This window comes from Streptomyces sp. NPDC046862, from assembly GCF_040704615.1.
Lineage (GTDB): Bacteria > Actinomycetota > Actinomycetes > Streptomycetales > Streptomycetaceae > Streptomyces.
Map to the genome: position 1 here is coordinate 1 of NZ_JBEYXP010000051.1, position 94,427 is coordinate 94,427.

Below are 94,427 nucleotides of genomic sequence, written 5' to 3' on the forward strand. Positions count from 1 at the left end.
TCCATCGGGCTCACCGAGCAGCAGATCGAGCAGATCTTCTGGGAAAACCCCCGCGCTGCCATCCAGTACACCGTCACACACCACTGACACGAGGCAACGTCGAGATGGATTCCGAGCGTCTCGTGGTCTTCCTCGCCGGAGGGCGGGCCACCCGATTGCAGGGGCAGGCGGCCCACACGCCGAAGGCGCTTCAGGTCGTAGGGGGCGTGCCGTTGCTGGACCGCCTGACAGCGGACGCGGCACGTCTTGGCTTTGGGCGGTTCCACTTCGCACTGGACCACCTGCATGAGCCCATCCTTGAGCATCTCAGGGATCGGGGAGTGCGTTTCACCTGGTCGCTCGATGATGTCCCCGGTGGCGCAGGCACGGCCGGGGCACTCCGTTGCGCCCGCGATCACTTGTCCGAGGAGTTTGTGGTGTGGCTTGCCGACACCCTGCCGCCCGCGGGTCTGAGCGGCCCGCTGCTCCCGCCTCCGGCGACGCCTGCCGTTGCGCGGATGGCCGTCTCAGCCCAAGTCCCGGACGTCAGACCCAACGTCACGGTGGAGCAGGGACGCGTGATCGGCTATGACAAGGACACGGCAGTGGGAGCCACACACGTCGACGCGGGACTGTACGCGATGACCCACGAGGTACTCGAACACATTCCCGACGGACGTGCCCATCTGGAGCAGCTCTGGCCGCAGCTGGCGGAACGCGGGCTGCTCGAAGCCGATGTGCTGACCGGCAGGTTCCTCGACATCGGCACGCCGGCTCGTCTGGCCGCAGCCGATCGCGAGATGCGGGCGGTGAGGCATCGTGGCTGACCACAGCGACGCGACCACGGTCCGAGGCGCCCGGGGGTATGTCGACGACCTCTCCCGTGCCCTCGGCCGTCTGGACTTGAAGCATCTCGACGACGCCGTCGAGATGGTGGCGTCCCGGATCCGGGAGGGGCGCGGCGTCTTCGTGGTCGGCAACGGCGGCGGCTCGTCCGTGGCCGAGCACATGGCCTGTGACTGGCGGGCCGCCGCCCGGCAGGCCGGCCATGGTCCCCGCGAGATCAGCTCGCTGACCGAGAACACGGCGCGCATCACCGCGATAGCCAACGACTACTCTTACGAGGCGATCTTCGAGCAGCAGCTCGTCGAGAGATGTCAGGCCGGGGACCTGCTGGTGTGTCTGTCGGTCAGCGGGGCGTCCGCCAACGTGCTGCGCGCCGCCTCAAGCGCGAGCGAGCGCGAGGTGGCGGTGCTCAGTCTCGTGGGCAGGCTCAGCCCGCTGTCCAAGCTGAGCGATCTCGCCGTCCACCTCGACGTCGACGGGGACTACGGACTGACCGAGGACCTGCAGTCACTCTTCATGCACATGGTCGCGAGGGACGTACGCAAGGTCGGCGCCCACCGAGTGTCGCCCTCGGCTCAAGGACTTCCCGGGTGAACCCGCTAGCTCCTCCGACCGCGGTGACTCCTCGCAGGCCGCGAGCAATCCTCTTCGACGTTGGCATGACCCTCGTGCACCCGGACGGGACCGTCATCGCCCAGGAGCTGGCGGCCCGGGGCGTCGCGGACGTCACCGCCGCCGACGCCGTGGCCGCCCTGCAGATGGCGTGCGACGCCTCGCACATGCGGCTGCCCGCGGGCCACGACGCGGTGGGCCGGACCGGGCTCGCCTTCGCTGGCGCGCTCGGGCTGCCTCCCGAACCCACCGTCGCGGCACTGCGTAGGTGCCTGACGGAACGTGACCTCTACCGTGACCTCGACCCCGAAGCGGCGACCGCTCTTCAGGCGCTGCGTGGCCTCGGCGTCGTGCTAGCTGTCGTGTCGAACTCGGACGGCACCCTGCTCGAAGAGCTCGACCGCTGGTCGCTGCGCGGCTATTTCGATGTCGTCGTCGACTCCACGGTAGCCGGGGTGGAGAAACCGGACCCAGGCATCTTCCGCATCGCCGTCGACCAGCTCCAGCTGCGCGCGGAAGACTGCTGGTACGTCGGGGACCATGTCGTCAACGACGTGGTCGGAGGGATGGCCGCCGGGATCGGCGAGATCGTCCTCTACGACCGGTTCGATTTGTACCGGCACATTCCCGGCGTCCACCGGATCACCGGGCTGCCGGGACTGGTCACGCTGGCACGGGAAGCACTGGCCGGATCCATAGCCGGTCTCTCCTAGGAGCCTGGCGACAGACCATGGAGGCTGTGGGACACCGCCTGGGCCAGTCTGCTCAGGCCGTGGTCCAGCTCGCTGTTCGAGATGGTCAGGGCAGGCATCAGCTTCAGCACCTCATCGTGTGCTCCGGCCGGCTCGACCAGCAGGCCGAGATCGAAGGCGCGCCTGGCGACCTCGGCGGCTCGCTGCTTGTCGTGGAACTCGATTCCTCACACGAGCCCGCGTCCCCGGTACTCCTTGACGCCGGCCCGGTTCTCCTCGGTGATGGAGATCAGCGCCTGCTCGACCCGCTCACCCCGGGCGCGGGTCTGCTTCTCCATCGCCGAGCCGTCGGTCCAGTACGTCTCCAGGGCCGCGGTGGCGGTCACGAAGGCGGGGTTATTGCCGCGGAAGGTGCCGTTGTGCTCGCCGGGCTCGCACAGGTCCAGCTCGGGCTTGAACAAGCACAGCGACATCGGCAGCCCGTAGCCGCTGATCGACTTGGAGACGGTGACGATGTCGGGCGTGATGCCCGCCTCCTCGAACGAGAAGAAGGCACCGGTACGGCCGCATCCCATCTGGATGTCGTCGACGATCAGCAGCATGTCGTGCCGCTCGCACAGGCCAGCCAGCGCTCGCAGTCACCCCGAGTGGGCGACATTGATGCCGCTCTCGCCCACGGTCTCCACGATCACGGCGGCGGGCTTGTCTAGGCCGGAGCCCCGGTCTTCCAGGACCCTCTCGAACCACAGAAAGTCCGGGACCCGGCCGTCGAAGTAGTTGTCGAACGGCATGGGTATGCCGTGCACCAGCGGGACACCAGCGCCGGCCCGCTTGAAGGCGCTGCCGGTGACGGCGAGCGAGCCTAGCGACACGCCATGGAAGGCATGGATGAAGGACACGATCGCCTCCCGACTCTTCACCTTCCGGGCCAGTTTCAGGGCCGCCTCCACGGCGTTGGTGCCGGTCGGCCCCGGGAACATCACCTTGTACGGCAGGCCGCGCGGGCGCAGCACCAGGTGCTGGAAGGTCCGGAGGAAACTCCGCTTGGCGGTGGTCGACATATCCAGACTGCGGGTGACGCCGTCCCGCTCCAGGTAGTCGAGCAACGCCCGTTTCAGGACCGGGTTGTTGGGCCCGTAGTTCAGCGAGCCGGCCCCGGAGAAGAAGTCCAGGTACGCGCGGCCGTCCTCGTCGTACATACGGCTGCCCTGTGCTCGGTCGAAGACGGTGGGCCAGCCGTGGCAGTAGCTGCGCACCTCCGACTCAAGAGCCTCGAAGACACTGAGGTCGGGGTGGGCGAGGATCACAGTCATCCCTTCCGGGAAGATCGACGGTATGTAATAAAATACTTGCTGGCAAGGGCCCTGATGAATCGTCACTGCGGAGCGGAACAAGCTCACTATGACCACTGACCGGGCATGCGTGATGCTTCGCCATCGTGGCGAGCGGGTATCACGCGAGTCGCGACCGACCGTATTCCTCGATCGAGATGGCGTACTGATCGAGAACCGGGACGCTTACGTACGCCGAGCGTCGGATGTCGCCTTGATTCCCGGCGCGATCGACGCCGTACGACTCCTCGGTGAGTATCGGGACGTGGTCATTGTGACCAACCAGGCGGTCATCGGACGCGGCCTGGTCCCGGCGGAGGACATCCTTGCGATACACCGGTCGGTCATCGAGCTGTTCGAGGCCCAGGGTGCGCGCCTCGTCGGGTCGGTCCTGTGCCCGCACGCCCCGGTCAGCGCGTGCGCGTGCCGCAAGCCTCAGCCGGGGATGCTGCTGGCCGCCTGCCGGGCGTGGGGTTGTCAGTTGGAGGACAGCTGGATAGTCGGCGATGCGGTCACCGACGTTCAGGCGGGGGCCGCGGCAGGCTGCCGGACGATGCTGGTCCGTACCGGCCGCGGCGCGGATCACGAGGACGACACCCGGCGTTCCCACCCGGATTGTGTCGTGGTGCCTTCCCTGCCCTTCGGCGTCGACCGGTTGCTCGCCGGCCCGGGTCACGACGGGTGTGCGACCGAGGAGCCGGATGGTTCACGGCCTGTGATGGACTGACCGTGAGGAGACGAGTGAACTCTAGGGAGATGACGCTATGACCTGTCGGGCGCTGGTAACCGGGGCAGCGGGATCGATCGGTGCGGTGGTCGTCGACGAACTGGCCGGGCGGGGGTTCGAGGTCGATGGGTGGGACATCACCGAGCCAGCCGTCCGCCCGGGCGTCACGACCGCCGAGGTCGATCTGCGTAGGCCCGTGCCCCGCGGGCTGGTGCGGCCCTACCGATTGGTCATCCACCTGGCGTCGGTCACCGAGAACCGTGACGACCGGTCGTCTCTCGTCGATCATCTCGGTTCGGTCGGCATGACAGCGCACCTGCTGGATGCGCTCTCGGAGGAGGTCCCGGGCGCCGTGGTGACCACTTCGAGCCAGTTGGTCTACGAGACGGGCCGGCAACACCCGGCTGAGGAAAGCCCCGTGGCGGCGGCTACCGCGTTCGCCGCCGCCAAGATCGCTTCGGAGGCGTTCCTTGAGGCGTTCGGGCACCGTAGCGGTGTACCGACTGCCGTGTTCCGGCTCGCCAACATCATCGGCCCCACCACACGGCGAGGCGTCGTCCACGACTTCGTTCGGCGTGCCGGCGAGGCCGCCACCGCGGGCGGTGCTGTCCGGATCACCGGTTCCACCCACCACCGCCGGTCCTTCCTGAGCCTGGGGGACTGCGCGTCGGCCATCGTCGAACGGGCCGATGCCCTGCCGGACTCGACGCCGGACCATCAGGTCCTGAACGTGGCGAACCTCGACAGCGTCTCGATCGCCGATGTGGCAGACGTCGTCGCGGCGGTCACCGGGATCCCGTTCGACGCCGAGACGCACAGCGAGCGGCTGGCCTGGCACGGTGACCCGGGGACGGTCCTGCCAGACATCTCCCGGCTGTCGGCCACGGGCTGGCGGCCACGGTCGACGTCCCGAGAGGCAGTGCACCAGGCGGCAGCCGGCCTGTGGGCATCGCGAGTGGCCCGATGAGCGTCCCGCGGCCGAGCCCGGGCGGCACGCGTGGAGTGGTCCTGGCGGCCGGACGTGGCACCCGGCTGGGGGGCATCACTGCAACGGTTCCGAAGCCGCTGGTTCCGGTGCTGAACCGGCCGCTCGTCGCCTGGATAGTCGAGGACCTCGCAGCGAGCGACATCACCCAAGTGGTGTTTAACCTGCATCACTTGGCGCCGGCGATGGAGACCTGGGCGCGCACGGCGCCGATCGACGGTGTCCGGCTCGCTTCCGTGACGGAGGACCGCCTGACGGGACCGGCCGGTGGCCTGGTGGCCGTCCTCGATCATCTCTCCGGAGCGGAGCATGTGGTCGTGGTGAGTGGCGACGCCTGCACCACGGTTGACTTCGGTGAGGTAGTCCGGACGCATCACCGCCGGGGCGCGGCGATGACCGTGGTGACGCAGGTCGTCGACGATCCCCGCCCGTTCGGCCAGGTCGACATCGACCCTGACGGCTGGATCACCGGCATGGTGCGCGACCCGTCGCGCCGTCTGCCCTCGGGCATGATCAGTACGGGCATGTACGTCGTCTCGCCCAAGGCTCTCGATGTGCTGTCCGACCTGCGCGGCACAGCGCCGGATCTCGACTTCGACCGGCATCTGGTGCCCGAGCTGCTGCGCCGAGGGTCGGCCGTGGCGGCGTGCGAGACGTCGGCGTACTGGAACGATGTCGGCGTGCCGCAGGCTCTGCTGTCGGCGTCGCTGCACCTGCTCGGCACCGATCGACTCGACCGGGCGGCGCGGCTGTGCATGGACGCGCCGGCGGACGCTGCCGCGGAGGTGTGGTGCGAGGGCAGCCACCCCGCGGTGATGGGCACGGTCTCCGGGCGAGTCCTCCTGGGCGAGGGCGTGCGGGTACCCGCCGGCAGCCGGATCGAAGGGCCGGCGGTGCTGGGCGCGGGCACCACGCTGGTGGAGGGGACTGTCCTGCGGCGGAGTATCACGATGCCGGGCACGCAACTGCTGGCCGGGACCTTCGAGGACGCCGTTCTCTTCGGTCAGGGTGAGGAAGCCGGCAGCTGAGCCGGAAGGGCTGGCCGGGGCGGGTGTGGACCTGCCGGATCGAGACAGGAAATGGTGATCCCCATGCGCGTGGCACTTCTGACTTCGAGCTTCGACCCGGTCATCGGCGGTGCCGAGACCTACGCCCTCAACCTGGCCGAGGGACTGACGGCGTCCGGCCATCAGGTGCTGGTGGTGACCGACACCCCGCACGGCATGGAGCCGGGGGCGGCCGACCTGCGGTCCCGGTCTTACGAGGTAGCCCGATTGTGGCGCTACCGCGACCGGCTCTTCGACCGTCAGAAGCTTCCCTGGGAGGAGATGGCGTTCTCCCTCGCCACCGAACTGAAGGCCCACATGGACGCCTTCCGGCCGGACGTCCTGGTGTCGAACAGCCTTGATGCCGCCTTCCAAGCGGCCATGATCCGGCGCTCGACACCAGGGCTGGCCTGGGCAGCGGCCTTCCACGAACACGCCCCGGAGGACGAGCCGTTCGGTGCCGGGCGGATGGCTGTCGTGTACGGCGACCTGCGCCCCGACGCCGTACTCGCCGGCTCGCAGTTCTACGCCGAGCGGGCCCGCAGGTACGGATCGGGCGAGAAGGTGCACCTGATCCACCACGGGGTGCCGATGCCCGAGGTCGACCCGCCGACGACCGCCGCTTGGCGGGCCCGGTACCAGCTCGGTGACGGTGACCTGATGATCGCCTGCGTCGGCCGTCTCAAGGCCCGCAAGGGGATGACAGAACTCATCGAGGCGTTCGGGAGCCTTGATCCCCGCACCCGACGACTCCGGCTGGTGATCGCGGGGACTGTCAGCTCAGCCTCCCAGGAGTACGCCGACCGGCTGAGGTCCCTCGCCGGCGATCTCGGCTGCGCGGACCTGCTCTCCTTCGACGAGAACGTGGTTGCGGAACAGGTTCCCGCGCTGTTCTCGGCCGCGGACCTCGTGGCGCAGCCGAGCCACGAGGAGGGACTGGGGCTTGCCGTACTCGAAGGCATGGCAGCTCGCCGCCCTGTCGTGACGACCCGCGTCAAGGGCATCAACGAGATCGTGACCCGAGACGGCGTGGCCCTTCAGGTCGAGGCCCGCGACGTACGGGGGCTGGCTGCCGCGCTGGACCGGATGCTCGCGGACCCCGGCCTCCGCAAGGAGTACGCGGAGGCCGGGTATGCGCACGTCCGGGAGAACTTCAGCCTGTCCGTGATGGTGCGGCGCACCGCTGAGGTACTCGCCTCCCTGTGACCGCGGGAGTGGCTCATGGCCAGGGCACGCGCCGCAGGCGTGCCCAGTCGGTCACGATCCTGGATGTCCGCGCGGCCTGCCAGTCCCCGAGCTGATCCGCGAAGTGAGGGCTGCCGGGCACTCCCGAGGAGCCGAAAGGAACGTTCCACCTGCTTGACTCGCGGTCGGCCAGATCCCAGATCCAGCGCGTGACCGAAGCGGTGTGAACGCGGTCGGTCAGGCCCGGAACCGAAACGGTGGCAAGCACGGTGTCCGCGTCACCGTCGAGGGTGATCGCAGGCACTGAAGGGGCCTGTCCGGGGGTGACGTCGGCGAGGATGTGCAAGGGATGCAGCCGGTGGCGTTCCCCCCACGCCTCGGCGGGCTCGTCCGCGACGGACTCCAGCGCCGCCAGCAGTTCCGCATCGCCGTCGATGCCCAGCTCTTGTGCGTCGAGCAGTGAGGCCAGCGCGTTCGCGATACGCATGGGCACCAGCAGCCAGGGATCGAAGATCGGACCCATGCCGTGGGGCTCCGACAACGGCGCGAGTCCCGGGTGCCGGGTCAAGCGCAGAGTGAGTGCCCAGCGCCACTTCGCGAAGGCACCGGCCGCCTCACTCTCGCTCGCCATCCGTCCGTCCCAGGCTTCGAGCAGGTCGGCAAGGCGGGAGGCCGCCGGGCTCAGTGGCGCGCGGCACCGTGCGCGCCGCAAGCGGGCCACGAGGGCGAGCGCGGGGAAGCTCAGCGTGTCCGCGTGAAGGGCGGACAGGTCATCGACCGTCGCCGCCTTCAGTGGTTCGAGCAGCTCAGTGATGCGTTCCGCTCTGGCCGACGACGCGTAGCTGTCGCCGACGTCGTGGCCCGGTCTTCCGGTCGGCCGCTCGTTCGCGTCGGCGACGTATCGCGCGACGACTTCGGGTGCCGGCAAGGAGCCGAAGGGAGCGGGATCGGCAGCGGCCGCGTCGAGCGGCAGCCAGCGCTGTTCGAAAGGCACCACCGGCACGATGCCGGCGGTGAGGCGAAGGACGGTCCCTGACCGGTCGGCGGCCAGCACCCGGTTGACCGGGTCGACCCATCCCTCGAAGGCCGCGGCGATGTCACGGGCGGTCTGTGCGTGCATGAGCCGGCGGAACGCGCTGATCCCCACGTCGCCGGTGACGCGCATGGGCTGCCGGAGACTGAGGAAACCCGCGGCGTCGTCCACGACGACCGTGCCGCGTCGTGTCTCGATGCTGCGGACGTGCACGGGATCCGCGCCACGCACGCGAATCTCGACGGTGGCTGCGTCGGCGGGTTCCCAGCCCTGCGGGCCGAGCGCTTCGACGTCGCCGCCGTCTCCCCGCAGACGTTCGCGGAAGACCTGCTGGGAGTGGGCCATCGCGTTTGTGATGCCCCAGGCGGCCCGCCCGGTGTGCCCGTAGTGCTGCACGCCGGGCACACCGGGAAAGGTGAACCCGACGACGTCATAGGCATCACATGCGAGGCGGACCTGCTGGTAGACGCCGGGAAGTTCGAGCAGTCGGTGCGGATCGCCGGCGAGCAGCGGAGCACCGCTGGCCGTGCGGTCTCCGTGCAGAGCCCAGGCGTTGCTTCCGCCTTCAGCGCCCGCGTGCGTGTCGAAGTGCGCCAGCGCGGTTTCGCCGAGGGTCGCGGCGACGTGCGCCCGCCACAAGACGTTCGGGAAGGTCGCGTACAGCACGTGCGCGACGAGGAAGACCCCGATGGGGGCCCAGTTCGGCCAGGGGTTGCGCTCCGGTCCTCTCCCGGGCAACGCGTCGAGGGCTTCGAACTCCGGGTTGAGAGACCGGCCTTGCTCAAGGCCGACGTTGACTCCGGCGACGTAGGCGTCGACCCATGCGCGGTCGTCCTGGCCGAGGGAGGCGTAGGCCCTGCGCGCGGTGTCCGGGAGCCTGCTGCGAGCGGCGAAGCGGTCCCACTCCAGCCCGGCAACCCCTATGTGCGCCGCCAGGGCACACTCCGCGCGCCAGCGTTCCACCTCGATCTGCCACGCACGGTCGATCGCGGTGACGCGCCCCTGCGCGAAGGCCAGATCGAGTTCGTCGTCTGCCCGTAGATGGGGGATGCCCAGTGCGTCCCGGAACAGCTCTGCCTCAGGCATCGGCAGACTCCGTGGCCAGCATCTCCTCTGGACCGTGCAGAGGACCTCGCCCCCCTTGAGCTTGGTGTGCGGGACCGACCAGACCGGCGGCTTGCGCGAGCAGAACCGCGGTGAGTGTCGAGGCGTCGGCACGGTTTCCCTCGGTGGCTTTGGCGACGAGGGCTTCCACGGTGGTTTCCACGGTCCCCGGATGTGGGGAGACGACCTTGGCACCGAGAGCGGCGTAGGCGTGGGTCAACTCGTTAGAGCTTCCTGGGCTGTTCAGGAACTGACCGAGAAAAACCGCACGTTCGCAAGTGGCCCCGATCTCCTCGAACATTTCACGCACAGCCGCCTGTTCCGGTGTCTCCCCCGGGTCGACCCGCCCTCCCGGTACCTCAAGGATCACCCCGTCTACAGAAATGCGGTACTCGGAGGAGACCAGGATGGTGCCGGCCGACGTCACGGGAACGGCGATCGCGGCACCGGGGTGGTCCTGGAAATGCCACGTCGAGACGACCGTTCCCTCGTGCAACTCGGCCTCGATGACGTCGAACCACGGTGACAGGACGTGGCGCTGCCGCTCACCCACCCATCGAGGCTCGCGTGTTGGTGACTCCATTGACGCCTCCCCTGCCTGAGTGCACCGATACGGTGATCGTCCTGCGCCATCCTCGCATGCCTGCGCAGGGCCCCAACGGGCGCCTGACAGGCCTCAGATGTTAGTTTCCTGGGCGTTGCCGGCACTCCAGGAGGCAAGCAAGCGAATGTCAGGGCACGGAAACCGGATCGACGGAGGGCACGGCGTCAGTTGCCGGGCGCCGCTGAGAATCTCACTCGCCGGTGGGGGAACCGATCTCCCGGACTACTCGGCGGAGTTCGGCGGAGACGTCATCGCGATGGCCATCGACGCCGACATACATGTCCGCTTGTCCCCGGCTGTTTCCCGATCGGAGACCAGATGGTCGGACCAGACAGGAAACCTTCCCGGCGACCCCCTGATCAACGAACTGGTCACGTCGTTGCTGCGCGCCCACCCGGAGTGGGGAAAGCGTCCCTGGACGCTACACAGCACCTCTCGCGCTCGGGCCGGCGCGGGACTGGGCTCCTCCGGTGCCTTCCTGGTCGCGCTGGCCAATCTCCTCCTCCCCGGCCGGGACCCCCACGAGCTGGCCCGGACGGCGTATGACTGGGAACACCGTCGGGCCGGTCGTATGGTCGGGCCGCAGGACTCCTTCGCGTCCGCCTTCGGCGGTCTCGGCGAGATCGCCATCGGGAAGGACGGCGGAGTCCGGGTTTCTCCCCTGAACCTGCATCCGCGCTCAGCGGCATGGATCGATGACAACCTGCTGCTGTTCGACACAGGGAACAGCCGTGACGCGTCGCGTATAGCGGCGACAGCCAAGCTGGATGCCGACCGTCGGAGCGAGGAGAGCAGCCTCCGCCTTGCCAGGCGGCGGATCGAACAGCTCCATGGCATTCGCAGTCTCGTCCCCCACTTCAGGCAAGCCATCACGGAGGGCGACGTCGAGCGTTTCGGCTCCCTGCTGACCGAGAACTGGGCTCTGAAGTCGGGAATGGGACGCGGTATTTCAACCCCGCGCGCCGAGGAGCTTCTGGCCGACTGTCTGGCCGCCGGGGCTCATGGCGGAAAACTGGTGGGCGCTGGCGGCGGCGGTTATGTGCTGGCGAGCGTCCCCGACGAGGCGTGTTCAGCTGTGCGTGCGGCGATGGCGCGGGCCCACGCACCGGAACTGTCGTTCCGCCTGTCCCGACGCGGCGTGGAAGCCGGCGAAGGGACCCTCGGTGAACAGGTGCCCCGGACGTCCGATGGCCGCGCTGTGCCGAGTGCCTCCGCTCAGCGCAGTCGTGTCCCCCTGACCGGAGAGAAGGAACTGTCATGAGCCTGGAGAAGCCGACCAAGATCTGGTGGAACGGCGGGGTCAGCGACTGGCAGGATGCCGTCGTCCACGTGACCGCCGAGACGGCGATGCGCGGGGTCAACGTGTTCGAGGGCGTCATGGCGTACAAACTCGAAGGCCGGCGCGAGCACGCCGTGATCGCTCTCGACGAGCACCTGGAGCGTCTTGCGCGGTCGGCGGCGCTGCTGCACCTTCCCATGCCCTACTCGCCGGCAGGACTCCGGCAGGGCGTGCTGGACCTGATCCGGGCCGAGCCGAGCGACCTCGACCTCTACATCCGCCCGACCGTCTTCCTGGAGAGTGGCGCGTACACGGCCGACCCGAGCCGCATGCGGATGGGCGCGTACATCACGTCGTACACCCGGGAGCGTGCCCCCCTGCGGAGCGTCCGTCTGGTCACTACGCCATGGACGCGGGTCGACGATCCGGCGTTCCCGGCCCAGTCCAAGAGCGGCGCTGTCTACTCCGCCTTCCGGCTGGCGCGCATGGCTGCCGTGCGCGCGGGCGGCGACGAACCTCTGCTGCTGAACGCGCACGGCACGGTCGCGGAGACCGCGGGAGCCGCGGTGATGGCCGTGTTCTCCGACCGAGTGGTCACCCCGCCGCCCGAGGACGGCGCGCTCGACAGCATCACCCGCCGCATCCTGAGTGGCCTCATCGAGCGCGAATTCGGTATCAAGGTGGTCCAGCGTTCGCTGCACCCCGAGGAGTTGCACGAGGCCGACGAGGTGTTCCTCTGCGGCACGCTCGACGAGGTTGCCGAGGTTGCCAGCTTCGACGGTGTGGAGCTCGGACGCGCGGAGGAGAGCCTGACCCGCAGGCTGTTCGAGAAATACCGTGCGGTCTGCACCGCGGCCGGTCCCGACCACACCGCTGCTCAAACCCGCGTAGCGTGGTAAGCGCTCCCGCGCGCAGCGGAGACCACCCGAACCCCCTCAAGAAATAGGTGGCCCCATGCACCTTCCCAACCCCGACGAAGCGACGCGCCTCCTGAGCCAGTGGACGGGCGGTGCGGACCCCCGGCTTCTAGGTCAAGGGATGGAGGGACTCGTCTACGAGATCGACCAGGACCGAGTCGCCAAGGTCTGGTTCAGCGAGTCCCAGGCGTCCCTGGAGCGCACCCGGGCGTTCTACGACGCGTTGGGCGACAAGGCTTTCGAGTTCGCGATGCCGCGGATCCTTGAGGTCAACGTGGTCGACGGCCGGTGCGTCACGATCGAGCAGCGGCTGGCCGGCACGACCATGTCCGACCGGCTGACGGGTGGTCGCATTACGCAGTCGGAGGCCCGGTCCACGTTCATCGACGTGCTGGCGCAGCTCGCGTCGAGCGGCCCCCTTCCCGAGGCCCGCGCTCTGTCGGTCATGGACGAAGAGGTCTCGCTCTACGACGCCGCCGAGGAATTCCCCGACGCCCTGGGCGCGTTGGCGGCGCGACGCCTCAGCCGGTTCCGGTCGGTGCTCGACCCGGCTGTGGAGAACCTCGACAAGAAGTTCGACGCGTTGCGCGCCCGCCTGCGCGAGATCGACAGCGGACGCCGCTCCGTCGTCCACGGCGACATGGTCCTGCCCAACATTCTGGTGGACGATGCCGGTACCCCGACCGCGGTCATCGACTGGGGCTTCTTCACCACCGAGGGCGACCCGGTATTCGATGCCTCGGTGGCGGCCTCGATCTTCAACATGTACGGCGAGAACGCCCTGGACACCGAGCTCGGCCTCTACGAGCAGATCGAGGAGCGCCTCGGCTGCGAGCGGGACGCACTCCTGGTCTACCGTGCGGCGTACTCGCTGATCACCGCGAACGCGTACGACGCCGAAGGCAAGGACGGCCACTTCGCCTGGTGTGTTGCCGCCCTGAACCGGCCGGACGTCGTACGAGCGCTGCTGGGTTGAGCCGCAGTCAGCGGCCGGTTCTACTGTTCGTCGCCGGTGAGCGGTCGGTGAGCCCTCAGTACGGCCCGCTCGCTCGTCGGCGTCAGCAGTCGGCCTCCCTCGTCGTGCGCGGTGACCCGGTCGTACCCCAGGCGGAGCGTCAACGACCGCAGTTCGGGGATGCCGTAGCGCCGCACGTGGTAGCTGCGCCGGGTGGAGCGGTCGTCGATGACGACTTCCTGTTCGGTGCACTGCCGCCCCAGCAGAGGGTCATAGCGATGCCACTCGCGCAGGACGTCGTCACCGTGGCTCTTCTCGGTGTAGGAGTCGAAGGTGCGGCCGAAGGTGTCCCAGTGGCGGCTCTCGACGAGCAGCCGACCGCCCGGTACCAGGGCCCGCAGGGCTGACGACAAGGTCGCCTCGTCGTCGGACTCCTGGTAGTAGCCGAGGGACGTAGACCACACGAGGACGACGTCGAAGCGCCCGTCCACCTGCGGGTTCCGCATGTCGCCGTGCACGTACGTCGCCGACGGGTGCCCCTCCTCGCACGCGATCTGGAGAAGGTGTCTGCTGGAGTCGACCCCGACAACCTCCAGGCCGCGGGCCGCGAGGCCGTTCGCGATGCGTCCGAAGCCACAGGCCAGGTCGAGCACGCGCATACCGGGCCGCAGGCCGCCGAGGTGCTCGATGGTGTCGAGTTCCTGGGTCTCGGCCTTCTCGGAGCGGTAGCGGCGCCAGAACCGGTCGTAGTCGGCCTCGAACGCGGGGTGGGGCTGTGGTGTCTCGTGCACGTTCCTCCAACTCTCTTACCGTCGGGGGTCGTTTGACGTCGGGCCGGGGTCGATGCCCGCCGGGGCGAGGCTACCAGGCGCCTCCTGAGTCACCCTCACAACGTGTGTGCGATGCTGTGACCACCTGTTATCCACACCACGACAGGAGGCGGAACGACGAGTGCCAGAGCGGAACTTGCAGTGTCAGGAGGCGATGTGACCGAGCAATCCGCAGCGACGCTCGAACCGGCGCCGCGTCGACGTCTTCCGCGTGTTCTGACGCCGTTTCGCAATGCGGCGTACCGTCGACTTGCGCTCGCGTTGCTCCTGTCCACCTTCGCCACCGGAGCCTGGGCCGTGGCCCAGGTGTGGGAGGTCGTGCGCATCGGCGGCGGTCCGGCCCAGCTCTCCGTGGTGGCGACCTCGGCCTCGGTCGGCATCCTGCTCCCCGCGCTGCTGGCCGGTGTGGTGGCCGACCGAATCCCGCAGAAGCTGATCCTGCTGTGCGTCGCAGCGGTGGAACTCGCCGGGATGGGCCTCATCTCGGTTCTCTCGCTCACCGACACCACTCAGCTCTGGCATCTCACCGCGGTCGCCCTGATCACAGGCTTGGCCCAGGCCTTCTACTACCCGGCCTACTCCGCCTGGCTGCCCGCACTGGTCGCCGACTCGGATCTTATGGCGGTCAACGGCTTCGAGGGGATGGTCCGGCCGACGATCGGCCAGGCGATCGGTCCCGGCGTAGCGGGCGCCCTCGTGGGCGCGGCCTCCCCGGGGGCGGCACTCTCGGTCGCGGCCGCGGCCTCCCTCGTCGGCCTTGTGGCCCTGGCGCTGGTGCCGATGACACCCGTACGCCGTGACTTCGACGCCGAGGCGAAGCCCGCCACCGCGGTCCGGTCGGCCATCAGCGACATGCGCGAGGGCTATCGCTATGTGGTCCGCACGTCCTGGCTGGGCGCCACCCTGCTCTTCGCCTCGGTGATGATCCTGATGATGTCGGGACCCTTCGAGGTGCTCGTTCCGTTCCTCATCAAGGACCGGCTGGGCGGCGGAGCGGGCGACCACGCCTGGGTGATGGCGGCCTACGGCATCGGTGCGGCGGTCGGTTCGTTCGTGATGGCCTCGCTGCGCATGCCGCGGCGCTATCTCACCGTGATGACCCTGATGTGGGGTATGAGCTGCCTGCCGCTTCTCGCGGTCGGGTACGCCGACCGGATCGCCGTCGTGGTCGGTTCCGCCTTTCTGCTGGGTGCCATGTTCTCCGCCTCGTCAGTGATCTGGGGGACACTGCTGCAGCGGAGGGTGCCCGCGCACCTGCTCGGTCGCCTGGCCTCCCTCGACGCGTTCGTCTCGATCAGCCTTATGCCAGTGTCCATGGCGCTGGCCGGGCCGGTGGCCGACGCGATCGGCGCGCGCACCACCTTCCTTGTCGCCGGGCTCGTCCCGGTCATCGCAGCGGTGCTGGCGATCGTCTGGGCTAAGCTGCCGGCTGACGAGATCGCGCATCCGCTCAAGGACTAACTGATCGTTTCAGAATGAGATCTTGGTCTGACCTCTCGGCTGAGCTGGTGCTCAGTGGTGCGACGGAACTGCTTGCCCTGCCTGCGCGTTGGCTCGACAGGCCTTTTTTGGGGGGAGCACCTTGTCGAGCTTGGGCTTCCCGTCGGCGCGGGCGGTCGGACGCGGGGCGGCCTGATACCGCGGGGACTGCCATGTCCTCTCCATACACTCTGACGGGGAACTCACTCCTGAAGAGTTGGCCGTTCGGGTACGCGCGGCCCGGCTCGACTTCATCGCGGCGACGGAGCACAACTCAGCCGCGGCCCCCCGGCACCTGGGGGCATTTGGCCGCCGATGACTTCTTGATCGTCCTCGGTGAGGAAGTGACCACGAAGAGCGGGCACTGGCTCGCGCTCGGCATCAATCCCGGCGAGGTCGTCGACTCAAGCCAAGCGGCACTGGCTTCTGTTCACGAGAACGGGCCCTGGCTCAACTTGTGTAGTGCAGTCACTCACCGTAATACCGGAGACTCTCGGAATCGACCCTGAAGTTGCCCGAAAACAGCGGGACTTGATGCCCATCAGGGTGAAGGTGCGGGGCCGTGAACAAGGTGCCGCACTGCTTGCCGGAGATGCTGTTCATGTTGCTCGCCGATGTGGTGGTGACGTCGGTCGATACGAGTGGCGAGGTGATACGCGTCGAGGCATGCAGTGCGGCCGACGGTGCCGCGTGTCCTGGCTGTGGTTCCTGGTCGTGCCGTGTTCACGGCTCCTACCTGCGGTTTCCCGGTGATCTGCCGGTGGTCGGTAGGCCCGTGGCTGTGGCGTTGCGAGTGCGGCGGTTCGCCTGCGCGAATGCGGAGTGCCCACGGCGGACGTTCGTGGAACAGGTGCCGGGGCTGACCCGGAGGCACGACCGCTGGACCGAGCGGCTGCGCTCGCTTCTCGGGGCACTCGGCCTCGCCCTTGCTGGCCGAGCTGATCGGCATCCGCGTCAGCCGGAGCACCGTGCTGCGAATGGTCCAAGCGCTGCCTGAGCCAACCCCGCCGCCTCCGACGGCGGTCGGCGTCGACGAGTGAGGCCCGTGCATCGTCGCCGTGGACACCCGCCGCCGACCAGCCCAAGCACCCCGAAACCCGCGCACACCAGCCCGCCCGACCTGCACCTTTCACGATGCACACTGCTCACTGTGCGTCGGTGGCGACGACGTGCGCGGGGATCTTGGCGTCGCGCAGATCGTGGACCCGCAGACCGCGTTCGATCAGGGCGCGCAGCCGGTCCGGCTCGGCGAGGCTGTGGCGCAGCCCGGTCAGTCCGGTGGCGAGGGAGAGCAGGCGTAGGGGGAATACGTCAGCGCGCCGGGCGCGCATCCAGAGCTGGTGCAGTTGGTCGAGTTCTTCTGCCGTCGGATCCTGGGCGAAGGCAACGGCGTTGAGCGCACCGGCCGAGGAGCCGATGACGAGGTCGGGGCGGATGTCGGCCTCGGTGAGTGCGCGCAGCATGCCGACCTGTACTGCGGCGAGGCTGGCGCCGCCCTGGAGGACGAAGGCGCCCGGCATCCGGCTGCGTTTTCCTGGTCCGTGTCCGGCCGAGACTGGGGTGTCTCGGTGGCGGGGAAGCGCTGGCCTGGGGGCGGGAAGGGCTGGCTTCGGATGGGATCGGCCTGGTGATGGGCGGGCGGTGAGTGCGTGCGTCATCGTGCGCTTCCCGGGCGACGGCCGAGGGTGGCGTCGGCGCGCACGGCGGGTGCGGGCGGTGATCCGCTGGCTTTCCTGTTGGAGTCGGACGCGGGCGCCGGGGCATGCCGAGGCGCGGTTTGGTGCCGGGGGTGCGGCAGGTGGGGAAGTGGTCCAGGCCGATGTGGCGGGTTTGTGTGCATTCGGGCGTCAGTGTCGAAGAGTTCGCGCTCGCGTGGATGAAGAAGGTGCTGGGTGATGAAGGATCGGCCCGCCACCTTCCACAGGCCGCGTCCCTTGGTGAGGGCGGAGACGGCCTGGGTCTCGACACCGGTCAGGCCCAGGAGGACGGCGGCGGTGGCGAGTTGGTCTGCTTCCTGGCGGTAGATGATCCGTGTGGAGCAGTCGGTCAGCAGGCCTTCGGCGAGTGCACGGCCCCGCGATCCGGCGTCGCCCGCGGTCAGCAGGTCGGACAGCCGGTGGATCACCATCAGGTTGGCAATGCCGAGTCCGCGGGAGAGCTTCCACTGCGACTGCATGCGCTCCAGCAGGGCGACGTGTCGCATGACGCGCCAGGCTTCGTCGTAGATCACCCAGCGCCTGCCGCCGGTGGGGTCGGCGAGGGCGGCCTCCATCCACGCTGATGCACAGGTCATGGCGAGGACAAGGGCGGTGTCGTCGCCGGCGCCGCCGAGCCGGGACAGGTCGATGGACAGCATCGGCGCGGCCGGGTCGAAGGCGACGGTGGAGGGGGCGTCGAACATCCCGGCCAAGTCGCCGTGGACGAGGCGGCGCAGGGCGTGCGCGAGGTCTTCGGCGGCCTGGCCCAGCCGCCCGGACAGTTCGCCGGTGGCTACATCGAGCCGCGTCGGCGTGCCCAGGACGTGGGCGACGTCGCCGAGCAGTGGCGTGGCGCCGGTGGCCTCGGCGGCAGCGACGACCTGGTCGAGGGCGACGTCGAGCGCGGTGTGCTCCATCGGGTGCAAGTCGCGGCGCAGGACGGTACGGGCGAGGGAGCCGAGCAGCAGCAGGCGTCGCTTGCGGACCTCGCCCTTCCAGTCCTGCTCGCTGATGCCGTACGGCTGAGTGGGGGCGTCGAGCGGGTTGAGCCGTCCCGGGAGGCCGGGGCCGAGGGCGATGGTGCTGCCGCCCAGGGCTTGCGCGACGGCTGTCCACTCGCCCTTGGGGTCGCAGGGGACGTAGATGCGGTAGCCGAAGGCGACGGCGCGTACCGCGAGGGACTTGGCGAGGGCGGACTTGCCCATGCCGATGATCCCGGCGAGCAGGATGTTCGGGTTGGTGAAGCCCTCCAGGCGTCCGTACAACGCGAACGGGTCGTAGGTGAACGCGGCTTCGGCGTGGACATCGCGGCCGATGTAGATGCCCTGTGCGCCGAGTCCGCCCTCGGCGAGGAAGGGGTACGCGCCGCTGGCGGTTGCGGTCGTCATCCGGTGTGCGGGGAGTTTGAGGAGGCCGCCTCGGGCGGAGGCGGGGCCGGGCCTTCCCGAGGTGGGGTAGGTGGCCCGCAGGTCCGGATCGGCACCGGGAGTGGTGGGGCGGGTCTCGGGCCGGGCCGCGTGGCGGGCGGTGTGGCGGGCGGCGGCGAACTCCTCCCGCGCGGCGCGGACGGTGGCGCGGTTTGCTTTGCGGGGGGTGAACAGGGGGCTGGCGCTGGCGCGGGTACGGATCGCCATGGGCGAGAACTCCTCGGGCGGTGGTCAGTGGCGGATGAGGCCGGTGAACGGGTCGTGCAGCTCGGCCGGGGTGGTCTGGCGACGGACCCGGGCGGCGGTGGCGAGATGCCGCTGGCAGATCGACAGCTCCGGGGCACCCTCGGGAAGACCCGCGCGACACGCCTCCGGGCTGCGCGGTTGGCCCGTGGCGGGGTGAGGTGCTGCGTGGTAGGCGGCGTGTAGGTGCGCGGCGGCCTGCCACAGTCGGGTGCGTACGGCGCGCAGGTGGTCGCCCTCGGCCTCGGCGACCACGACGGTGCGGGTGGTGTGGGCGTCCAACAGTCCGTGCAGGGAGATCAGATGGGCGTGTAGGGAGTCCAACTCGGCCCGGCTGGCCGCGACCGTTCCGGCGGGGACGTTGATGCTGCGGTGGAAGTCGAGCGCGGCGGTGGCGAACGGCACGAAGTCCGGAGAGAGGTCGGGCAGCGGCGGCTGCGGGGTCAGCATGGCGATGCCCTTCGGCGAAGTGCGGGTGAGCAGGAGGAACGGCACTACGGGCGGGCGAGAGGGAGGGCCGCATTGGTGAAGGCTTCGGCCTGCTGCCAGGTCAGACGGCGCAGATCGACCAGCGCGGCGACAGCGGCGGTCTCGATCGCGGCGCAGGCTGCGTTGAGCTGTTCGTCGCTTTCGGCGGAGACCGTGAGCAGACCGGTCAGAGCGACATCGGCGTGGCCTGCGATCAGCTGCCGCTCACGCGCCTTGATGTCGGCGTACTCGACCGAGTCCTCCTCGGAGTCGACCTGGCCCTTGCGCTGCCGCTCGGCCGCATCCGCGATCACGGTGGCCTTCTTGCGCTGGACATCCCTCAGCGCGGCATCGAGGCCCTTGGGCGCGTAGGTCAGGGACAAGGTGCGGCGCACGCCGGACGCGAACAGCAGCTGGTGCAGGAACCCCGGGCTGGTCTCGATCCGGGGCCAGTTCTCGATCCAGAACACCGCGTGATGAGCGGTGTCGGTCTGGATCCGGTCGGCCCTCTCCACCAGCACCACCGGGCCGGCGGCGGCCGATTCGGCCTGCGGGCGCCCGGAGGTCGACCAGCGGTCGAGCGCCGCGGACGCAGCGAGATCGTACGCGGTGCGCACCACGGCAGCGATCTCGCTGCCGGTGAGCCAGCTGGCGGGGGTGAGTCCGGCGTTGCGGGCTGCCTGATCGAAGGTTGCCGTCAGCTGGGACAGGACCGCGAAGGCACCGGTGAGTCCTCCTCCGGCCTGGTTGATCAGTCGGCGCGCGGCTTTGAGGTCCAGGGCCAGGGCGACGTACGCCTCGTGCGGTGCGGCAGCGGGTCCGGCGGCGGCCAGCAGATCGGCGTAGACGGGGCCGGCGAGGTGCGTGTCGGGACGGCCGTGGTCCTCCCAGTAGCGGTTGAGCGCGTCGCCGGAGTCGGGGACGGTGCGCTCCAGGACCTGGATGCGGGCGATGTGCCCGGTGCGGGCCAGCGCGGCGAGGGCTCGGCCCCATCCGGCGACGTTGGCGTTCTGGGTGGCCGGATCGAGGAGGGCGAAGGCACGGCTGGAGATCTTCACGACCGCGGTCAATGTCTGCTGATGCGGGTCGTGGACGGCGCCGAAGCGGCGGTCGGGGGAGGTGACCACGCGCAGCGAGGCGGCGGTGCCGGGCAGGTGCAGCAGGCCCTCACGGCGCGGCCGGGTAGAGGGCCGGGCGAGCCAGAGCAACTGGCCCCGGGCGCGGCGCAGGGCGTACCGGAGCACGATGGGGGACCAGTCGGCGAGCGAGCGGCCGTGGTGCCGGGCGAAGACCGCGACCGCGATCATCGCCCACACCGGTATGAGCTTGAGTGCTCCGGCGACGCCGGCGGTGAGCAGCACCGCGAGCAGCAGCAGGCCGGTGGCAGCCACGACGAGGAGCTGGGCGGCAGTCAGGCCGAGCAGCACGCCGCGCCGGGAGCGGTGCGGGAACTTGACCGTGGCTGTGGCCTCGGCCAGTGAGGTGTCGGAGAGCATGCGAAGCCGTCCTTGAAACGAGATGCAGAGACAGGGGGAAGGAGGGGCGGGCCGCCGCAATCGGGACGGCCCGCCCCGTGTCCGCCAGGGCTAGGAGCGCGATCCGCCCTGCGGCGGGTTGGGATAGACCCATTGCTGCGGCGTCTCCGAGCCCTGCGGAGCGGGACCGGTGCCGGACGAGGCCGCCCCTCCGGACGCGGCCGGAGGCCGTAGCACAGTCGTAGACCCCTGAGGTTGCGGGCCCGCAGGTGCCTCGGCTGCCGCGGAGCCTGACGATGCTGGGGCGTTCGCTGAGGCCTGCTGTCCGGGGCGCCGGATCAGCGGCTGGCCCCGGTCGCCGTCGGTCGGCGGGCGCTTGATGAGCGGAGTGCCCTTGTCGCCGGTGGCGTTGGGGTCCTCGCCGTAGCGGAACCGGACCTGCTTCGGCGTACCGGTGTTGCTGTTGCCGCCGGTGGGATCGATTCCGGAGGCGACCCCGCCCGAGCCCATGCCCGGTACGGTCGCCGGGCCCTGGGGAGCGGGTGTGCCGGTGCCGGCCTGGACCGCGAGTTGCCCGGCGGTCTTGGCCCCGCGGGCGGCGGTGACCATCCCGGAGGCGCCGGAGCGGTGCAGGTCCTCGCCACCTCCGCCGTCGGCGGCCCAGTGCACGAACTTGTACGTGGTGTACGGGGTGAGCATCACCAAGGCGAGCACGACGATGCCGGCCATCGCGTCCGACAGGGCGGACAGCCCGTCCTTCGCATCCGCCTTGCCCATGGCCGAGACGCCGGTCAGGAACACGATCGTCATCAGCAGCTTCGAGACGACGAGCGTGGCGGTGGCCTCGATCCAGCCGCGCCGCCAGCGCCTGGCCACCTCCCAGCCGCCCCCGGCGCCGGCGAACACGGCCAGCGTGACCAGGATCAGGATGCCGACCTTGCGGAAGACCATCACGCCCCAGTACATGAACGCGCCGATGGCGGCGCCGAGGGCGACCAGGGCCTGGACCAGCCAACCGAGTTGGCCCAGCTGCCCGAACTGGCTGACGAGGACGACTCGGCGTACCGCGTCGGAGATGCTGCTCTTGGCGAGCGTGAACAGGCCGTCCGACAGAGCGTCGACGACGGTCAGGGCGACGGTGGTGAAGGCGATCGCGGTGAAGGCGAAGAAGACGCCGATGATCGTGCCCTTCAGCGCGTCGAACAGTGACTCCGAGTCGCGGCGCCAGGCGGCCCGGATCAGAGCCAGGCAGAACGTGCCGACGGTGAGGATCAGCCCGATCGGTAGCAGTAGCTCGTAGTTGTCGCGGAACCAAGTCGCATTCAGGTTCACCGCGGTGGTGGCGTTGACGGCTTCGGCGGCGAGGTCGGCCGCCGAAGCGGCGAGCTCGCCGGTCGACTTGGCGATCCAAGCGCCGATTCCGTCGGTGATGGCATCGCCGACCCCGCTGGTGACGCTGTCGCAGACGCTGGACATCAGCGGCCAGTCGCAGACGTTTACGGCCATGGCAGACGCCTCCTTTCTTTCTCGAGCGGGGTCAGGGGCTGACGCCCGGAGCGATGCCGGACAGCGCGCACTGCTTGTGGGGGCGGCACTGGACAGCGAGCGTGATCGAGCGGGACTCGGCACCAGCTCCGCCGCCGTCCCAGGCGATGGCCTGGGTGCCGGTGACGGTGACCGCGTAGACGTACGCGGTGGTGATCGCGCCCGGGTCCTCGTTGAGAGCGGCCGTGAACGCGGCGGGAATGTGGCCCTCGCTGATGCGGGCGGTGGCGTACTGGCCGTTCGTCCGCAGCTGCTTCCACAGATCCTTCGTGGGCAGCTGGGCGCTGACTGACGCCCAGTCGGCGTACTTCTTCTCGCCGGTCATCCACGCCTTCAGCCCAGCCAGCTGCTGCGGCTGTGACAGCGTGCGGGTGTCGTAGGACCACAGGGCCTTGGCGAACGCCTTACCGAAGACGACCGGGTCGGTCGTCTTCGGCGGCTCGGCCACCGAGCCCTTGCCGACGGGCACGGAGGCTGACGGGGAGGGAGCAGCGCTGGCCGTTGCTGCCGCCGAGCCGGTCGCGCTCGGGGCGGAGGGCTGGGCCACCGTGTGGCCATCTCGGGTGAGGTACGCGATCAGCCCCGCGACCGCAGTGAGGACGGCCAGGACCGCAAGCCCGGCCAGGACCCGGCCGCGTGCTCCTGACGCACTGCCCGGGCGGGCGTGCGTTGCAGATCGATTCGCCGGCATCAGTGGACCTGCGAGCCGAGCGCGGAGAAGAAGGCGACGATCCCGTTCGCCGCGCCGAGTAGCAGCGCGCAGCCGGCGGCGACCGTGGCGCCCTTCTTGCCGTTGGCCTCGGCCTGGTGCGAGCCGGAGTGGTGGCCCCAGGCCCATACCACAGCGGAGACGGCCAGAGCACCGACGACAGCGATGATGCCGAATAGGTTGATCGAGGAGATGACCTCCTTCAGGACCGACAGGCCCGGCAAGCCGCCCTCCTTCGGCGTTACACCCGGGTCATAAGCCAGATAACGGAGGTGGTCGGCAAGGTTCACGGGAACTCCAGTTCGAAAATGGGCATACGGAAATACCCGGACAGGGCAGAGGGGGAGGGGAGATTGAGGCGACGGCCTCGGAACCGGGGAGCTACGGCCCCGGAGCCATGGCGGAGAACCGGGGAACCACTTGAGGACCATGCAGGCCGCAGTGGTGAGGCGTTCGCTTCACAGAGGGGTCCTTCGAATGGGGGAATGACGGCCGGCAGAGCGCCGGAGAGAAGGGGGAGGCCGGGGTCCGCGCGCTCAGGCGACGATGCGGCGCACCGCCAGTACCTGGGACTTCCACGCCGCGAGCGTCGTGATCCGGACCACGTCACCGGTACGCGGCGCGTGCACGATCAGCCCGGAGCCGATGTACATCCCCACGTGATCGGGGGCTGCGGCGGCGCCCTCGGTGAACAGCAGATCACCTGGCTTCACCGCACCCGGGGAGACGGCCTTACCCTCCTTGACCTGGGTGTAGGTCGTGCGGGAGAGAGTCACGCCGGCGGCGGCGTACGAGCGCTGCATCAGCGACGAGCAGTCACAGCGCCCCATCGGGTCCGGTCCGTGCGAGTCCGTGCACGAGCCACCCCACTGGTACGGAGTGCCGAGCTGGCCGAGCGCCCACCGGATCGCAGTCCGCACCTTGGCAGGCGCGCCAGTGGGAATCTCGTACCCCTCCGGCAGCGCCCCGGCGGGAATCGTGCCGAAGTCAGCACCATCCTCCCCGCCCTCGGCCGCGCAGCCAGCGGAACCAGCGGCAGGGGTCAGAGTAGCGGTCGATTTACCAGCGTCATCCGCGGAGCCCAGGGTCTTCGCGATCGCCGACTGCAAGGCGGTGGTGAGATCCTCCCACTTGGCGTACGCGTCCTTGTACGCTGAGCGCTGGACCTCCTGCGCAGCCTGCGTGACCGTCAGCTGCTGCCACCCGTCGATGTTCAGGAGGTGTGTGTAGAACTGCGTCGCCGCGTACACGGGATCCTGGATCTGCTCGGCCGTTCCCCAGCCTTGCGACGGACGCTGCTGGAAGAGCCCGAGTGAATCCCGGTCCCCGTACGACAGGTTCCGCAGGCCGGACTCCTGCAGTGCGGTCGCCAGGGCGATCACCTGTCCGCGCGTTGGCACCCTGAGCGCGACGCCCGTGGCGACGATGGTCTTCGCGTTCGGTATCTGCTCTGCCGGATCGCTCAGACCCGCGATCGAGACCGAATCGCCCTTATCGTCATTGAGAATTGCCTCCACCTGCCGCGCAACGGCCGCACTGTCCACAGCCTGTGCACTGCTGGCGGTGCAGGCCGCCGCATCCTTGGCGGCTACGACGACCAGCGGGGCGGCCAGTATCAGGGGACCGGTGGCGACCAGGCCCACGACGGCGCCGGTCGCCTTCACCGCCACCGCCGGAAGAGGAGTTTCTGGGCATGCTGCATTCGCAGCTCCTTACTGTGGTGGCGCGGCGCCGGCCTCTCGTGGAAAAGGTCGCCGACGCCGCGCCGGGGTGAATCCGAACGCCCCCAAGGGCGAGAGGTATCCGGTATCCGGCTGCTAACTCCCGGAAGCCGGTGATGTCATCGAGGCGCGGCAGCCAGCCGCGCTCGTAATCTCAGGCAGCACATCGGAAATGGGTCCCCTCGCTCGTCGACAACACGCCTTAACTGCGGTGCCGAGGCTGTCCTGTTGGGCGGGACAGCACAGAACAACACAGGTCAGCAGGTGTGGAGGCGGGCTCCCTCCTGCGAACACGGCGAGACAATAGACGCGATTTCCGGCCGTACCAAACAACCCCTCGATCCGGTCTATTGCCGCGCGACAGACGGGCTACGGGGTCATTGGGTGCGGCCGGAATTGGCCGCTACCCTCGCGCCCACCAACCGCCCCGAACGGCTGCTGCCTATGCCGCCCGGAGCCGCTGTGGCGCGAGTCCTGAGAGGAAACGCGCCCCACACCGAATCCCCGGAAAGGGAGAGCTCCCGAATGCCGTACACCCTCCACCGAGGCGACGCACTGACCGTGCTCGCCGGCCTCGGCAACGACAGCGTCGACGCCGTGATCACCGACCCGCCGTATAACAGTGGCGGACGCACCAGTGCCGAGCGCACCAGCCGCACCGCCCGCTCGAAGTACACCTCCGCCGACGCCGAGCATCAGTTGGCCAACTTTCCCGGTGAGAACCGCGACCAACGCTCGTACGGCTTCTGGCTGAGCCTGCTGCTCACCGAGGCGTACCGGGCCACCGTCGAGTCCGGCGCCGCACTGGTCTTCACCGACTGGCGGCAGCTGCCAACGACGACGGACTCTCTTCAGGCCGCCGGATGGACCTGGCGCGGCATCGCCTCTTGGCACAAGCCCGTCTCCCGCCCACAGAAGGGCCGCCTGAAGCAGTCATGCGAGTACATCGTCTGGGGCACCAAGGGCCCGGTCGATGCCGACCGCAACCCCGTCTACCTGCCCGGTCTCTACACCGCGAGCCAGCCGAGGAGGGACCGGGTGCACATCACGCAGAAGCCCGTCGAGGTGATGCAGGAACTGGTCAAGATATGCCCGCCGGGCGGCACTGTCCTGGACCCCTTCGCCGGATCCGGCTCCACAGGCGTCGCGGCGCTGCGCGAGGGGCGACAGTTTGTCGGAATCGAATTGTCCGACCATTATGCGGACATCGCCGAACAGCGACTGTTGCAGGCGATGCAACAGACTCGCACCCGTGAGGACTTCGTTCTCGCGGGACCAGAGGAATGAGCAGGAGAGCGACCGAGCCAGGGCTGACGGGCCGCAGGCGGAATGGGCGGCTGGTACATCGGGCCCCGATGTACCAGCCGCCCATTCTCTTGTGTCAGGTCGCCTCGAACGCCCGCCGGATCAGCGGTCCCGCCTTCTCCAGGTCAGCGGCAGAGGCGATCCGGACCTCCAGGTCACCCGTGCCGAGGTGACCGATTCCGCGCATGTCCCGTGAGAACCCCTCCTCCAACTCCACTCTGTCCGGGTCGACCTTGAGATAGACCAGGATCGCCTCGTGCTTCGGACGGAAGATGACGGAGGCGACGTTCACCATCCGGCGGTAGGCGATGTAGTGCCGAAGCTGAGCCACCTCGACCTCGTCCCAGGCGGTGAGGGCCTCGTCAAGCTCGGCGTACAGGTCCTGCAGGCAACCGGGAATCGCCCCCGCGGTAGCAGTTGCCTGAGCGGACGTCTTCCCGTCCTTGCCGACGGCACCAGCCGTGACCTCCCGCTCGCGGCTCTGGCGACGGTCCGAGACCTGTCTCGTGGATCCGGGCGTGGACTCGATCAGCTGCAGGCTCAGCAGCCCACCCTCGAAGACGCGGTAGCGCACCAAGTCGACCCGCTCACGCAGACGGTGCACTGCGACTCGGTCGTGGTGCGAGAAGCAAGCGGCGATGCAGACCATACGAGGGTTCCGCCAGTCGATCGACTCGGCGGCCTCGGAGCCCAGCTTCTCCTTGACCAGTGCCACGAACTCGTGACGCGCGGAGTCCAACCACGACAGGTAGGAGACAGCCTGAGACAGGACACCGCTGTCGGCGCCTCTCTTGTACTCGATCAGCGCAGGTGTGCCGTTCTCGTCCAGACCGAGCGAGTCGATCCGGCCCCGGTGCCAAGGCCCCGTCGGGTACTCCGACGCCACGAAGCGGATGCCGAGCATGGCCTCCATGCCTGCCTCGACTCTCCGCTGTAGCTCCACCTCGAGCGTCACCGTGGAGCCGCGCAGCTCGACGTCCCGGCCGTCGGCATCCAGCCGGAACAGCTTCAGGTCGGTCACCAGCGTCCCCCTCCCTGATCGCTACAGGAGGAGCAATCGAAACCAGCCTGCGGGTATTCCGATGGATCCCTTCGCATGATGCCTGGCTGAGGGGTTTCGCTGCTCGGCCAACGTGGATGCCTCGGATCGTTAGGGGAGGACGATCAGCGGCGTTAAGTTTGTCCGGTTCTGGTAAGCGCCGGACGGGTTACGGTGCTCGCGATCAAGGCAGCCTCGAGGGCGCGAGTACCTCGCAGCTATCCCGAGCCAGATCGGACTCGGTCGACCCGGCTTCGTAGGCCACTGCCGCTGGACCGGGCAGGCAACTGATCCACCCGAGCACATCAGCATGCTGCGGCGGGAGCAGACAGCAAATCAACTCCCCGGTTACTGTGTCGATCGCGCACGTCACCACACTGCGCGAATGCGTATCCAACCCGACGCTCGGAAAACACTGGGCCTCCCGCAAATGTAGGCACTACTGGCCAGGCGCGCCCGACCAGCGGGTCTGCCGCTACCTCGGGTGGCGGCAGATCTCGGGGAGCCGTGACGACTTCAGGAGTCGCTCAAGCGCCGGGACCGCGTCATGGTAAAGAGCTGGTCCAGACGCACCTGGCATGAGACGGCGCAGGGCACGCGTCGCGATGTCGGCGAGCGCCGCACCGATGTCGCCGCCTATTGCGATATCCAGAGTGCCGACGAGGTTTACTTCGCGATCGTTCCACTCGTCGATGTGCTCCGTGAGGAAGTCCACAGCCACGGACTGTCGGCGGGCAAGAAGTAGCAGCTCGCAGGCGTGCACGGCGTCGCGGAGGTCGAAGCGGAGGCGGGCGGCGAGCCCCGACGGCCCGAGCCCCGGCTCCTGGCAGGTGATGACGAGTTCGTCAGCGTCGTGGGTTTTGGCGATGATGCCCAACTGCATGCCGCCGCGGACAAGTAGCTCCGCCGCCGCCCGCCGTTCGCGTTCGTCGTGAAGGGCGATCGACCACCAGGGGAGCGGGCCCCATGTGCCGTGTGTTGTTTCGTGCTCAACGAAGGGGGAGAAGATCTGGTACCGCTTCAGCAGATGCTTCTGGAAGGTGGCGAGGCAGCCGTCCTGGAAGTGCTCGTCCTTGCTGCGCTCGCGCAGCAGCTCGTACTCGATGGCGCTCATGCCCTCCACGGCCAGCGCGATGCGTTCCAGCTGCTCCTGGATGATCTCCGCGGTCCGCACGAGAACTCCGCGGAACTCATCGCCTGACGGAGCCTGATCGAGGAGACGGCCCAGAGCGCGCTGCGCGGCTTGGCAGCGTACGAGATCGCCACCAAGGCTCACCAAGTGGCGAGCCTTGAGAGTGCTCCAGGGGCGGGTGGACATCCAGCGCTCCCAGGCCTGGTCGCCGCCACCACGTTGGGTCAGCGTCATAGCTCCGGCATTGCCGACCCGGAAGTCCGGCTCGGCCTTCAGCCTCTCCCACAGGTCGGGGTACCCCTCCAGCGGAAAGGCGGGCAGCGAGGAGTGCGCCGCGAGGACACGTGAGTCCGCTGTGTCCCACAGTTCGCTCAGCTCCCGTTCCACACGCGAACGAGGCACAGCGCGGCCCCGCTGGGCAGCCCAGTATTCGATCAGCAGCGTGTAGGTGCTCTCCGGACTCCAGGGGAGCAGGCCCAGGCCGTCGAGTACCACAACGGTGTTGGCCAGTCCGTCGTGCTCGAACCCGAACTGGATCTTGCCGATGAGTTTGGTGAGTTCTTCGGTATCAGGGCTGGGCGCCGCGAATAGCGGGCTGGCGGCGAGCATTCCACGGATGTTCGATGTGTTTTCGCCTCGGGCGAGCTGGACGGCGACCCGCGCGACCAGCATGGAGCCGATGAGCCTGGGCTCGCCGAGGTCGTCGCGCAGGCGGTCCTTGCCCAGGGCCGGGACATCCCTCACGTGCCACAGCAGCCCCTCTTGGATATCACGGAACCACTCTTCCCGCTGCGCCGTGCGCTCTCCGGACGTGCTGCGCGACATGCTTCTCCCCTGTTGGATGCGGCTGCTGGAATGCGGTATTTCGGCTAAATGCCCGTGACCGAGGCCCGGCCTACTGTCCTCCGCCAGCCGTCTTGGTGGCCCCACCGTGCTTGGTCACGCGCGGGCGGCATCGGATGCGTACGGCCCCGTGAGTGAATGCCGGGTCCGTGGCCTTGCTTGCCCACAGGTATGCCTCGCCAGGCTGCAGTCGCGACATCTGGTCGGAACTGAGTGTGGAGAGTGCGGCGTTGGCCTTCTGCAGGTGCTTGAGCCATGCGGGGGAGGTGAACTTGTGCAGGATGACATGGTCGGAGAGTTCGATCAGGGAGATCGGGACCGAGGGTGGGTCCTGGCTGGCGACCAGGATGCTCATGCCCTTGTGGCGCATCTCTCGGACGGTCTCAACTAGCCCTGCCACCAGGTCCGGGCTGTCGATGTACTTGTGAGCCTCGTCGAACACGACGAGCTTGTTGAAGTGCTCGCCGCCGTCGCTGGCTTCCGCGAAAAGCTGCATCAGGACGACGAACAGTCCGAGTGCTTCGTCCTTCTCGATGAACTCGTCGCGCAGGTCGACGATGATCAGCCGACCCGGCCGGACCAGGCTGGTCAGGCGCGTTGTGTCGTCGATGTACTCGGCGGCGAGGTTGAGCCGTTCCTGCGCTAGCCGCTTCAGGTGATCCGGTAGTTCGGACTCCTCCACGCCCTGGCGGATGGCCGCCAGGTTCAGGTTGTCCCGGTGGGCTCGCATGATGCGAGTGAGCTGGCGGATGTAGACGGACTGGTTGCCGACCGCGCCCATGAGGAAGCGCCAGTGCGCGGCCTGCAGTTCGTTCGACGCGAAGGTGAGGGGCTGCACCTCGATACCTGGGTACTCGGAGCGCCGCTCTGCGAGCTGGGCCGCCGGCACGAGGAGCAGGACGTCCTGGACGGCTTTGGGCTGTGCTCCGTAGCGCTCCTTGAGCGTTCGGAGTTGCGTTTCGTCGTCGTTCGGATGCGCCATGGACGTGAACTCGGGCGCGTAATCCTGCGTCTGGCTGTAGTGGAAGACCACGGTCGCCAGCGGATGCGGTAGCTCGTTCACGGGGGGTGCCGAGAGGGAGGCCATTTCCATGATGCTGCCCAGGGTGTAGCTCTTGCCGCCGCCCTGGACGCCGAACAGGCTGATGGTGTGCGTCTCATTGAGGTCGAGGGCGATGGTACGGCCGGCGATGTCACCGAGTACGCCGTACTGAGGGGACGGGCGCATGACGCCGAGGAACGCGTCCGGAACGAGTGAGGGAACTGCGCGGGGCACGTCGGTAGCCGGTGTGTCATGGGACGCCGTAGAACTGACGACCGGCGGCGATGGCGCGGGCTCCGGCCTTGCCTGTGCCTGTGGCGACTCACTCAGCGTGGTCGACGGGGACGGCTGCTGAGGGCCAGGAGCGATGTCCGTGGGGGCCGCTCCTGATGTCGCCTCCACAGCTCCTGGAGAGATAGGTGTCTCTCGGTCCGCTGCCGGCGGGGCGAGTGCGTCTTCGACCTCTGGCGCGCGGAACGCAGCGTCGGCAATCCGGGGCACCGTCAGATCGAGCCGAGACAGGGTGGCAGCTGGATCACCGCTGGTGCTGTCGGGAATTTCATCAGACGGTTCGAGGTCCTGAGGCTGCGGCTGGACCTTGTTCTGGACAGTCGGGATCGCGTCGATCAGTTCCTTGATCAGGTCGCGACCGATGCGATGGAACTCTATGGCGTGGTCGAGTTCCCGGTCGGTGCCCGACCGGGCGAGGTCGAAGACCAGTCCACTGCGCGTGAACTGCAGCGTATAGCCGTCGTCGAGGCGGTCCAGAAGGCGGTGTGCTGCCTCGTATGGGGCCTTGCCCATCGTGCCGTGACGGAAGGCACGTGTCAGGTAGAAGCGGAGCAAGGAGCTGAGCGCGAGGTTCTTTACACCGCGGTCGACACGGTCCGGAGTGCTGCGATGCGGGTCGAAGGCGGTCGCGAGAACGTCCTGGCTGCGCTCGAGCTGCTCGGCGACCTTCGCCTTGAGTTGCTGGTAGGCGCCGATGTTGTTCAGGGCTGTGTAGCACTTGACCTCGACCAGGCGGCAGGTGATTGTCCTGCGCCGGTCGTCGAGGTGGAACAGGGCCAGATCGCTGCGGTGGAAGGAGAGGGAGTCTCCCAGTTCTCGCACCTGGCGGCGTGCTTCGCGATACAGCTCTGGGTGTGCGTCCAAAGGGACGATGATCTGGTTGGTGAGGACCCCTTGGTAGTCGAGGTAGAGCCGGGCGAGCGAGAGGCCGAGGACTTCCGTGCGCTGGGTGGGAGCGGCGGACGCCAGCTTGAAGGCCAGGTTCCCCGACAGCAGCCGCAACTGGTCGAAGAATGTGTAAAGGTGCCGCTGGTCGACATTCAGGTCGTGGTCCGCGGCGACCGGACCGAGCAGGGCGCGCAGTTCGTCCACGGATTTAGAGCTGACCATGATCTGGTGGCCTAGAGAACCGCCTGCCTGAGGCACGTAGTCGATGACGTACTCGGGACGTCCGTCATCGCCGGAGTGGTCGAAGTACTCCAGCCCCAAGGTCCGGTCGATGGTGACGACCCAGTCGCTGACTTGATGGGCCTGGTACAGCAGAGCGCGGTCCGCGGTTTCCAGGGCGAGCACAGTGCAGGGGACGTGCCGCAGTGCGCGGCCTGCGGTGGCGACACTCGCGGAGGCCGAGGCCATGAGTGCGGGGAGGTGGCCGAGAAGCGTGGTGAGGTCCTCGGCATCGTCCAGAACCGGTGCTTCGCCGTGCCGGGGGAACTTGCGCCACGCGACCTGCTGTTCGTTCTCTACGTACCGCGATGCCATCGCCTGCACCAGTCCGTGGACCGGCGCGTGCGCGATGTCCTCGTGCTGGGTTGAGCCGAGTTGTTCCCCGCCGAAGGCGTCGATGAGAACGGTGAGGTGCGCGTCGAATTCGCCAGGGTTGGCAGTGAACTCGTCCACCGACCGGACGGAGAAGGCCAGCTTCGCCTGGAACGCGCCCCCCGAAGGGTTGAGGAACGCCTCCGCCTCGGCGGCCGAGACCTGGGCCTCCGCGCGCAGCAGCTCAGCGAGCGCCTCTCCCGCCGCCGGCGCCTCCGGATCGCCAACACACAGACGCAGGTCGAAGCGCAGAGACCGCGTCACCTCCCGCCGTTGGAGCTCCAGCAGCATGTCGGCAAGCAGCTCACCGCGCCCCGCGTTCACCACGTTCATCACGAGGGTGTGGACATACGGATGCAGGCGCACATAGCGCTCCACGCGGTCTGCGAGATGCGTGCCCGACAGACCGGTGGACCCGGCACCGGTACCGGATGCAGCAGCCGGCAGTCGCAGTACTGAGGCCAGTTGACCAAGCAGCCCGCGCGGGTCTTCCACCTCACTGGGCAGATAGGCCCCCCAGTACGGAGTGAGGTTCTCCGCAGCCACCAGGAGGCGTCCGTCCCGCCGCGGCACCGCGAAGGGAAACCCCAGCGAGGACAGCTCGTCCATCAGCGAGCCGCGAGCGGCGATGACCTGGCGCCGGTCGGCGCCCGTCAGCCGCGTGATCCAGTCGGCGCCCAGGGCCGACCAGGTCGCCAGCCACAGGGCGCGTAGCGGGTGCGTAGGAGCCACGAGCAGGAGGTGGTGGCGTTGTCCAAGCCCATCGGTGAGCGTCGCGGCCACGCAGTCGAACTGCAGGATCTGGGCGAGACGGACGAGAACTGACGCCCGCTCCGTGTCCCCGGCCCGCTCCAGGTGGTGCATTTGCGCCGCGATGAGCTCGGTGTACGCCTGCGCGTACTCGGCGAGCTCTATGCGCACCGCCGAGAAGTCGACGGCCTCGGTGACGAGAAGACACTCCTCCTCTGCCACGTCGCTGGCGCCGCGGAGTGCGGAGAAATAGACCCGCCTCGCGGTGAGGAAGGCGTCGAAGGCTTCGGCCGTCCGACCGGTCAGCGAGGCCACCAACCCGTCATCGGCATCGAGCACAGGATCCCCGGCACTTGCCGGTCCCAGGCTGAGCTGCCACAGCCCCGGCCGGTCTGCCGCCGCGAGGATGCGCTGCTGAAGCACAGTGAGAGTGGGGGAGAGACGGATGTCCACCGTCCCGGCGGCGCTGACCCGGGCGCTCAGCGTCCGCTGCTGGGCGCGGCCGACGCCTGCCTTCCACCGGACTTCGCCGAGCGCGACACGTGCCTGGTCGTCACCGTTCGCTAGCGCCTGGAACTGAAGGTCGCGCAGGGCCTGTACGACACCCTCGTACCGGCCAGCACTGCGCTCTGGTGGCTCCTCCGTCTCCGCATCGGGCACGACGTAGAACCGCTCGCTCTGCCCCCCTGGCAGACCGTCGCCAGCCGGCTCGACATCGAGAGGCTGTCCCTGGTCGTCGAGCGGTGTGACGGTGACGTAGTGCCAGCCTTCGTCCCAGTCGATCTTCGTGAGTTTGGGCAGCTTCGCTTTGTGTTCGGCCTTCGCGGCCTTCTTCACCGAGGTGCTGCGGCCGATCGGCCCGGACTTCTCCGACGCGATCTCCACACGGAACCGGGCGAGCCCTTCTACTTTGCGGGGGACGGGGTCGACCGTGAAGCGGGCGAGGAGCTCGCTCACGCCCTTCGGACCGGCCAGCAGATAGGGCTGGCCAGCTATGGCGGACAACGCGGGGTACGCGGCCAGATCGTCGGGCACGTCACCCGCGCGGGGCAGTCCGAGTTCCTGCACGTCGATGGAGATCGAGGCACGCTGGCGGTCGTCGAGGCGCCAGTTCCCGAAAGAAAGCGCCCAGTTCTCCCGGTCGACGACGATACGCCGCGTCCACGCGACGCGGTCCTCCAGTCCGCAGCGGGCCACGAATCCGGCCAGACGGACGGCGAATTCCGAGTCGGTGAGCCCGAGTTCCAGCACCCGCTGTCGCTCCGAGCGGGCGGACTCGGTCAGCTTGTCGACGAGGTCGCGATTGCGGTCGGCTCGGTCCCGCAGTTCGCCCGGTTGGGCGAACAGCTCGAAGTCCGGAACCAGGCCGAAGTGGAAGACCGCGGCCCCGGCGGCCTGTTCTCCGTAGCCGTTGGCCTTGAGAGTGAGCAGGTACGCGGCACGGACCCGGCCACTCGCGCGCTGGTCGGGGACCTCGCCCAGGAGCGCGAGCAGCTCCTCCACGCTTGGTCGCAGTGTGGCTGGCACCTCGCCCAGCAGCTGGGCGGCGAGGAGGTCATAGCTGTCCCTGAGAGAGATCTCCTCGAAGGTCGCGACACCGAAGGAGTCCTCTGCGCTGGCCCTGAGCCCCGGCGGCACGAAGACGAGTAGGGGTCCGGCAGCGCCGTCCGACTGAGGCTGTTCCGTGCGGTTGCGCAGCTCGACCAGCTTGGTGCTGGTCACCGTGACATCCCGCAGCTCGCTGCCTTCCTCGGTGTCCCGTGCCGGCCCCAGCAGACATACCTCGGCCCCTGCGCCGTTGGCGCTCCTGAGCCTGCGCACCAGACACGCCGCGAGGGCGGCGTCCACTTCGGTCACCCGCATGCAGTGGCCCGCGTCGCGCGAGGCGAGCAGAGACGTGAGCCGAGGCACCAGCACGCTCTCCAGCGCATCGCGCAGATCTGCGGTGCTCGGCTCGGTCAGGCCCACAGTGCTCACCGGACCACCTCCGCGCCGGGCGTCGTACCCATGGAGTAGCGAGGAGTGATGGTCTGCGTCAGATAGGCGTCCGACATGTCCTGGTAGTAGCCGATCTCGCGGAGGCGATGGGTGAAGGCGGTGGAGTTCGCTCGCAGCGCGACCTGGTCGTCGAGGTCCGCGCCCGTGAAGCCGTCCGAGTCGGGCAGCTGGTCGACGTACAGGCCGTAGCGCTCGCGCAGTACGGCGAGGAACTCGTCGATGCGCATGGGTGAGGTCGACAGATTCCCGTCAGGCCCAGGGCGCAACAGCGAAATCTGCAGCAGAATCTCCAGCAGCCGTGCGTCGAGGACGAAGCGGCGCTCGCCCCGGGTGCCACGCGGCTGGGTCAGCAGCGCACCGGGCCGGTTCTTCAGTAGCAGGGAGTCCAGGCAGTCGACGATGTAGCCGCGGTGGTAGCGGCCCTTGTAGTGCAGCAGCATCTCGATGTATTCGTCGAATGGGCTCAGGCCCAGATCCGCGATCTGCCGTACCTCGGCGGGCGGGTCGGTCTCGTCGTCCAGCACCCCGTTCACGCGCTGGTCGAAAAAGCTGTCCCGCTCACTCTTGTGCCCCTTGCCCAGCAAAGTCAGGACTTCGGCGGCCGAGAAGTAGGGACGGCCCTGGGGAGCGGTGAGTTTGCGACGTTTGGTCATCAGGTGCTCGGCGAACTCGTCCAGCTTCTTCACCTCGAACGTGGCTTTGACGAACCGCTGGATGCGGCCGTACCACACGCTGGCGCTGTGCTCCGCGAGAAGGGCAGCCGGGGTGCCGGGGACACCCTCGACGTCCACGAAGAGGTGAACGCGGTAGGGGCATTGATGGGCCGCATCCGCTCCCTTATGCCCACTCGCACACGAGGTGTCCACAGCGCCAGCGGCCACCGCTCTGGGCAACAGTTTGATCATCCGCAGGTGGTAAAGCGCCAGATGGAAGGCGAAGAGGATCTTCAAGTACTCCACCAGGACCGTGCGCGGCATGCGCTCCTGGTGGTAGAGCAGCCGCATAACATCCTCCGCGAGCAGCCGCGCGGGCTCCCGGCACAGCAGCGGATAGGGCTTGCGGGGCTTGCTCGTGTCCGGCCGGTCCTCGACCTTGCCGTACGCCTTGCTCACCAGGTGCAGCAGCGCCTGCGTCTCAACGTCGGTGTCAGGACCCGGCTTGATCGCACCGGTGGTCCGATCCACGTCAGAGAAGAAGAACGACCGCAGCTCCTGCAGCGCACTGGGCGTCTCGGCGAGCATCTCGTAGAGCTGCTCATCGGCCCCGTACGGACGGGACTTGCGACTGTTGCGGAAGCGGTAGGTGAAGCCGTGCAGAGGGCGGGGGCCCGCCACTGCCTCGTTCACCCGGCCCCGGTTGACCAGATCCATCAGGTGTGTGTTCACCCAGCGGGTCGTCGTGTCCCGGTCGAAGCCCTCGAAGACATCGGGGTTGGCCAGGAAGAGGTCCACGAAGTCGTCGACGGTGAGATCTCCGGCGCGACTGAGCTTGCTCGGCAGACCGCGATGCCACAAACGAGCCAGGAAAGCGGTCAGGACCCGGTCCATGTGGAGCGTCTTGTAGTCGACACGGCTCACCCCGGGATGGTGGAACTTGCTGTGCACACTGGTCAGCGCCATGTCTCCTCCTCGTCCCCGTCACCGGACACGGCGGACAGGTCCTCCATGTGCAGCGCATGATCCGGTGTGCGGTGGACCCGGCGCAGATCGTGTCCGTGGGCGGTGAGCAACACTTCCTGGTACGGCACCGAGGCGAGCCGATTCTTGAACACAGCGAGGGCGAGCTGCTGCCCCTGCACGTCGGCGACGCCCGGCCGGTACCCCTGGGCGAAGCGCTGCAGCAGCTCGAACAGGTCGAGCCCGATGGCAAGTTCAGCCTGGGCTCCCTGCCGCCCGGCAGGATCCTGGTAGCGCAGTCGCAGTGCCGTTCGGCTGCCTTCGACGTATATCGAGGCCGGGGCGTCCCCGGGCTCCAGCGTGAAGCCCGCCGCGGAGAATAGCCGGAAGCTGCGTACCGTGCCGTGTGGCACGGTACGCAGCTTCAACGCCATGGCCTCACCGATCCGGTCCGGCGCTGCCAGCCCCTCTCCCCGGTTGAGCGCGTACAGCAGCTCGTCCCGGGCCGCTGCGGCAGCCGTCGGTGAGGCGAGCAGAGAAAGAAATCGCAGCGCGGAAGGGTAGGGCAGCATTCGCTCAGCACGCGCGTCGTCCCGGAGCTCGAAGTAGAGCAGGCGCCGGGCCGCGCCCAGATGGCGGCGGTGCGCGAGGATGTCCTCCGACAGCGCGGAGGTGGAGCGCGCCAGCATGGCGAACTGCGCCGCGATCAGCTGCCTGTCCCGATCAGAGCGTCCGTCGATGGCGACCAAGGCGCGGTCGTCGATGAGCCCGGTGTAGTCGAGCCGCCGGTCCAGCTGCGGCCGGGGCGGAGCGGCAACGTCCGTCTCCCGAAGCAGCCTCAGCAGCCGGTCCCGCTCTCTGGGCAGTCCGTTCGGAGCCGGTGGGGTGCCCAAGTAGGCGGAGAAGTAGAAGCTGCCGAGCAGGGGTTGCGCATCGTCGGCCGCGTGCAGTGCGTGGATCTCCGCGCAGTCCCGTCCCGAGGTGAGCGTGTAGGCGAGAGCGGAACGAAGATCGCGCAGGGTGATGTGGAGCCGACCGCGCAGTTGGGTGAGCTCATAGACCCTGCGCAGCCGGCGCTTGACCTGTGGACCCGCGTCGGGGTGGCGGAAAGTCTGGGCGTTGTGCCGTGCGTAGCAGGTATCGGCGATGTCGCAGGACGCGCACGCCTCCCAGAAGCGCTCATGCGTCATGCGGTCCAGCATCCGCTCCAGAATCGACTCGCCGTCGACAGGGTCGCCTTCTTCATCAGCCGGGCGGGCGGTCACATCACGCGCGTTGAGGTTGACCACGGCGACCGCGTCACCGGTTTCGCCGCCCGCCAGACCGATGTTGACCAGCTTGGACAGGAGCAGGAAGCGCTCGTGGTGGTGGCTGAGGAAGTCCACCAGGCGTCCCTCGTTCACCGCGATCAGGCGAGTTTCCCCCTGCTCCGACCAGCCGGTGGCGTCCTCGCCGGCGTACGGTGCGAAGAAGTCCGCTAGCACGTCGTCGCTGGCGGCATCGGCCTCGTCTTGGCTGCCGTCGTGGTTGGTTCGGAAGCGATGTCCGTCGAGCGTGAAATCACTGCCGTTGAGGCGATCGGGTCCGAACTGGGCATCAAGTTTGCGCGCCTGGGCCTCGAAACTCTCCAGAAACGCGGTTTTCCCATCGCCTGCGTTACCGGTGACGATGACCAGCGCGTGCTTTCCCGCGCGCAGAGCAGGGACCAGCGCGCGGTCCAGTGCCGTCTCGACGTACACCTGCATGCCTTGAGGGTCGAGGCCACGGGTGCCGCGGTTGCTGCGGTGGCTCTGGCTGTAGAGCGTCTGCAAGTGGGCCACGTACGGGTTGGTGTTGGGCGCCGGCTCGGCAGCCGGGGCGGCAGGCGACACGCTGGCAGGGTCGGCGTCCTCTGGCTGGGCGGTCCGAGGCACAGACACGCGGGCGGCTCCCAGCACCTCCAGCGCGGAGAGCAATTCCTCGGCCGAGCTGAAGCGCTCCGCACGGTACGGAGAGACGGCCCTCAGCAGGATTTCCACCAGCCCGGGCGAGAGATCGCCGAAACCGCTGAAGATAGTGCGCGGATCAAGGGCCTGCATGCCGGGCGGCGGCTGACCGGCGTCCCCCCACGGGTACTGCCCGCCCGTGAGAGCCTCATACATCGTGACGCCCAGGGCGAACAGGTCACGATCGGCGAAACCGCTGCCGTCGGCAGGCACCTCATCCAGATCGGGCGGAGTGTAGCGCGGACTGGTGTGAGTATGTCCCTCGGAGGAATCCGCGGTCTTGGCGATACCGAAGTCGATGAGCTTGACGCCGTCGTCGGTCCACAGCAGATTGCTCGGCTTGATGTCGCAATGCCACACCCCGAGTTTGTGGATGTGTGCGAGCCCCCGGGCCGTGTCGGTTCCGAGGCGCAGTACGTCGGCCGGGCCGAGCCGACCGTCGCAGATCACCTCGCTCACGTCCCTGCCCTCGACGAACTCGAAGACGAGATAAGGGTAGTTATCCGGAGGCAGCAACCGATCAGCATCCACCATCGCCACCACATTGGGGTGCGGAGCGCTGGTCAGACGCTCCAGAACACTCGCCTCGCGGCGCAGCCGCTCCAGCGGCGAGTCCCGGTCGTGCAAGACCAGCTTCACTGCCCGGTCGAGGTTCCTAATCGTGTCGTACACCCGGTACGCCACACCGAAAGAACCGGGGCGGCCCAGTCGATTGCGCACGATGTACTTCGTGCCGAGCTGGAAGTCGGCGGCCAGGTTCTTGAAGAACGAGGGGTCGCGGGGCCCGTCGGCAGCTGCCGCGGGTGCCTGTGGCGGAGTGCCGGGCGGCGAGGGGGGAGCCGCGGAACTCAGACGTTTCCGCGGAGCACGCTGCGCGCCCACCGCGAGATCCAGTCTGCGCAGAGCTTCGACAGCTGTCAGGCGGCCTTTGGGATCCGTGGCACACAACGTCTGCAGCCAGTGCGCCAGCTCGGTGCGAACACCGGCGGCTTCGAGCTCACTGGCGGGCAGCCGGCCGCCCGCACTGGCCTGCTCCGTGGCGGAGGAGAACGGCACGTGCCCGGTGAGCAACTCGAAGCCGATGACCCCGACGGCGTAGATGTCTGCGGGTTCGAGCATCCGTCTCGGATCGGCATGGCACTCAGGCGCCAGGTACGCCGTCTCGGCAGCGGCACGGGCTTGGTGCATCACGGTGTGGCCGCGCTGCTGCGCCGTCTTCGCGTAGTCGAAGCCCGTCAGTACTGCCCGGCCGTCCTGCGTGATCAGGACGGTGGACGGGCTGAGCTCGCGGTGCGCGATGCGGCGGCTGTGTGCGTGGGCCAGGCCGAGAAGGATGTGACGGATGGTCCGCAGCTTCGCGTCCGCCGTGAGAGGATCGTCGGCTCCCTCACCCAGATGAAGCCGCAGGGCATGGCCCGGAACGTCGTCGTAGACGGTGACGTACGCGCTCTCGTCATCCAGCGCGAAGAAGTCCCGCACCCCGACGATATGCGGGTGGGGAGGCAGCTTGCCAAGTGCTTCGTACGCGATCCCGATCTGCTTCTGCCGCATCAACCGGTCCGCGGCGGGAGCGTACGGGTCGGCGGCGCGTACCGACAGCTGTACCGTGCCCGAACCCTGCACGGCGAGGGCGTTCTTCGCCCGGTACTCGTCCAGTACGTCGATGCCGGGGGCGCGCTGGGACTCGCTGAGCCGCTCGATCACCTCCCAGCTCCCGAAGCGGAGCGGGCCGGACGGGGCACGGGAGCTGCCCTGGACAGTATCGACGATGGTCGCGTGGTGCACCGAGATGTCGGCGTCCATGGGGCGGGTCGCCACAGGAACGCGGCCGGCGTCGGCGAGACGACCGATCAGCTCGGGCAGCGTCACGGTCGCCTTGAGGTCCCGCTGGTCCGGCGTGTGATCGACCAGTACTGCGTCAGGGGCCGGCAACACGACGAGCGCATCCGTGTAGACACGGGCCAGTTGCGGGTGCGCGTTTTCCAGGATGCTCTTCAGCTTCTTGGCGTGGCCGCGCAGCTTGGGCAACGGGCTCCTGAACGGCGCGCGCCTCGCCGGATGCCACCGGCTTCCCTCGACCTCGATGCGGCCACGGGTGCCCTTGACGTCGATGACATACACGGCGTGCCCGGTGACCACGACGAGATCGACCTCGAACAGCTCGTCTCGCTGCGGGATTTCGACCGAGTGCAGGACCGTCCAGTCGTCCGGGCCGTGATCGCGCAGATGCGCGATCACCCGCCGCTCGGCATCGTTGACGGCCTGCCCAACGGCAACGATCCTGGCACCCATCAGGCAGCGGCCTCCTCGATGGCTTCGGTCAGCAGGGCGAGCGCCTGGTCTTCGAGGACATCGGCGCGGTCGCGATTGCGGTAGGCGCGTCGGACTGTTTCGGCGATGCGCTGGCGATCTTCGGCGGTGGCGAGGGGGATGGGGAAATCCCGCAGCATTCCCGCATGAAGGCTCTGTGGGCCCGAACCAGCCATCATGCTACGAAACACTCGAAGCGCTGCCTCAGAACGCAGAAAGCTCATGAGAAAGGCCCCTGGGACATCCTGGTCGCTGGACGCAACGCGAAGGAAATGCTGGCTGTATGCATGGCGCAGCCAGCGGCCAGTGACCATCATCGATCTTCCGAGTAGCCCGTTCTCGCTTGGGAGACCCTGCGCGCCGACCATGACGGTTTCATCGGGGACGAAACACTGACGCGGGGTGTGAGCACGACTCAAGACACGGCCATCTTCTGGGCGGCTCCACCAGCCCTGGCGCTGGCCTACTAGCAAAACACCGTCATGCCCATAGTCGCCATCAATCCGTTTGAACATAGGGCCGGTCGACAGCAGCCCGTTGCTACAAATCTTGCCTAGCGTCTGATGCGGTACTGAGGCGAGGGCGGCGGTGATGCGCCGGGCGCGTTCCGCGTAGTTCATCGCCCGGAGTGAGGCTGGCCTCAAATCGGTTACCTCAAATCCCAGGTCCCGATCCTGCTGATGCCACCGCAAGTCAATCAGCTCGGGGAGACCCACGCATCTGAAGAAGTCCTCCGTTGCGGCGACTAGCCCAGCCTGGAAGCGTGCGCGCAGTCCGGCGCTGAGGTCCACCATGCGGTGGATCCGCTCCTCCACCTTCGCGTCGAACCGTGGTACGGGCAGGTCGGCGATGTGGTGGGGCTCAATGTGCTGGATGATCGCACCGTATGCGGAGCTCGCGATCATCGGGACGCCGAACTTGCTGCGCAGGAAGGTGTACAGGTAGCCGGACGGGATCCGCTCGGTGTTCGCCGCTACCTTCATGACGTGTTGGGAAGACCAGATCCCTGCCATGTCCGAGCGTGCGTAGGCCATCCGGCCAACCGTTCCTGAGCACGAGATGAGCGTCATGCCTGGCCTGACTTCGAGATAGGGAAACTTGTCCGCAATCTTCGTGCTCAGTCGGGGCAGAAAGCTAAAGTCTGCCTCCAACATGTCGGTGCTACCTAGGAAAGGTACGGTGTGCTTCGGGTCATCCAGGTAGATTCTGCTGAACTTTGGGCCGTTGAAGATGCCCCCGTTATGTCCGGCGGTGACATTGTCCAGCCGCACCGTATCCGGAAACCTCTCCAGCAGCTTCCGAGCCTCCAAGGCCCCCGACAAATAGGGCGCCGGATCCAGCCGGAACCGCTGGTCGGCGAGCCAATCCGACGTGACCGGGTGGGACAGGCTGACGAGCTTCACGAGGCGTACTCCGGGGGGAACCAGGTGCGGAGGGTGGTCTGTAGGTGCTGGAACGCGGGATCGGTGCAGCCGTTGGCGGACAGCGCAGCAACCCGCTTGAAGACGGCGTTGGACTTGTCCGCGCGGTACTGCTTGCTCCTCCGCAGGAACTGCAGCGCTTCCTTGGGGTCGGTCGGTTTGGCCTGTCCCGGTGGCCAGGAAGCGGGTCCCATGGCGGGCAACAGCTCCCGGATCGGCGTACCACGGTGCTGCTTGGGGAGATTCAGTACGGTCCCGAGCTCGGGGTGGTCGCGCCAGAACCACACCTCCAGCTCGGGGTCGAGGACGATCACCGCGGAGTTCTTCCATACTCCGTCCAGCTGCTCCTCGATCCGTGTACGAATCGCATCTGCGCCAGGGCTCCCGTTCCACTGGGCGTCGACCAGTACGATCGCGTACGACTTGTCGCGCTCATGTGGCCGTAGCCATTCCCGTGCCGTGTTGTAGACGCCGGGATCCTTGTTCGGGCACACGATTGTCTCGTAAGTGAACGGAGCGCAGCCGAGCCGCTTGTGAAACTGATCGCGGCCGAAGAAGCCAAGCAGCATTTGCTCCATTGCCCCGTCGGCCAGCAGGAAGATGACATTACGGTCCGCCGTCAACTCAGTACCCCCGCGGCGAAAAGTGAGCCGATGTCCAGTGTGCCCTGCCAGTTTTTGAGCCGCGGATGATGATCACCTGGGACAACGGTGACTTGGCCGTCACCGTTGAGCCGGGCGGCGAGCACGTCACGCAGCTCGATATGGGCGAGAACCAGTGGCGAATGGGTGGACACCCATACCTGGGTGTCGTACATCGATTCCAGAGACTGGACGACGGTCTCGATGGCCCGTGGATGGATGCCGTTCTCGGGCTCCTCGGTGACGAGCATTCGCGGAGGCTTGGGAAGGTAGGGCAACAAGGTAAGCGCTAGCACCCGTAGGGTGCCGTCAGACAGGCCGCTGCTGGTGACGCGGTGGCCGCCCTGGTATTGGACGTCGAAGTAGGCGTAGCGATCCTCGTCCCTTACACGCACGTCCACCGTGTCGATTTGGGGTAGTGCGGTCTGAACGTGTTCCACCCATGCTTGGTAGTGCTCTGGATCCTGTTCCTGCAGGTCGAGCGCCAGCCATGGGACGTTGCGGCCGTCACTTCGCAGCGGCAGGAGGCGATCGCCGGGAGGGGATGCCTTGCGTAGCACTCCCCAGTCGGGGGCGTATGAGACGGCGTTCTGCTGGACTAGCTCGATGAACCAGAGAGCCGCGGGGTACTGGTCGCGGTCTTGAGGAAGTGTCGCCAGAGCGAGCTGCTCCGCGGGGACACGCCTGATGGTGCCTTGCGCTTTGCGGGGCAGCTCCGAGCGGAAGTACGGGTCGTCGCCGCGCTCCCGCCGGACTACGTAACGCCATTCGCGGTGGGCCGGTGTCCGGTTCACACCAGTGGGCCGTCCCTGCAGGGTGCTGCCGAGCAGGGGGCGGTTGCGATGCTCGTTGAACAGGAACAGATACTCTTCGGCGACTTGAAGCGTGTCATTGAAGATCTCCAGGCTAACCTCGTAGCGCAGGTGGGTCGGGGGGTGCGGGCCTGCCGTCCCGGCCGCGAAGTCCCGGGCGAGCTCATCGGGCAACCGTGCCTCGACTGTGAGCGTGAAGGTGTTGCCACGGTTGCAGTGCACCAGCTCCCGGAGCGTGTGCGCGCGGGGGACTGACGCATTGTCCTGCGGCACGAGGAACGCGTCAGCAACGGTCTGCCGCGGTCGCAGCAGATCGCCCAGCAGCCCCGGGACGTCCAGCAGGGTCGTCTTGCCGGCACCGTTGGGCCCGGCGAGGACCTGAAACTGGCCGAGGTCCACAGCCAGCGCACGGAAGCAGCGGTACTGGTACGCCTCGATTCTGGCGATCATGCCGGGCCGCCAATGGAAGCGGCGCGGGGATCGATCCCTGGCATGGGGTACTTCGCGCGGAACTCCCGGTACTTCTCGGCGATGACCGGCAGGTCGTTATCGACGACCGGCCGACTCCGCTTCAGCTCGCGGACCTCGTCGTTTCCGTTAATCCTGATCCGCTCGCGCTCGACCGTCGCCTCCATCACCACGTCACCGTTCGGGTGGCGCTTGTACAGCTCATTGCCGCGCCGATCGAAGCCCACCTTCTCGGCGACGGCCATGAACACCGGGTAGGGCTGCTCGGTGCCCATTCGGTGGTTGCGTACTTCTTGGGCGGTCTTCTTCTTCAGGAAGAGCAGAGTGGTCAGGATGTTGACGTTGGCGTCGACAATGAAGGTCTCCACTGGCAGCTCGACGCTGGCGAGGACCCAGCAATGCTCCAGGATGTAACGGCGGATCGCTTCGTCCGTCGGGCCGGGGTTGGACAGAATGCCATTGGGCAGGACAATGCCGATACGGCCGCCGGGCTTGACCCATTCGATGGCCCGCTGGATGAACAGCTGCTCTGGGGCCATGCTCGCCGGCTTGCTGGTCGCGCTCTCCACGAGTTCGCCGGTGTTTTTGTCTCGGCCCCAGGACTTGGCGACGCCGTCGCGGAACGAGCCCAGTACCGACTCGTCGCTGATCGGGATGTCCGCGCCGAAGGGCGGGTTGGTGAGGAGCACGTGCACTGTCTCACCCAGCGGGATCTTGGTCTTCGCTGGCTCCACGCCTGACAGATGCCCTCGTGGGAAAGCCAGGGAGTCCATGTGGAAGACGTTCCCCGTGGTATCTGCCAGGGTCATGATGTTCATGGTCGTGGCGCGCACTAGGAACGGGTCGAAGTCCGCCCCGAAAAGGTGCTTGTCGGCGTAGGCGCGGAGCTTGTCTCGGTAGCGTTCCTGTTGCTCGGGGGCGTCCGGGAAGCCGTAAGTTCCCTCTTCCTTCTGCCAGGTGTGGTGCAGGTGGTTGAGTGTGGCCTGGAGGAAGCCGCCGGTGCCGCAGGTCGGGTCGAGGACGGTTTCGCCCTCCTTTGGGTCGAGAATTTCAACCATTAGCCGTACGGCGCCGCGCGGAGTGAAGTACTGGCCCCTGTCCCCGCGCAGGTTGGTGCCTACGAGTTCCTGGTAGGCGACGCCCTTGGCGTCGACATCTGTGCCGCCGAGGTCGTATGGGGCGAGCTCGCTTACGATGAACGCCAGGGCCCGGTCGGACAATGTGATCTCGTCCGTCGGCTTGAAGACGTTCAGCGGTGCGTACTCGGCCTTGACCTCCTCGAAGAGACTCTCGATCCGCTTCCGGATGGCGGCCCGGCCCTTGTCGGAGAACGGCTCCGTCATGTCCGTCCGGAACCGGGCTCGGCCCGTTCCGCGGCTCTTGCGCTCGTCGTACATCTTGGCGAAGAGCAGGTAGAGGAATTGCCAGAACGCGGCGTCCTTCGGCATGCCTTCATTGCCGTGAATGTAGTTGTGGCAGCGGCGGAAGGTCGTCTTGAGCATCTCCGGCTCGGCTCGGCGCAACCGCTGATGGGAGACGACCGTACGGCTGCCGACGCTCTCGGGTGCAACGTCCCAGTCGCTGCGGTCCTCATATGTCGCACCGAACGTGTTGACGATCTTTTTAAGGAAGAAGAAGTCGACACCATCGGTCCACATGCCGTCGGTGCACAGTGGGCGATCCTCGGCGCCGAGGAGGTCCTTGAGCTCCTGAAGATCCTTCTGTGCTTGGGCGGGCTCACGGAGCTTAACCACATTCTTGCCGCGTTTGGGCTCAGGCTTGCAGACCACGACCCGGCGTAGGTTTCCCGCGGAGTGCTCGGTGCCGTGCGCGAAGATCGCGATGTCGGCCCTCTTCTTCCGGGTGCGGGCCCCGTCCGTGCTGACCGTGATGGGAAAGTCGATCGCCATGTCACCTGGTGAGATGCCGTGCTCGTGGAACAGAGCGCGGGCGATACGCTGGCGAACCCTCTCCTTCGGGGTGTCCTTGACCGGAGTATTTGTGATGTAGTCCACGATCTGGCCCTCGCCAAGCGTGGCGACCTGGGGTTGGGGCACCGCCTCCGGGGATGCTTCCGGTTCCGTGGGACGCGGGTTCTCCAAGTCCAAGGCCAGCTCCTCCATCAAGGTCCACTCATCTCTGTGTATCAGGGCTCGTGCGGCGAACGAAAGCCAGTGACCGATCCCGCTCCACCAGCGATTTTAGGGCCGCGAAAGCGGACAGGTCCCGCCCTTCAGGACGAGGGGTGAGCCTACTGCGCACCACTGACAATCGGCTGCCGAGCCTGAAGAACAGGACGCGGCGCGTGATGCGAGCCTCGCAGGGGACGTGCATCACAGCAGGTGGGAGCGCTACTCCTCTTCGCTGGTATCGCTCGCCACCAGGCCCTGCTCGGCGCGCGCCGCGTCGGCGAGGAAGCTGAGCGATCCCTCTTCGGGGACGTACCAGTGCTCGGGACCTTGCGCCGCGACGTCCTTACCTGACGCCATGCGGCGCATGCGCCTTACCAGACCGCTGGGCGAGTACCACTGCATGTCGGCCTGCCACTGCAGCTGCTTCGAAGCTGAATTCCGCCACACGGCCAGGCCTCGGGCTGGGTCATCGGCCAGCCACTCCGTCATCTCTCGACGCTGTGGCCTGCTGCTCGGGCGGAACTCCAGCACGGTGCCGTTGGGTATGCGGTCGGCGGTCACCAGTGTCTTGACGGCATCCACCTGCCGGCCCGTAGGCTCGTCACTGTCCGCGACCTGGTATTCCGAGTCGAGCGGCGGGGCGGGGTGGCCGGCCAGCATGCCCCGTACGGCCGTGCGTGCGACCCTCTGCATGCGCTCGGTGTTCCGTACGGCCGCGATCACGTGACTGGTGGGCCCGTACTCCTTGTCGATGGCCTGCAGGGCCCAGCCGAGAGCGTCCTCGGCGAGGGCGGGAACACGAGCGAGCTGCACGTCCCAGTCGGTGTCCGGGTACTGGATGGCGCTGGTGTCGAGCTGTCGGTACACGACATGAGTGATCAGAAGGTCGCCGTAACTTGCCGCTGCCTCAGCTCGTCCGCGCAGCCCTTCCCTCAGTTCGGTGAGCCGGTCGCGGACCGCACGCACCAGTTGGACGGAGCGCCACACCTTGTGCGCATCGGGTGAGGGGCCGAAAAGCTCACCGTAGGTGTCATCGCCCCAGAGCGCGGAGAGGTCGCGCTTGGCCAGTGCTGCGAACTCCGCATTGGGGTGAGCGGCCGCAAGTGCCTCGGCTGCCTCGGTGATCGAGCAGCCGTGCTCGCGGTCGGGTTTCGGCTCGCCACGCTTGATGACGTAGCTGCGGTGCAGTATGAGCGCGAAGTCCTCGCGCAGCTTGATCTGGCCCGGGTCGAGGGACTTGAAGTCGCGGTCCTCGATGGGGTTCTGCGTGTTCGTACTCGTGGTGACCTGGTCGCCGAAGCCGGGTGGGCAATTCTCCAGGGAGATCAGGCGCACTAATACCCGGCCTTTGGCAGTCTTCTCGGCGTCGGCGGTGTAAGCCTTGTGGATCGCGCTCACGGTCTGGGCCCCGTTGACTACGCTGACGCCCTTGAGGTTGAAGTCACCCACGCCGCCGGGGACCACCGAGGGCCCGGCGGGCTTGACGCTGTCGCAGAGCATCGTGATGCCGTTGCTGAAGTACCAGAAGTGCTCGGGGTGTTCGAGCAGGGTGTTCCGGATCTTGACATTGACGTCGGTGAGGTCCAGCGCGTCGCGGATGTTCCTGGCGAACAGTCCCCGGCGGTGCTCAGTGAACAGGGCGGCGACCTCCGGTATGGACATCGTCCCGTACATGGCCTGGTACGGCATCGACTCGTATCCGAAGCCTTCGAGGCGCACACGGGTGTCGATCTTCGGCGCCGCGGCGTTGCCGAGGATCTGGCGGTGGAAGTCACGCAGATCGAGAATCTTGTAGTCGACCATGTCCACGACCCGGTTGTGCTTATCGATGCCGTCCTGGAGGAGCTGGAGCACTTCGGAGTTGAGCGGCTCGGTGCGCATCAGTGCGAGCACGAGGGTGATCTTCGGTGTTCCGCCCTCGGTGTCGAAGGCCTGCTCAAGCTGCGGTACATGCCGCTGGAAGCGGCGATTGAACCGGTTGAAGTCGAGGTGCAGGATCAGATCCAGCCCGCGCAGCATCTTGTGGACTTCGTCCTCGCCGAACTTGGCTCTGCCCTGGTGGTTCCACTTGGCCTGGACGAGGGTGATCCGAGGCTGTGGGGACCGTAACTCGATAGCGATGGCGTCGAGTCCGCGGTCGTCTTGCCCGTCGAAGACGGCCTGGGCGGCAATCGCATCGCTGCACGGGTGCTCGATCTGGGTGGCGAGGGCGGCGAGGCTGCGGCTGAGGAGGTCATCCTCCTGGTGCTTCTCTGTGGGCCACTTCTTGTCCGTCAGGTCGATCAGATCCGTGAAGCGCTCTTCGAGCACCTTGCGGACGTATCGGACCTGCACCACGCTCATGCCATCGCTCCCCGTCAAGAGTGTCAGGCGGATCACTCTATCGAGGGACCGTTGAACGGTGCGGTGGGTTGCTGATCTTCCTCGGTTTTGAAGTGCAAGGCGTGTACCGTCGAGGTCCTCACCGAGGTGATCGCCCGCGACAAAGCGGCGACCTTCACCGATTTCCTCGACCGGATCGGCGCGCCCATCCCGACGGCTCGGGCAGCATCACATCCGTGGTGGAACCTACTGGCGGATGTCTTGTAGGGGTCTCACAGTGATCTCCGCTCGTGTCTCCAGCCGGTCGATGCATCGCTAGCAGCCCAGCGGCAGTCTCACTGCCGGGCCAGCGAGAGCCCCCACTGGTGGACAGATGCCTTTGGGCAGTGCATCACGGGGTGGCATAGGCCAACTTATAGCAAGTGCTCTGATCAGGCAGAACGTCACCGGGCGGCATGATGAGGCGCCAGGCAACACGATCGCTCATGGTCCCGTATGCGTAGGTCTCGCTGCCTGGCTGTACTGACTCCCCTCACACCAGCGACGGCCCCAAGAACGCCGGATCGGTCCTGAAGTGCACCACACAGGGCGGCGCGCTTCGGGGATATCCCGGGGACTTTTCGGGGACTTTCAAGCCTGTCCCAGGGACATCCCGGGGACTTTCCGCCGCGTAAGCAGGGAAGGCCCTGACAGCGCCGAAAGACCCGAACGCGCTGGTCAGGGCCTGTTCCCCTAGCACTCGATGATGTTCACCGCCAGCCCGCCCCGCGCCGTCTCCTTGTACTTCACGCTCATGTCCGCGCCGGTGTCCTTCATCGTCTTGATGACCTTGTCCAGGGACACCTTGTGCGAGCCGTCGCCGCGCATCGCCATGCGGGCCGCGGTGACGGCCTTGACCGCGGCCATGCCGTTGCGTTCGATGCAGGGGATCTGGACCAGGCCGCCGACCGGGTCGCAGGTCAGGCCGAGGTTGTGTTCCATGCCGATCTCGGCGGCGTTCTCGACCTGTTCGGGGGAGCCGCCCAGGACCTCGGCGAGGGCGCCCGCGGCCATCGAGCAGGCGGAGCCGACCTCGCCCTGGCAGCCGACTTCGGCGCCGGAGATGGAGGCGTTCTCCTTGAAGAGCATGCCGATGGCCCCCGCGGCCAGCAGGAAGCGGACGACTCCGTCCTCGTCGGCGCCCGGCACGAAGTTGATGTAGTAGTGCAGGACCGCGGGGATGATGCCGGCCGCGCCGTTCGTGGGGGCGGTGACCACACGGCCGCCCGCCGCGTTCTCCTCGTTCACGGCCATCGCGTACAGCGTGATCCACTCCATGGAGCGGGCCAAGGGGTCGCCCTCGGCCCGGAGCTGGCGGGCGGAGACCGCGGCGCGGCGGCGCACCTTCAGACCGCCGGGCAGGATGCCCTCACGGGACATGCCGCGCGCCACGCACGCCTGCATCACCCGCCAGATCTCCAGCAGCCCGGCGCGGACCTCGTCCTCGGTGCGCCAGGCGCGCTCGTTCTCCAGCATCAGCGCGGAGATGGACAGGCCTGTTTCCCGCGTCAGGCGCAGCAGCTCGTCGCCCGTGCGGAAGGGGTACTTCAGGGAGGTGTCGTCGAGCTTGATGCGGTCCGCGCCCACGGCCTCCTCGTCGACGACGAAGCCGCCGCCCACCGAGTAGTAGGTCTTCGACAGCAGTTCGGCGCCCGACGCGTCGTACGCCCACAGCGTCATGCCGTTCGCGTGGTAGGGGAGCGTCTTGCGGCGGTGCAGCTTCAGGTCCGCGTCGGCGTCGAAGTCGATCTCCTGGGCGCCCATCAGGTTGATCCGCCGGGACTGCCTGATCGTTTCCACCCGCTCGTCGGCCGTCTCCACGTCCACCGTGCGCGGTGAGGCGCCCTCCAGTCCGAGCAGCACCGCCTTGGGGGTGCCGTGTCCGTGGCCGGTGGCGCCGAGCGAGCCGTACAGCTCCGCGCGGACCCTCGTGGTGGAGGCGAGGAGGTCCTCGTTCCGCAGACGCCGGGCGAACATGCGAGCGGCCCGCATCGGGCCGACCGTGTGCGAGCTCGACGGGCCGATGCCGATCGAGAACAGGTCGAAGACCGAGATGGCCACGGGGGACTCCTCAACTACGGGGGGTGGTGCGGGGTGGTACAGGGGTGGTGTGGGGGCACCGCGCTCACCTCCGAGTGTGCGCGGTGCCCTGAGCGGTGAGCTACTTGTTCAGGCCGGGGTACAGCGGGTGCTTGTCGGCCAGGGCCTTCACCCGGGTCTTCAGCGCCTCCGCGTCGTACGACGGTTTCAGCGCCTCCGCGATGACGTCCGCGACCTCGGCGAAGTCCTCGGCCGTGAAGCCGCGGGTGGCCAGCGCCGGGGTGCCGATCCTGAGGCCCGACGTCACCATCGGCGGGCGCGGGTCGTTCGGGATCGCGTTGCGGTTGACCGTGATGCCGACCCCGTGGAGGCGGTCCTCGGCCTGCTGCCCGTCGAGCTCGGAGTTCCGCAGGTCGACGAGGACCAGGTGGACGTCGGTGCCGCCCGAGAGGACGTCCACGCCGACCGCCCTGACGTCGTCCCGCACCAGGCGCTCGGCGAGGACGCGGGCGCCCTCCAGGGTGCGGCGCTGCCGCTCCTTGAAGGCCTCGGAGGCGGCGACCTTGAAGGAGACCGCCTTGGCCGCGATCACGTGCTCCAGCGGACCGCCCTGCTGACCGGGGAACACCGCGGAGTTGATCTTCTTGGCGAGTTCGGCGGTGGAGAGGATCACGCCACCGCGCGGGCCGCCCAGCGTCTTGTGGGTCGTGGTCGTCACGACGTGTGCGTGCGGGACCGGGTTCGGGTGCAGCCCGGCCGCGACCAGGCCCGCGAAGTGCGCCATGTCCACCATGAGATAAGCGCCGACCTCGTCCGCGATCCGGCGGAACGCGGCGAAGTCCAGCTGCCTCGGGTACGCCGACCAGCCGGCCACGATCAGTTTCGGCCGTGACTCCTTGGCCAGTTTCTCGACCTCGGTCATGTCGACCAGGCCGTCCTCGCCCACGTGGTAGGCGACGACGTCGTAGAGCTTGCCGGAGAAGTTGATCTTCATGCCGTGGGTCAGGTGCCCGCCGTGCGCGAGGTTCAGACCCATGATCGTGTCGCCGGGCTTGAGCAGCGCGAACATCGCGGCCGCGTTGGCCTGGGCGCCCGAGTGCGGCTGGACGTTGGCGTGCTCGGCGCCGAACAGCTCCTTGACGCGGTCGATGGCGATCTGCTCGACCACGTCGACATGCTCGCAGCCGCCGTAGTAGCGGCGGCCCGGGTAGCCCTCGGCGTACTTGTTGGTCAGCACCGAGCCCTGGGCCTCCATGACGGCGGCCGGAGCGAAGTTCTCCGAGGCGATCATCTCCAGGGTGGACTGCTGGCGGTGGAGCTCGGCGTCGACGGCGGCGGCGACGTCCGGGTCCAGCTCGTGCAGGGGAGCGTTCAGAAGTGACGTGTCAGCCATGCGGTACGACTCCTCAGCCGGCGGAGAAGGCGGTGTACTCGTCGGCGGAGAGCAGGTCGTCGGGCTCCTCGGTGACGCGTACCTTGAACAGCCAGCCGCCCTCGAACGGGGCGGAGTTGACCAGCGACGGGTCGTTGACCACGTCCTCGTTGGTCTCGGTGACCTCACCGCCGACCGGGGCGTACAGGTCGCTCACGGACTTGGTCGACTCCAGCTCCCCACAGGTCTCGCCCGCGGTGACGGTGGAGCCCACGTCCGGGAGCTGGACGAAGACGACGTCTCCGAGCGCGTTGGCCGCGTGCTCCGTGATGCCGACCGTCGCGACGCCGTCCTCGGCGGCCGACAGCCACTCGTGCTCCTTGCTGTAGCGCAGCTGCTGGGGGTTGCTCATGGCCTGAATTCTCCTGTACGCGAGGAAGTGGTGATGAATGGGTGGGTACTGGAAACACGCGTGAACAGCGGAAATGTGCGCGCGGCCGCGCCCGGGGCGCGCTACCGCGCCCGGCCTCACTTCTGCCGCTTGTAGAACGGCAACGCCACGACCTCGTACGGCTCGTGGGTGCCCCGGACGTCCACGCCGACACCGGGCGTGCCGGGCGCGGCGTGCGCGGCGTCGACGTACGCCATCGCGATCGGCTTGCCGAGGGTGGGGGAGGGCGCCCCGGAGGTGACCTCGCCGATCACCTCGCCGCCCGCGACCACGGCGTACCCGGCGCGCGGGACGCGACGGCCCTCGGCGACCAGCCCGACGAGGATGCGCGGCGGGTTGCTCTCGGCCTTGGCGGCGGCCTCGGTGAGCGCCTCGCGCCCCACGAAGTCGCCGTCCTTCCCGAACTTCACGACCCTTCCGAGGCCCGCGTCGAAGGGGGTGAGCGAGGTCGACAGCTCGTGCCCGTACAGGGGCATGCCCGCCTCCAGGCGCAGCGTGTCCCGGCAGGACAGCCCGCACGGGACCAGGCCGGCGCCCTCGCCCGCCTTGGTCAGCGCCTGCCACAGCTCGACGGCGTGCTCGGGCCTCACGAAGAGCTCGAAGCCGTCCTCGCCGGTGTAGCCGGTGCGGGCGATCAGGGCGGGCACGCCCGCGACGGTGCCGGGCAGCCCGGCGTAGTACTTCAGGCCGTCGAGGTCGGCGTCGGTGAGCGAGGCGAGGATCCCCGGCGACTCGGGGCCCTGGACGGCGATGAGGGCGTAGGCGTCCCGGTCGTCGCGCACGACGGCGTCGAATCCGGCGGACCGCTCCACCAGCGCGTCGAGGACCACCTGGGCGTTGGAGGCGTTGGCGACGACCAGGTAGTGAGAAGAACCGGCCTCCGTCTCGGCGAGCCGGTAGACGATCAGGTCGTCGAGGATGCCGCCGTCCTCGCGGCAGATCATGGTGTAGCGGGCGCGGCCGGCCCGGATGCCGCCGATGTCGCCGACCAGCGCGTGGTCCAGCAGCGCCGCGGCCTGCGGGCCGGTCACGGTGATCTCACCCATGTGCGAGAGGTCGAAGAGGCCCGCCCTGGTGCGGACGGCGTTGTGCTCGTCGCGCTCGGAGCCGTACCGCAGGGGCATGTCCCAGCCGGCGAAGTCGGTCATCGTCGCGCCGAGCGAGCGATGGAGGGCGTCGATCGCGGTACGGCGGAGAGGGCTGCTGCTCATCGGTTCTGCTCCCAGGGCATGAAGGGCGAGGGCGAGGGCGATCCTCCCCATCTGTCATCGGAACCTGAGAGGTTCGCCATGACCACGGATGACCCGGATGATCATGGCTTGCACCTTGGGTGGGACCCACCCCCGACTCCAGGGGCGGCCCGCTTTCCAGATGTGCCTCGCCCGCGCGGTTTACGGGGCCTGAGAGATTCAAGGGAGGGACTTGCTCCTTCGGCGTCCCAGAAGTACGTGTACGTGCCGTACTCGACTGGGAACTCTCCCGCGCGGATTCAAGCGGCCTGTATGCAGTTGGCGCGCACATCATCGCACGCCTCGCTCCGGCACGGCAGGGGCCCTCCCGTCACAGGGGACGCACGGGGATCGACCAAGGTCCACAGCCCGCTGTAGCAGGGCTGTGGCAGTACGGGGACGGAAAAGCGAGACCCTGGGATTACCTTCTCTTTACACTCGAGGGGGATGGGACTCCATACCCATGGGGAGGACGATCACGGTGAACAGGACCACGGTGTACGCGACGACCTACGGCATCGCGCTGCCCGGGCGGCCGACGGCCCCGGCCGGGGAGGCGTGCGGCCCGTTCCCGACGGCGGTCGTCCGCGACCTGAGGGAGCGCTCGGGCCGCAGCCCGCACGGACTCACGTTCGGCACGAGCGACCTCGTCGTGGTCACCGGACTCCCCGGCAGCGGCAAGTCGACCCTCATGCGGCGGGCGGTGCGCGGTCCGCGCGTCGACTCCCAGGACACCCGTGACCGCTGGGACGCCCGGCTGGCCCGTTTCCTGCCGTACGCGCTCTACCGGCCCTTCGTGCGGATCGCCCACTACGCCGGGCTGCGCCGCGCGCTGCGCACCGGCGCCGGTGTCGTCGTGCACGACTGCGGGACGCAGGCCTGGGTGCGCGGCTGGCTCGCCCGCGAGGCCCGCCGCCGGGACGGCACGCTGCATCTGCTGCTCCTCGACGTCACCCCTGACGAGGCCCGCGACGGCCAGCGTGAGCGGGGGCGCGGAGTGTCGAGTTACGCCTTCGCCCGGCATCGGGCGGTGACGGCGCGGCTGCTGAGGGGGGTCGAGAAGGGGCGGCTGCCGGAGGGGTGCGGGGGCGCGGTGCTGCTTGACCGGGCGGCGGCGGGGGTGTTGCGGCGGATTGATTTCGCGGGGTGAGGCGGCGTGTTGTCCGGGGCTTCGCCCCGGATCCCCATGGTGGCAGCCCCTTGATGCCGTATGGGATCTGCGGGGCATCTGTGGCTTGTCGCGCAGTTCCCCGTGCCCCTGACGGGGCGCGGGCCCCGATTCGCCCATTAGGGTTCAGCCACAGCAGCGGTTCGGAGAGCAAGCGGTAGGCAGCAGAAGATGGATTACGCGGCGGACTTCCCGGCACAGGCGCACCCCCATCCGCACGGCGGATGGCCCGGCAACGAGCTGGAGGAGGTGCTCTCGGCCGCCCTCGGCAGGCCGAGCGCGGGCGGCCGCATCGTGGAGGTGCTCGGCCGCAGCTTCCTGTGGGTGCCCCTGCCCGAGGGCGGCGGCCCGAACAGTGGCCCGCTCGACCTGCCGACGTTGCAGATCGACGGGCAGGCGTACGTGCCGGTCTTCAGCTCCGAGGAGCAGTTCCGCCAGGTCGTCGGCAGCCACATGTCGTACACGATCGCGCCCGCCGTCGAGTTCGCGCGGGGGCTGCCGCCGCACATCGGTATCGCGGTGAACCCGGACGGTGTGATCGGCGTACCGCTGCCGCCGGCCGCCGTGGCCGAGCTGTGCCGGGCCGGGCGGACCCCGCTGGACGGGGCGGCGAGCGGTGCCCGGGTGCGGCTGTTCGAGCCGGACTGGCAGGACGACCCCGTGGACTTCCTCGCCGCGGCCTCGGCCGAGTTCGCCGGGACCGGCGCCGTGCTCAGCGCCCGCCGCTGCCTGGCCGCCATCGAGACCTCCGACCCGGTGATGTTCATCGGCGTCGAACTGGCCTCCTGGGAGGCCGACCGCGCTCTCCCCCTGGACGCCCTGAGCCGGGCCCTGACCGCGGCCCCGGTGGGGTACGCCGTGAACATGGTCTTCCTTGACGTCGCCCAGGACCCGGTCGGCGACTGGATGCGCGAAAAGGTCCGGCCCTTCTACCAGCAGGGCTACTAGGGGCGTCCCGCAGGGGCACGTCCCGCAAGGGCGCGCCCCGTCAGGGCGCGGGGAACTGCGCGACAAGCCACAACGAACCCGCAGTCCGCAGATCACACCGCCCCCCGAGCTGTCACCGGCTATCCCAGTCCAGCGCCTAAGCTGGTTTCATATTCCGCGGGTCCAACTGAAGGGGCGGTAAAGGTGAGCGCCAGCGGCACCGCCGCGACCGGCCAGGTCGAGCACATGCTGCGCCAGGTGACGCCCGGGCGTTACGACGCCTACGAGGCGTTGCTGCGCGCGCTCGCGACCCCGTCCTCCGGCCAGGTCTGGATGCTGCTGTGGCACGGCCAGGCCGGCTCCCCGGACGCCCAGTACGGGAACATGGAGGTGGAGGGCTACGGCTACGCCCCCTGCGTCACCTCCGCCCAGGAGCTCTCGGCCAGCGGCTGGAACCGCAGTTACGAAGTGGTCGACGGCCTCGACGTGGCCCGCACCCTCTACCCCGACCACTACGGACTGTGGCTGAACCCGCACGCGCCCGGCGGAGGCGTCGGCATCCCCTGGCTGGACCTGCGCCGGATCGCCACCGGTCTGGAGCGCCAGCCCTCGGGCCCGCTGCGGCTGTCCGAACCGGGCATCGAGATCCCGCAGTTCTACGCCCTGCTCACGCAGAACGCCCATCGCACGGCGGCCGTCCGCTCGCTGCGCCGTGCCTGGGTGCAGCCCGCGCTCGGCGCGCCGTACCTGGCCATCGGACTCGATGTGTACGACACCTCGCCTCCGGCCGTGGACTCGGTACGGGCGATGATGCAGCAGTCCATCGGTGCGGTCCCGGACGGGCTGCCCGTCTCGACCGTCGCGATGTCCGACGAGTACGACCCGGTGGCGATGTGGCTGCGTGCCAACGCCCGCCCCTTCTACGACCGCGAGGCCCACGCGGCCCCCGCCCAGGCTCCCGCGGCGGGCGGGTACGGATACCCGGGCGGGTACTGAGGCCCCGCTCTCCTCACCTGGGGTCCCCCTCCGGCCCTCAACCACCCTTCACAGCACGCCCACAGACGGTCGCAAAACTTTCGTAGGACATGTCCGCATCTACGCGGGTAAATGTAAGCCGCAGCCCCTTGCGCCCCAACTGCCCCGTGTCCGAATCACGTTGCGTGACGTCCGCATAACGGAACTCCCAGGACAGCATCACGGTTAGGCATCCATTCGCCGCCAAGTCTGGCAACAGATCCGTGAACCGTTGAAGACTCCCGCACCAGGGGCTCTTCACCCCTGTGTACGGCAGGGGGCTTCCACCCCTGCCCACGACGGACGATGAGGCCGCTACCGCGGCAAGTGCGGGCCGGTCACCGCCGGTTGAGAGGGGTCCCTGCCAGATGACGGCGCCATTGCACGACACGACCGCGGAAGCGGCCCCGACTGCCCCTGCCGATCCGGCGGAGACAGGCGCCGAGAAGGTCGAGGGCAGGTCCCTCAAGCAGATCGCCTGGAACCGCCTCAAGCAGGACAAGGTCGCACTCGCCGGCGGCGCCTTCGTGCTCTTCCTGACCCTGGTCGCCGTGTTCGCCCCGCTGATCGTCGGTCTCCTCGGCCACCCGCCGAACGAGTTCCACCAGGACAAGCTGGACCCGCTGACCAACCTGCCGCAGGGCGCCTGGGGCGGCGTGAGCGGCGACTACCTCTTCGGCGTCGAGCCCAACAAGGGCCGCGACGTGTTCAGCCGCATCGTCTACGGCGCCCGGATCTCCCTGCTCGTGGCGTTCCTCGCCGCCGTGGTCGCCGTGGCGCTCGGCACCCTGTTCGGCATCGTCGCGGGCTACTTCGGCGGCTGGATCGACGCGCTGATCAGCCGCACCATGGACGTGCTGCTCTCCTTCCCGCAGCTGCTCTTCATCATCTCCCTCGTCTCGGTGCTCCCGGACGACCTGCTGGGCCTGACCGGTTCGGGTGTGCGCATCGGCGTACTCGTCCTGGTCATCGGCTTCTTCGGCTGGCCGTACGTGGGCCGTATCGTGCGCGGCCAGACCCTGAGCCTGCGCGAGCGCGAGTACGTCGAGGCCGCGCGCAGCCTCGGCGGCGGCCGACGGCACATCCTCTTCCGGGAGCTGCTGCCCAACCTCGTCGCCCCGATCCTCGTCTACGCGACGCTGATGATCCCCACCAACATCCTCACGGAGGCGGCGCTCAGCTTCCTCGGCGCGGGTGTGCGGCCGCCGACGGCGTCCTGGGGCGGCATGCTGCGCGACGCGCTGGAGACCTACGAGCACGATCCGATGTTCATGGTCTTCCCCGGCGCGACGATCTTCGTCACCGTCCTCGCGTTCAACCTCTTCGGAGACGGTCTGCGCGACGCGCTGGACCCCAAGGGCACCCGCTAGCACCCCCACACGACTTGCCCCTGCCGCACCGTCAGGTGGCTGACCCCATGGTTCTCCGGCTCAGGACCGGGACCGCGAATCTCGGAGGTTACGAGAAAATGTCCACAGCTTCCCCGAAGCGACGGCTTGCTGCCGGTGCGGCCCTCGTAGTCGCGGCGCTGGTGACCACCACGGCGTGCGGCGGCGGTGACAGCGACAACGGCAAGGACGAGGGCGCGGGTTACAACGCGGCGCTCAACAAGGTCGTCAACGCGTCCACCAAGAAGGGCGGGACGCTGAAGTTCATAGGCAAGCAGGACTTCGACTCCCTCGACCCGCAGCGCACCTACTACGGCATGACCTGGGACTTCATGCGGTTCTTCACCCGCACCCTGGTCACGTACGACACCAAGCCGGGCGCGGCCTCCAACAAGCTGGTCGGCGACCTCGCCACCGGCCCCGGCGAGGTCTCCGCCGACGGCAAGACCTACACGTACAAGCTGCGTGACGGTCTGACCTGGGAGGACGGCTCGAAGCTGACCTCCAAGGACGTCAAGTACGGCATCGAGCGCATCTGGGCGACCGACGTCATCACCGGTGGTCCCGCGTACATCAAGCAGACCCTGGACCCCAAGGGCGAGTACAAGGGCCCCTACAAGGACAAGTCCAAGGACAAGCTCGGTCTGAAGGCCATCGAGACGCCCGACGACAACACCATCGTCTTCAAGCTGCCCAAGCCCAACGGTGACTTCGAGCAGTTCCTGGCCATGCCCACCGGCGCCCCGGTGAAGCAGAGCGAGGACACCGGCGCCAAGTACACCAACAAGCCGTTCTCCTCTGGCCCGTACAAGGTCCAGTCGTACAAGGCGGGCAAGGGTCTGACCCTGGTACGCAACACCAACTGGAAGAAGGCGTCGGACCCGCTCCGTCCGGCTCTCCCGGAAAAGATCACCGTGACGATCTCCGCCAACCTGGAGGAGAACGACAAGCGGCTGATGGAAGGCGACTACGACCTCGACGTCAACGGCACCGGCATGACCCAGTCGGGCCGCGTCACCGCCGTCCAGGACCACAAGGCCGACATCGACAACATCCAGACGTCGTTCGTCCGCTACGTGGCCCTCGTCCAGACGGCCAAGCCGTTCGACAACGTCGACTGCCGCAAGGCCGTCTTCTACGCCACGGACTTCGCCGGTCTGCAGCAGGTGCGCGGTGGCGCGGTCGCCGGTGGTGAGATCGCCAACTCGGTCTTCCCGAAGTCGATCCCCGGCTACACCGACTACGACCCGTACGGCGTCCTCGCCCGCAAGGGCAAGCCGGACCTGGCGAAGGCCAAGGAGTCGCTGAAGGCGTGCGGCAAGCCGAGCGGCTTCTCCACCAAGATCACCGCCCGGACCAACCAGCCGTCCGAGGTCGACGCCGCCGAGGCCCTGCAGGAGCAGCTCGGCAAGGTCGGCATCAAGCTGGAGGTCGACCCGATCGACGGCGCCCAGTCCTCCAGCATCACCGGCTCGCCGAAGGTCGTGAAGGAGCGCGGCTACGGCCTGACGATGAGCGGCTGGGGCCCGGACTTCCCGACCGGCCAGGGCTACGCGCAGCCGCTGTACGACAGCCGCTTCATCTTCCCGAACGGCAACTACAACGAGTCGCAGATCAAGGACCCGGAGATCGACAAGATGTTCGACGACGCGATCGCGTCGACGGACCCGGCCAAGGCCAAGACGATCTACGAGAACATGAACAAGCGCCTGCTCGACAACGCCGACTGGATGCCCTTCATCTACGAGAAGAACATCTCCTGGCGCAGCCCGCGTCTGACGAACGTCTACTCGTCCGCCGCGTACAACGGCCGCTACGACTACGTCTCGCTGGGCGTCACGAAGTAACCGCCGAGCGACCGTAGTCGATCGCCCCTCCCTTGCCGCCGAATCCCGCCAGTCCGAAGGGCAGGTGATGGCCCCGGGCGGCGGCCGGGACTCTTCCTGAAGGATCTCCGTGAGGAATCCTCCTGAGGGGTCCCGGCCGCCGCCGGGCCGCGCACAGTGCTTGCTTATCTCATCCGGCGCCTGATCGCCGTTGTCATCATGGTGCTGGTCGTACTGCTCGCGACCTTCACCGTCTTCTACATGCTGCCCAAGTGGGCGGGACAGGACATCGCCGTCCTCTTCGCCGGCAAGGCCACCGGAGCCGAGCAGGTCGAGGGCATCCGCACCAAGCTGGGCCTCGACGATCCGCTGCTCATGCAGTTCTGGGACTTCGTCAAGGGCATCCCCATGGGACGCGACTTCGCCAACGGCAATGACGTGACCCACTGCCCGGCCCCCTGCTTCGGCTACTCCTTCGTCACGGAGGAGCCGGTGTGGAACACCCTCAAGGACGCGCTGCCCGTCACCGCCGCGCTCGCCGCCGGCGCGTGCGTGCTGTGGCTGGCCGGGGGCGTCGCCACCGGTGTGGTCTCCGCGCTCAAGCGGGGCACCATCTGGGACCGCGGCGCGATGATCGCCGCGCTCGGCGGTGTCTCGCTGCCGATCTTCTTCACCGGCATGGTCGCGATGGGCATCTTCGTGCACAGCCTGGGCTGGGTGAAGATCGAGGACAACCTCAGTACCGACGACTCCATCGGCGTCTGGTTCGAGACGCTGCTGTTGCCGTGGATCGTGCTCGCCCTGCTGAACGCCGCGATGTACGCCCGCCTCACCCGCGCCACCATGCTGGAGGTGCTCGGCGAGGACTACATCCGCACCGCCCGCGCCAAGGGCCTCGGTGAGCGCGCCGTCATCACCCGGCACGCCCTGCGCTCGGCGATGACGCCGATCCTGACCGTGTTCGGCCTCGACATCGGCGTGCTGCTCGGCGGTGCCGTGCTCACCGAGTCGACGTTCAACCTGCCCGGCCTCGGGCTCGCCGCGGTCCAGGCCATCAGCAGCAAGGACCTCCCGGTGATCCTGGGCGTGACCCTGTTCGCGGCCCTCGCGATCGCCGTCGCCAACCTCGTCGTGGACCTTCTGTACGCCGTCATCGACCCGCGAGTGAGGCTGGGATGACCGACCTGAACAAGACGGGAGCGGCCGTCGGGGAACCGGTCTCGGCCGGTCCCGCCCCCTCCGCCTTCCTCGAGGTACGCGACCTCAAGGTGCACTTCCCGACCGACGACGGCCTGGTCAAGTCCGTCGACGGGCTCAGCTTCTCGCTGGAGAAGGGCAAGACCCTCGGCATCGTGGGCGAGTCCGGCTCCGGCAAGTCGGTCACCTCGCTCGGCATCATGGGCCTGCACACCGCCGGCCAGTACGGCAAGCGCAAGGCGCAGATCTCCGGCGAGATCTGGCTGGACGGCACCGAGCTGCTGTCCGCCGACCCGGACCACGTGCGCAAGCTGCGCGGCCGCGAGATGGCGATGATCTTCCAGGACCCGCTGTCCTCGCTGCACCCGTACTACACGATCGGCCAGCAGATCGTGGAGGCGTACCGGGTCCACCACGACGTGGACAAGAAGACCGCCAAGCGCCGTGCCGTGGAGATGCTCGACCGCGTCGGCATCCCCCAGCCGGACAAGCGGGTCGACAGCTACCCGCACGAGTTCTCCGGCGGTATGCGCCAGCGCGCGATGATCGCGATGTCGCTGGTCAACAACCCCGAACTGCTCATCGCGGACGAGCCGACGACCGCCCTCGACGTGACCGTCCAGGCGCAGATCCTCGACCTCATCCGGGACCTGCAGAAGGAGTTCGGCTCCGCGGTCATCATCATCACCCACGACCTGGGCGTCGTCGCCGAACTCTCCGACGACATCCTGGTGATGTACGGCGGCCGGTGCGTGGAGCGCGGCCCCGCCGAGAAGGTGTTCTACGAGCCCCGCCACCCCTACACCTGGGGCCTGCTGGGCTCGATGCCGCGCCTGGACCGCGACCAGCAGGACCGGCTCATCCCGGTCAAGGGCTCCCCGCCGTCGCTGATCAACATCCCGTCCGGCTGCGCCTTCAACCCGCGCTGCCCGTACGCGGACCTCCCGAAGGACAACGTCACCCGCACGGTCCGGCCCGAGCTGACCGAGGTCGGCAGCCGGCACTGGGCCGCCTGCCACATGACGCAGGAGCAGCGGGAGCGGATCTGGACCGAAGAGATTGCGCCGAAGCTGTGAGCGACAACGCAGAGGACAAAGCAGAGGACAAGGCAGTGGGCATCCCCGCACAGGCCGACGGCGCGGAACCGGGTGCGGGCGCGACTGCGAGTGCGACCGCGGGCGGTACCGAGGGCGGCACCGCGACCCTCACCAAGGACGCCGCTCCGGGCGAGATCCTGCTCAAGGTCACCGGACTCCAGAAGCACTTCCCGATCCGTGAGGGCCTGTTCCGGCGGCAGACCGGCGCCGTCCGCGCGGTCGACGGCATCGACTTCGAGGTGCGCTCCGGCGAAACCCTGGGGGTCGTGGGCGAGTCCGGCTGCGGCAAGTCGACGATGGGCCGGCTGATCACCCGGCTGCTCGAACCGACCGCGGGCACGGTCGAGTTCGAGGGCAAGGACATCACGCACCTCGGCGTCGGCGGCATGCGCCCGCTCCGCCGCGACGTGCAGATGATCTTCCAGGACCCTTACTCGTCGCTGAATCCGCGCCACACCATCGGCACGATCGTCGGCGCCCCCTTCCGCCTCCAGAAGGTCACCCCCGAGGGCGGCGTGAAGAAGGAGGTCCAGCGGCTGCTGTCGGTGGTCGGCCTCAACCCCGAGCACTACAACCGCTATCCGCACGAGTTCTCCGGCGGTCAGCGCCAGCGCATCGGCATCGCCCGCGCCCTCGCGCTCAACCCGAAGCTGGTCGTCGCGGACGAGCCCGTCTCCGCGCTCGACGTGTCGATCCAGGCCCAGGTCGTGAACCTGCTGGACGACCTCCAGCAGGAGCTCGGGCTGACGTACGTGATCATCGCGCACGACCTGTCCGTGGTCCGCCACGTCTCGGACCGCATCGCGGTGATGTACCTCGGCAAGATCGTGGAGCTCGCCGACCGCGACGCGCTCTACAAGGCGCCGATGCACCCGTACACCAAGGCGCTGATGTCGGCGGTGCCGATCCCCGACCCCAAGCGCCGCAGCGCCAAGAGCGAGCGCATCCTGCTCCGCGGCGACGTGCCCTCGCCGATCAGCCCGCCGAGCGGCTGCCGCTTCCACACGCGGTGCTGGAAGGCGACGGAGATCTGCAGGACCACCGAGCCGCCGCTGCTGGAGCTGAAGCCGGGTCAGCGGGTGGCCTGCCACCACCCGGAGAACTTCGAGGACCAGGCGCCGCAGGACACGGTCCTCCTCTCCGCCGCGAAGGACGCGGTGGAGCTGGTGCCGGACGCGGTGCTCGCGGAGTCGGCGGAGACGTCCGAGGCCCTGGCGGCGGAGGTCGCGGAGGTCGCGGAGGACGCGGAGGACGCGGACGATGCGGACGACGGCGTGCAGAAGTCGACGGACAAGTAGAGCCTGATAGAGGGTGTGCACCTTGCAATGCAAGGTGCACACCCTCTGTGCGTAACAATGCTCAGGTGATCCAGCAACTCTTCACCCCTTCGGTCCAGCACTCGCTGGACCTGATAGGCATCTTCGTCTTCGCGATATCCGGCGCCCTGCTGGCCGTCCGCAAGAATTTCGACGTCTTCGGCATCGCCTTCCTCGCCGAGGTCACCGCGCTGGGCGGAGGGGTGTTCCGGGACCTGGTCATCGGGGCCGTGCCGCCCGCCGCGTTCACCGACCTGGGCTACTTCCTCACTCCGCTGCTCGCCGCCCTGCTGGTCTTCTTCCTCCACCCGGAGATGGAGCGCATCCAGAAGGCCGTGAACATCTTCGACGCGGCCGGCCTCGGCCTGTTCTGCGTCTCGGGCACGACGAAGGCGTACGAGTACGGGCTCGGCCTCACCGCCTCGGCGGCCCTCGGGGTCGCGACGGGCGTCGGGGGCGGCGTCCTGCGCGACGTGCTCGCCAACGAGGTGCCGTCGCTGCTGCGCTGGGACCGCGACCTGTACGCGGTGCCCGCGATGGTGGGAGCCGTCCTGGTCGTGCTGTGCATCCGCCACGACGCCCTCACCCCGCTCACCAGCGGGTGCGCTGCTGTCGCCGCCTTCGTCCTGCGCCTGTTCGCGCTCCGTTTCCACTGGCGAGCGCCGCGTGCGTGGAACCGCCGGTCGACGGTGCGAGAGGAGTAGTTCCCCGGGGCTGGACGTGGTGCCGGCCCATCTCCAGCGTCAGCCAGCGGAACGCCGGGACCACCTGTGGCCGCCACAGCGCCATGGTGTGGCCGCCCGCGCTCCTCGGGATGTAGACGACGTGCACGGTCGTCGGCGCCTTCGCGACCTGTTCGAGGGAGACGCCCGCCTCGTAGCCGTCGTGCGGCTGGCCGGAGACGTAGAGGGCGATCCGGGGCGGGACGAAGGCCTTGCGGAGCAGCACGTACGGGTTGTTCGCCGCCCGCAGGGCCGGGCTCTGGGCGGCGAGCGAGTCGCGTTCGCCGATCGGGTCGTTGTAGCCGGACATGCTGACCGCGGCCATGTAGCGGTCCGGGTGGGCCACGGCCAGCTTGGCAGCGCAGTGCGCGCCCGCCGAGATCCCGGCGACCGCCCAGCCCCTGGGGGCGGACTCGGCGCGGAAGTTGTCCATAATCATTTTCGGTACGTCGATGCTGAGCCAGGTGTCGGCGTTGACCGTGCCCGGTATGTTCGCGCAGCCCGTGTCCACCCGGGGCAGCAGGCTGGTGCGCGGCGCGACCAGGATGAACGGCGCGACCTGGCCGTCCCGCATCAGCGGCAGCAACTGCTCGTGCGCGTGCAGCGACCCGAACCACGCCTTCGCCGAACCCGGCCAGCCGGACAGCACCTCCACGACCGGGAACCTGCGGTGGCGGTAGGCGGGCTCGCTGTACTGGGGCGGCAGCCAGACGTAGACGTCGGCGTTCACGCCGGAGACCCGGCCCTTGAGCTCGGTCACGCGGACGCCGCCGGCCGCGTGCATACCCGGTCCGTCGGCGGCGTGGAACGCCTGCCGGACCCTGGGCAGCCGCTTCAGCGCGATGCCGCCGGTGCCGTCGGCACCGAGATCGGCGGCCTGGGCGACGTGGTTGCCCGTGCCGAGGAGGTCGGCCCAGTTCTCGTACAGGTTGTTCTGGTTGTTGACCAGCACGAAGACCAGGGAGACCGCGGTGCCCTGGGCGAACAGCAGCATCAGCACGCGCGCCGCGGCACGCAGCGCCCTGGGTCCGCGGATCCGCGACCACAGGACGAGCGGCAGCGCGATGGCGACGACGGACAGCGCGATCAGCGTGTAGAGGAATGAAGTCCCGGTAAGGCTCATGTCCCTACAGAGGGGAAGACGGACCGCCGAGTTTACGGACGAGTACGGACTTACCGAGAAATTGCACAGCGCTCACCCTGGCAAAAGCTACCGCTTAGTAGGTTGTTGCTGTACCGTTCAACCATGCCTGAAGCAACCGCCGTGCCCGCCGCGATCGGCGACAGCGAGTTCGACCGCGACACCGCCGTGACGCGACGCGGAGAGGGCGTCTATGACATCGACCTCTCCTCCGGGTGGACGATCATCAGCGCCGTCAACGGCGGCTACCTCCTGGCGGTCCTGGGCCGCGCCCTCGCGGACGCCCTGCCGCACGCCGACCCGTTCACGATCTCGGCGCACTACCTGACGGCGTCCGAGCCAGGCCCCGCGGTGATCCGCACGGATGCCGTCCGCACCGGCCGCACCCTCTCCACCGGCCAGGCGTCGCTCTTCCAGTACGACGAGGACGGCCGCGAGGTCGAACGGATCCGTGTGCTCGCCTCCTACGGCGACCTCGACTCCCTGCCCGACGACGTCCGTACGACGGCGACGCCGCCCGCGTTCCCGCCCATGGAGCAGTGCTTCGGCCCGCAGGACGGACCCACCCCGGTCTCCGGCAGCTCGGCCATCACCGAGCGGCTGATGCTCAAGCTCGATCCGTCGACGCTCGGCTGGGCGCTCGGCGCGCCGTCCGGGAAGGGCGAGATGCGGGCCTGGTTCGGCCTCGCGGACGGCCGGGACGCGGACCCCCTGTCGCTGCTGCTCGCGGTCGACGCGCTGCCGCCGACCGCCTTCGAGCTGGGTATCTCCGGGTGGGTCCCGACGGTCGAGCTCACGGTGCACGTACGCTGCCGCCCCGCGCCGGGCCCGCTCCGGATCTCCATCACCACCCGCAACCTCGCCGGCGGCTTCCTGGAGGAGGACGCCGAGGTCTGGGACAGCGCGGACCGCCTGGTCGCCCAGTCACGGCAGCTGGCACGGGTGCGGCTCGGCTGAGAGCCCGCCGGGGGCGGGGCCCGCTGCTGGGTGCCTGTCGGTGCGGGCTGAAATCCTGGGCCGGTGAAGGCCGACCGTCTGCTCTCGATCCTTCTGCTGCTCCAGACCCGCGGGCGCGTCCCGGCGCACGAACTCGCCGAGCGGCTGAAGGTGTCGGTGCGGACCGTCTACCGGGACGTCGAGGCACTCTCGGCGTCCGGCGCACTCGTGTACGCCGAGCGCGGACGGCACGGCGGGATCGAACTGCTCGGCGGGTTCCGCACCGACGTCACGGGTCTGACCGCCGACGAGTCCCGCGCCCTGTTCGTGCTGGCGGCGCAGGGCGCGCACGCGGCACTCGGCCTGGACGAGGCGCTCGGCTCGGCGCTGCGCAAGGTGATGGCCGCGCTGCCGGCACCGCACCGGCCGGCCGCGGAGGTCACCAGCCGCCGCGGCCTCGTCGACGCCTCGCGCTGGAAGGGTGGCCCACGGCAGGCCGTCGACCTGGAGAGGCTGCAGGACGCCGTCTTCGCCGACCGGCGGCTTCGGCTGAGGTACCGGCACAGCGGTGCCACCGAGCCGAGCACGTACACCGTCGACCCGTACGGGCTCGTGTCCAAGGCGGGCGTCTGGTACCTGGTCGCCGACCGGCGCGGCACACCACGGCTGTTCCGCGCGGACCGTGTGCGGTCGGCGACCTTGCTGCGAGACCCGGTGAAACGCCGCCCCGACGTCGAACTCGCCGACGTCTGGGAGGTGCTGAGGCGCCAGGTCGAGGAGCGGCCGGCGGGCGTCGACGTCACGGTGCGGGTGCGGCGCGCGTACGCCGACATGTTCCTGCGGCTCCAGGCCGCCTGGCTGACCGCCCCGCCCAAGGACGACGGCGGGAGCGAGTGGCTCACCGCGCACCTGTCGTACGGGCGGCTCGGCGAGGTGCGCGGGCTCCTCGTGTTCGCCGACCGGCTGGAGGTCCTCTCACCCCCCGAGGTGCGCGCCGAACTGGCCTCGGCGGCCGCCTCTGTCACGGAGCTGTACCAGAGCCGAGTTGCGGGGGAGCGGTGAAGTAGCAGGTCAAGTGGGGTGAGTAGAGGTCGGCTTTGCTGTTCGCACAGGCGGGGCACAGGGCGAACCCACGGGAGCCCTAAGGGGCGTTGGTTGCATGCACGCCTCGACCTCCTCATCGTTCTTGGAGCTGTTTCTCATGAAGCGTGTGCGTCTCCTGCCTGCCGTGGCCCTGCTCGCGGCCGCACCCCTGCTGCTGACGGCGTGCGGCTCCGACGACTCGTCGTCGACCACCTCGAACTCGAACAGCGGCAACTCCTCCCAGCAGAACTGCCAGGCACCGTCGGGCGCACCCTCGGGCGCCCCGTCGGGAGCTCCCTCGGGCGCGCCATCAGGAGCGCCCACGGGCGAGGCGCCGTCGGGTGCTCCCTCGGGCGCGCCGTCCGGGGCGCCGAGCGGGGCTCCCGGAGGTGGCGGACAGGGCGGCGGCCCCGGCGGTGGCGGCTGCGGCGGCCCGGGCGGCGGCGGCCAGCAGGGCCAGAGCCAGGCCCCGAGCCAGTCGGCCACGAAGGAGTCGACGAAGGAGTCGACGAAGGACACGTGACCTGAAGGTCGGTACGTACGCGGCGGCGCACCCGGGAGATGGGGCGCCGCCGCGTACGTGTGTTGTTCAGCAGCGGCGCGGGCGCCTTTTTCTCCCGGGGACGCGCCCCTGAAAGGGGCGCGGGGAACTGCGCGACCAGCCGCAATGAGACCCGCGCCAAGCCACCGGCAGGAACCCGGCAGACGAGCCCTCACCCTAACCAGTGACGGCGCCCGATACTGATCAACCGCATCCGGCGGACGGCCACGTCCGCCACAGCCGCCCGCTCCTCCGCGGACGCGTCCACCGTCTCCAGAAACAGCGACGCCGTCACCAGCATCTGGTCGACATAGAGACCGGCGAGCATCAGCAGATCGTCGTCTCTCCAGCCCTCGGACTCGGGCTGCTTGGCCAGCTCGGCCTTCACCTCCTCGGCGAACCGCGCCAGTTGCGCACTGATCGCCTCCCGTACCGGCTGGACACCGCCATGTCGCTCACGGGCGATAAACCGGACGTGTGCCGGATACGCGTCCACGTGGCGGGCGATCAGATCGACGGCGCGCGCGATGCGTTGGCCGCTGTCGCCGGCCGTGGACACCGTGGTCCCGATCATCGGGTGCAGGCTGCCGAGCGCCTCCTCGACCAGCGCCACGCCGAGGTCCGCCGTCGAGCGGAAGTGCCGGTAGAACGCGGTCGGGGCGAGTCCGACGGCGCGCGTGACCTCGCGCAGGCCCAGGCTGCTCAGGCTCTGCTCCTCCAGCAGCTCCAACGCCGCGTCCAGGAACGCCTGCCGGGTCTTCTGCTTCTGGGCCTGCCGGATGCCGAGGGTGTGACTCATGCCATTCAGTTAACACCTGTTCTCTGTGCTGGGAAAGTCGTACAGCGCGCTAGACTGGCAAGTCAGTAAACACCTGTAACTACAACCGTTCACCGAACCGTAACGAGAGGCAATCACCATGCTGTTCCTCGTCGCCGCCCTCATGCTGCTGGGTGTCGTCATGGGCACCGTGGCCCACGCCCCGCTGCCCGTCTCCCTCATCGCCGCGGCCGTCATCGGCGTCTGGCTCGCCGTCTTCGCCGTCCGTGAGCGTCACGGCCGCCGCCGTCACACCACCACCCACTGACCCTTCGTCCTCCTGTTGGGAGCTGACCGATCATGGAACTCACCGCCGCACCGCAACGCCGCCGCACAGCCACCCGTGACGCCGACGGCATGGCCGTGGCGTCCTTCATCCTGGGCCTCCTGGGGCTCCTCGTCCTCAACGTCTTCCTGGGGCCGGTCGCCATCGTTCTGGCCGCCGCGGCCCTGTGGCGGGGTACGACCCGCCGTGGCCGCGCCTACCTCGGGCTCGGACTCGGGGTCGCCGACCTCCTCGTCCTGGTCGCGCTGATGCAGCTGGACAACACGGTTTCCTGGAGCTTCTAGAGCTTCTGGGAGCTTCTGGTGCCAGCTTCCGGAGCTTCTGGAAGAGCGCAGGCGGGCGGCCGGGGACGGGCCGCACCCGCCGACGTACCGACCGAGCCGACCGAGGGCGCGTTCGCGACACCACGTCGGCCGAGGCCGGTGTACCGGGCCCCCGTAGAATCGGGGCCACCATGGCTTACCTCGACCACGCAGCGACGACTCCGATGCTCCCGGAGGCGGCAGAGGCCCTGACCGCCCAACTCGGCATCACCGGCAACGCCTCCTCGCTGCACGCGGCAGGCCGCAGAGCCCGCCGCACCATCGAGGAAGCCCGCGAGACCCTCGCCGAGGCCCTCGCCGCCCGCCCCAGCGAGGTCGTCTTCACCTCCGGCGGCACCGAGGCCGACAACCTCGCCGTGAAGGGCCTGTACTGGGCACGCCGAGACGCCGACCCCGCCCGTACCCGCGTCCTCGCGAGCCCCGTCGAGCACCACGCGGTGCTGGACGCCGTCCACTGGCTGGGCGAGCACGAGGGCGCCACCATCGAGTACCTGCCCGTGGACGCACACGGCCGCGTCCACCCCGAAGCCCTGCGCGAGGCGATCGCCCGCAACCCCGACAACGTCGCCCTGGCCACCGTCATGTGGGCCAACAACGAGATCGGCACGATCATGCCGGTCCGTGAACTCGCCGACGTGGCAGGTGAGTTCGACGTTCCCCTGCACGCCGACGCCGTCCAGGCCTTCGGTCAGGTCCCCGTGGACTTCGATGCCTCCGGTCTCGCCGCGATGACGGTCTCGGGTCACAAGATCGGTGGCCCGTACGGGATCGGCGCCCTGCTCCTGGGTCGTGAGTACAGCCCTGTACCCGTTCTGCACGGTGGCGGCCAGGAGCGCCACGTCCGCTCCGGCACGCTCGACGTCCCGGCCGTCGCCGCGTTCGCCGTCGCCGGACGCCTCGCCGCCGAGCAGCGTGAGTGGTTCGCGAGCGAGATCGGTGCCCTGCGCGACGACCTGGTCACCGCGGTCGGTTCGGCCGTCCCGGACGCGATCCTCGGGGGCGATCCGTCCCCCGGGGGCCGCCTGCCGGCCAACGCCCACTTCACGTTCCCGGGCTGCGAGGGGGACTCGCTCCTGCTGCTGCTGGACGCCCAGGGCATCGAGTGCTCCACCGGCTCGGCGTGCACCGCGGGCGTCGCCCAGCCCAGTCACGTGCTCCTCGCCACCGGCACCGACCCCGACCTCGCCCGCGGCACCCTGCGCTTCTCGCTCGGCCACACCTCCACGGAGGCGGACGTCGCCGCGGTCGCCGAGGCGATCGGTCCGGCGGTGGAGCGGGCGCGCAGCGCGGGGCTCACCTGAGGGCTTCCTCAGGCCTTGAGGGCGCGCGGAAACGACCTACGAGACGGGTTCCCTTCGCCGGCATGACCCGGATCAGGTGGCTGGGGGTCGCCTTCCAGTCGTGGAGCTTGCGATCCACGGCCTTCCAGCCTCTCAGCCCGACCGTCGACGTCGGCCCCAGCGGAAGCCGAAACTTCTCGCCAAAGTCGGCTACTCCGGTCGAACTCCCTCACTCGTCCCGTAGGCCTGATATCAGGATAGAACGTCTCTCATGGGATGGAATACCTGAAAACATGATTTTTTGTCGGACTTGCGCGCCCTTGCCGACGTGGGACGATTTGGACAAATGAACGTATAGGTAAACCGGGCAAACAGGGAGCTCGCATGTCTGCGATCAAGGAAAGCGTCGACATCGCCCGCCGCCCCGAGGACGTCTTCTCCTACGTGACCGACCCCTCGCACCTCCCCGAGTGGCAGGAGAGCGCCGTGTCCGTGCGCCCCGTGGGGGATGCCCCGCTCGGCGTGGGCTCGCGCGTCGTGGTGACCCGTCGCATCGGTCGCCGGGAAATGGCGATGACCATGGAGGTCACCGAGATGGATCAGCCGAGGAGCTGGCGTGCCGACGGCGTCGACGGCCCCGTCCGCGCCCACCTCCGGGGCACGATCGAGCCGCTCGCCGATGGTGAACGGTCGCGCCTGACCATGTCCCTCGACTTCGAGTCGCACGGAATGGGCAAGCTGCTGGTCCCGCTCGTCATCCGGCCGCATGTGCGCAAGGAGATGCCGGAGGACGAGCTGACGCTGAAGAGGCTGCTCGAAGGGGGCGCGTGAAGCCGACGGGCTCAGGCTGAAGCCGACGAGCTCAGGCCTGCCGAGCAGGTGCGGCGGCCTGCGTCGCCCCTGAACGCGCCTGCCGTACGAGCCGCATGTACCGGTCCCAGTCCCAGTGCGGACCGGGATCGGTGTGGTCCGTGCCCGGCACCTCCACGTGCCCGATGATGTGCTCGCGGTCGACCGGGATGTCGTACCGCGCGCATATGCGGGCCGTGAGCCGCGCCGACGCCTCGTACATCTCGTCCGTGAAGGAGGACGCCCGCTCCACGAAGCCGGCGTGCTCGATGCCGACGCTCCGTTCGTTGTACTCGCGGTTCCCGGCGTGGTACGCCACGTCCAGCTCGCGGATCATCTGCGTGATGTGGCCGTCCTTGCGCACGATGTAGTGCGCGGCCGCGCCGTGCTCCGGGTCCTGGAAGGCCTTCACCGCGCTGTCGAAGCCGCCCTGGGTGACATGGACGATCACCATGTCTATCCCGTAGTCGTCGGGGCGGTCCGCCCGGCGCCAGTTCTCCTCCGACGCCGACACCCAGCGGGCTCCCGCGAAGTCGACCTCGCCCTCCTTGCGCGGCTTCTCCACGCCAGGAACGCGCCACCACAGATGCCCGAGCTCGTCGCGTGCGAGCACGGCGGTGCCCGCGGCCGCCACCGCCCCGCCGATGAGCAGGGCGCGCCGCCCGATCGGCCGGTCGCCGTCCCGGGAAGCCTTCCCTCCCGGAGACCTTCGTTTCCCCATGTGATCGTCAACGGATACTCGCGCGATCCGGTTCCCGCGGCCCCGTACCCTTGAAGAGCTATGACTGAGATCCCGCAGCGCCCCCGCCCCCTCCGTGTCCTCGCCGCCATGTCGGGAGGAGTGGACTCCGCCGTCGCCGCCGCCCGCGCCGCGGAAGCCGGACACGACGTGACGGGCGTTCACCTCGCGCTGTCCGCGAACCCGCAGTCGTTCCGCACCGGTGCGCGCGGCTGCTGCACCATCGAGGACTCGCGCGACGCCCGGCGGGCCGCGGACGTCATCGGCATCCCCTTCTACGTCTGGGACCTCGCCGAGCGCTTCCGCGAGGACGTCGTCGAGGACTTCGTCGCCGAGTACGAGGCAGGCCGCACCCCGAACCCGTGCCTGCGCTGCAACGAGAAGATCAAGTTCGCCGCGCTCCTGGACAAGGCCCTGGCCCTCGGCTTCGACGCGGTCTGCACGGGCCACTACGCGCAGGTGATCGTCAAGGACGACGGCACGCGCGAGCTGCACCGCGCCTCCGACATGGCCAAGGACCAGTCGTACGTCCTCGGGGTGCTCGACGACAAGCAGCTCGCCCACGCGATGTTCCCCCTCGGCGACACGGTCACGACCAAGGACGAGATCCGCGCGGAGGCCGAGCGCCGTGGCCTCGCGGTCGCCAAGAAGCCCGACTCCCACGACATCTGCTTCATCGCCGACGGCGACACCCAGGGCTTCCTCGCCTCCCGGCTCGGCAGGGCCGAGGGCGACATCGTCGACGAGTCCGGCAGCAAGGTCGGCACCCACGAGGGCGCGTACGGCTTCACGATCGGCCAGCGCAAGGGCCTGCGCATCGGCACCCCGGCCCCCGACGGCAAGCCGCGCTACGTACTGGACATCTCTCCGGTGGACAACACGGTGACAGTGGGCCCGGCCGCCGCACTCGACGTCTCCGCCCTGACCGCCGTCAAGCCCCGCTGGTGCGGCGTCGCCCCCTCCGGCCCCGGCACCTACACCGCCCAGCTCCGCGCCCACGGCGGCGAGACCGAGGTCACGGCGGAACTGGTCGAGGGGACCCTGGAGGTGTCCTTCGCCGCCCCGGTCCGCGGCGTGGCCCCCGGCCAGGCGATCGTCCTGTACGACGGCACGCGCGTGGTGGGCTCGGCGACGATCGCGACGACGACGAGGGCGACGACGGCGGTGGCCTGACGGCCGCGCCCAACGGTGGTGACGTGCGCGGTCACACCACTTCCACTTCGTAGAAGCACAGGTGCCCCTTGATCTCCGCGACCTCCGGCTTCGGGTCGGGATACGCCCACACGAGGTCGGGGGCGTCCGGGAGGGACCAGTACGACGCCGTGCCCTTGAACGGGCAGTACGTGTGGGTCCCGGACGCGGTGAGCAGCTCCGTGCGCACATCCCCTTCGGGGATGTAGTACCGCGCGGGACAACCCGTCTCGCGCAGCACCAGGGCCCGGCCGCTCTCCGCGAGGACCTGCCCGTCGCGTACCACGCGTACCTGCTCGGCGCTCTGCTCGATGGTGATGCTGTGCCCCTCGGTCACGATCGACCCCTCCTTGGATGGCTCGCTCGGGTGGCTCGCCTCTTCGGGTACAGCGCACGCTGCCGCTGGGTTCTTCCCTCGCGTGCCCGTAGCGTGAGCGCATGAACATCTGCGTCTTCCTCTCCGCCGCCGACCTCGACGACCGCTACACACGCCCCGCGCGGGAGTTCGCCAAGCTCCTCGGCAAGGGCGGGCACACGCTGGTGTGGGGCGGCTCGGACGTCGGACTCATGAAGGTGGTCGCGGACGGGGTGCAGGAGGCCGGCGGGCGCCTTCTCGGCGTCTCCGTCGAGTTCCTCTCGTCCCGGGCGCGGCCAGGCGCGGACGAGATGGTCGTCGCGCGCGACCTCGCCGAGCGCAAGCGGCTGCTCCTGGAGAAGGCCGACGCCGTGGTCATCATGGTCGGCGGGACCGGCACGCTGGACGAGGCGACCGAGATCATGGAGCTCAAGAAGCACGGCCACACTGACAAGCCGGTCGTGCTGCTCAACACGGCCGGCTTCTACGACGGCCTCAAGGAGCAGTTCCGGCGCATGGAGGACGAGGGCTTCCTGCCCCGCCCCCTCACGGACCTCGTCTTCTTCGCGGAGGAGCCGGTGGGGGCGCTGGCGTACCTGGAGGAGTCGCTGGGGACGAAGTAACACCCGGGGGGAGGTGGTGCGAGCATGTCGGGCATGGCTACTCATGTGATCACCGGAGCCGGCTCCGGCATCGGCGCGGCCGTCGCCCGTCGTCTGCACGCGCGCGGGGACGACCTCGTGCTGCACGCGCGCGACGCCGGCCGCGCCAAGGAGCTGGCGGCGGACTTCCCCGGTGCGAGGACCCTGGTGGGCGACCTGGCGGACCCGGACAGGCTGAGCTGGGCCTTCTCCCACCAGTCACTGCCGGACCGGGTGGACTCCCTGCTGCACATCGCGGGCGTGGTCGACCTGGGCCCGGTCGGCGACCTGACCCCGAAGTCCTGGCGCCACCAGCTGAACGTCAACCTCATCTCCCCGGCCGAGCTGACGCGCCACTTCCTGCCCCAACTGCGCACCGCGCGCGGCCACGTGGTGTTCGTGAACTCCGGTGCCGGCCTGAGCGCCCACGCGGACTGGTCCGCGTACGCGGCGTCCAAGCACGGCCTGAAGGCCCTGGCGGACTCGCTCCGCCACGAGGAGCACGCGAACGGTGTCCGCGTCACCACGGTCTACCCCGGCCGCACGGCCAGCCCCATGCAGGCCAAGGTCCACCGGCAGGAGGGCAAGGAGTACGACCCGTCCCGCTGGATCGACCCGGAGTCGGTGGCGACGACGATCCTGATGACTCTGGACCTGCCGAGGGACGCGGAGATCAACGACGTGACGGTACGTCCGGGGCGCTGAGGGGTTGACTCCCCAGGGGCTGCGCCCCGCAAGGGGCGCGGGGACCTGCGCGGTTTTTCAGGGGCGCGGGGAACTGCGCGACCAGCACCCCCCGACCCGCACCAACCCACCCACCCCCACCGCACGCGGGGCACGCGGGGCACGGGGGCGCAGCCCCAGGGATGGGACGGGTAGGGGCGGCGGGGGCGAGGAAAGTCCGGCCCGCACCCGCGCACCACCCGCACCCACACACCCGCCCCCACGACATCCGTAGGCTTCCCCACGTGAACGAGAACCCCACCCTCGGCCCCGCGACCGGCATCGGCTCCATGCCGGGCACCGACGCCCGCGAGGCCGCCAAGACCGTCACCGGGACCTTCGAGGGCCCGGAGACGGGCATGCCGCACCTGCCCGAACTCCCCGCCCGCGGCCCCGGCGCCGACATGATCGGACGAACCGCCGGCATGCTCGTCGAGCTGTACGCCCGCGTGGAACCGAGCGGTTGGCGCATCGGCGACCGACCGGGCCGCGACACCAGGCGGGCGAGGGCCTGGCTGAGAGAGGACCTCGACGCGCTGGAGGAGTTCACGCAGGAGTACGAGGGCCCGCTGAAGATCCAGGCCGTCGGACCCTGGACGCTCGCCGCCGCACTGGAGCTGAAGAACGGCGAGGTGGCCCTCTCCGACCCCGGGGCCTGCCGCGACCTCGCCGGATCACTCGCCGAGGGCCTGCGCACCCACATCGAGGACGTACGACGACGCGTACCCGGCGCCGACGTCGTCCTCCAACTCGACGAGCCGTCCCTCGTCGCCGTCCTGCGCGGCCAGGTGAAGACCGCCAGCGGTTACCGGACCCACCGCGCCATGGACCGCCAGGTCGTCGAGGCGACCCTTCGGGACGTCATCGGCGCACACGGCCCCAGCGGCCCCGACAGCCCGGCCGGCCCCGTCGTCGTCCACTCCTGCGCCCCCGACGTCCCCTTCGCCCTGCTCCGCCGCGCCGGCGCGGCCGCGATCTCCTTCGACTTCGCCCTGCTCACCGAACGTGACGACGACGCGATCGGCGAGGCCGTGGAGGCCGGTACCAGGCTGCTGGCAGGTGTCGTGCCGGGCACGGACGGCCCATTGTCAGACCCTGCCGGTAGCGTCATGGGTGTCAGGACGTTGTGGCGCAGGCTGGGGCTGAATCCGGGGCTTCTCACGGACGCGGTCTCCCTCACGCCGTCGTGCGGACTCGCGGGCGCCTCCCCGGCGTACGCGCGCGCGGCGCTCGCCCACTGCGTCCGGGCGGCGAGATCCCTCGCGGACAACCCAGAGTAACGGGAGGACAACACGGTGGCCGGCGACAAGCAAGCGGAGACGACGGTGCCCGCGGAGGCACGCGACCAGCACGCGCAGCTCGCTGAGCAGATCGAGGAGCACCGCTTCCGGTACTACGTGAAGGACGCTCCGGTCATCAGCGACGCGGAGTTCGACAGGCTGCTGCGCTCCCTGGAGGCGCTGGAGGACGAGTATCCCGAGCTGCGCACCCCCGACTCCCCGACCCAGAAGGTCGCGGGGGCGTACGCGACGGAGTTCACGGCAGTCCAGCATCGCGAGCGCATGCTCTCGCTCGACAACGCCTTCGCCGACGAGGAGCTCGCCGCCTGGGCCGAGCGGATCGCCAAGGAGGTCGGCACCTCCGAGTACCACTTCCTGTGCGAGCTCAAGGTCGACGGCCTCGCGGTCAACCTGACGTACGAGCACGGCCGCCTCACCCGCGCGGCGACCCGCGGGGACGGCCGTACCGGGGAGGACATCACGCCCAACGTCCGGACCATCGCGGAGATTCCGGACCGGCTCCAGGGTGATCGCGTCCCCGACCTCGTGGAGATCCGCGGCGAGGTCTACTTCCCGATGGAGAAGTTCGAGGAGCTCAACGCCCGCCTGGTGGAGGCCGGTGACAAGCCCTTCGCCAACCCCCGCAACGCGGCGGCGGGTTCCCTGCGCCAGAAGGACCCGCGCGTCACCGCCACCCGCCCGCTCCACATGGTGGTCCACGGAATCGGCGCCCTGGAGGGCTTCGACGGCCTCACCCGCCTCTCCCAGGCGTACGACCTGCTGAAGACCTGGGGTCTGCCCACCTCCCGGCACAACAAGGTGGTGGAAGACCTCGACGGCGTACGCGAGTTCATCGCGTACTTCGGGGAGAACCGCCACTCCGTGGAGCACGAGATCGACGGCGTCGTCGTGAAGCTCGACGAGATCCGCCTCCAGGGCCGCCTCGGCTCCACGGCCCGCGCCCCGCGCTGGGCCATCGCGTACAAGTACGCACCGGAGGAGGTCAACACCAAGCTGATCAACATCCGTGTGGGCGTGGGCCGTACGGGCAGGGTGACGCCGTACGCGCAGGTCGAGCCGGTCACGGTGGCGGGCTCGGAGGTCGAGTTCGCCACGCTGCACAACCAGGACGTGGTCAAGCTCAAGGGCGTCCTCATCGGCGACACGGTGGTGCTGCGCAAGGCCGGTGACGTCATCCCCGAGATCCTCGGGCCCGTCGTCGACCTGCGGGACGGCAGCGAGCGGGAGTTCGTGATGCCGGCCGAGTGCCCCGAGTGCGGGACGGTGCTGCGGCCCATGAAGGAGGGCGACGTCGACCTGCGCTGCCCGAACGCCCGGACCTGCCCGGCCCAGTTGCGCGAGCGGCTGTTCTACCTCGCGGGCCGCAAGGCGCTGGACATCGAGCACTTCGGATACGTCGCCGCCGCGGCCCTCACCGCGCCGCTGGAGCCGTCCGACCCGCCGCTGGTGGACGAGGGCGACCTGTTCGACCTCACCGTCGAGCAGTTGCTGCCCATCAAGGCGTACGTCCTCGACCAGGACAGCGGCCTGCCCAAGCGCGACCCGAAGACGGGCGAGGAGAAGATCGCCACGGTCTTCGCCAACCAGCAGGGCGAGCCGAGGAAGAACGCGGTGGCGATGCTGGAGAACATCGCGGCGGCCAAGGAGCGCCCGCTCGCCCGGTTCCTCACCGGACTGTCGATCCGTCACGTCGGACCGGTCGCGGCCGAGGCCCTGGCCCGGGCCTTCCGGTCGATCGACCGCATCGACGAGGCCACCGAGGACGAGCTCAAGAACACCGACGGCGTGGGGGAGATCGTCGCGCACTCCGTCAAGGAGTGGTTCGCGGAGGACTGGCACCGCGAGATCCTCCGCAAGTGGAAGGCCGCCGGCGTGCGCATGGAGGACGAGCGCTCCGGCGAGGACGAGGGCCCGCGCCCGCTCGAAGGGCTCACCGTCGTCGTCACCGGCACGCTGGAGCACCACACGCGCGACGGCGCGAAGGAGGCCCTGCAGAGCAGGGGAGCGAAAGTGACGGGTTCGGTTTCGAAGAAGACCTCGTTCGTCGTGGTGGGTGACAACCCCGGGTCGAAGTACGACAAGGCGATGCAGCTCAAAGTGCCGGTCCTGAACGAGGAGGGCTTCGCCGTTCTGCTCGGACAAGGGCCGGAAGCAGCCGCTGAAGTCGCGCTTCCGACCGAGGAGTAGCGGTTGAAGGCCACCCGTTCGGCGCATACCAGATGCATACGGGTGGCCGGGTCGCATTCGGGCAACCGTCGACGACCGCTGCCCGTGGAAGCCTTCTGCGGCCTACTGTTGAGGTGTGCGCCTGCCGTGCCCGGACGCGTGGTGGGTTTTCAGACGCGGTGCCGTTGAAGGGTGTCGGGAGCATCGGGCCGCGCTGTGTGGGCACCGCCGGCTGTGAGAGGGACGGGAATGGAACCGACCGAGAGCGCCGCCCCGGACTCCCGGCTGCGTCTGCGCCGGGAGTCCGGGGCATGGCCCGGGGCATGGCTGAGCAGTCGGCGAGCGGGCGCAGGGCGATCGTCGGAGCGCGTGAACGGCGCTCGCGTGCGCGGCGATGACGCTGCCGCACGCGGCGCTGTGGTGCACGTACCCGGCGCGCACGGCTCCGCGCACTCCGGTGCCGGGCGCGGCGCGGGACTCCCTGACCACGACTCCGAGCGGCACCTGTCCTGGCCCGCCGTCCCCGCAGCGATCGTCGGGGTGGCCGGAGCGGTGCTCGGCGCCGGCTTCTACCGCGCGTTCACCGGGCATCACGCGCTCTTCCCGTCGGGTACGGCCGGCTGGTCCCTGGCCGTGCTGTCCGGCGTCATCGTCGGCCACCTGGTCGCGATGGGGCGCGCCCGCTGGTGGGGCGGCACCGGATCGGGCGCCGCGCTCACCCTCGCCGTCCTGCTGCTCTACGGCTGGGTGCCCGCCGGGATGGTCAGCCTCACCGTCGTCGTCCTCGTCGGCGCCGCGCGCCGCGGCCGCTGGCGGCAGGGCGTGCTGCACGGTGCCGTCGACATACTGGGCATCGGTGCCGGCGCGCTCGTGCTCGCCGCGTTCGGGCGCGTGCCCTCCGTCGAGTCGCCGTGGGATCCCGAGAGCTGGAACGTCTACGCGGCACCCCAGGTGGTGCTCGTCGCCACGGCGTACCTCGCGGTCACCCGCGGCCTGCTCTGGTACCTCCACGCGCCCCGGGGCGGCGGCGTGCCCACGATCGCCCGGACGGCCCTGGTCAGGCAGGGGCTGGTCGCGGTCGCGCTGCTCGGCATCGCGCCGCTCGTCTGTGTGGTCGCGGTCGCCCAGCCCCTGCTGCTGCCCCTGTTCGCCATCCCCCTCATCGCGCTCGACTCCACGCTGTGGATCGCCCGCGCCCGGGCGGAGGAACAGCTGCGCGATCCGCTCACCGGCCTGCCCAACCGCCAGTGGCTGCTGGAGCGGACCTGGACGGCGCTCGACGACGCGGAGCGCATCGGTGCGCGGGCGGCCCTGATGCTGATCGACATGGACCGCTTCCGGTCGGTGAACGACACGCTCGGGCACCTGGCCGGTGACCGGTTGCTGCTGCAGATCGCCGACCGGCTGAAGCTGGCGCTGCCGCGCGGAGCGGAGGCCGCGCGACTCGGCGGTGACGAGTTCGCCGTTTTACTGCCCGTCGCCGACTCCACGACGTCCGCGTCGCGCGTCGCCCGCAACCTCGTCGCCGCGCTCGGCTCGCCCCTCGACCTCGACGGGCTCACCCTCGTGCTGGAGGCAAGCGCCGGTGTCGCCGTCTTCCCCGACCACGCCCTCGACGCGGAGGGGCTGCTGCGGCGGGCGGACGTGGCGATGTACCAGGCGAAGCGGGACCGTACGGGGGTGGAGGTGTACGAGTCCAAGCGCGACTCCAACACCCCCGACCGCCTCGGTCTGTTGGGCGACCTGCGGCGCGCCCTCGACGCGCACGAGGTCGAGTTGCACTACCAGCCGAAGGTCCGCTTCGACGGGCAGGTCGCCGGGCTGGAGGCGCTGGTCCGGTGGGTGCACCCCGAGCGGGGCAAGGTTCCGCCGGACGAGTTCATAGCGATCGCCGAGTCGTCCGGGCTGATGCCGCACCTGACCGAGTACGTGCTGGAGACGGCGCTGGCGCAGGTCGCGCGATGGCGTGCGCAGGGGCTCCACGTGCCCGTCGCGGTGAACGTGTCGCCGCGGGACGTCCACACGCCCGGGTTCGCGGGCGCGGTCGCGGCGCGGCTCGCGCGGCACGGGGTCCCGGCGGGGGCCCTGCAGTTGGAGATAACGGAACACGTGCTCCTTGAGGACCCGCAGCGGGCCGCGGACACCCTGGCCGGGCTGACCGGGCACGGCGTGAAGATGTCGCTGGACGACTTCGGTACGGGGTACTCGTCGCTGGTGCACCTGCGCCGGCTGCCGGTCAGCGAGCTGAAGATCGACCGTTCGTTCGTGGCACGGCTGGCGGTGGACAACGAGGACGCGGAGATCGTGCGGTGCACGGTCGATCTCGCGCACTCGCTGGGGCTGTTGGTGGTCGCGGAGGGCGTCGAGGACGACGAGACGTGGGAGCGGTTGCGCGATCTCCGGTGCGATGCGGTGCAGGGGTGGCTGGTGGCCGCGGCGATGCCACCGGAGGAGACGACGGCGTGGTTGCGGGCGCGGGGTTCGCGGGGCTGGCAGCGGCCCGCGGCGGCCCTGCCGGCGGCTTCGGCGGACGAGTAGGGCGGCCGCCCAGGGGGTTTGATCGCCCCCGCCGCCCCTGCCCGTCCCTCCCCCACTCTCGGCTCCGCTCGAGCGGGGGGACCCCCATCGGGGCTCCGCCCCGGACCCCGCTCCTCAAACTCCCCCAGCTACCGCTGGGAGGTGCCCCCAAGGGGCTGAAAAATCCGGGGCGGAGCCCCCAGGGATGGGACGGGTAGGGGCGGCGGGGGCGAAACAAGACGTGCCCCGCACAAACCCGTGCGCGCCCACCGCCGCCCGCCCCATAGGATTGAGCCCAAACCACACACACTCACCCCCAGAGGATCGCTGCATGCCTGGCATCACGCGCGAGGAGGTCGCCCACCTCGCCCGGCTGGCGCGTCTGGAGCTGAAGCCCGAAGAGCTCGACCACTTCGCAGGCCAGCTGGACGACATCATCGGCGCGGTCGCCCGCGTCAGCGAGGTCGCCGACCAAGACGTACCGCCGACCTCGCACCCGCTGCCGCTGACGAACGTCATGCGCGCGGACGAGGTCCGTTCGTCGCTCACCCCCGAGCAGGCGCTCTCCGGCGCCCCGGCCCAGGAGCAGCAGCGTTTCAAGGTGCCGCAGATCCTGGGGGAGGACTGATCTCATGACGGACAGCAACATCATCAAGCTCACGGCCGCCGAGACCGCCGCGAAGATCGCCTCCGGCGAGCTCACCGCGGTTCAGGTCACCGAGGCCCACCTCGCCCGCATCGAGGCCGTCGACGAGAAGGTGCACGCCTTCCTGCACGTGGACCGCGAGGGCGCCCTGGCCCAGGCCCGCGCCGTCGACGAGAAGCGGGAGCGCGGCGAGAAGCTCGGCCCGCTCGCGGGTGTGCCGCTCGCCCTCAAGGACATCTTCACCACGGTCGGGATTCCGACGACCGTGGGGTCCAAGATCCTCGAGGGCTGGATCCCGCCGTACGACGCCACTCTCACCCGGAGGCTGAAGGACGCCGACGTCGTCATCCTCGGCAAGACCAACATGGACGAGTTCGCCATGGGGTCCTCCACCGAGAACAGCGCGTTCGGACCGACGGGCAACCCCTGGGACCTCACCCGGATTCCGGGTGGCTCCGGTGGCGGGTCCTCCGCCGCCCTCGCCTCCTTCCAGGCGCCCCTCGCCATCGGCACCGACACCGGCGGCTCCATCCGCCAGCCCGCCTCCGTCACCGGCACCGTCGGCGTGAAGCCGACGTACGGCGGGGTCTCCCGCTACGGCATGGTGGCGTTCTCCAGTTCTCTGGACCAGGGCGGGCCCTGTGCCCGGACCGTCCTCGACGCCGCGCTGCTGCACGAGGTCATCGCCGGGCACGACCCGCTCGACTCGACCTCCATCGACGCCCCGGTCCCGCCGGTCGTCGAGGCCGCGCGCAACGGCAGCGTCGCCGGGATGCGCGTCGGTGTCGTCAAGCAGTTCCGCGGCGAGGGCTACCAGGCGGGTGTCATCCAGCGGTTCGACGAGTCCGTCGCCCTCCTCAAGGAGCTGGGCGCCGAGATCGTCGAGCTGGACTGCCCGTCCTTCGACCTGGCGCTCTCCGCGTACTACCTGATCGCGCCCAGCGAGTGCTCCAGCAACCTCGCCCGGTTCGACGGCCTGCGCTACGGCCTGCGCACCGGCGACGACGGCACGCACTCCGCGGAGGAGGTCACCTCCCTCACCCGCGCCGAGGGCTTCGGGCCCGAGGTCAAGCGCCGCATCATGCTCGGTACGTACGCGCTGTCGAGCGGCTACTACGACGCGTACTACGGCTCCGCCCAGAAGGTCCGCACGCTCATCACCCGCGACTTCGAGAAGTCGTTCGAGCAGGTCGACGTGATCGTGTCGCCGACCACGCCCACCACCGCCTTCCCCATCGGCGAGCGCGCCGACGACCCGATGGCGATGTACCTCGCGGACCTGTGCACCATCCCGACCAACCTGGCCGGCAACGCCGCCATGTCCCTGCCCTGCGGTCTCGCGCCGGAGGACGGGCTGCCGGTCGGCCTGCAGATCATCGCCCCGGCGCTGAAGGACGACCGTCTGTACAAGGTCGGCGCGGCCGTCGAGGCCGCGTACGTGGAAAAGTGGGGGCACCCGCTTCTCGAGGAGGCTCCGTCGCTGTGACCAAGGCACTGACCAAGGCCAAGGACTTCCAGAAGTCCAAGACCGGTACGTACGTGTCCATCGCCACCACCGCCTTCGGCGCGTTCGGTGTCGCCAAACGGATCAAGAAGGCGAAGGCCGAGCAGGACACGCTGCGGCTGCTCGACGCGACGGTCGCCGCCGTCGGCATCGTCACCGGCCTCGCCATCCTGTACCGCGAGCTGAAGCGGCTGGGCGACGACGACGTCCTGCTGGGCTGAGAGGGAAGTTTCACCGTGACCACCACGACCGACCTGGTGTCGTACGAGGACGCGCTGGCGTCGTACGACCCCGTCATGGGCCTCGAGGTCCATGTCGAACTCGGCACCAAGACCAAGATGTTCTGCGGCTGTTCGACCGAACTCGGTCAGGACGCCAACGCGCAGACCTGTCCCATCTGCCTCGGCCTGCCCGGCGCGCTCCCGGTCGTCAACGCGATCGGCGTCGAGTCGGCGATCAAGATCGGTCTCGCGCTGAACTGCGAGATCGCCGAGTGGTGCCGCTTCGCCCGGAAGAACTACTTCTATCCGGACATGCCGAAGAACTTCCAGACCTCCCAGTACGACGAGCCGATCGCCTTCAACGGCTACCTCGACGTGCAGCTGGAGGACGGCACGACCTTCCGTGTGGAGATCGAGCGCGCCCACATGGAGGAGGACACCGGGAAGTCCACGCATGTGGGCGGTGCCACCGGGCGCATCCACGGCGCGTCGCACTCGCTGCTCGACTACAACCGCGCCGGTATCCCGCTCATCGAGATCGTCACCAAGCCGATCGTCGGTGCCGGGGAGCGTGCCCCCGAGGTCGCGCGGGCGTACGTCGCCGAGCTGCGCGAGCTCATCAAGGCGCTCGGCGTCTCCGAGGCCCGTATGGAGATGGGCCAGATGCGTTGTGACGTGAACCTGTCGCTCATGCCGAAGGACGCCGACAAGTTCGGCACACGGAGCGAGACGAAGAACGTCAACTCGCTGCGGTCCGTCGAGCGTGCCGCGCGGTTCGAGATCCAGCGTCACGCGGCCGTGCTGGGCGGCGGCGGCACGATCATCCAGGAGACCCGCCACTTCCACGAGGACACGGGGTCCACCACCTCGGGCCGCGTGAAGGAGGAGGCCGAGGACTACCGGTACTTCCCGGAGCCCGACCTGGTGCCCGTCGCCCCGTCCCGCGAGTGGGTCGAGGAGCTCCGGGCCGGTCTGCCCGAGCTGCCGCTCGCCCGCCGCAACCGGCTGCGCGAGGAGTGGGGCGTCTCCGCGGTCGAGATGCAGGCGATCCTGAACGCCGGCGCCATCGACCCGATCGTCGCCACCATCGAGGCGGGCGCCGACGCGGCCTCCGCCCGCAAGTGGTGGATGGGTGAGCTGGCGCGTGCGGCCAACGAGGCCGTTGTGTCCCTGGAGGCACTGCCCATCACGCCCGAGCAGGTCGCCCGGGTCACCGCGCTGGTAGCCGAGGGCTCCCTCAACGACAAGCTGGCCCGCCAGGCCATCGAGGGTGTCCTCAAGGGCGAGGGCACCCCGGACGAGGTCGTCGACAAGCGCGGCCTGAAGGTCGTCTCCGACGAGGGTGCCCTGACCACCGCCGTCGAGGAGGCCATCGCCGGCAACCCGGCCATCGCGGACAAGATCCGCGGCGGCAAGGTCGCCGCGGCCGGTGCCCTCGTGGGCGCCGTCATGAAGGCCACCCGCGGCCAGGCCGACGCGGCCCGCGTCAAGGAGCTCATCCTGGAGAAGCTGGGGGTCAGCGAGGGCTGATCCGCCGTATCGCTTGTCCCTGGGGCGGTGCATCGACTGAGATGCACCGCCCCAGGTGTGTCCGGGGACACAGGTGAACGCAGGGGAACACAGGGGAACACAGGGGAGGCGACAGAGTCGGCGTTACTGTCCTGTCATCTGGCTCGCAAGTGCTGTGACAAAAGGCACGAAACGGACAAAGGAGCAGCTTCGCCTGTCACAGTGGTGGGCATTGCTCAGGCGTTCTTTGCGGGCTCTTCGGTTCACAGCAACTGCTCCCGGTCAAAGATCCCCCCATCCACCCCAGGGAGCAGGTTCGTGGCAGCCCTAGCGCGCTGGTGTGTCCGGCACCGCCTCGTCGCCGTCCTTCTGTGGCTTCTCACCTTCGCGGGCGTCACCGCCGGCGCGGCCGTCGCGGGATCGGCGTACTCGAACGACTATGCGACCCCGGGGACCGAATCCAGCCAGGCCACCCAGCTCCTCAACGAGGGCTTCCCACGCATGAGCGGTGACAGTGACACCGTCGTGTGGCACACCGCCCAGGGCACCGTGAAGGCCGCCGACGTCGAGCAGACCATGACCCGCACCCTGGACAGGATCGAGGACCTGCCCGGGGTGGCGTCCGTGACCAACCCGTACGGGGGCGCGGGCGCCGGACAGATCAGCGGTGACGGACACACCGCGTACGCCACGGTCACCTTCGACCACCGGACCCAGGACATCGACAAGGCCGAGGCCCAGAGGGTCGTCGACACCGCCAAGGCCGCCGAGACCGACGGACTCCAGGTCGAACTGGGCGGCCGGGCGATCGGGCTCACCGAGTCGTCGGGCGGACACACGGCCGAGGTGGTCGGCGTGGTCGTCGCCGCCGTCGTGCTGTTCCTCGCCTTCGGCTCGCTCGCCGCGTCCCTGCTGCCCATCGCGACCGCACTGGTCAGCGTCGGCACCGCGTACGCCGGGACCGAGCTCCTCGGGCACGCCATGACCGTCGCCGACTTCGCGCCCATGCTCGGCATGCTGATCGGGCTGGGCGTCGGGATCGACTACGCGCTGTTCATCGTGACCAGACACCGCAGAGGACTCAAACGCGGGCTGTCCGTGGCCGAGTCCGCGACCAGCGCCGTCGCGACCACCGGGCGGGCCGTCGTCTTCGCGGGCGCCACCGTGTGCATCGCCCTCCTCGGCATGCTCATCCTGCGGCTCGGCTTCCTGAACGGCGTCGCCATCGCCGCGTCGCTCACCGTGGTCCTCACCGTCGCCGCCTCCGTGACGCTTCTGCCCGCCCTGCTGTCCCTCATCGGTATGCGCGCCCTGAGCCGCCGTGAACGCCGCCGCCTTCACGAGCACGGCCCCGAACCGGAGCTGCCCACCGGGCTCGCCGCCCGCTGGTCCGCGTTCGTGGAACGGCACCCCAAGAAGCTCGGCGCCGTCGCGCTCGCCGTCATGGCCCTGCTCGCCCTGCCCACGCTCGGGCTGCACCTGGGCACCTCCGACCAGGGCAACGACCCGAGGACGGCGACCACCCGCCAGGCGTACGACCTCCTCGCGGACGGCTTCGGACCCGGCGTGAACGGGCCCCTCACCCTCGTCACCAAGGTCGACGGCGCCCAGGACAAACTCGCCCTCGACAACCTCGACACCACCCTCCGGAGCACCGAGGGCGTGGCGTCGGTGAGCCCGGCGACGTTCAACACGGCCGGTGACACCGCGTACCTCAGCGTCGTACCGACGTCCTCCCCGCAGTCCACGCAGACCAGCGACCTCGTCGACCACCTGCGCGACGACGTCCTGCCACGCGCCGAGACGGGCACCTCGCTCGACGTGCACGTCGGCGGTGTCACCGCCGGCTACGACGACTTCGCGGACGTCATCGTCGGCAAGCTGCCGCTGTTCGTGGGCGTCGTGATCGGGCTCGGCTGCCTGCTGCTCCTGCTCGCGTTCCGGTCCGTCGGCATCCCGCTGAAGGCCGCCGCGATGAACGTGGCCGCCGTCGCCTCCGCCTTCGGGGTCGTGGTCACGGTCTTCCAGTGGGGCTGGGGGAGTGAACTGCTGGGCCTCGGCAGCGCCGGGCCGATCGAGCCCTTCCTCCCCGTGATCATGGTCTCGGTCCTCTTCGGGCTGTCCATGGACTACCAGGTCTTCCTGGTCAGCCGGATGTACGAGGAGTGGCTGGAGACCGGCGACAACCGGCGCGCCGTCCGCGTCGGCCTCGCCGAGACCAGCCGCGTGATCAACTCCGCCGCCGTCATCATGATCTCGGTGTTCCTGGCGTTCGTGCTCAGCGGGGACCGTGTCATCGCGATGTTCGGCATCGCCCTGGCCTCCGCCGTCGCCCTCGACGCCTTCGTGCTCCGTACGCTCCTCGTACCCGCCCTCATGCACATGCTCGGCGGCGCCAACTGGTGGCTGCCCCGCTGGCTCGACCGCCGGATGCCGCGCATCAGCATCGAGCCGCCCGAATGCCGCCCCACCGCGGTCGCGGCGGCCGCCGAAAAGATCGGCACGGAGGAACTCTCCCGTGCGACCATCCCCGGGCAGCGAGCGGACGGTGACGACCCGGTCACCGACGACTCGCCGGCCGACGAACTGGTCGTACTGGTGAAGGAGCGGCAACAGGATGTACGCGATATCCCTGGGTGACGACGGCGCCGAGCTGCGGCCCCTGGACCCCTGGCACGCCCAGGAGTTCCTCGCCCACCTCGACCGGGGGCGCGAGTTCATCGGGCAGCACATCCCCTTCGGCGCCAAGGCCACCGACGTGGACTCCGCGCGGGAACTCCTCCAGTCGTACGCCGACAAACGCGCCGCCGACACCGGCAGCCTGCACGGGCTGTGGCTGGAGGGGAAGCTGGTCGGCGGTGTGCTCTTCCGGATCTTCGACGCCGCGCACGGCAACTGCGAGGTCGGCTGCTGGCTCGAACCGGCGGCCACCGGACGGGGGTTGATCACCCGGGCCATGCGGGTCCTCATCGACTGGGCGGTTGACGAGCGCGGCATCCACCGTGTGGAGTGGGTCGCGTCGTCCGCCAACGAACCGAGCATCAACGTGGCGCGGCGGCTGGGCATGAGCCGCGACGGTGTCCTCCGGCAGAACTACCCCTACCGGGGCGTACGCCAGGACGCCGAGGTGTGGTCGGTCCTCGCGCCCGAGTGGCGGGAGGCACGCGCGCGTACGGAACGATGACTCCCACGCGCACGCGTACTGCCCGGAACGATCATTAAGAGACTTCTCAGACAGCGTCCGTACGGTGCGAGGCATGGGTTCAAAGACAGTTGACGAGGCCGGGATCGAGACCGGCACAGAAGCACAGCGCGACCAGGAGGCGGTGGACGTCACCAAGGAAGCCACGGAGGCCGCGGAGGCCAAGGAGGCCGCGAAGACCGGGGCCGCCGGGACAAAGGAAGGGACGTCCGCGAAGACGCCCGTCGACGAGACGGACGCCTCCGACGACGTGGCCGACGACGAACTCGAGGCCGAGGAACTCGAGCTCCTCGCCAGGAAGGGCGCCTCCGACACCTCCGCCGGGGTCGGTACGGGCGCCGCGGCCATCGTGTCCGTCGGGCTCGGGCTGGTCTCGCTGACCGGCAGCTGGCTCGGCACGATCGCGCAGGCCCGCGACTCGCTGTACGGCCAGCTGGAGGCCCAGCAGGGCGCGAGCGTCGCCGCGCAGATCAAGCAGGTGTACGCCGACTCCTGGAACATCAACGCCCTGGTCGGCGGCCTGTTCGCGCTGGTCGCCCTGATCGTGGGCGTCGCCGTGCTGGTCCGGCCCGCGTTCGGCGACCCCGACCGGGCGCCGCAGACGCCGTGGATCAAGTCGGTCGCCTGGGCGGGCATCTCGCTCGGCTTCCTCGGCCTGGTGCTCGCCGTCCTGAAGTTCTCCGACATCCTGCTCGCCATGCCGACGACGACGGGTTGAGCCCGCCGTACCAGGAGGCATGTCCTCACAGCTCTGAGGGGCCTTAGGTCCGCCGGCCGTGTCCTACGGCGTCGTACGGCGAACCTAAGGCCCCTCTCACGTGCAAGATGCGGAACTCTCCCGATGTGGCGCACCCCCCTTGGAGACGAAGGTAGGGGCATCGAGGCAAGCGAGCCCGATACCGCGAAACCGAAACCGTCACGAGGGGTACGAGATGTTCCACCACGAGCTCCAGCAGATCCGGTCCGCCGAGCTGATCCGCGAGGCCACCGAGTACCGGCTCGCCCGCGAGGCGCGCCGCGCCGCCCGCGAGGAGTCCCGCCGGCACGAAGCCGAGAGGAGGCCGGACAGCACCCGGCACCGCCCACGTAGGCACCGGTTCCCCCGCGCCGCGTGAGGCCGGGAGCGGGGGAGGACGGCCGCGCTGTGGGCGGCCGTCCGGGCCCTTCGGTGAGCGTGCGCCCACCGCGTACGGAGGCCGCCGCGCCCGCACGTCGGGGCGCGGCGGCGGTGCGTGAGGGTGCGACACCGGTGCGTGGGGGTGCGGGGCAGGCCCGGACCGGAGCCGTCGTGCCGATATTCGGTGCCGCGCTGTCAGACCCGCGTGCGATGCTCGACAGCGTGGAGATGAGGTCAGTCAGCCCGGTGTTCGTCGGCCGCACCGACGAACTGGAGGTGTTGCACGACGCGCTGTCCCGCGCCGCCGCGGGAGAACCGCAGTCGTTACTGCTCGGCGGCGAGGCCGGTGTCGGCAAGACGCGCCTGGTCGAGGAGTTCGCCGGCGCGGCCTGCCGCCAGGGCGCGGTCGTCGCGCTCGGCGGCTGCGTCGAGATCGGCGCCGACGGACTGCCCTTCGCGCCCTTCTCCACCGCCGTGCGCTCCCTGCGCCGACAGCTCCCCGACGACGTGGCCGCCGCTGCCGACGGGCAGGAGGCGGAGCTGGCCCGGCTCCTGCCCGAGCTGGGCGAGGCACCCCGCCGACCGGACGGCCGGCACGACGAGGAGGGCACCGCCCGCCTCTTCGAACTCACCGCCCGCCTCCTGGAGCACGTCGCCGCGGACCGCACGGTCGTCGTGGCCCTGGAGGACCTGCACTGGGCCGACGCCTCCACCCGCCACCTCCTCGCCTACCTCTTCCGCACGCTGCGCACCGGCCGCCTGGTCGTCGTCGCCACCTATCGCGCCGACGACATCCACCGCCGCCACCCGCTCCGCCCGCTGCTGGCCGAGCTGGACCGCCTGCGCACGGTCCGCCGCCTGGAACTGCGCCGCTTCAACCGCACCGAGGTCGCCCGCCAGCTCGCCGGGATCCTCGCCGCCGAACCCGACCCGGCCGAGGTCGACGAGATCTTCGAACGGTCCGACGGCAACGCGTTCTTCGTCGAGGAACTCGCCGTCGCCACCCAGGAGGGCTGCCGCACCGGCCTCTCCGACTCCCTGCGGGACCTGCTCCTCGTGCGCGTCGAGAAGCTGCCCGAGGACACCCAGCGCGTGGCCCGCGTCGTCGCGGAGGGCGGCTCCACCGTCGAGTACGGCCTGCTCGCCGCCGTCGCCCGGCTCCCCGAGGACGACCTCATCGAGGCGCTGCGGGTCGCCGTCGGCGCCAACATCCTGCTCGCCGTGCCCGACGGCGACGGCTACCGTTTCCGGCACTCCCTGGTCCGCGAGGCGGTCAGTGACGACCTGCTGCCCGGCGAGCGCTCCCGCCTCAACCGCCGGTACGCCGAGGCGCTGGAGGCCGACCCGACGCTCGTCCCGGCCGACGGCCGCGCCACCCGTCTGGCCAGCTACTGGTACCACGCCCACGACGCGGCGAAAGCCCTTCCCGCCGTCCTCCTCGCCTCCGTGGAGGCCCGCGGCCGTCACGCCCACTCCGAGCAACTGCGGCTCCTGGAGCGGGCGATGGAGCTGTGGGAGGCCGCCCCCGACGCCGTACGGGCCGGACTGCGTCCCGTGGACCACGTCGAGGTCTACCCTCCGTGCGGCTGCGCCCCGGAGACCACACCCCTGCGCTACCTCGACCTCCTGGCCGAGGCCGCCGTCGCGGGCCGGCTGTGCGGCGAGCGCGAGCGCGCGCTGAAGATCACCAAGCGGGCGCTGCGCCTCCTGGAGGAGGACGGCGACCCCCTGCGCGCGGCCTGGTTCTGGGTGCAGCGCTCCCTGCTGGTGCAGGGCCTCGCCCGGGGCGACGGGTGGAAGGAGCTCGGCACCGCGCAGGAGCTGGTGCGCGGACTGCCCCCGTCCGAGGTCCACGCCGAGGTACTGGAAAGGGCCGCGGGCTGGTCCATGCTCCACACTCCCGGACCCGAGGCACTCTCCGACGCCCAGCGCGCCGTCGAGTACGCACGCATGGTGGGCGCCGAGGACATCGAGCTGAACGCACGCCTGACCCTCGGCTTCCTGATGGTCGGCGCGGGGGACATCGACGCCGGACTCGCCGAGATGCACGCGGTCAGGGACCAGGCGGAGAAGCGCTCCCTGACGTCCGTCGTGGGCCGCAGCCATGTGAACCTGCCGGCCACCCTGGAAAGCCTCGGCCGCTCCAGAGAAGCCGTCGAGGTGGGGCGGCGAGGCCTCGAACTCACCCGCAGGATGGGCCTGTCGGAGTCGGAGACCTGGGTCTGGAGCAACCTCTCGGAGTCGCTCTTCCTCCTGGGCCGCTGGGACGAGGCCGCCGAGGCCGCGGCGAACGCGATCAGCGCGACACCGGGCGTGAAGTCACGTGCCAGCGGCTCCGCGCACCTGTCGACCATCGAGCTCGCCCGGGGCGACGTGGCCGCCGCCGCCCGCCACCTGGCCGTCGCCCTCGCCTCCGCCGGTACCCACGACCCTCAGCCCCAGAACAACATCCCGCTGGCCGAACTCACCGTCGCCGTCGCCGCCGCCGAAGGCAGGCTCCTCGACGCCCGCGTCGCACTGCGCCAAGCCCTGGACGCGGGCTTCCCGCCCGGCACGCAGAGCTTTGCCTGGCCCCTGTTGCTCGCCGCGGTCACGGCCGAGGCCGACGCCCGCGGGCTGCCGGTCGCCGACGAAGGGCGCGCCGAGGTCCTGGCGGGCGTCTTCGAAGCCGTCAGGAAGCTCACCACCAACGCGCCCGTCTGGCTCGCCCACGAGAAGTGGGTGCGGGCCGAACTCCGCCGCGCCGAGGGTGTGCTGGAGCCGGGTACCTGGTCCGAGGTCGTGACCGCCTTCGAGCCGCTGGAGCGGCCGTACGACCTCGCCCGCGTCCGGCACCGGCTCGCCGAGGCACTGCTGGTGAGCGGCGCCGACGAGGAGGCCCGGGACCGCGCGACGGAACTCCTGCGCCTGGCCGCCGCCGTGGCCGACCACCTGGGCGCCCGCCCGCTCGCCGACGCGGTCGCCCTGCTCGCCCAGCGCGCCCGGCTGACCCTGGCCCGCGCCCCCGAGCCGCACGCCCCGGCGTCCGGCGATCCCGCCGAGGCCCTGGGCCTCACCAGCCGCGAGCGCGACGTCCTGCGCCTGGTCGCCGTCGGCCGCAGCAACCGCCAGATCGCCGAGGAACTCTTCATCTCCCCCAAGACGGCCAGCGTCCACGTCTCCAACATCCTGGCCAAGCTGGGCGTCTCGGGCCGGGGCGAGGCGGCGGCGCTGGCGCATCGGCTGCGGCTGTTCCCGCCGGGGGCGGGGGAGCGGCTTCCGGTGGGAGGATCGCAGTGAGGGATGCAGTGAGGGACGCAGAGGCGAGGACCGGTGCGTCCGGTCCGGGGGAGGGCCCGTGTTCAACCCGTTCGAGGAACTGTTCGCGCCCGGGCGCAAGCACACCAACGAGGAACGCAACCGCCTGGAGATGACCCGCGAGGACGTCGGCGACAGCGACCCCGGGCGGGGGCCGATAGACCTGGACTCGGGCACGGCGGTCATACGCCCATCCGGCCGGCTCCACGACGAGCAGGAGCCCGACGAGGGGGAGCCGGAGCCCCGCGAGGGGGAGCCGGAGCCCCGCGAGGGGGAGCCGGAGCCCCGCGAGGGGGAGCCGGACGGGGACTGAGTCCCCCAGGAGACCCGGGTGCGACCCAGCGCCGGGCTCCCCGCGGGCTACTTCACCTCAAGCTCCAGGAGCTTGTCGTCCCCCTTCCCGGGGGAGCCCCGGCCGTCCGTCTCGCTCGTGGTCAGCCACAGCTTGTCGCCGCCCGCGGAGACGACCGTGCGCAGACGGCCGTACTCGCCCTTCAGGAAGGCCTGGGGGTCGGCGGAGGGCTGGGTGCCCTTCAGCGGGATGCGCCACAGCCGCTCACCGCGCAGGCCCGCCATCCAGACCGAGCCCTCCGCGTAGGCGATACCGCTGGGTGACGCGTCCGCCGTGCGCCACTCGGCCACCGGATCGACGAAGCCGGACTTACCCGCCTTGCCTTCCACGTCCGGCCAGCCGTAGTTGCCGCCGGGCTTGATCAGGTTCAGCTCGTCCCAGGTGTCCTGACCGAACTCCGACGCCCACAGGCGCTGCTTGCCGTCCCAGGCCAGGCCCTGCACATTGCGATGGCCGTACGAGTACACGAGCGAGTCGCCGAAGGGATTGCCCGGTGCGGGCTCGCCGTCCGGGGTCATGCGCAGGATCTTGCCGCCGAGGGACTTCTTGTCCTGGGCCAACTGACCCTCGTACCGCTCGCCCGTCGTCGCGTACAGCATCTTGTCGGGGCCGAAGGCCAGGCGGCCGCCGTTGTGGTTCGTACCCTTCGGGATGCCGCGCACGATCGTGTCGGGGGCGCCCAGTTGCTCGCCCGACGGCTTCTTGGGGTCGTACAGCATGCGCACGACGCGGTTGTCCGACTCAGAGGTGAAGTACGCGTAGATCATGTGGTCCGACGCGTAGTCCAGGGAGATCGCGATGCCGAGGAGGCCGCCCTCACCTGCGGGGGAGACCCCGGGGACCTGGCCGAGCTCCGTCTTCTTGCCGGTCTTCTCGTCGACGAGCGTGATCGTGCCCTCGTCCCGCGAGGACACCAGCAGTCCGCCCCCGGGGAGCGGGGCCAGGCCCCAGGGGCTGTTCAGACCCTCGGTGACCGTGCGCACCACCTTCACCGAGCCCTTCGGGGGTGGGGCGGTCTCGTCGCCGCCACCGTCCGGTGATGCCCCGGGCCGCGTACTGTTCGCCGCCGAGGTTCCGCCGGTGTCCGGCTCCTCGCCGTCGCCGGAGGAGCAACCGGCCGTCACCATGAGCACGGCCGCGGCCAACACGGCCGTCACAGCTCGACGTTGCACGATCAAGGTCCCTTCGACGCGGAGCCACTACCTTTCTTACGCCGCGAGTGCCCCACACGTTCCGGGTCCGGCGGATCCCGGGGCGTTATTTCCGGCGGGAGTGTTCTTTCCGGGGTGGTCGCGGACGAGTTTTTCGCCCCCGCCGCCCCTACCCGTCCCATCCTGTCCCTGGGGGGGGGGCCCCCCGCCCCCCCCGG

General features: G+C 69.2%; 75 protein-coding genes, 1 pseudogene and 1 riboswitch. Of the genes and pseudogenes, 45 read left to right on the forward strand and 31 right to left on the reverse strand.

Annotated elements, in window-relative coordinates; all coding sequences use genetic code 11:
* The first annotated feature begins 104 nt into the window (after window positions 1-104).
* From AB0959_RS40480 to AB0959_RS40490, 3 genes are read left to right on the forward strand one after another with little or no spacing between them, the layout of a single operon-like run.
* Entirely contained in the window at window positions 105-806 is a 702-nt protein-coding gene (locus AB0959_RS40480; protein ID WP_366831811.1) for an NTP transferase domain-containing protein, read from the forward strand.
* Window positions 799-1,419 (forward strand): SIS domain-containing protein, encoded by a 621-nt coding sequence (locus tag AB0959_RS40485; RefSeq protein ID WP_366831812.1) that lies wholly within the window; start codon window positions 799-801, stop codon window positions 1,417-1,419. The genes AB0959_RS40480 and AB0959_RS40485 overlap by 8 nt, the downstream gene beginning before the upstream one ends.
* 23 nt (window positions 1,420-1,442) lie before the next feature.
* On the forward strand, window positions 1,443-2,150 hold the full coding sequence (locus AB0959_RS40490; RefSeq protein ID WP_366831883.1) for an HAD family hydrolase: 708 nt from the start codon (window positions 1,443-1,445) through the stop codon (window positions 2,148-2,150).
* Here AB0959_RS40490 and ectB read toward each other — a convergent pair.
* A pseudogene (gene ectB / locus AB0959_RS40495) lies at window positions 2,147-3,436 on the reverse strand (diaminobutyrate--2-oxoglutarate transaminase). The gene AB0959_RS40490 and the pseudogene ectB overlap by 4 nt on opposite strands.
* Before the next feature lie 94 nt (window positions 3,437-3,530).
* Between ectB and AB0959_RS40500 the strand changes: the two are divergent.
* The 4 genes from AB0959_RS40500 to AB0959_RS40515 all read left to right on the forward strand — a co-directional run bounded on the left by AB0959_RS40500 (window position 3,531) and on the right by AB0959_RS40515 (window position 7,424).
* The gene (locus tag AB0959_RS40500) at window positions 3,531-4,187 is read left to right on the forward strand and encodes an HAD-IIIA family hydrolase (protein WP_366831813.1); all 657 of its coding nucleotides are present in this window, start codon (window positions 3,531-3,533) and stop codon (window positions 4,185-4,187) included.
* A gap of 37 nt (window positions 4,188-4,224) precedes the next feature.
* Window positions 4,225-5,154 (forward strand): NAD-dependent epimerase/dehydratase family protein, encoded by a 930-nt coding sequence (locus tag AB0959_RS40505; protein WP_366831814.1) that lies wholly within the window; start codon window positions 4,225-4,227, stop codon window positions 5,152-5,154.
* Window positions 5,151-6,200, forward strand: coding sequence for a sugar phosphate nucleotidyltransferase (locus AB0959_RS40510; RefSeq protein ID WP_366831815.1), 1,050 nt, complete (start codon window positions 5,151-5,153; stop codon window positions 6,198-6,200). The genes AB0959_RS40505 and AB0959_RS40510 overlap by 4 nt, the downstream gene beginning before the upstream one ends.
* Before the next feature lie 63 nt (window positions 6,201-6,263).
* The gene (locus AB0959_RS40515; RefSeq protein ID WP_366831816.1) at window positions 6,264-7,424 is read left to right on the forward strand and encodes a glycosyltransferase family 4 protein; all 1,161 of its coding nucleotides are present in this window, start codon (window positions 6,264-6,266) and stop codon (window positions 7,422-7,424) included.
* A 13-nt stretch (window positions 7,425-7,437) separates the two neighbouring features.
* On the opposite strand, the gene AB0959_RS40520 is transcribed toward AB0959_RS40515, so the two are convergent.
* The gene (locus tag AB0959_RS40520; RefSeq protein WP_366831817.1) at window positions 7,438-9,522 is read right to left on the reverse strand and encodes a penicillin acylase family protein; all 2,085 of its coding nucleotides are present in this window, start codon (window positions 9,520-9,522) and stop codon (window positions 7,438-7,440) included.
* Window positions 9,515-10,093: an NUDIX hydrolase gene (locus AB0959_RS40525; protein ID WP_366831818.1), complete on the reverse strand. Its 579-nt coding sequence runs from the start codon at window positions 10,091-10,093 to the stop codon at window positions 9,515-9,517. Before AB0959_RS40525 ends, AB0959_RS40520 begins: the two co-directional genes overlap by 8 nt.
* A gap of 307 nt (window positions 10,094-10,400) precedes the next feature.
* On the opposite strand from AB0959_RS40525, the gene AB0959_RS40530 reads away from it, so the two are divergent.
* Genes AB0959_RS40530 through AB0959_RS40540 form a run of 3 tightly spaced genes read left to right on the forward strand, consistent with a single transcriptional unit; the run spans window position 10,401 to window position 13,316 of the window.
* Window positions 10,401-11,405: a hypothetical protein gene (locus AB0959_RS40530; RefSeq protein WP_366831819.1), complete on the forward strand. Its 1,005-nt coding sequence runs from the start codon at window positions 10,401-10,403 to the stop codon at window positions 11,403-11,405.
* The gene (locus AB0959_RS40535; RefSeq protein ID WP_366831820.1) at window positions 11,402-12,322 is read left to right on the forward strand and encodes an aminotransferase class IV; all 921 of its coding nucleotides are present in this window, start codon (window positions 11,402-11,404) and stop codon (window positions 12,320-12,322) included. The genes AB0959_RS40530 and AB0959_RS40535 overlap by 4 nt, the downstream gene beginning before the upstream one ends.
* A 55-nt stretch (window positions 12,323-12,377) precedes the next feature.
* A complete protein-coding gene (locus tag AB0959_RS40540; RefSeq protein WP_366831821.1) occupies window positions 12,378-13,316 on the forward strand; it encodes a phosphotransferase in 939 nt (312 codons plus the stop codon).
* A 20-nt stretch (window positions 13,317-13,336) separates the two neighbouring features.
* On the opposite strand, the gene AB0959_RS40545 is transcribed toward AB0959_RS40540, so the two are convergent.
* On the reverse strand, window positions 13,337-14,086 hold the full coding sequence (locus AB0959_RS40545; RefSeq protein ID WP_366831822.1) for a methyltransferase domain-containing protein: 750 nt from the start codon (window positions 14,084-14,086) through the stop codon (window positions 13,337-13,339).
* Window positions 14,087-14,386: 300 nt separating this feature from the next.
* On the opposite strand from AB0959_RS40545, the gene AB0959_RS40550 reads away from it, so the two are divergent.
* Window positions 14,387-15,586: an MFS transporter gene (locus AB0959_RS40550; RefSeq protein ID WP_366831823.1), complete on the forward strand. Its 1,200-nt coding sequence runs from the start codon at window positions 14,387-14,389 to the stop codon at window positions 15,584-15,586.
* A gap of 580 nt (window positions 15,587-16,166) precedes the next feature.
* The gene (locus tag AB0959_RS40555) at window positions 16,167-16,601 is read left to right on the forward strand and encodes a transposase family protein (protein WP_366831824.1); all 435 of its coding nucleotides are present in this window, start codon (window positions 16,167-16,169) and stop codon (window positions 16,599-16,601) included.
* A 148-nt stretch (window positions 16,602-16,749) separates the two neighbouring features.
* Here AB0959_RS40555 and AB0959_RS40560 read toward each other — a convergent pair whose 3' ends face one another.
* From AB0959_RS40560 to AB0959_RS40595, 8 genes are all read right to left on the reverse strand, one after another.
* On the reverse strand, window positions 16,750-17,124 hold the full coding sequence (locus AB0959_RS40560) for a patatin-like phospholipase family protein (protein ID WP_366831825.1): 375 nt from the start codon (window positions 17,122-17,124) through the stop codon (window positions 16,750-16,752).
* A 134-nt stretch (window positions 17,125-17,258) separates the two neighbouring features.
* Complete coding sequence (locus tag AB0959_RS40565) at window positions 17,259-18,935, reverse strand: ATP-binding protein (RefSeq protein ID WP_366831826.1); 1,677 nt, start codon at window positions 18,933-18,935, stop codon at window positions 17,259-17,261.
* Window positions 18,936-18,959: 24 nt separating this feature from the next.
* Complete coding sequence (locus AB0959_RS40570) at window positions 18,960-19,421, reverse strand: DUF6238 family protein (RefSeq protein WP_366831827.1); 462 nt, start codon at window positions 19,419-19,421, stop codon at window positions 18,960-18,962.
* Window positions 19,422-19,465: 44 nt separating this feature from the next.
* A complete protein-coding gene (locus AB0959_RS40575) occupies window positions 19,466-20,935 on the reverse strand; it encodes an SCO6880 family protein (protein WP_366831829.1) in 1,470 nt (489 codons plus the stop codon).
* 90 nt (window positions 20,936-21,025) lie between these two features.
* Window positions 21,026-22,390: an ATP-binding protein gene (locus AB0959_RS40580; protein WP_366831884.1), complete on the reverse strand. Its 1,365-nt coding sequence runs from the start codon at window positions 22,388-22,390 to the stop codon at window positions 21,026-21,028.
* A gap of 61 nt (window positions 22,391-22,451) precedes the next feature.
* Complete coding sequence (locus AB0959_RS40585) at window positions 22,452-23,150, reverse strand: hypothetical protein (RefSeq protein WP_366831830.1); 699 nt, start codon at window positions 23,148-23,150, stop codon at window positions 22,452-22,454.
* Window positions 23,150-23,458 (reverse strand): DUF6112 family protein, encoded by a 309-nt coding sequence (locus AB0959_RS40590; RefSeq protein WP_366831831.1) that lies wholly within the window; start codon window positions 23,456-23,458, stop codon window positions 23,150-23,152. Before AB0959_RS40590 ends, AB0959_RS40585 begins: the two co-directional genes overlap by 1 nt.
* 246 nt (window positions 23,459-23,704) lie before the next feature.
* The gene (locus AB0959_RS40595; protein ID WP_366831885.1) at window positions 23,705-24,832 is read right to left on the reverse strand and encodes a C40 family peptidase; all 1,128 of its coding nucleotides are present in this window, start codon (window positions 24,830-24,832) and stop codon (window positions 23,705-23,707) included.
* A gap of 582 nt (window positions 24,833-25,414) precedes the next feature.
* On the opposite strand from AB0959_RS40595, the gene AB0959_RS40600 reads away from it, so the two are divergent.
* On the forward strand, window positions 25,415-26,176 hold the full coding sequence (locus AB0959_RS40600) for a site-specific DNA-methyltransferase (RefSeq protein ID WP_366831832.1): 762 nt from the start codon (window positions 25,415-25,417) through the stop codon (window positions 26,174-26,176).
* A gap of 94 nt (window positions 26,177-26,270) precedes the next feature.
* Here the strand turns inward: AB0959_RS40600 and AB0959_RS40605 are convergent, their stop codons facing one another.
* From AB0959_RS40605 to gcvT, 14 genes are all read right to left on the reverse strand, one after another.
* The gene (locus AB0959_RS40605) at window positions 26,271-27,215 is read right to left on the reverse strand and encodes a DUF5655 domain-containing protein (protein ID WP_366831833.1); all 945 of its coding nucleotides are present in this window, start codon (window positions 27,213-27,215) and stop codon (window positions 26,271-26,273) included.
* A 493-nt stretch (window positions 27,216-27,708) separates the two neighbouring features.
* Window positions 27,709-29,190: a hypothetical protein gene (locus AB0959_RS40610; protein WP_366831834.1), complete on the reverse strand. Its 1,482-nt coding sequence runs from the start codon at window positions 29,188-29,190 to the stop codon at window positions 27,709-27,711.
* A gap of 70 nt (window positions 29,191-29,260) precedes the next feature.
* Complete coding sequence (locus AB0959_RS40615; RefSeq protein WP_366831835.1) at window positions 29,261-34,807, reverse strand: hypothetical protein; 5,547 nt, start codon at window positions 34,805-34,807, stop codon at window positions 29,261-29,263.
* Entirely contained in the window at window positions 34,804-36,447 is a 1,644-nt protein-coding gene (locus tag AB0959_RS40620; RefSeq protein WP_366831836.1) for a hypothetical protein, read from the reverse strand. The genes AB0959_RS40615 and AB0959_RS40620 overlap by 4 nt, the downstream gene beginning before the upstream one ends.
* The gene (locus tag AB0959_RS40625; protein WP_366831837.1) at window positions 36,438-40,721 is read right to left on the reverse strand and encodes a protein kinase; all 4,284 of its coding nucleotides are present in this window, start codon (window positions 40,719-40,721) and stop codon (window positions 36,438-36,440) included. Before AB0959_RS40625 ends, AB0959_RS40620 begins: the two co-directional genes overlap by 10 nt.
* A complete protein-coding gene (locus AB0959_RS40630; RefSeq protein ID WP_366831838.1) occupies window positions 40,721-42,142 on the reverse strand; it encodes a restriction endonuclease subunit S in 1,422 nt (473 codons plus the stop codon). The genes AB0959_RS40625 and AB0959_RS40630 overlap by 1 nt, the downstream gene beginning before the upstream one ends.
* A complete protein-coding gene (locus AB0959_RS40635; protein ID WP_366831839.1) occupies window positions 42,139-42,783 on the reverse strand; it encodes a hypothetical protein in 645 nt (214 codons plus the stop codon). The genes AB0959_RS40630 and AB0959_RS40635 overlap by 4 nt, the downstream gene beginning before the upstream one ends.
* Entirely contained in the window at window positions 42,780-44,063 is a 1,284-nt protein-coding gene (locus tag AB0959_RS40640) for an AAA family ATPase (RefSeq protein WP_366831840.1), read from the reverse strand. The genes AB0959_RS40635 and AB0959_RS40640 overlap by 4 nt, the downstream gene beginning before the upstream one ends.
* On the reverse strand, window positions 44,060-46,204 hold the full coding sequence (locus AB0959_RS40645) for an N-6 DNA methylase (protein WP_366831841.1): 2,145 nt from the start codon (window positions 46,202-46,204) through the stop codon (window positions 44,060-44,062). The genes AB0959_RS40640 and AB0959_RS40645 overlap by 4 nt, the downstream gene beginning before the upstream one ends.
* A gap of 228 nt (window positions 46,205-46,432) precedes the next feature.
* Window positions 46,433-48,556 carry an AIPR family protein gene (locus AB0959_RS40650; protein ID WP_366831842.1) on the reverse strand — a complete coding sequence of 708 codons (2,124 nt, stop codon included), beginning with the start codon at window positions 48,554-48,556 and terminating at the stop codon, window positions 46,433-46,435.
* A 711-nt stretch (window positions 48,557-49,267) separates the two neighbouring features.
* Window positions 49,268-50,635, reverse strand: coding sequence for an L-serine ammonia-lyase (locus AB0959_RS40655; protein ID WP_366831843.1), 1,368 nt, complete (start codon window positions 50,633-50,635; stop codon window positions 49,268-49,270).
* 100 nt (window positions 50,636-50,735) lie between these two features.
* Window positions 50,736-52,007 carry a serine hydroxymethyltransferase gene (gene glyA / locus AB0959_RS40660; protein ID WP_366831844.1) on the reverse strand — a complete coding sequence of 424 codons (1,272 nt, stop codon included), beginning with the start codon at window positions 52,005-52,007 and terminating at the stop codon, window positions 50,736-50,738.
* 13 nt (window positions 52,008-52,020) lie between these two features.
* Window positions 52,021-52,398: a glycine cleavage system protein GcvH gene (gene gcvH, locus AB0959_RS40665; RefSeq protein WP_366831845.1), complete on the reverse strand. Its 378-nt coding sequence runs from the start codon at window positions 52,396-52,398 to the stop codon at window positions 52,021-52,023.
* Window positions 52,399-52,514: 116 nt separating this feature from the next.
* On the reverse strand, window positions 52,515-53,648 hold the full coding sequence (gene gcvT, locus AB0959_RS40670) for a glycine cleavage system aminomethyltransferase GcvT (protein WP_366831846.1): 1,134 nt from the start codon (window positions 53,646-53,648) through the stop codon (window positions 52,515-52,517).
* Window positions 53,649-53,814: 166 nt separating this feature from the next.
* Window positions 53,815-53,929, reverse strand: a riboswitch (glycine riboswitch).
* Between the two features lie 200 nt (window positions 53,930-54,129).
* On the opposite strand from gcvT, the gene AB0959_RS40675 reads away from it, so the two are divergent.
* From AB0959_RS40675 to AB0959_RS40715, 9 genes are all read left to right on the forward strand, one after another.
* Complete coding sequence (locus AB0959_RS40675; RefSeq protein WP_366831847.1) at window positions 54,130-54,816, forward strand: AAA family ATPase; 687 nt, start codon at window positions 54,130-54,132, stop codon at window positions 54,814-54,816.
* 189 nt (window positions 54,817-55,005) lie between these two features.
* Window positions 55,006-55,782, forward strand: coding sequence for an enhanced serine sensitivity protein SseB (locus AB0959_RS40680; protein WP_366831848.1), 777 nt, complete (start codon window positions 55,006-55,008; stop codon window positions 55,780-55,782).
* A 183-nt stretch (window positions 55,783-55,965) separates the two neighbouring features.
* Window positions 55,966-56,757, forward strand: coding sequence for an enhanced serine sensitivity protein SseB C-terminal domain-containing protein (locus AB0959_RS40685; RefSeq protein ID WP_366831849.1), 792 nt, complete (start codon window positions 55,966-55,968; stop codon window positions 56,755-56,757).
* 386 nt (window positions 56,758-57,143) lie between these two features.
* On the forward strand, window positions 57,144-58,145 hold the full coding sequence (locus AB0959_RS40690; protein WP_366831850.1) for an ABC transporter permease: 1,002 nt from the start codon (window positions 57,144-57,146) through the stop codon (window positions 58,143-58,145).
* Window positions 58,146-58,243: 98 nt separating this feature from the next.
* Window positions 58,244-60,010 (forward strand): ABC transporter substrate-binding protein, encoded by a 1,767-nt coding sequence (locus AB0959_RS40695; protein ID WP_366831851.1) that lies wholly within the window; start codon window positions 58,244-58,246, stop codon window positions 60,008-60,010.
* 156 nt (window positions 60,011-60,166) lie between these two features.
* Window positions 60,167-61,168, forward strand: coding sequence for an ABC transporter permease (locus AB0959_RS40700; protein WP_366831852.1), 1,002 nt, complete (start codon window positions 60,167-60,169; stop codon window positions 61,166-61,168).
* Entirely contained in the window at window positions 61,165-62,262 is a 1,098-nt protein-coding gene (locus tag AB0959_RS40705; protein WP_366831853.1) for an ABC transporter ATP-binding protein, read from the forward strand. The genes AB0959_RS40700 and AB0959_RS40705 overlap by 4 nt, the downstream gene beginning before the upstream one ends.
* The gene (locus tag AB0959_RS40710) at window positions 62,259-63,581 is read left to right on the forward strand and encodes a dipeptide ABC transporter ATP-binding protein (RefSeq protein ID WP_366831854.1); all 1,323 of its coding nucleotides are present in this window, start codon (window positions 62,259-62,261) and stop codon (window positions 63,579-63,581) included. Before AB0959_RS40705 ends, AB0959_RS40710 begins: the two co-directional genes overlap by 4 nt.
* A gap of 65 nt (window positions 63,582-63,646) precedes the next feature.
* Window positions 63,647-64,303, forward strand: a complete 657-nt coding sequence (locus tag AB0959_RS40715; RefSeq protein ID WP_366831855.1) for a trimeric intracellular cation channel family protein — start codon at window positions 63,647-63,649, stop codon at window positions 64,301-64,303.
* On the opposite strand, the gene AB0959_RS40720 is transcribed toward AB0959_RS40715, so the two are convergent.
* Window positions 64,191-65,444 (reverse strand): alpha/beta hydrolase-fold protein, encoded by a 1,254-nt coding sequence (locus AB0959_RS40720; RefSeq protein ID WP_366831856.1) that lies wholly within the window; start codon window positions 65,442-65,444, stop codon window positions 64,191-64,193. The genes AB0959_RS40715 and AB0959_RS40720 overlap by 113 nt on opposite strands.
* A 123-nt stretch (window positions 65,445-65,567) precedes the next feature.
* On the opposite strand from AB0959_RS40720, the gene AB0959_RS40725 reads away from it, so the two are divergent.
* The 3 genes from AB0959_RS40725 (at window position 65,568) to AB0959_RS40735 (ending at window position 68,004) form a co-directional block, all read left to right on the forward strand.
* On the forward strand, window positions 65,568-66,419 hold the full coding sequence (locus AB0959_RS40725) for a thioesterase family protein (RefSeq protein ID WP_366831857.1): 852 nt from the start codon (window positions 65,568-65,570) through the stop codon (window positions 66,417-66,419).
* A 63-nt stretch (window positions 66,420-66,482) separates the two neighbouring features.
* Entirely contained in the window at window positions 66,483-67,460 is a 978-nt protein-coding gene (locus AB0959_RS40730) for a WYL domain-containing protein (RefSeq protein ID WP_366831858.1), read from the forward strand.
* Between the two features lie 139 nt (window positions 67,461-67,599).
* The gene (locus AB0959_RS40735) at window positions 67,600-68,004 is read left to right on the forward strand and encodes a hypothetical protein (protein ID WP_366831859.1); all 405 of its coding nucleotides are present in this window, start codon (window positions 67,600-67,602) and stop codon (window positions 68,002-68,004) included.
* A gap of 190 nt (window positions 68,005-68,194) precedes the next feature.
* Here AB0959_RS40735 and AB0959_RS40740 read toward each other — a convergent pair whose 3' ends face one another.
* On the reverse strand, window positions 68,195-68,821 hold the full coding sequence (locus AB0959_RS40740) for a TetR family transcriptional regulator (RefSeq protein WP_366831860.1): 627 nt from the start codon (window positions 68,819-68,821) through the stop codon (window positions 68,195-68,197).
* A gap of 118 nt (window positions 68,822-68,939) precedes the next feature.
* Here AB0959_RS40740 and AB0959_RS40745 point away from each other — a divergent pair, with 118 nt between their 5' ends.
* The 4 genes from AB0959_RS40745 (at window position 68,940) to AB0959_RS40760 (ending at window position 71,559) form a co-directional block, all read left to right on the forward strand.
* On the forward strand, window positions 68,940-69,107 hold the full coding sequence (locus tag AB0959_RS40745; RefSeq protein WP_366831861.1) for a hypothetical protein: 168 nt from the start codon (window positions 68,940-68,942) through the stop codon (window positions 69,105-69,107).
* Between the two features lie 32 nt (window positions 69,108-69,139).
* Window positions 69,140-69,409: a DUF4190 domain-containing protein gene (locus tag AB0959_RS40750; RefSeq protein ID WP_366831863.1), complete on the forward strand. Its 270-nt coding sequence runs from the start codon at window positions 69,140-69,142 to the stop codon at window positions 69,407-69,409.
* A gap of 170 nt (window positions 69,410-69,579) precedes the next feature.
* Window positions 69,580-70,749, forward strand: a complete 1,170-nt coding sequence (locus AB0959_RS40755) for a cysteine desulfurase family protein (RefSeq protein WP_366831864.1) — start codon at window positions 69,580-69,582, stop codon at window positions 70,747-70,749.
* Between the two features lie 363 nt (window positions 70,750-71,112).
* Window positions 71,113-71,559, forward strand: a complete 447-nt coding sequence (locus AB0959_RS40760) for an SRPBCC family protein (RefSeq protein WP_366831865.1) — start codon at window positions 71,113-71,115, stop codon at window positions 71,557-71,559.
* A gap of 31 nt (window positions 71,560-71,590) precedes the next feature.
* Here AB0959_RS40760 and AB0959_RS40765 read toward each other — a convergent pair whose 3' ends face one another.
* Window positions 71,591-72,298, reverse strand: coding sequence for a peptidoglycan recognition family protein (locus AB0959_RS40765; protein WP_366831866.1), 708 nt, complete (start codon window positions 72,296-72,298; stop codon window positions 71,591-71,593).
* Between the two features lie 60 nt (window positions 72,299-72,358).
* Between AB0959_RS40765 and mnmA the strand changes: the two genes are divergently transcribed.
* Entirely contained in the window at window positions 72,359-73,489 is a 1,131-nt protein-coding gene (gene mnmA / locus AB0959_RS40770; protein ID WP_366831867.1) for a tRNA 2-thiouridine(34) synthase MnmA, read from the forward strand.
* Between the two features lie 31 nt (window positions 73,490-73,520).
* On the opposite strand, the gene AB0959_RS40775 is transcribed toward mnmA, so the two are convergent.
* A complete protein-coding gene (locus AB0959_RS40775; protein ID WP_366831868.1) occupies window positions 73,521-73,844 on the reverse strand; it encodes a DUF427 domain-containing protein in 324 nt (107 codons plus the stop codon).
* Between the two features lie 101 nt (window positions 73,845-73,945).
* On the opposite strand from AB0959_RS40775, the gene AB0959_RS40780 reads away from it, so the two are divergent.
* From AB0959_RS40780 to AB0959_RS40850, 15 genes are all read left to right on the forward strand, one after another.
* On the forward strand, window positions 73,946-74,485 hold the full coding sequence (locus AB0959_RS40780; RefSeq protein ID WP_366831869.1) for a TIGR00730 family Rossman fold protein: 540 nt from the start codon (window positions 73,946-73,948) through the stop codon (window positions 74,483-74,485).
* Between the two features lie 24 nt (window positions 74,486-74,509).
* Window positions 74,510-75,208 (forward strand): SDR family oxidoreductase, encoded by a 699-nt coding sequence (locus tag AB0959_RS40785; RefSeq protein WP_366831870.1) that lies wholly within the window; start codon window positions 74,510-74,512, stop codon window positions 75,206-75,208.
* 263 nt (window positions 75,209-75,471) lie between these two features.
* Window positions 75,472-76,506 carry a methionine synthase gene (locus AB0959_RS40790; protein ID WP_366831871.1) on the forward strand — a complete coding sequence of 345 codons (1,035 nt, stop codon included), beginning with the start codon at window positions 75,472-75,474 and terminating at the stop codon, window positions 76,504-76,506.
* Window positions 76,507-76,521: 15 nt separating this feature from the next.
* The gene (ligA, locus tag AB0959_RS40795; RefSeq protein WP_366831872.1) at window positions 76,522-78,714 is read left to right on the forward strand and encodes an NAD-dependent DNA ligase LigA; all 2,193 of its coding nucleotides are present in this window, start codon (window positions 76,522-76,524) and stop codon (window positions 78,712-78,714) included.
* Window positions 78,715-78,942: 228 nt separating this feature from the next.
* Window positions 78,943-81,231, forward strand: a complete 2,289-nt coding sequence (locus AB0959_RS40800; RefSeq protein ID WP_366831873.1) for a bifunctional diguanylate cyclase/phosphodiesterase — start codon at window positions 78,943-78,945, stop codon at window positions 81,229-81,231.
* A 310-nt stretch (window positions 81,232-81,541) separates the two neighbouring features.
* Window positions 81,542-81,838: an Asp-tRNA(Asn)/Glu-tRNA(Gln) amidotransferase subunit GatC gene (gatC, locus tag AB0959_RS40805; RefSeq protein WP_131558265.1), complete on the forward strand. Its 297-nt coding sequence runs from the start codon at window positions 81,542-81,544 to the stop codon at window positions 81,836-81,838.
* 4 nt (window positions 81,839-81,842) lie between these two features.
* The gene (gatA, locus tag AB0959_RS40810) at window positions 81,843-83,342 is read left to right on the forward strand and encodes an Asp-tRNA(Asn)/Glu-tRNA(Gln) amidotransferase subunit GatA (RefSeq protein WP_366831874.1); all 1,500 of its coding nucleotides are present in this window, start codon (window positions 81,843-81,845) and stop codon (window positions 83,340-83,342) included.
* Entirely contained in the window at window positions 83,339-83,581 is a 243-nt protein-coding gene (locus AB0959_RS40815; protein ID WP_366831875.1) for a hypothetical protein, read from the forward strand. Before gatA ends, AB0959_RS40815 begins: the two co-directional genes overlap by 4 nt.
* A 15-nt stretch (window positions 83,582-83,596) precedes the next feature.
* Entirely contained in the window at window positions 83,597-85,111 is a 1,515-nt protein-coding gene (gene gatB, locus AB0959_RS40820) for an Asp-tRNA(Asn)/Glu-tRNA(Gln) amidotransferase subunit GatB (RefSeq protein ID WP_366831876.1), read from the forward strand.
* Window positions 85,112-85,408: 297 nt separating this feature from the next.
* Entirely contained in the window at window positions 85,409-87,730 is a 2,322-nt protein-coding gene (locus AB0959_RS40825; protein ID WP_366831877.1) for an MMPL family transporter, read from the forward strand.
* Window positions 87,708-88,274 carry a GNAT family protein gene (locus AB0959_RS40830; RefSeq protein ID WP_366831878.1) on the forward strand — a complete coding sequence of 189 codons (567 nt, stop codon included), beginning with the start codon at window positions 87,708-87,710 and terminating at the stop codon, window positions 88,272-88,274. The genes AB0959_RS40825 and AB0959_RS40830 overlap by 23 nt, the downstream gene beginning before the upstream one ends.
* A gap of 73 nt (window positions 88,275-88,347) precedes the next feature.
* On the forward strand, window positions 88,348-89,010 hold the full coding sequence (locus tag AB0959_RS40835; protein WP_366831880.1) for a hypothetical protein: 663 nt from the start codon (window positions 88,348-88,350) through the stop codon (window positions 89,008-89,010).
* Window positions 89,011-89,224: 214 nt separating this feature from the next.
* Complete coding sequence (locus AB0959_RS40840; RefSeq protein ID WP_366831881.1) at window positions 89,225-89,407, forward strand: hypothetical protein; 183 nt, start codon at window positions 89,225-89,227, stop codon at window positions 89,405-89,407.
* A gap of 212 nt (window positions 89,408-89,619) precedes the next feature.
* The gene (locus tag AB0959_RS40845) at window positions 89,620-92,688 is read left to right on the forward strand and encodes an AAA family ATPase (protein WP_366831886.1); all 3,069 of its coding nucleotides are present in this window, start codon (window positions 89,620-89,622) and stop codon (window positions 92,686-92,688) included.
* A 58-nt stretch (window positions 92,689-92,746) separates the two neighbouring features.
* Window positions 92,747-93,019, forward strand: a complete 273-nt coding sequence (locus AB0959_RS40850) for a DUF6191 domain-containing protein (protein WP_366831882.1) — start codon at window positions 92,747-92,749, stop codon at window positions 93,017-93,019.
* A gap of 47 nt (window positions 93,020-93,066) precedes the next feature.
* Here AB0959_RS40850 and AB0959_RS40855 read toward each other — a convergent pair whose 3' ends face one another.
* Complete coding sequence (locus tag AB0959_RS40855) at window positions 93,067-94,185, reverse strand: PQQ-dependent sugar dehydrogenase (RefSeq protein WP_366831887.1); 1,119 nt, start codon at window positions 94,183-94,185, stop codon at window positions 93,067-93,069.
* Window positions 94,186-94,427 lie beyond the last annotated feature (242 nt).

What these genes read in the sequence shown, in the direction of transcription:
- AB0959_RS40625 (WP_366831837.1), bottom strand. Translation starts at nt 40,721, where the DNA reads ATGGGTGCCAGGATCGTTGCCGTTGGGCAGGCCGTCAACGATGCCGAG.
- AB0959_RS40830 (WP_366831878.1), top strand. Translation starts at nt 87,708, where the DNA reads ATGTACGCGATATCCCTGGGTGACGACGGCGCCGAGCTGCGGCCCCTG.
- AB0959_RS40570 (WP_366831827.1), bottom strand. Translation starts at nt 19,421, where the DNA reads ATGCTGACCCCGCAGCCGCCGCTGCCCGACCTCTCTCCGGACTTCGTG.
- gatA (WP_366831874.1), top strand. Translation starts at nt 81,843, where the DNA reads ATGACGGACAGCAACATCATCAAGCTCACGGCCGCCGAGACCGCCGCG.
- AB0959_RS40640 (WP_366831840.1), bottom strand. Translation starts at nt 44,063, where the DNA reads ATGATCGCCAGAATCGAGGCGTACCAGTACCGCTGCTTCCGTGCGCTG.
- AB0959_RS40500 (WP_366831813.1), top strand. Translation starts at nt 3,531, where the DNA reads ATGACCACTGACCGGGCATGCGTGATGCTTCGCCATCGTGGCGAGCGG.
- AB0959_RS40755 (WP_366831864.1), top strand. Translation starts at nt 69,580, where the DNA reads ATGGCTTACCTCGACCACGCAGCGACGACTCCGATGCTCCCGGAGGCG.
- AB0959_RS40585 (WP_366831830.1), bottom strand. Translation starts at nt 23,150, where the DNA reads ATGCCGGCGAATCGATCTGCAACGCACGCCCGCCCGGGCAGTGCGTCA.
- AB0959_RS40645 (WP_366831841.1), bottom strand. Translation starts at nt 46,204, where the DNA reads ATGGAGGAGCTGGCCTTGGACTTGGAGAACCCGCGTCCCACGGAACCG.
- AB0959_RS40610 (WP_366831834.1), bottom strand. Translation starts at nt 29,190, where the DNA reads ATGTCGCGCAGCACGTCCGGAGAGCGCACGGCGCAGCGGGAAGAGTGG.
- mnmA (WP_366831867.1), top strand. Translation starts at nt 72,359, where the DNA reads ATGACTGAGATCCCGCAGCGCCCCCGCCCCCTCCGTGTCCTCGCCGCC.
- AB0959_RS40800 (WP_366831873.1), top strand. Translation starts at nt 78,943, where the DNA reads ATGGAACCGACCGAGAGCGCCGCCCCGGACTCCCGGCTGCGTCTGCGC.
- AB0959_RS40560 (WP_366831825.1), bottom strand. Translation starts at nt 17,124, where the DNA reads ATGCCGGGCGCCTTCGTCCTCCAGGGCGGCGCCAGCCTCGCCGCAGTA.
- AB0959_RS40580 (WP_366831884.1), bottom strand. Translation starts at nt 22,390, where the DNA reads ATGTCCAGCGTCTGCGACAGCGTCACCAGCGGGGTCGGCGATGCCATC.
- AB0959_RS40575 (WP_366831829.1), bottom strand. Translation starts at nt 20,935, where the DNA reads ATGCTCTCCGACACCTCACTGGCCGAGGCCACAGCCACGGTCAAGTTC.
- AB0959_RS40835 (WP_366831880.1), top strand. Translation starts at nt 88,348, where the DNA reads ATGGGTTCAAAGACAGTTGACGAGGCCGGGATCGAGACCGGCACAGAA.
- AB0959_RS40540 (WP_366831821.1), top strand. Translation starts at nt 12,378, where the DNA reads ATGCACCTTCCCAACCCCGACGAAGCGACGCGCCTCCTGAGCCAGTGG.
- AB0959_RS40565 (WP_366831826.1), bottom strand. Translation starts at nt 18,935, where the DNA reads ATGGCGATCCGTACCCGCGCCAGCGCCAGCCCCCTGTTCACCCCCCGC.
- AB0959_RS40725 (WP_366831857.1), top strand. Translation starts at nt 65,568, where the DNA reads ATGCCTGAAGCAACCGCCGTGCCCGCCGCGATCGGCGACAGCGAGTTC.
- AB0959_RS40785 (WP_366831870.1), top strand. Translation starts at nt 74,510, where the DNA reads ATGTCGGGCATGGCTACTCATGTGATCACCGGAGCCGGCTCCGGCATC.
- AB0959_RS40745 (WP_366831861.1), top strand. Translation starts at nt 68,940, where the DNA reads ATGCTGTTCCTCGTCGCCGCCCTCATGCTGCTGGGTGTCGTCATGGGC.
- gcvH (WP_366831845.1), bottom strand. Translation starts at nt 52,398, where the DNA reads ATGAGCAACCCCCAGCAGCTGCGCTACAGCAAGGAGCACGAGTGGCTG.
- AB0959_RS40680 (WP_366831848.1), top strand. Translation starts at nt 55,006, where the DNA reads ATGGATTACGCGGCGGACTTCCCGGCACAGGCGCACCCCCATCCGCAC.
- glyA (WP_366831844.1), bottom strand. Translation starts at nt 52,007, where the DNA reads ATGGCTGACACGTCACTTCTGAACGCTCCCCTGCACGAGCTGGACCCG.
- AB0959_RS40695 (WP_366831851.1), top strand. Translation starts at nt 58,244, where the DNA reads ATGTCCACAGCTTCCCCGAAGCGACGGCTTGCTGCCGGTGCGGCCCTC.
- AB0959_RS40855 (WP_366831887.1), bottom strand. Translation starts at nt 94,185, where the DNA reads ATGGTGACGGCCGGTTGCTCCTCCGGCGACGGCGAGGAGCCGGACACC.
- AB0959_RS40760 (WP_366831865.1), top strand. Translation starts at nt 71,113, where the DNA reads ATGTCTGCGATCAAGGAAAGCGTCGACATCGCCCGCCGCCCCGAGGAC.
- AB0959_RS40650 (WP_366831842.1), bottom strand. Translation starts at nt 48,556, where the DNA reads ATGAGCGTGGTGCAGGTCCGATACGTCCGCAAGGTGCTCGAAGAGCGC.
- AB0959_RS40480 (WP_366831811.1), top strand. Translation starts at nt 105, where the DNA reads ATGGATTCCGAGCGTCTCGTGGTCTTCCTCGCCGGAGGGCGGGCCACC.
- AB0959_RS40780 (WP_366831869.1), top strand. Translation starts at nt 73,946, where the DNA reads ATGAACATCTGCGTCTTCCTCTCCGCCGCCGACCTCGACGACCGCTAC.
- AB0959_RS40765 (WP_366831866.1), bottom strand. Translation starts at nt 72,298, where the DNA reads ATGGGGAAACGAAGGTCTCCGGGAGGGAAGGCTTCCCGGGACGGCGAC.
- AB0959_RS40705 (WP_366831853.1), top strand. Translation starts at nt 61,165, where the DNA reads ATGACCGACCTGAACAAGACGGGAGCGGCCGTCGGGGAACCGGTCTCG.
- AB0959_RS40530 (WP_366831819.1), top strand. Translation starts at nt 10,401, where the DNA reads ATGGCCATCGACGCCGACATACATGTCCGCTTGTCCCCGGCTGTTTCC.
- AB0959_RS40675 (WP_366831847.1), top strand. Translation starts at nt 54,130, where the DNA reads ATGGGGAGGACGATCACGGTGAACAGGACCACGGTGTACGCGACGACC.
- AB0959_RS40720 (WP_366831856.1), bottom strand. Translation starts at nt 65,444, where the DNA reads ATGAGCCTTACCGGGACTTCATTCCTCTACACGCTGATCGCGCTGTCC.
- AB0959_RS40535 (WP_366831820.1), top strand. Translation starts at nt 11,402, where the DNA reads ATGAGCCTGGAGAAGCCGACCAAGATCTGGTGGAACGGCGGGGTCAGC.
- AB0959_RS40740 (WP_366831860.1), bottom strand. Translation starts at nt 68,821, where the DNA reads ATGAGTCACACCCTCGGCATCCGGCAGGCCCAGAAGCAGAAGACCCGG.
- AB0959_RS40690 (WP_366831850.1), top strand. Translation starts at nt 57,144, where the DNA reads ATGACGGCGCCATTGCACGACACGACCGCGGAAGCGGCCCCGACTGCC.
- AB0959_RS40735 (WP_366831859.1), top strand. Translation starts at nt 67,600, where the DNA reads ATGAAGCGTGTGCGTCTCCTGCCTGCCGTGGCCCTGCTCGCGGCCGCA.
- gcvT (WP_366831846.1), bottom strand. Translation starts at nt 53,648, where the DNA reads ATGAGCAGCAGCCCTCTCCGCCGTACCGCGATCGACGCCCTCCATCGC.
- AB0959_RS40845 (WP_366831886.1), top strand. Translation starts at nt 89,620, where the DNA reads ATGCTCGACAGCGTGGAGATGAGGTCAGTCAGCCCGGTGTTCGTCGGC.
- gatC (WP_131558265.1), top strand. Translation starts at nt 81,542, where the DNA reads ATGCCTGGCATCACGCGCGAGGAGGTCGCCCACCTCGCCCGGCTGGCG.
- AB0959_RS40510 (WP_366831815.1), top strand. Translation starts at nt 5,151, where the DNA reads ATGAGCGTCCCGCGGCCGAGCCCGGGCGGCACGCGTGGAGTGGTCCTG.
- AB0959_RS40515 (WP_366831816.1), top strand. Translation starts at nt 6,264, where the DNA reads ATGCGCGTGGCACTTCTGACTTCGAGCTTCGACCCGGTCATCGGCGGT.
- AB0959_RS40840 (WP_366831881.1), top strand. Translation starts at nt 89,225, where the DNA reads ATGTTCCACCACGAGCTCCAGCAGATCCGGTCCGCCGAGCTGATCCGC.
- AB0959_RS40505 (WP_366831814.1), top strand. Translation starts at nt 4,225, where the DNA reads ATGACCTGTCGGGCGCTGGTAACCGGGGCAGCGGGATCGATCGGTGCG.
- AB0959_RS40600 (WP_366831832.1), top strand. Translation starts at nt 25,415, where the DNA reads ATGCCGTACACCCTCCACCGAGGCGACGCACTGACCGTGCTCGCCGGC.
- AB0959_RS40520 (WP_366831817.1), bottom strand. Translation starts at nt 9,522, where the DNA reads ATGCCTGAGGCAGAGCTGTTCCGGGACGCACTGGGCATCCCCCATCTA.
- AB0959_RS40620 (WP_366831836.1), bottom strand. Translation starts at nt 36,447, where the DNA reads ATGGCGCTGACCAGTGTGCACAGCAAGTTCCACCATCCCGGGGTGAGC.
- AB0959_RS40750 (WP_366831863.1), top strand. Translation starts at nt 69,140, where the DNA reads ATGGAACTCACCGCCGCACCGCAACGCCGCCGCACAGCCACCCGTGAC.